Origin of the sequence: Pseudomonas sp. NBRC 111119 (assembly GCF_001320125.1) — a bacterium.
GTDB classification, from domain to species: Bacteria; Pseudomonadota; Gammaproteobacteria; order Pseudomonadales; family Pseudomonadaceae; genus Aquipseudomonas; species Aquipseudomonas parafulva.
The window spans coordinates 55,848-164,184 of record NZ_BCAV01000022.1 but is presented as its reverse complement, the minus strand read 5'-3'; the positions used below and the strand labels follow the sequence as shown (position 1 = coordinate 164,184).

At 62.1% G+C, this 108,337-nt stretch carries 99 protein-coding genes and 1 pseudogene (1 of these 100 running past the window's edge); 63 read left to right on the top strand and 37 right to left on the bottom strand.

Translation table 11 applies throughout. From position 1 onward, the window contains the following. The first annotated feature begins 70 nt into the window (after positions 1 to 70). Both APH25_RS10205 and purT read left to right on the top strand, forming a co-directional pair. A complete protein-coding gene (locus tag APH25_RS10205) occupies positions 71 to 538 on the top strand; it encodes a VUT family protein (protein ID WP_028634839.1) in 468 nt (155 codons plus the stop codon). Between the two features lie 76 nt (positions 539 to 614). Further along, positions 615 to 1,796: a formate-dependent phosphoribosylglycinamide formyltransferase gene (purT, locus tag APH25_RS10200; protein ID WP_028634840.1), complete on the top strand. Its 1,182-nt coding sequence runs from the start codon at positions 615 to 617 to the stop codon at positions 1,794 to 1,796. 42 nt (positions 1,797 to 1,838) lie between these two features. On the opposite strand, the gene APH25_RS10195 is transcribed toward purT, so the two are convergent. The 3 genes from APH25_RS10195 to APH25_RS10185 all read right to left on the bottom strand — a co-directional run bounded on the left by APH25_RS10195 (position 1,839) and on the right by APH25_RS10185 (position 5,428). Beyond that, complete coding sequence (locus APH25_RS10195) at positions 1,839 to 3,140, bottom strand: MFS transporter (protein ID WP_060481817.1); 1,302 nt, start codon at positions 3,138 to 3,140, stop codon at positions 1,839 to 1,841. 266 nt (positions 3,141 to 3,406) lie between these two features. Continuing rightward, positions 3,407 to 4,609 (bottom strand): transporter associated domain-containing protein, encoded by a 1,203-nt coding sequence (locus APH25_RS10190; protein ID WP_060481816.1) that lies wholly within the window; start codon positions 4,607 to 4,609, stop codon positions 3,407 to 3,409. 9 nt (positions 4,610 to 4,618) lie between these two features. After that, a complete protein-coding gene (locus APH25_RS10185) occupies positions 4,619 to 5,428 on the bottom strand; it encodes an inner membrane protein YpjD (protein ID WP_028634843.1) in 810 nt (269 codons plus the stop codon). Between the two features lie 281 nt (positions 5,429 to 5,709). On the opposite strand from APH25_RS10185, the gene ffh reads away from it, so the two are divergent. The 11 genes from ffh (at position 5,710) to APH25_RS10130 (ending at position 15,112) form a co-directional block, all read left to right on the top strand. Next, on the top strand, positions 5,710 to 7,086 hold the full coding sequence (gene ffh, locus APH25_RS10180) for a signal recognition particle protein (RefSeq protein WP_028634844.1): 1,377 nt from the start codon (positions 5,710 to 5,712) through the stop codon (positions 7,084 to 7,086). Between the two features lie 249 nt (positions 7,087 to 7,335). Beyond that, positions 7,336 to 7,587 carry a 30S ribosomal protein S16 gene (gene rpsP / locus APH25_RS10175; RefSeq protein ID WP_008094480.1) on the top strand — a complete coding sequence of 84 codons (252 nt, stop codon included), beginning with the start codon at positions 7,336 to 7,338 and terminating at the stop codon, positions 7,585 to 7,587. 5 nt (positions 7,588 to 7,592) lie between these two features. Continuing rightward, positions 7,593 to 8,129, top strand: coding sequence for a ribosome maturation factor RimM (gene rimM / locus APH25_RS10170; RefSeq protein WP_028634845.1), 537 nt, complete (start codon positions 7,593 to 7,595; stop codon positions 8,127 to 8,129). Between the two features lie 3 nt (positions 8,130 to 8,132). After that, positions 8,133 to 8,885, top strand: coding sequence for a tRNA (guanosine(37)-N1)-methyltransferase TrmD (trmD, locus tag APH25_RS10165; protein ID WP_028634846.1), 753 nt, complete (start codon positions 8,133 to 8,135; stop codon positions 8,883 to 8,885). Between the two features lie 42 nt (positions 8,886 to 8,927). Next, positions 8,928 to 9,278, top strand: a complete 351-nt coding sequence (gene rplS / locus APH25_RS10160; protein ID WP_003252148.1) for a 50S ribosomal protein L19 — start codon at positions 8,928 to 8,930, stop codon at positions 9,276 to 9,278. Positions 9,279 to 9,442: 164 nt separating this feature from the next. Continuing rightward, entirely contained in the window at positions 9,443 to 10,339 is an 897-nt protein-coding gene (gene xerD / locus APH25_RS10155) for a site-specific tyrosine recombinase XerD (protein ID WP_028634847.1), read from the top strand. A gap of 153 nt (positions 10,340 to 10,492) precedes the next feature. Then, entirely contained in the window at positions 10,493 to 11,236 is a 744-nt protein-coding gene (locus tag APH25_RS10150) for a thioredoxin fold domain-containing protein (RefSeq protein WP_060481815.1), read from the top strand. A gap of 83 nt (positions 11,237 to 11,319) precedes the next feature. Then, positions 11,320 to 12,624 carry a homoserine dehydrogenase gene (locus tag APH25_RS10145; protein ID WP_028634849.1) on the top strand — a complete coding sequence of 435 codons (1,305 nt, stop codon included), beginning with the start codon at positions 11,320 to 11,322 and terminating at the stop codon, positions 12,622 to 12,624. 167 nt (positions 12,625 to 12,791) lie between these two features. Next, the gene (gene thrC / locus APH25_RS10140) at positions 12,792 to 14,201 is read left to right on the top strand and encodes a threonine synthase (RefSeq protein ID WP_060481814.1); all 1,410 of its coding nucleotides are present in this window, start codon (positions 12,792 to 12,794) and stop codon (positions 14,199 to 14,201) included. 130 nt (positions 14,202 to 14,331) lie between these two features. After that, complete coding sequence (locus APH25_RS10135; protein ID WP_060481813.1) at positions 14,332 to 14,751, top strand: response regulator; 420 nt, start codon at positions 14,332 to 14,334, stop codon at positions 14,749 to 14,751. 79 nt (positions 14,752 to 14,830) lie between these two features. Further along, on the top strand, positions 14,831 to 15,112 hold the full coding sequence (locus APH25_RS10130) for a DUF3509 domain-containing protein (RefSeq protein ID WP_028634852.1): 282 nt from the start codon (positions 14,831 to 14,833) through the stop codon (positions 15,110 to 15,112). Positions 15,113 to 15,250: 138 nt separating this feature from the next. Here APH25_RS10130 and APH25_RS10125 read toward each other — a convergent pair whose 3' ends face one another. Together APH25_RS10125 and APH25_RS10120 are read right to left on the bottom strand one after the other, a co-directional pair. Next, positions 15,251 to 16,129: a TIGR02285 family protein gene (locus APH25_RS10125; RefSeq protein ID WP_060481812.1), complete on the bottom strand. Its 879-nt coding sequence runs from the start codon at positions 16,127 to 16,129 to the stop codon at positions 15,251 to 15,253. Between the two features lie 29 nt (positions 16,130 to 16,158). After that, positions 16,159 to 17,358 (bottom strand): CaiB/BaiF CoA-transferase family protein, encoded by a 1,200-nt coding sequence (locus APH25_RS10120; RefSeq protein WP_060481811.1) that lies wholly within the window; start codon positions 17,356 to 17,358, stop codon positions 16,159 to 16,161. A gap of 133 nt (positions 17,359 to 17,491) precedes the next feature. Between APH25_RS10120 and APH25_RS10115 the strand changes: the two genes are divergently transcribed. The 3 genes from APH25_RS10115 to APH25_RS10105 all read left to right on the top strand — a co-directional run bounded on the left by APH25_RS10115 (position 17,492) and on the right by APH25_RS10105 (position 21,064). After that, on the top strand, positions 17,492 to 18,034 hold the full coding sequence (locus APH25_RS10115) for a YaeQ family protein (RefSeq protein ID WP_060481810.1): 543 nt from the start codon (positions 17,492 to 17,494) through the stop codon (positions 18,032 to 18,034). Between the two features lie 8 nt (positions 18,035 to 18,042). Further along, complete coding sequence (gene recJ, locus APH25_RS10110) at positions 18,043 to 19,752, top strand: single-stranded-DNA-specific exonuclease RecJ (protein WP_060481809.1); 1,710 nt, start codon at positions 18,043 to 18,045, stop codon at positions 19,750 to 19,752. Positions 19,753 to 19,957: 205 nt separating this feature from the next. Beyond that, positions 19,958 to 21,064 carry an NADH:flavin oxidoreductase/NADH oxidase gene (locus APH25_RS10105; RefSeq protein WP_060481808.1) on the top strand — a complete coding sequence of 369 codons (1,107 nt, stop codon included), beginning with the start codon at positions 19,958 to 19,960 and terminating at the stop codon, positions 21,062 to 21,064. A 33-nt stretch (positions 21,065 to 21,097) separates the two neighbouring features. On the opposite strand, the gene APH25_RS10100 is transcribed toward APH25_RS10105, so the two are convergent. The 7 genes from APH25_RS10100 to ydcS form a co-directional block, all read right to left on the bottom strand. After that, a complete protein-coding gene (locus APH25_RS10100) occupies positions 21,098 to 21,430 on the bottom strand; it encodes a type II toxin-antitoxin system HicB family antitoxin (RefSeq protein WP_060481807.1) in 333 nt (110 codons plus the stop codon). After that, positions 21,427 to 21,681: a type II toxin-antitoxin system HicA family toxin gene (locus APH25_RS24915; protein WP_082428255.1), complete on the bottom strand. Its 255-nt coding sequence runs from the start codon at positions 21,679 to 21,681 to the stop codon at positions 21,427 to 21,429. Before APH25_RS24915 ends, APH25_RS10100 begins: the two co-directional genes overlap by 4 nt. A 125-nt stretch (positions 21,682 to 21,806) precedes the next feature. Further along, positions 21,807 to 23,231: a gamma-aminobutyraldehyde dehydrogenase gene (locus tag APH25_RS10095; RefSeq protein WP_060481806.1), complete on the bottom strand. Its 1,425-nt coding sequence runs from the start codon at positions 23,229 to 23,231 to the stop codon at positions 21,807 to 21,809. A 16-nt stretch (positions 23,232 to 23,247) separates the two neighbouring features. Next, the gene (locus APH25_RS10090; protein ID WP_060481805.1) at positions 23,248 to 24,054 is read right to left on the bottom strand and encodes an ABC transporter permease; all 807 of its coding nucleotides are present in this window, start codon (positions 24,052 to 24,054) and stop codon (positions 23,248 to 23,250) included. Next, positions 24,044 to 24,955, bottom strand: a complete 912-nt coding sequence (locus APH25_RS10085) for an ABC transporter permease (protein ID WP_060481804.1) — start codon at positions 24,953 to 24,955, stop codon at positions 24,044 to 24,046. The genes APH25_RS10090 and APH25_RS10085 overlap by 11 nt, the downstream gene beginning before the upstream one ends. A gap of 1 nt (position 24,956) precedes the next feature. Then, complete coding sequence (locus APH25_RS10080; RefSeq protein ID WP_060481803.1) at positions 24,957 to 25,988, bottom strand: ABC transporter ATP-binding protein; 1,032 nt, start codon at positions 25,986 to 25,988, stop codon at positions 24,957 to 24,959. A gap of 86 nt (positions 25,989 to 26,074) precedes the next feature. Further along, positions 26,075 to 27,226: a putative ABC transporter substrate-binding protein YdcS gene (gene ydcS, locus APH25_RS10075; RefSeq protein WP_028634863.1), complete on the bottom strand. Its 1,152-nt coding sequence runs from the start codon at positions 27,224 to 27,226 to the stop codon at positions 26,075 to 26,077. Positions 27,227 to 27,387: 161 nt separating this feature from the next. Between ydcS and APH25_RS10070 the strand changes: the two genes are divergently transcribed. From APH25_RS10070 to APH25_RS10000, 15 genes are all read left to right on the top strand, one after another. Beyond that, a complete protein-coding gene (locus tag APH25_RS10070; RefSeq protein WP_028634864.1) occupies positions 27,388 to 28,074 on the top strand; it encodes a tellurite resistance TerB family protein in 687 nt (228 codons plus the stop codon). Positions 28,075 to 28,202: 128 nt separating this feature from the next. Next, positions 28,203 to 29,825: a methyl-accepting chemotaxis protein gene (locus APH25_RS10065; RefSeq protein WP_060481802.1), complete on the top strand. Its 1,623-nt coding sequence runs from the start codon at positions 28,203 to 28,205 to the stop codon at positions 29,823 to 29,825. A 5-nt stretch (positions 29,826 to 29,830) separates the two neighbouring features. Then, the gene (locus APH25_RS10060; protein WP_060481801.1) at positions 29,831 to 30,337 is read left to right on the top strand and encodes a chemotaxis protein CheW; all 507 of its coding nucleotides are present in this window, start codon (positions 29,831 to 29,833) and stop codon (positions 30,335 to 30,337) included. Beyond that, positions 30,334 to 31,632, top strand: coding sequence for a CheR family methyltransferase (locus APH25_RS10055; protein WP_060481800.1), 1,299 nt, complete (start codon positions 30,334 to 30,336; stop codon positions 31,630 to 31,632). Before APH25_RS10060 ends, APH25_RS10055 begins: the two co-directional genes overlap by 4 nt. Continuing rightward, positions 31,629 to 32,294: a chemotaxis protein CheW gene (locus APH25_RS10050; RefSeq protein ID WP_060481799.1), complete on the top strand. Its 666-nt coding sequence runs from the start codon at positions 31,629 to 31,631 to the stop codon at positions 32,292 to 32,294. The genes APH25_RS10055 and APH25_RS10050 overlap by 4 nt, the downstream gene beginning before the upstream one ends. Further along, positions 32,291 to 34,567, top strand: coding sequence for a hybrid sensor histidine kinase/response regulator (locus tag APH25_RS10045; RefSeq protein ID WP_060481798.1), 2,277 nt, complete (start codon positions 32,291 to 32,293; stop codon positions 34,565 to 34,567). The genes APH25_RS10050 and APH25_RS10045 overlap by 4 nt, the downstream gene beginning before the upstream one ends. Continuing rightward, complete coding sequence (locus tag APH25_RS10040) at positions 34,564 to 35,577, top strand: chemotaxis response regulator protein-glutamate methylesterase (protein ID WP_060481797.1); 1,014 nt, start codon at positions 34,564 to 34,566, stop codon at positions 35,575 to 35,577. Before APH25_RS10045 ends, APH25_RS10040 begins: the two co-directional genes overlap by 4 nt. Before the next feature lie 51 nt (positions 35,578 to 35,628). Then, positions 35,629 to 36,633: a Wsp signal transduction system regulator diguanylate cyclase WspR gene (gene wspR, locus APH25_RS10035; protein WP_028634871.1), complete on the top strand. Its 1,005-nt coding sequence runs from the start codon at positions 35,629 to 35,631 to the stop codon at positions 36,631 to 36,633. A 150-nt stretch (positions 36,634 to 36,783) separates the two neighbouring features. Further along, positions 36,784 to 37,879 (top strand): peptide chain release factor 2 gene (prfB, locus tag APH25_RS25465; RefSeq protein WP_154660095.1). Its coding sequence is split into 2 segments (ribosomal slippage): positions 36,784 to 36,855 and positions 36,857 to 37,879, totalling 1,095 coding nucleotides; the frame shifts between segments, so codons are not numbered across the junction. Between the two features lie 93 nt (positions 37,880 to 37,972). After that, entirely contained in the window at positions 37,973 to 39,475 is a 1,503-nt protein-coding gene (gene lysS, locus APH25_RS10025) for a lysine--tRNA ligase (RefSeq protein ID WP_028634873.1), read from the top strand. 141 nt (positions 39,476 to 39,616) lie between these two features. After that, positions 39,617 to 40,321 (top strand): TetR/AcrR family transcriptional regulator, encoded by a 705-nt coding sequence (locus tag APH25_RS10020; RefSeq protein ID WP_028634874.1) that lies wholly within the window; start codon positions 39,617 to 39,619, stop codon positions 40,319 to 40,321. Between the two features lie 28 nt (positions 40,322 to 40,349). Continuing rightward, positions 40,350 to 40,898: a hypothetical protein gene (locus APH25_RS10015; protein ID WP_060481796.1), complete on the top strand. Its 549-nt coding sequence runs from the start codon at positions 40,350 to 40,352 to the stop codon at positions 40,896 to 40,898. Positions 40,899 to 40,975: 77 nt separating this feature from the next. Further along, positions 40,976 to 42,253: a flavohemoglobin expression-modulating QEGLA motif protein gene (locus APH25_RS10010; protein ID WP_028634876.1), complete on the top strand. Its 1,278-nt coding sequence runs from the start codon at positions 40,976 to 40,978 to the stop codon at positions 42,251 to 42,253. Beyond that, positions 42,225 to 43,148, top strand: a complete 924-nt coding sequence (locus tag APH25_RS10005; protein WP_060481795.1) for an alpha/beta hydrolase — start codon at positions 42,225 to 42,227, stop codon at positions 43,146 to 43,148. Before APH25_RS10010 ends, APH25_RS10005 begins: the two co-directional genes overlap by 29 nt. Further along, a complete protein-coding gene (locus APH25_RS10000; protein ID WP_060481794.1) occupies positions 43,145 to 43,471 on the top strand; it encodes a hypothetical protein in 327 nt (108 codons plus the stop codon). Before APH25_RS10005 ends, APH25_RS10000 begins: the two co-directional genes overlap by 4 nt. Before the next feature lie 140 nt (positions 43,472 to 43,611). On the opposite strand, the gene APH25_RS09995 is transcribed toward APH25_RS10000, so the two are convergent. The 3 genes from APH25_RS09995 to APH25_RS09985 form a co-directional block, all read right to left on the bottom strand. Then, positions 43,612 to 44,394 carry an OmpA family protein gene (locus tag APH25_RS09995; protein WP_028634879.1) on the bottom strand — a complete coding sequence of 261 codons (783 nt, stop codon included), beginning with the start codon at positions 44,392 to 44,394 and terminating at the stop codon, positions 43,612 to 43,614. A gap of 50 nt (positions 44,395 to 44,444) precedes the next feature. Further along, positions 44,445 to 44,858: a DUF4398 domain-containing protein gene (locus APH25_RS09990; protein ID WP_028634880.1), complete on the bottom strand. Its 414-nt coding sequence runs from the start codon at positions 44,856 to 44,858 to the stop codon at positions 44,445 to 44,447. Between the two features lie 269 nt (positions 44,859 to 45,127). Then, positions 45,128 to 45,469, bottom strand: a complete 342-nt coding sequence (locus tag APH25_RS09985) for a hypothetical protein (protein WP_060481793.1) — start codon at positions 45,467 to 45,469, stop codon at positions 45,128 to 45,130. Positions 45,470 to 45,667: 198 nt separating this feature from the next. Between APH25_RS09985 and ppc the strand changes: the two genes are divergently transcribed. From ppc to APH25_RS09950, 7 genes are all read left to right on the top strand, one after another. Next, a complete protein-coding gene (gene ppc, locus APH25_RS09980; RefSeq protein WP_060481792.1) occupies positions 45,668 to 48,295 on the top strand; it encodes a phosphoenolpyruvate carboxylase in 2,628 nt (875 codons plus the stop codon). Between the two features lie 257 nt (positions 48,296 to 48,552). After that, positions 48,553 to 49,203 (top strand): adenylate kinase, encoded by a 651-nt coding sequence (gene adk, locus APH25_RS09975; RefSeq protein ID WP_028634883.1) that lies wholly within the window; start codon positions 48,553 to 48,555, stop codon positions 49,201 to 49,203. Between the two features lie 108 nt (positions 49,204 to 49,311). Beyond that, positions 49,312 to 49,986, top strand: coding sequence for a tRNA (adenosine(37)-N6)-threonylcarbamoyltransferase complex dimerization subunit type 1 TsaB (gene tsaB, locus APH25_RS09970; RefSeq protein WP_060481791.1), 675 nt, complete (start codon positions 49,312 to 49,314; stop codon positions 49,984 to 49,986). 129 nt (positions 49,987 to 50,115) lie between these two features. Then, a complete protein-coding gene (locus APH25_RS09965; protein WP_028634885.1) occupies positions 50,116 to 50,397 on the top strand; it encodes a hypothetical protein in 282 nt (93 codons plus the stop codon). A gap of 3 nt (positions 50,398 to 50,400) precedes the next feature. Next, entirely contained in the window at positions 50,401 to 51,270 is an 870-nt protein-coding gene (locus APH25_RS09960; RefSeq protein WP_060481790.1) for a DUF72 domain-containing protein, read from the top strand. A gap of 26 nt (positions 51,271 to 51,296) precedes the next feature. Continuing rightward, positions 51,297 to 52,127: an oxaloacetate decarboxylase gene (locus tag APH25_RS09955; protein WP_060481789.1), complete on the top strand. Its 831-nt coding sequence runs from the start codon at positions 51,297 to 51,299 to the stop codon at positions 52,125 to 52,127. Continuing rightward, complete coding sequence (locus tag APH25_RS09950) at positions 52,127 to 52,816, top strand: extensin family protein (RefSeq protein ID WP_060481788.1); 690 nt, start codon at positions 52,127 to 52,129, stop codon at positions 52,814 to 52,816. Before APH25_RS09955 ends, APH25_RS09950 begins: the two co-directional genes overlap by 1 nt. 2 nt (positions 52,817 to 52,818) lie before the next feature. Here APH25_RS09950 and APH25_RS09945 read toward each other — a convergent pair whose 3' ends face one another. Continuing rightward, complete coding sequence (locus tag APH25_RS09945) at positions 52,819 to 53,439, bottom strand: hypothetical protein (protein ID WP_060481787.1); 621 nt, start codon at positions 53,437 to 53,439, stop codon at positions 52,819 to 52,821. A gap of 104 nt (positions 53,440 to 53,543) precedes the next feature. Between APH25_RS09945 and APH25_RS09940 the strand changes: the two genes are divergently transcribed. Next, the gene (locus APH25_RS09940; protein ID WP_060481786.1) at positions 53,544 to 54,320 is read left to right on the top strand and encodes a class I SAM-dependent methyltransferase; all 777 of its coding nucleotides are present in this window, start codon (positions 53,544 to 53,546) and stop codon (positions 54,318 to 54,320) included. Here APH25_RS09940 and APH25_RS24910 read toward each other — a convergent pair. From APH25_RS24910 to APH25_RS09920, 4 genes are all read right to left on the bottom strand, one after another. Beyond that, the gene (locus tag APH25_RS24910; protein ID WP_156333149.1) at positions 54,317 to 55,249 is read right to left on the bottom strand and encodes an RHS repeat-associated core domain-containing protein; all 933 of its coding nucleotides are present in this window, start codon (positions 55,247 to 55,249) and stop codon (positions 54,317 to 54,319) included. The two genes, APH25_RS09940 and APH25_RS24910, sit on opposite strands and share 4 nt — an antisense overlap. A gap of 141 nt (positions 55,250 to 55,390) precedes the next feature. Then, entirely contained in the window at positions 55,391 to 56,032 is a 642-nt protein-coding gene (locus tag APH25_RS09930) for a TetR/AcrR family transcriptional regulator C-terminal domain-containing protein (protein WP_060481784.1), read from the bottom strand. Positions 56,033 to 56,857: 825 nt separating this feature from the next. Then, complete coding sequence (locus tag APH25_RS09925) at positions 56,858 to 57,532, bottom strand: heavy metal response regulator transcription factor (RefSeq protein ID WP_060481783.1); 675 nt, start codon at positions 57,530 to 57,532, stop codon at positions 56,858 to 56,860. Positions 57,533 to 58,020: 488 nt separating this feature from the next. Continuing rightward, positions 58,021 to 59,364 carry an OprD family porin gene (locus tag APH25_RS09920; RefSeq protein WP_060481782.1) on the bottom strand — a complete coding sequence of 448 codons (1,344 nt, stop codon included), beginning with the start codon at positions 59,362 to 59,364 and terminating at the stop codon, positions 58,021 to 58,023. 395 nt (positions 59,365 to 59,759) lie between these two features. On the opposite strand from APH25_RS09920, the gene APH25_RS09915 reads away from it, so the two are divergent. The 4 genes from APH25_RS09915 to APH25_RS09900 all read left to right on the top strand — a co-directional run bounded on the left by APH25_RS09915 (position 59,760) and on the right by APH25_RS09900 (position 65,968). Further along, on the top strand, positions 59,760 to 61,031 hold the full coding sequence (locus APH25_RS09915) for a TolC family protein (protein WP_082428253.1): 1,272 nt from the start codon (positions 59,760 to 59,762) through the stop codon (positions 61,029 to 61,031). A gap of 68 nt (positions 61,032 to 61,099) precedes the next feature. Beyond that, the gene (locus APH25_RS09910; RefSeq protein WP_060481780.1) at positions 61,100 to 62,296 is read left to right on the top strand and encodes an efflux RND transporter periplasmic adaptor subunit; all 1,197 of its coding nucleotides are present in this window, start codon (positions 61,100 to 61,102) and stop codon (positions 62,294 to 62,296) included. Positions 62,297 to 62,320: 24 nt separating this feature from the next. Next, positions 62,321 to 65,482, top strand: a complete 3,162-nt coding sequence (locus APH25_RS09905; RefSeq protein WP_060481779.1) for a CusA/CzcA family heavy metal efflux RND transporter — start codon at positions 62,321 to 62,323, stop codon at positions 65,480 to 65,482. A 162-nt stretch (positions 65,483 to 65,644) separates the two neighbouring features. Continuing rightward, entirely contained in the window at positions 65,645 to 65,968 is a 324-nt protein-coding gene (locus APH25_RS09900; RefSeq protein ID WP_060481778.1) for a DUF2790 domain-containing protein, read from the top strand. Positions 65,969 to 66,482: 514 nt separating this feature from the next. On the opposite strand, the gene APH25_RS09895 is transcribed toward APH25_RS09900, so the two are convergent. Further along, positions 66,483 to 66,704 (bottom strand): hypothetical protein, encoded by a 222-nt coding sequence (locus APH25_RS09895; RefSeq protein WP_028634898.1) that lies wholly within the window; start codon positions 66,702 to 66,704, stop codon positions 66,483 to 66,485. 375 nt (positions 66,705 to 67,079) lie between these two features. Here APH25_RS09895 and APH25_RS09890 point away from each other — a divergent pair, with 375 nt between their 5' ends. Next, positions 67,080 to 67,304, top strand: coding sequence for a hypothetical protein (locus APH25_RS09890; RefSeq protein WP_060481777.1), 225 nt, complete (start codon positions 67,080 to 67,082; stop codon positions 67,302 to 67,304). A 57-nt stretch (positions 67,305 to 67,361) separates the two neighbouring features. On the opposite strand, the gene APH25_RS09885 is transcribed toward APH25_RS09890, so the two are convergent. Next, positions 67,362 to 68,780, bottom strand: a complete 1,419-nt coding sequence (locus APH25_RS09885) for a heavy metal sensor histidine kinase (RefSeq protein WP_060481776.1) — start codon at positions 68,778 to 68,780, stop codon at positions 67,362 to 67,364. Further along, the gene (locus APH25_RS09880; RefSeq protein ID WP_028634901.1) at positions 68,777 to 69,451 is read right to left on the bottom strand and encodes a heavy metal response regulator transcription factor; all 675 of its coding nucleotides are present in this window, start codon (positions 69,449 to 69,451) and stop codon (positions 68,777 to 68,779) included. The genes APH25_RS09885 and APH25_RS09880 overlap by 4 nt, the downstream gene beginning before the upstream one ends. A gap of 704 nt (positions 69,452 to 70,155) precedes the next feature. Between APH25_RS09880 and APH25_RS09875 the strand changes: the two are divergent. The 3 genes and pseudogenes from APH25_RS09875 to APH25_RS09865 form a co-directional block, all read left to right on the top strand. Further along, positions 70,156 to 70,892 (top strand): annotated as a pseudogene (locus tag APH25_RS09875) (IS3 family transposase); the annotation flags it as partial. A 146-nt stretch (positions 70,893 to 71,038) separates the two neighbouring features. Further along, complete coding sequence (locus APH25_RS09870; protein WP_060481775.1) at positions 71,039 to 72,124, top strand: efflux RND transporter periplasmic adaptor subunit; 1,086 nt, start codon at positions 71,039 to 71,041, stop codon at positions 72,122 to 72,124. Between the two features lie 6 nt (positions 72,125 to 72,130). Continuing rightward, on the top strand, positions 72,131 to 75,199 hold the full coding sequence (locus tag APH25_RS09865; RefSeq protein WP_060481774.1) for an efflux RND transporter permease subunit: 3,069 nt from the start codon (positions 72,131 to 72,133) through the stop codon (positions 75,197 to 75,199). 73 nt (positions 75,200 to 75,272) lie between these two features. Here APH25_RS09865 and APH25_RS09860 read toward each other — a convergent pair whose 3' ends face one another. Together APH25_RS09860 and plsB are read right to left on the bottom strand one after the other, a co-directional pair. Then, positions 75,273 to 75,959: a DUF4197 domain-containing protein gene (locus APH25_RS09860; protein ID WP_028634904.1), complete on the bottom strand. Its 687-nt coding sequence runs from the start codon at positions 75,957 to 75,959 to the stop codon at positions 75,273 to 75,275. A 31-nt stretch (positions 75,960 to 75,990) separates the two neighbouring features. Then, positions 75,991 to 78,477, bottom strand: coding sequence for a glycerol-3-phosphate 1-O-acyltransferase PlsB (gene plsB, locus APH25_RS09855; protein ID WP_028634905.1), 2,487 nt, complete (start codon positions 78,475 to 78,477; stop codon positions 75,991 to 75,993). 231 nt (positions 78,478 to 78,708) lie between these two features. Between plsB and APH25_RS09850 the strand changes: the two genes are divergently transcribed. After that, the gene (locus tag APH25_RS09850; protein ID WP_028634906.1) at positions 78,709 to 78,918 is read left to right on the top strand and encodes a cold-shock protein; all 210 of its coding nucleotides are present in this window, start codon (positions 78,709 to 78,711) and stop codon (positions 78,916 to 78,918) included. Positions 78,919 to 78,999: 81 nt separating this feature from the next. Here APH25_RS09850 and APH25_RS09845 read toward each other — a convergent pair whose 3' ends face one another. From APH25_RS09845 to APH25_RS09830, 4 genes are all read right to left on the bottom strand, one after another. After that, positions 79,000 to 79,374 (bottom strand): hypothetical protein, encoded by a 375-nt coding sequence (locus APH25_RS09845; protein WP_028634907.1) that lies wholly within the window; start codon positions 79,372 to 79,374, stop codon positions 79,000 to 79,002. Between the two features lie 17 nt (positions 79,375 to 79,391). After that, positions 79,392 to 80,204: a putative RNA methyltransferase gene (locus APH25_RS09840; protein WP_060481773.1), complete on the bottom strand. Its 813-nt coding sequence runs from the start codon at positions 80,202 to 80,204 to the stop codon at positions 79,392 to 79,394. Then, positions 80,204 to 81,355 carry a succinyl-diaminopimelate desuccinylase gene (gene dapE / locus APH25_RS09835; protein ID WP_060481772.1) on the bottom strand — a complete coding sequence of 384 codons (1,152 nt, stop codon included), beginning with the start codon at positions 81,353 to 81,355 and terminating at the stop codon, positions 80,204 to 80,206. The genes APH25_RS09840 and dapE overlap by 1 nt, the downstream gene beginning before the upstream one ends. Positions 81,356 to 81,495: 140 nt before the next feature. Then, positions 81,496 to 84,087, bottom strand: coding sequence for a glycosyltransferase (locus tag APH25_RS09830; protein ID WP_060481771.1), 2,592 nt, complete (start codon positions 84,085 to 84,087; stop codon positions 81,496 to 81,498). Positions 84,088 to 84,206: 119 nt separating this feature from the next. Between APH25_RS09830 and tcdA the strand changes: the two genes are divergently transcribed. Further along, positions 84,207 to 85,013 (top strand): tRNA cyclic N6-threonylcarbamoyladenosine(37) synthase TcdA, encoded by an 807-nt coding sequence (tcdA, locus tag APH25_RS09825; protein WP_060481770.1) that lies wholly within the window; start codon positions 84,207 to 84,209, stop codon positions 85,011 to 85,013. A gap of 7 nt (positions 85,014 to 85,020) precedes the next feature. Here the strand turns inward: tcdA and APH25_RS09820 are convergent, their stop codons facing one another. The 4 genes from APH25_RS09820 to APH25_RS09805 all read right to left on the bottom strand — a co-directional run bounded on the left by APH25_RS09820 (position 85,021) and on the right by APH25_RS09805 (position 88,126). After that, positions 85,021 to 85,431 (bottom strand): SufE family protein, encoded by a 411-nt coding sequence (locus APH25_RS09820; protein WP_060481769.1) that lies wholly within the window; start codon positions 85,429 to 85,431, stop codon positions 85,021 to 85,023. After that, positions 85,428 to 86,633, bottom strand: coding sequence for a cysteine desulfurase (locus tag APH25_RS09815; RefSeq protein WP_060481768.1), 1,206 nt, complete (start codon positions 86,631 to 86,633; stop codon positions 85,428 to 85,430). Before APH25_RS09815 ends, APH25_RS09820 begins: the two co-directional genes overlap by 4 nt. An 81-nt stretch (positions 86,634 to 86,714) precedes the next feature. Further along, complete coding sequence (gene dapD / locus APH25_RS09810) at positions 86,715 to 87,749, bottom strand: 2,3,4,5-tetrahydropyridine-2,6-dicarboxylate N-succinyltransferase (protein WP_060481767.1); 1,035 nt, start codon at positions 87,747 to 87,749, stop codon at positions 86,715 to 86,717. A 29-nt stretch (positions 87,750 to 87,778) separates the two neighbouring features. After that, positions 87,779 to 88,126: an ArsC family reductase gene (locus tag APH25_RS09805; protein ID WP_060481766.1), complete on the bottom strand. Its 348-nt coding sequence runs from the start codon at positions 88,124 to 88,126 to the stop codon at positions 87,779 to 87,781. 309 nt (positions 88,127 to 88,435) lie between these two features. Here APH25_RS09805 and APH25_RS09800 point away from each other — a divergent pair, with 309 nt between their 5' ends. Beyond that, a complete protein-coding gene (locus APH25_RS09800) occupies positions 88,436 to 90,082 on the top strand; it encodes a Na+/H+ antiporter (protein ID WP_060481765.1) in 1,647 nt (548 codons plus the stop codon). 9 nt (positions 90,083 to 90,091) lie between these two features. On the opposite strand, the gene APH25_RS09795 is transcribed toward APH25_RS09800, so the two are convergent. The 4 genes from APH25_RS09795 to map all read right to left on the bottom strand — a co-directional run bounded on the left by APH25_RS09795 (position 90,092) and on the right by map (position 95,671). Further along, positions 90,092 to 90,820 carry a hypothetical protein gene (locus tag APH25_RS09795; protein ID WP_028634975.1) on the bottom strand — a complete coding sequence of 243 codons (729 nt, stop codon included), beginning with the start codon at positions 90,818 to 90,820 and terminating at the stop codon, positions 90,092 to 90,094. Between the two features lie 110 nt (positions 90,821 to 90,930). Then, the gene (dapC, locus tag APH25_RS09790; protein ID WP_060481764.1) at positions 90,931 to 92,124 is read right to left on the bottom strand and encodes a succinyldiaminopimelate transaminase; all 1,194 of its coding nucleotides are present in this window, start codon (positions 92,122 to 92,124) and stop codon (positions 90,931 to 90,933) included. A gap of 30 nt (positions 92,125 to 92,154) precedes the next feature. Further along, positions 92,155 to 94,854, bottom strand: coding sequence for a [protein-PII] uridylyltransferase (locus APH25_RS09785; RefSeq protein ID WP_060481763.1), 2,700 nt, complete (start codon positions 94,852 to 94,854; stop codon positions 92,155 to 92,157). Positions 94,855 to 94,888: 34 nt separating this feature from the next. Beyond that, positions 94,889 to 95,671 (bottom strand): type I methionyl aminopeptidase, encoded by a 783-nt coding sequence (map, locus tag APH25_RS09780; RefSeq protein ID WP_060481762.1) that lies wholly within the window; start codon positions 95,669 to 95,671, stop codon positions 94,889 to 94,891. Positions 95,672 to 95,970: 299 nt separating this feature from the next. On the opposite strand from map, the gene rpsB reads away from it, so the two are divergent. From rpsB to lpxA, 13 genes are all read left to right on the top strand, one after another. Continuing rightward, positions 95,971 to 96,708 (top strand): 30S ribosomal protein S2, encoded by a 738-nt coding sequence (rpsB, locus tag APH25_RS09775; protein ID WP_028634979.1) that lies wholly within the window; start codon positions 95,971 to 95,973, stop codon positions 96,706 to 96,708. A gap of 183 nt (positions 96,709 to 96,891) precedes the next feature. Further along, positions 96,892 to 97,755, top strand: a complete 864-nt coding sequence (gene tsf / locus APH25_RS09770; RefSeq protein WP_028634980.1) for a translation elongation factor Ts — start codon at positions 96,892 to 96,894, stop codon at positions 97,753 to 97,755. Between the two features lie 180 nt (positions 97,756 to 97,935). After that, positions 97,936 to 98,679: a UMP kinase gene (pyrH, locus tag APH25_RS09765; RefSeq protein WP_028634981.1), complete on the top strand. Its 744-nt coding sequence runs from the start codon at positions 97,936 to 97,938 to the stop codon at positions 98,677 to 98,679. Beyond that, complete coding sequence (gene frr, locus APH25_RS09760) at positions 98,676 to 99,233, top strand: ribosome recycling factor (RefSeq protein WP_028634982.1); 558 nt, start codon at positions 98,676 to 98,678, stop codon at positions 99,231 to 99,233. Before pyrH ends, frr begins: the two co-directional genes overlap by 4 nt. Positions 99,234 to 99,249: 16 nt before the next feature. Continuing rightward, a complete protein-coding gene (gene uppS / locus APH25_RS09755) occupies positions 99,250 to 100,005 on the top strand; it encodes a polyprenyl diphosphate synthase (protein WP_028634983.1) in 756 nt (251 codons plus the stop codon). Continuing rightward, the gene (locus APH25_RS09750) at positions 100,005 to 100,820 is read left to right on the top strand and encodes a phosphatidate cytidylyltransferase (protein ID WP_060481761.1); all 816 of its coding nucleotides are present in this window, start codon (positions 100,005 to 100,007) and stop codon (positions 100,818 to 100,820) included. Before uppS ends, APH25_RS09750 begins: the two co-directional genes overlap by 1 nt. After that, positions 100,817 to 102,007, top strand: coding sequence for a 1-deoxy-D-xylulose-5-phosphate reductoisomerase (gene ispC / locus APH25_RS09745; RefSeq protein WP_060481760.1), 1,191 nt, complete (start codon positions 100,817 to 100,819; stop codon positions 102,005 to 102,007). Before APH25_RS09750 ends, ispC begins: the two co-directional genes overlap by 4 nt. Positions 102,008 to 102,074: 67 nt before the next feature. Continuing rightward, positions 102,075 to 103,427 carry an RIP metalloprotease RseP gene (rseP, locus tag APH25_RS09740; RefSeq protein WP_028634986.1) on the top strand — a complete coding sequence of 451 codons (1,353 nt, stop codon included), beginning with the start codon at positions 102,075 to 102,077 and terminating at the stop codon, positions 103,425 to 103,427. Positions 103,428 to 103,501: 74 nt separating this feature from the next. Further along, positions 103,502 to 105,853: an outer membrane protein assembly factor BamA gene (gene bamA, locus APH25_RS09735; RefSeq protein WP_028634987.1), complete on the top strand. Its 2,352-nt coding sequence runs from the start codon at positions 103,502 to 103,504 to the stop codon at positions 105,851 to 105,853. 44 nt (positions 105,854 to 105,897) lie between these two features. Further along, positions 105,898 to 106,401 (top strand): OmpH family outer membrane protein, encoded by a 504-nt coding sequence (locus tag APH25_RS09730; RefSeq protein ID WP_028634988.1) that lies wholly within the window; start codon positions 105,898 to 105,900, stop codon positions 106,399 to 106,401. A gap of 1 nt (position 106,402) precedes the next feature. Further along, a complete protein-coding gene (lpxD, locus tag APH25_RS09725) occupies positions 106,403 to 107,458 on the top strand; it encodes a UDP-3-O-(3-hydroxymyristoyl)glucosamine N-acyltransferase (protein ID WP_060481759.1) in 1,056 nt (351 codons plus the stop codon). A gap of 114 nt (positions 107,459 to 107,572) precedes the next feature. Next, positions 107,573 to 108,013 carry a 3-hydroxyacyl-ACP dehydratase FabZ gene (gene fabZ, locus APH25_RS09720; RefSeq protein WP_028634990.1) on the top strand — a complete coding sequence of 147 codons (441 nt, stop codon included), beginning with the start codon at positions 107,573 to 107,575 and terminating at the stop codon, positions 108,011 to 108,013. Further along, a protein-coding gene (gene lpxA, locus APH25_RS09715; protein ID WP_028634991.1) for an acyl-ACP--UDP-N-acetylglucosamine O-acyltransferase crosses the window boundary here: on the top strand, positions 108,010 to 108,337 show its beginning. It continues 449 nt past the right edge of the window; 328 of the gene's 777 nt are visible here — the first part of the coding sequence; it begins with the start codon at positions 108,010 to 108,012; its stop codon lies beyond the right edge, outside the window. Before fabZ ends, lpxA begins: the two co-directional genes overlap by 4 nt.

The window sequence follows — 108,337 nt, the reverse complement described above, 5'->3', positions numbered from 1 at the left end:
TCTGTGGGAGCGGGTTTACCCGCGAAGAAGCCAGCGGTACTCTGTGCGGCTTGCCCACCGATGACTCGCCATGCTTTATCTGATCGCCTACATCAGCAGCGTCGTGCTGATCAACTATGCCTTTTCCAGCGCCCCGAACCTGGACGTCATCTGGTCTGCCTGGGGTGGGCTGGTGTTCATCCTGCGCGACATGGTGCAGACCCGCTTCGGCCATGGTGCGCTACTGGCCATGCTGGCCGCATTGGTACTGTCGTACGCTACGTCCGAGCCGGCCATCGCGCTGGCCAGCGCGACGGCGTTCTTCGTTTCCGAGCTGATCGACTGGCTGGTGTTCAGTGTCACCCGCCGGCCCCTGCGCGATCGCCTGTGGCTAAGCTCCGCGCTGAGCATCCCGGTGGACACGTTCATCTTCTTCGGCATGATCGGGGCGCTCACCCCGGCTGTGGTCGGTACGGCCATGGCATCCAAGTTCGCCGGGGTCACGGCGGTGTGGTTGGCCATGGCATTTCGCGCCCGGCGGGCCGCTGTGGCGGGCTGATGGTGTAGAATATCGGTCCTTTTTCAGCGGGTGGCGCCTGGCATGGCGTGGCCCCGGATGCCTGCGAGGACCTGAAATGACCCGTATCGGAACCCCCTTGTCGCCTACCGCGACCCGTGTACTGCTGTGCGGCTGTGGCGAACTGGGCAAGGAAGTGGTGATCGAGCTTCAGCGCCTGGGCGTGGAAGTGATCGCCGTCGATCGTTACGCCAATGCCCCGGCCATGCAGGTGGCCCACCGCAGCCACGTGGTCAACATGCTCGATGGCGTGGCCCTGCGTGCGGTGATCGAGGCCGAGAAGCCGCACTACATCGTTCCGGAAATCGAGGCCATCGCCACCGCTACCCTGGTCGAGCTGGAGAATGAAGGCTTCAACGTGGTGCCCACCGCCCGTGCCACCCAGCTGACCATGAACCGTGAAGGCATCCGCCGCCTGGCGGCAGAAGACCTGGACCTGCCGACCTCGCCCTACCACTTCGCCGACACCTTCGAAGCCTACGCCGAGGCCGTGGCCGACGTGGGCTACCCCTGCGTGGTCAAGCCGGTGATGAGCTCGTCGGGCAAAGGCCAGAGCCTGCTGCGCAGCGACGCCGACCTGCAGGCTTCATGGGCCTATGCCCAGGAGGGCGGCCGTGCTGGCAAGGGGCGCGTGATCGTGGAAGGCTTCATCGACTTCGACTACGAAATCACCCTGCTGACCGTGCGGCACGTGGGCGGCACCACCTTCCTGGAACCGGTGGGCCATCGCCAGGAGAAGGGCGACTATCAGGAGTCCTGGCAGCCGCAGGCCATGAGCCCCAAGGCACTTGCAGAGTCGCAGCGGGTGGCCAAGGCGGTCACCGATGCCTTGGGCGGGCGCGGCCTGTTTGGCGTGGAGCTGTTCGTAAAAGGCGACCAGGTGTGGTTCAGTGAGGTGTCGCCGCGCCCTCACGACACCGGCCTGGTCACGCTGATTTCACAGGACTTGTCGCAGTTCGCCCTGCATGCCCGTGCCATTCTCGGCTTGCCGATCCCGGTGGTGCGCCAGTTCGGGCCGTCTGCCTCGGCGGTGATCCTGCCCGAGGGGCAGTCCCAGCAGACCAGCTTCGCCAACCTGGGCGCCGCGCTGAGCGAGCCGGACACCGCGATCCGCCTGTTCGGCAAGCCGGAAATCAACGGTACGCGCCGCATGGGCGTATGCCTGGCGCGCGACGAGTCGGTCGAAGCGGCCCGGGCCAAGGCAACCCGCGCCTCCCAGGCAGTCAAGGTCGAGTTCTGAGCAGGTAGCTGCAAGGGGCTTATGCCCCTTGCAGCCCTGCGCTTACAGCTCGCTGTCGCGGGTTTCTTTCAGGCACAGCACGGCGATCAGGCTGATGACTGCTGCGGCCGACACATACCCCCCTACCCAGCTCAAACCGCCCATGCTGACCAGCTTCTGGGCGAAGAACGGTGCTGCCGAGGCGCCGACGATACCGCCCAGGTTGTAGGCTGCCGAAGCACCGGTATAGCGCACGTGGGTGGGGAACAGTTCCGGCAGCAAAGCCCCCATGGGCGCGAAGGTGACCCCCATCAGGAACAGCTCGATGGCCAGGAACAGCGCCACCCCGGCGGTGGAGCCGGAGGTCAGCAGCGGTTCCATGGCAAAACCGGATGCCACGGCCAGCAAGCCACCGACAATCAGCACCGGTTTGCGCCCGTATCGGTCGCTGAGCCATGCCGACAGCGGTGTGGCCAGGGCCATGAACACCACGGCGAAGCACAACAGGCCCAGGAAGGTTTCGCGGCTGTAGCCCAGGGTGGTGACGCCGTAGCTCAGCGAGAACACGGTCGAGATGTAGAACAGCGCGTAGCACACCACCATGGCCGCAGCGCCCAGCAAGGTGGGCATCCAGTATTTGGAGAACAGGTCCACCACTGGCATTTTCACCCGTTCATGGCGCGCCACGGCCTTGGCAAACACTGGGCTCTCCTCAAGCTTCAGCCTCACGTACAGCCCCACCAACACCAGCGCGGCGCTGAGCAGGAACGGGATGCGCCAGCCCCACTCGCGGAACTGCTCGTCGCTGAGCAACAGGGCCAGGGTCAGGAACAGGCCATTGGCGGCCAGGAAACCGATCGATGGCCCCAGCTGCGGGAACATGCCGAACCAGGCGCGTTTGCCCGGCGGCGCGTTTTCCGTGGCCAGCAGCGCGGCACCACCCCATTCCCCACCCAGGCCCAGGCCCTGCCCGAAGCGCAGCAGGCAGAGAATGATCGGCGCCCACACGCCAATGCTGTCATAGCCCGGCAAGATGCCGATGGCGGTGGTGGACACACCCATCAGCAGCAGCGAGGCGACCAGGGTCGACTTGCGGCCGATACGGTCGCCAAAGTGGCCGAACAGCGCCGAGCCTAACGGCCGCGCCAGGAAAGCGATGCCGAAGGTAAGAAACGCCGCCAGCATCTGCGCCGTGCCGGAGCCGGGCGGGAAGAACACTGGGCCGATCACCAGGGCCGCAGCCGTGGCGTAGACGTAAAAATCGTAGAACTCGATGGCGGTGCCGATGAAGCTTGCGGTGGCCACCCGTGCGGGGGAGTTGACCGGCGCACTGGGCGCCTGGGCATAGGTGCTGCTGGTAGTCATGCGTGAGTCCCTGACAGTCTGGCCGGGCGCCATCAGCGTTGCGTGCGCCTGCGGGTTTGGCGAAGGCGCGGGCGATAAGCGCCGGAGCGTTTTGTTGTTGTCTGCGCCAGACTGACGATGGGCCAGGGGGTGGGGGCGGGGCGGGCACTGTTCGGGGTGTTGAAGCAGAACCGCTGGGCGTATTCAGTCAGGCGGGCTGGCCGTGAACCACCGGGTGCGGGTAGCAGGCGGGACGGCGGGGCTGGGTAAGCGTGACCGCAGTATAGCTACCGGGTCACGGTCCATACCAGTACCTTGCTGGCGCAGTTGTCTTCTGTTTCGAGGATTTCCAGGCGGTAGCGGCCGATTTTCAGGCACACCGCGCTGGCCGGTATGCTTTCCAGGGCTTCGGTGACCAGCCCGTTGAGGGTTTTCGGCCCGCCATCGCAGGGCAGGTGCCAACCCAGGGTGCGGTTGATCTCGCGCAGGGAGGCTACGCCGTCGATCACGCAGGTGCCGTCGGCCTGTTTGTGCACATGGGGGTTGTCCAGGCTCTGCTCGTCTTCGAACTCACCGACGATCTCTTCAAGGATGTCTTCCAGGGTGACGATGCCCAGCACCTCGCCGTACTCGTCCACCACCACGCCCAAGCGCCGTTGCTGCTTGTGGAAGTTGAGCAGTTGCAGGTTCAGGGGCGTGCTTTCGGGGACGAAGTACGGCTCGTAGCAGGCGTCACGCAGCGCTTGCAGGGTCAGGCTACCGTGAGGCAGCAGGTGGCTGATCAGCTTGGTATTGAGGACGGCCTCGACCTGGTTGATATCGTTGTGATAGACCGGCAGGCGGGTGTGACGGCTGACAATCAGTTGTTCGCTGATACGTTCGATCGGGTCATCAAGGTTGATGCCGTCTACCTCGTTGCGCGGTACCAGGATGTCGTTGACGGTGATCTTGTCCAGTGACTGCATGCCGTCCAGCAGGCCCCGGCGAGGTGCGTCGTGTTCGTCGTCTTCATCGAAGGGGGCCGCGTGCTGCGGGTGCAGCGCCACGGCGGCGGGTTGCAGGCGGAACGGGCGCAGCAACAGCTTTGCGCAGCCATCGAGTAGCCAGGCCAGTGGCTGTAGCACCGCCAGTGGCATCTGCAGCAGGCTGGCACCCAGGCTCACGAACGCCTGCGGGTTGCGGCGGGCAAGCCGGCGCGGCAGGTATTCGGCGAACACCAGCAGGGCAGCGGCGGCAGCCAGGCCTGCCAGCCAGAAGCCATCGTCACCGCCCTCGCGCAGGCCGATCAGGCAGGCAAGGGCGAGCACCAGCAGCTTGCCCAGGCTGGCGCACAACACCAGCGCCGGGCCGGGCAGGGCGGGCTGCCCGTCCCCCTCGGCCTGCTGTGTGGCCGGGTGTGTGCGGGCGGCCTCGACGGCAGTGAACAGGGCGGACCACAGCAGCGCCAGTGCCGAAGTGCCGAGTAGCGGTGCGTACGGCAGGATGTTCATGGGTGGCCGTCAGATGTGCAGGATGAATTCACGGACCAGCTTGCTGCCGAAATAGGCCAGCATCAGCAGGCAGAAACCTGCCAGCGTCCAGCGAATGGCCTTGTGGCCACGCCAGCCCAGGCGGGTTCTGCCCCACAGCAGCACACTGAAAACCACCCAGGCCACGCAGGCCAGCAGCGTCTTGTGCACCAAGTGCTGGGCGAACAGGTTGTCCAGGAACAGCCAGCCAGAAATCAGCGACAGCGACAGCAGGCACCAGCCTGCCCAGAGAAAGCCGAACAGCAGGCTTTCCATGGTCTGCAGGGGCGGGAAGTTGCGAATCAGCCCGGACGGGTGCTTGTTTTTCAGCTGGCGGTCCTGCACCAGCAGCAGCAGCGACTGGAACACCGCGATGGTGAACAGCCCATACGCCAGGATCGACAGCAGGATATGCGCAAGAATGCCGGGTTCTTCGTCGATCAGCGGCACCGTGCCGGGTGGCGCGAATTGCGCCAGCAGCGCGGTCACAGCCCCCAGGGGGAACAGCAGCACCAGGAGGTTTTCCACGGGGATGCTGATGCAGGCCAGCAAAGTCAGGGCGATGACCGCCACTGCGATCAGGCTGGCTGCGCTGAAGAAGTCCAGGCTCAGGCCCAGCGGCGTGATCAGCTGGAAGAACAGCGCGCCGCCCTGGGCGAGCACCGCAATTGTGCCCAACAGTGCAGGTAGGCGTTTGTCGGCCTTGCGGCCCTTGGCCAGGGCCGAGCCCTGGTAGATGGCCGCAACGGTGTACAGCACGGCAGCGATCAGGTTGGGGATGAGGCTGGGAGAGGAGAACATAAGTCCTGGTTGGCGAGCCCTAAAGAGACAGAGTTTGGCATAGCGCGCTGCAAGCTGCACCTTTGAGCTGCAAGCTTTGAGCTACAAGCTGCAAGAAAAAGCAGCCCTCACGCGCATTGGCTCTTGCTTGCAGCTTGCAGCTTAAAGCTTGCTGCTGCTGGCGAGGTGGGCGGCGGCGCTGCACTTCGCTATAATCCCCGCCTTGCTGCGCCTGGCGGGTCTGTATTTGCTCCCCCGGCGCCTGACAAACCTCGGCTTCTACTGGGCCTGAAAGGATCACCATGTTCGAAAACCTGACCGACCGCCTGTCACAGACGCTGCGCCATGTTACCGGCAAGGCCAAGCTGACCGAAGACAACATCAAGGACACGCTGCGCGAAGTGCGCATGGCCCTGCTCGAGGCCGACGTTGCCCTGCCGGTGGTGAAGGATTTCGTCAACAGCGTCAAGGAACGCGCGGTCGGCACCGAGGTGTCGCGTAGCCTTACCCCGGGGCAGGCCTTCGTCAAGATCGTTCAGGCCGAACTCGAAAGCCTGATGGGAGCGGCCAACGAAGACCTCGCGCTCAATGCGGCCCCGCCCGCCGTGGTGCTCATGGCTGGCCTGCAGGGCGCGGGCAAGACCACCACCGCCGGCAAGCTGGCGCGTTTCCTCAAGGAGCGCAAGAAGAAGAGCGTGATGGTGGTGTCTGCCGACGTTTACCGCCCGGCAGCGATCAAGCAGCTCGAAACCCTGGCCAATGACATCGGGGTTACCTTCTTCCCCTCCGATATCAGCCAGAAGCCGGTGGCCATCGCCGAAGCGGCCATCCGTGAAGCCAAGCTGAAGTTCATCGACGTGGTCATCGTCGATACCGCCGGCCGGCTGCACATCGACGCCGACATGATGGACGAGATCAAGGCCCTGCACGCTGCAGTGAAGCCGATCGAGACCCTGTTCGTGGTCGACGCCATGACCGGCCAGGACGCCGCCAACACCGCCAAGGCCTTCGGCGAAGCACTGCCGCTGACCGGTGTTGTACTGACCAAGGTGGACGGCGATGCCCGCGGTGGTGCGGCGCTGTCGGTGCGCGCCATCACCGGCAAGCCGATCAAGTTCATCGGTATGGGCGAGAAGAGCGAAGCGCTTGAACCGTTCCACCCAGACCGTGTGGCTTCGCGCATCCTCGGCATGGGCGACGTGCTCAGCCTGATCGAGCAGGCCGAACAGACCATCGACAAGGCCAAGGCCGACAAGCTGGCCAAGAAGTTGAAGAAGGGCAAGGGCTTCGACCTCGAAGACTTCCGCGACCAACTGCAACAGATGAAGAACATGGGCGGCCTGGGTGGCCTGATGGACAAGCTGCCGAGCATCGGTGGCGTCAACCTGTCGCAGATGGGCGGTGCTCAAGGGGCGGCCGAGAAGCAGTTCAAGCAGATGGAGGCGATCATCAACTCCATGACCCCTGCCGAGCGTCGTGACCCCGACCTGATCAGTGGTTCGCGCAAGCGCCGCATCGCGCTGGGTTCCGGCACCCAGGTGCAAGACATCGGCCGCCTGATCAAGCAGCACAAGCAAATGCAGAAGATGATGAAGAAATTTTCCGCCAAGGGCGGTATGGCCAAGATGATGCGCGGCCTGGGCGGCATGCTGCCGGGCGGCGGCATGCCGAAGCTGTAAACCCTGTTCAGAGCGCCTGCCCCTCATCGGGCAGGCGCCCAGAACCCCCGCCGTGGCGGGGGCAACGGCCGCGCAAGGCGCGGCTTATAACGGCAAATCCGGACGGCGTGGCAAAGCCAGGCCGAAAAAGGCATTTGCAAATGTCCGTGTATTCCCTGAGAATATGCGGCCTTTTGGGCACCCGTGTGCCTATTTGGCATTCAGATTTGCAGTACAAACTGCAGCACCGACTATAGGAACGATGTTCACATGGTAACCATTCGTCTGGCCCGTGGCGGCTCGAAAAAGCGCCCTTTCTACCACCTGACCGTGACCAACTCGCGTAACGCCCGTGACGGCCGTTTCGTTGAGCGCGTTGGCTTCTTCAACCCGATCGCATCGGGCGCCGAAGTCAAGCTGTCGGTCAACCAAGAGCGCGTCACCTACTGGCTGAGCCAGGGCGCACAGCCGTCTGAGCGCGTTGCTCAGCTGCTGAAGGACGCTGCCAAGGCTGCCGCCTGAGCAGTATGAACGCGACGCCAGAAAAGGCTGACGATCTCATCGTCGTTGGCAAGATTTTTTCGGTTCACGGCGTTCGCGGCGAGGTGAAGGTGTACTCCTTTACCGATCCGATTGAAAACCTGTTGGATTATCCCGGCTGGACGCTTCGGCACGAAGGCAAGGTAAAGCAGGTCGAGCTGGTCAGCGGTCGTGGCTCCCAAAAGGGCCTGGTCGTGAAGCTTAAAGGCCTCGATGATCGTGATGAAGCCCGGCTTCTCAGCGGTTACGAGATCTGCATTGCGCGGAGCCTTTTGCCCAACCTGGCTGCCGACGAGTACTACTGGTACCAGTTGGTAGGTCTGAAGGTCATCAACCAGGACGAACAGCTGTTCGGCACGGTCGATCACCTGTTGGAGACCGGTGCGAACGATGTAATGGTGGTCAAACCCTGCGCAGGCAGCCTGGATGATCGCGAGCGTCTGTTGCCCTATACGGCGCAATGCGTGCTCAACGTCGACCTGGAGGCAGGCGTGATGCGGGTTGAATGGGACGCGGACTTCTAGACGATGGGTAACCTTCGCGTAGACGTCATTACGTTGTTCCCCGAGATGTTCTCGGCCATCACGGAGTACGGCATTACCAGCCGCGCGGTGAAACAGGGGTTGCTTCAGGTGACTTGCTGGAACCCGCGGGACTACACCACAGATCGTCACCATACGGTAGATGATCGGCCGTTTGGCGGTGGTCCGGGCATGGTGATGAAAATCAAGCCTCTGGAAGATGCACTGGTCAACGCCAGGCAGGCAACCGGAGCAGCGGCGAAGGTGATCTACCTCTCGCCACAAGGCCGCAAGCTGACTCAGCAGGCGGTCAAAGGCCTGGCCGAACAGGAATCGTTGATCCTGATCGCCGGTCGTTATGAAGGCATTGACGAGCGCTTTATCGAGGCTCATGTCGATGAGGAGTGGTCGATTGGCGACTATGTGCTTTCCGGTGGCGAGCTGCCGGCCATGGTACTGATCGATGCGGTTACACGGCTGCTGCCCGGAGCTTTAGGGCATGTGGACTCGGCGGAGGAAGATTCTTTCACCGACGGTCTGCTGGATTGCCCGCACTACACCCGGCCTGAGGTGTATGCGGATCAGCGTGTTCCCGACGTGTTGCTAAGTGGCAACCATGCACACATCCGGCGTTGGAGAATGAAGCAGTCCCTTGGTAGGACCTTCGAACGACGCGCCGATCTTCTGGAAAGTCGCTCACTTTCTGGAGAAGAGAAGAAGCTGCTCGAGGAATACCTCCGCGAGCGGGACGATAGTTAAACGTATCGATGGTGGATCGCGTATCCATCTTAGGAGCACAGCATGACCAACAAGATCATCCAGCAGCTCGAAGCAGAGCAGATGAGCAAGGAAATCCCGACCTTCGCACCAGGCGACACCGTTGTCGTCCAGGTTAAAGTGAAGGAAGGTGAGCGTTCCCGTCTGCAGGCGTTCGAAGGCGTTGTTATCGCCAAGCGCAACCGCGGCCTGAACAGCGCCTTCACCGTGCGCAAGATCTCCAGCGGTGTGGGTGTTGAGCGTACTTTCCAGACCTACAGCCCGCAAATCGACAGCCTGGCCGTGAAACGTCGTGGTGACGTGCGTAAAGCCAAGCTGTACTACCTGCGCGACCTGTCCGGCAAAGCCGCTCGCATCAAGGAAAAACTGTCCTGAGTACAGTTTGCCCGGTGGCAAACGCCGCCTAGCGAGAAAAAAGCAGCCTTCGGGCTGCTTTTTTGCTTTTGGTAACCCTGTTGGCGCCCTGTCTCGACGGGTGAAGACAAGCCGCCAGCCGCTGTGAAACACTAGCCCCTTCTTTGTAACCCAGCAGCCCCCGAATGCCCGCCCTGGACCACCCCCTGATCGACGCGTTTCTCGATGCCCTGTGGCTGGAAAAAGGCCTGTCTGATAACACCCGGGTTTCCTACCGAAGCGATCTGGCCCTGTTCAACGGCTGGCTGCAGGAGCGTGGCATAAGCCTGCCCGACGCTGGGCGCGAACTGATTCTCGACCACCTGGCCTGGCGCCTGGACCAAGGCTACAAACCGCGCTCCACTGCACGCTTTCTGTCTGGCCTGCGTGGCTTTTACCGGTATTTGCTGCGGGAGAAGCAAGTGGCCGTGGACCCGACGCTGCAGGTGGACATGCCGCAGCTGGGCAGGCCGTTGCCCAAGTCTCTGTCCGAGGCAGATGTCGAGGCCCTGCTGCAGGCCCCCGACCTGGGGGAGGCCATCGGCCAGCGCGACCGGGCCATGCTTGAGGTGCTGTATGCCTGTGGCCTGCGTGTGACCGAACTGATCAGCTTGGCCCTGGACCAGATAAACCTGCGCCAGGGTGTGCTGCGGGTGATGGGCAAGGGCAACAAGGAGCGCCTGGTGCCCATGGGCGAGGAGGCGGTGGTGTGGCTGGAGCGCTACCTGCGCGATGGCCGCGGCGAGCTCCTCAATGGCCGGCCCAGCGATGTGCTTTTCCCGAGCCTGCGCGGTGAGCAGATGACTCGCCAGACCTTCTGGCACCGTATCAAGCACCATGCTCGGGTGGCCGGGATCGACAAGCCGCTGTCGCCCCATACCCTGCGCCACGCGTTTGCCACCCACCTGCTCAACCACGGTGCCGACCTGCGTGTGGTACAGATGCTGCTCGGCCACAGCGACCTGTCCACCACCCAGATCTACACCCACGTGGCCAAGGCACGCCTTCAGCAGCTACATGCCCAGCACCACCCCCGTGGATGAATGTTTTTCATGTTCCGCTGGCTGGCACCCTGCAGGGCCCTTAAACAGGGGCGTGATGTGGTAGGCTTGGCCGGTTTGCACCAAGGACCGCACGGTCACCGCGTTTTCCCGCAGGTGATGCCCTCCGGTCCCTGTCCGCCCTCAGGAGTTCCCATGCGCGTGACCCAGTTTTTAGCCGCCGCCGCGATGGCGCTGGCCAGCACCTTCGCCGCTGCTGCGGCCACCGACAGCAATGCCGGTGCCGAGCAGGCTATTCGCAAGTCGTTGCAAAACCTTGAATTGGAAGTGCCTGTAGAAAGCGTTGCCAGCAGCCCGCTCAGTGGCCTGTATGAAGTCAAGCTGCAGGGTGGCCGTGTGCTGTATGCCAGTGCCGATGGCCAGTTCGTGATGCAGGGCTATCTGTTCCAGATCCAGGACGGTAAGCCGGTCAACCTGACCGAGAAAACCGAGCGCATGGGCATTGCCAAGCTCATCAATGGCATCCCGGCCGCCGAGATGGTGGTTTACCCCGCCAAGGGCGAAACCAAATCGCACATCACCGTGTTCACCGACACCACCTGCCCGTATTGCCACAAGCTGCACGCCGAGGTACCCGAGCTGAACCGTCGTGGCATCGAGGTACGCTATGTGGCGTTCCCGCGTCAGGGGCTGAATTCGCCAGGCGACCAGCAACTGCAGGCCGTGTGGTGTTCCAGTGACCGTCGTGCGGCCATGGACAAGATGGTGGAAGGCAAGGAAATCAAGGCGGCCAAGTGCGCCAACCCGGTCAGCAAGCAGTTCCAGCTGGGCCAGTCGATCGGTGTCAATGGCACGCCAGCCATCGTGCTGGAGAGCGGGCAGGTCATTCCGGGCTACCAGCCGGCACCGCAAGTGGCCAAGCTGGCACTGGCCAAGTAATTCAGTTCAATGCGCCGTCGTCATGGGGTGACGGCATGTTTCACGGTCGGCAAGGGTGTCGACCGTTCTATGGGGAGTTCACAGTGAAACCGGTCAAAGTAGGCATCTGTGGGTTGGGGACCGTCGGTGGCGGAACCTTCAATGTACTTCAGCGCAACGCCGAGGAGATTGCCCGCCGTGCCGGGCGCGGTATTGAAGTGGCACAGATTGCCATGCGCTCGCAGAACCCGAACTGCCAGATTACCGGTACCCCCATTACCGCTGACGTGTTCGAAGTTGCCTGCAACCCGGAGATCGACATTGTCATCGAACTGATCGGCGGCTACACCGTGGCCCGTGACCTGGTGCTCAAGGCCATCGAGAACGGCAAGCACGTGGTCACCGCCAACAAGGCGCTGATCGCTGTCCATGGTAACGAAATCTTCGCCAAGGCTCGCGAGAACGGTGTGATCGTGGCCTTCGAGGCCGCCGTGGCGGGTGGCATCCCGGTGATCAAGGCCATCCGCGAAGGCCTGTCGGCCAACCGCATCAACTGGCTGGCCGGCATCATCAACGGCACCGGCAACTTCATCCTCACAGAAATGCGTGAGAAAGGCCGTGCCTTCCCCGACGTGCTGGCCGAGGCCCAGGCCCTGGGTTATGCCGAAGCCGACCCCACTTTCGATGTGGAAGGGATCGACGCCGCGCACAAGCTGACCATCCTGGCGTCCATCGCGTTCGGCATTCCGCTGCAATTCGACAAGGCCTACACCGAAGGCATCACCCAGTTGACCACTGCCGACGTGAACTATGCCGAAGCCTTGGGCTACCGCATCAAGCACCTGGGCATGGCGCGCCGCACTGCAGAAGGCATCGAGCTGCGGGTGCACCCCACGCTGATCCCGGCCGACCGCCTGATCGCCAACGTCAATGGTGTGATGAACGCCGTGATGGTGAACGGTGATGCTGCCGGGTCCACCCTCTACTACGGCGCCGGCGCCGGCATGGAGCCGACCGCTTCGTCGGTGGTCGGCGACCTGGTGGACGTGGTGCGTGCCATGACGTCCGACCCGGAAAACCGCGTGCCGCACCTGGCCTTCCAGCCAGATTCGCTGTCGGCCCACCCGATCCTGCCGATCGAAGCCTGCAAGAGCGCCTACTACCTGCGCATTCAGGCCAAGGACCACCCGGGCGTACTGGCCCAGGTGGCCAGCATTCTCTCGGAGCGTGGTATCAACATCGAGTCGATCATGCAGAAGGAAGCCGAGGAGCAGGACGGCCTGGTGCCGATGATCCTCCTGACCCACGGTGTGGTCGAGCAGCGCATCAACGACGCCATTGTCGCCCTGGAGGCGCTTCAGGACGTCGTCGGTAACGTGGTACGTATCCGCGTCGAGCAGCTCAACTAAGCGGCAAGCCTCAAGCTGCAAGCTGCAAGTAAAAGCAGGGCGGTGTTGAGGCTTCAATAGAGTACATTTGCGGTAAAGGTGAGAAGCAGAGCTAGGGAGCAACGCCGGTCGGCTTGTTCTTGCAGCTTGCAGCTCACAACTTGCCGCTCAAACCAAAGGTTTGCCCCATGCGCTATATCAGTACCCGTGGCCAGGCACCGGCCCTCAACTTCGAAGACGTGCTGCTCGCAGGCCTCGCCACCGATGGCGGCTTGTATGTGCCTGAGAACCTGCCACGTTTCACCCAGGAAGAAATCGCTTCCTGGGCCGGCCTGCCGTACCACGAACTGGCCTTCCGCGTCATGCGCCCGTTCGTCCAGGGCAGCATCGCCGACGCCGATTTCAAGAAGATCCTCGAGGAAACCTACGGTGAGTTCGCTCACGCTGCCGTGGCGCCACTGCGCCAGCTGAACAGCAACGAGTGGGTGCTGGAGCTGTTCCACGGCCCCACCCTGGCGTTCAAGGACTTTGCCCTGCAACTGCTTGGCCGCCTGCTCGATCATGTACTGGCCAAGCGCAACGAGCGTGTGGTGATCATCGGCGCCACCAGTGGCGATACCGGCTCTGCGGCCATCGAAGGCTGCCGCCGTTGCGACAACGTCGACATCTTCATCCTGCACCCGCACCAGCGTGTGTCCGAAGTGCAACGTCGGCAGATGACCACCATTTTTGGCGAGAACATTCACAACATCGCCATCGAAGGCAACTTCGACGACTGCCAGGAAATGGTCAAGGCAAGCTTCGCCGACCAGTCGTTCCTCAAGGGCACCCGCCTGGTGGCTGTGAACTCGATCAACTGGGCGCGGATCATGGCCCAGATCGTCTACTACTTCCATGCAGCCCTGCAGCTTGGCGGCCCGGCGCGTTCGGTCGCGTTCTCTGTGCCCACCGGCAACTTCGGCGACATCTTCGCGGGTTACCTGGCACGCAACATGGGCCTGCCGATCAGCCAACTGGTGGTGGCTACCAACCGCAACGACATCCTGCACCGCTTCATGAGTGGCAACCAGTACGTCAAGGAAACCCTGCACGCCACGCTGTCGCCGTCGATGGACATCATGGTTTCGTCCAACTTCGAGCGCCTGCTGTTCGACCTGCACGGTCGCAACGGGGCAGCGATTGCCGAACTGATGGCCAACTTCAGGCAGGGTGGCGGTTTCAGCGTGGAGCAGGACCGCTGGACCGAAGCGCGCAAGCTGTTCGATTCGCTGGCCGTGACTGACGAGCAGACCTGCCAGACCATCGCCGATGTGTTCGCCAGCACCGGCGAAGTACTTGACCCACATACGGCCATTGGTGTGAAAGCGGGCCGCGAGTGCCGTCGCAGCCTGGACACGCCGATGGTGGTGCTGGGCACGGCGCACCCGGTCAAATTCCCCGAGGCTGTCGAGCAGGCAGGCGTCGCCAAGGCGCTGGAGCTGCCGGTGCACCTCAGCGACCTGTTCAGCCGCGAGGAGCGCTGCACGGTGCTGGCCAATGACCTGAAGGCTGTCCAGGCCTTCGTCAGCCAGCACGGCAACCGCGGCAAGCCGTTGTAACCCTCGGCGCATCGGGGCTGCCAGTCAGCCCCGAACCCTCAGGTATTTCCTGGGGTGGTTTCAGACGCGTCCTATTCTGGCTGGCGTTCGTCCAGCCTAGATTAGCCGGTCCTCTCAACAGGAGCGGCTCATGTACCAGCCCCATGTGTTGATTCACCAGGCACGCCCATCGCATCAGATTCTTCTGCACCAGGCGCTCAATGCCCAGGGCATCTTCCAGGTTCGCATCAGCGAGAACACTGCCGAACTTAACGCTTGTCTGTCGGCCGTGCGGTGCCCTGACCTAGTGATCGTCGATCACGCCATGCCCACCCGCATCGGCTTGGCCCTGCTCAAGAAACTGCCCGCTGCCTGCCCGGTGGTGTTTGTGGGCAGCGCTGGGCCAAGGCGGCGTGACCTGGCCCAGGAAGCCCGAGGCGTGGGTTTGCGGGTGCTGGCTGAGCTGCCATGGCCGGTATCGACGCCAGCCTTGCAAAACGCGCTGCAAACCCTGCTGCAGCGCCCATGGCGGGGTATTCAAACTGTCACGAACACACCGCATGCTCACTGAAACGGCCAGGGCGTGACGAACTTTCCGCTGCGCGCGCTGGTCTGCTTTCAGTACCCCCACCACCCAGCGAGTGTTCCGGATGGAAAGAATCTGCAGACTGCTCAACCAAGCACTGGCCCCTTACCAGGCTCAACTCAGCCTCGCCGATGAACGCGGCAACCGCCAGCTGACTGTTCACGATCACCTGGCCGGCATTACCTTGCAGCGCACGGTCAGCGAGTTCCAGTTGCAGGAACAGCGCCTGCTGGTGGACCTGGTGGATGGCCTGCACCGTGACCTGCAGATCGCCGAAGGGCGTTTGCAGCCCTGTGTGATTGCAGCCCTGCAGCAACGTCAGCAGCCCCAGGGAACCTTTGCCTGAGGTGTTCATCGAATGTTTCAGTGCAGCCAGCCAATGCTTCGCTCCCGTGTTGGCTGATACTGCCCCGTAAAGCCCCAGGGCTTTCGCTTGACCCCGGACGTACCTCCCCCGCGTCCGGGGTTTCTTTTTGCCTGCGGTTTACCGGGCTTCAAGGGGTGGCTGATGCTCATTGAAGAACTGCCTGCTCTGTTCGAGATAGTCTTCCTGTTCCGCCGGCGCCAGCCATCGAGCGTACGCACGGGGCAGCACCTCGCGGCGCATTGCTGGCAGCAACTGGTCGATACGCGCCACCGCAGCGCGTCCCAACGGGGTATCCGAACAGCCTACATGCAGGAACTGATAGGGGTTCATCCCCTGGATGGGATGGAACTGGTAATCCGCCAGCGACCCGCCTTGCTGCTGGATCAGGTAGCGCACTTCAGGCCAGTAACCCAATACCAGGCGCAACCGCCCCAGGTGTTGCATCTGCAACAGGTTGGCGGTGGCTTCGGTGCCGTAGTGTCGGCTAAGGGCCGCATCGGGCAACTGGCGTAGCGTGTGGTCGATCAGCGTGCCGTAGCTGCGCTCGGCAACCACGCCCAGCTTGAGTGAGGTGCGGCTCATCAGCCCCAGCAGGTCCACGGCATCGCCGTCGAGGTAGGGCGCAATCAGCGGTTGGCTTTCCTTCAGTGACACCAGGCCACTGGTACGCACGCCCAGCATCGGGATGGAAAAATGCACGTAACGGGCACGTTCGGCCGTCCACAGCAGCATCGGGTCGCAGGTGAAGGTGGCTGGGTCCTGCAGCATCTGGATGCCACGGGCACGGTTGACCCGCAGAACGTCGTGGTCGTATTCAGGCATATGTTCGATCAATTGCGGGAGCAGTTGGTCGATGACGCCGTGGCCTGTCTCCGGGCCCTCGAATACGGTAAAGGGCGGCATGTCGCGCACCAGCCACAGCAGGCGCTCACGCGCTGCGGCCGGCTGGCAGAGCAGCGTGGGCAGCAAGCCGCACAGCAGGGCGAGCCTGGCCAGGCTGCCCCTGCAGCAGGGGCGGGCCAGGATCAGACCGCGCCTGCCTGGCGCAGGCCGGCGATGGCTACCGCGTCGTAGCCCAGCCGCGCAAGCACTGCATCAGTATGTTCACCCAGGGCAGGCCCCACCCATTCGGCAGCGCCTGGGGTGTCCGACAGTTTCGGCACGATGCCCGGCATACGGAACGCCTTGCCGTCGGGCAGTTTGGCCTGCAGAAACATCTCGCGTGCCAGGTATTGCGGGTCGTTGAACATGTCTTCGGCCGAATAGATGCGGCTTGCCGGCACCTGGGCGGCAGTCAGCACCTGCATCAGCGTATCCAGGGGCAAGCCGTTGGCCCACCGGTCGATCACCCCATACAACTCATCGCGGCGCAGGTCGCGGCCATCGTTGGTCGCCAATGCAGGGTCTTCGGCCAAGTCATTGCGGCCAATGGCCTGCATGAAGCGCTTGAAGATCGCATCGCCATTGGCGCCGATCTGCACGTGCTTGCCGTCTGCGCTGGTGTGGATGGAGGAGGGGGTGATGCCCGGCATGATGTTGCCGGTCCGCTCGCGGATAAAACCGAATACGTCGAATTCGGGCACCATGCTTTCCATCATGGCGAAAATGGCTTCGTACAGCGCAACATCCACGACCTGGCCTTCGCCGCCGTTCACTTCGCGGTGGCGCAGGGCCATGAGCGCGCCGATCACGCCCCACAGTGCGGCGATCGAATCGCCAATCGAAATACCCGTGCGCACCGGCGGGCGGTCGTCGAAACCAGTGATGTAGCGCAAGCCACCCATGGATTCACCCACCGCGCCAAAGCCGGGCTGGTCCTTCATCGGCCCGGTCTGGCCAAAGCCGGACAGGCGCACCATGACCAGCCGAGGGTTCAGCGCATGCAGCACATCCCAGCCCAGGCCGAGCTTTTCCAGTACGCCCGGGCGGAAGTTCTCGATGAGGATGTCTGCGTCGGCCAGCAGTTGCTTGAGAATCTCGATGCCCTGAGGGTGTTTCAGGTTAAGGGTGAGCGACTGCTTGTTGCGTGCCTGCACGAACCACCACAGCGACGTACCCTCATACAGCTTGCGCCACTTGCGCAGCGGGTCACCGCCATCGGGCGATTCCACCTTGATCACTTCGGCGCCGAATTCGGCGCAGATACGCGAGGCGAACGGCCCGGCGATCAGGGTGCCGAGCTCGACCACCTTGAGGCCGGCGAGGGGTTTGCTGGGCGTCGACATGGGGCATCCGTGGCAGCTGAAAACAGCCGTGGTTTTATCACAGCTCCTGAGCGGCAGATACTGCCGCGGCACAACAAGGTGCCGGATCGGTTAGACTGGGCAACTTTTATTTCGAGCAAGAAGCCCTGCGACCATGGCCCAGCCGTCCACCACCTACAAATTCGAACTGAACCTGACCGACCTCGACCGCAACGTCTACGAGAGCGTCAAGCAGACCATTGCACGGCACCCTTCGGAAACCGAAGAGCGCATGGCGGTTCGTTTGTTGGCGTACGCGCTGTGGTACAACGAGAACCTGGCGTTTGGCCGTGGCCTCTCGGATGTAGACGAACCGGCGCTGTGGGAAAAAAGCCTGGACGACCGCGTGCTGCACTGGATCGAGGTGGGCCAGCCCGACGCCGAGCGCCTGACCTGGTGCTCGCGCCGTACCGAGCGCACCAGCCTGCTGGCCTACGGCAGCCTGCGCGTGTGGGAAGGCAAGGTGGTGAGCGCGGTCAAGAACCTGAAAAACCTCAGCATCGCCGCGGTGCCCCAGGAAGTGCTGGAAACCCTGGCCACCGACATGCCGCGCAGCATCAAATGGGATGTGATGATCAGTGAAGGCACCGTGTTTGTCACCGACGACCGTGGTCAACACGAAGTGCAGTTGCAGTGGCTGCTCGGGGAGCGTGGCTGAACCACCCCATGCGTATCGAACCTCGCCCGCTGCCGTCCGCCCTGCCTTTTCTCGGTAACCTGCCGCCGTTGCTCACCCGCCTGTACGCTGCCCGTGGCGTGCAGAGCGAGGCCGAGCTGGACAAGAGCCTGGCGCGCCTGTTGCCTTATCAGCAGCTCAAAGGCATCGAAGCCGGTGTCGATTTGCTGGTGCACGCCATCGACCAGCGCCAGCGTATTCTCATCGTCGGTGACTTCGATGCCGATGGCGCCACGGCCAGTACCGTCGGCGTGCTGGGCCTGCGTTTGCTGGGGGCCGCACACGTCGATTACCTGGTGCCCAACCGCTTCGAGTACGGCTACGGGCTGACCCCGGAAATCGTCGAAGTGGCACTGCAACGCCAGCCTGAATTGCTGATCACCGTAGACAACGGCATTTCCAGTGTCGAGGGCGTCGCTGCCGCCAAGGCCGCTGGGCTGAAGGTATTGGTCACTGACCATCACCTGCCCGGTGAGCAGTTGCCAGACGCCGATGCCATCATCAACCCCAACCAGCCCGGCTGCACGTTCCCCAGCAAGGCGCTGGCCGGTGTGGGGGTGATCTTCTATGTACTCATGGCCCTGCGTGCACGGTTGCGCAGCCTCGGGCGTTACGCAACGCAGCCGCAGCCCAACATCGGTGAACTGCTCGACCTGGTCGCGCTGGGCAGCGTGGCTGATGTGGTACCGCTGGATGCCAACAACCGCATCCTGGTTTACCAGGGCCTCGAGCGTATCCGCGCTGGCCGTGCCCGGCCGGGGTTGAAGGCCATTCTCGAAGTGGCCCGCCGCGACAACCGGCGCATCACCTCCACCGACCTGGGCTTCATACTCGGCCCACGGCTGAACGCTGCCGGGCGCCTGGATGACATGAGCCTGGGGATCGAATGCCTGCTGTGCGAAGACGCGGCCCTGGCCCAGGACATGGCCCAACAGCTGGACGGCCTGAACCAGGACCGCAAGTCTATCGAACAGGGCATGCAGCGCGAGGCCCTGGCCCAACTGCGGGACCTGCCGGTGGAGTCTATGCCTTACGGGCTGTGCCTGTTCGATGCCGAGTGGCACCAGGGCGTGATCGGCATCCTGGCGTCTCGCCTGAAGGAGCGCTACCACCGGCCTACCATCGCCTTCGCTGATGCGGGGGAGGGTGTGCTGAAGGGGTCTGCCCGTTCGGTTCCAGGCTTTCACATCCGCGATGCGCTGGATGCCGTTGCTGCCCGCCATCCGCAGTTGATCAGCAAGTTCGGCGGCCACGCCATGGCCGCTGGGCTGTCTCTGCCAGAGGGGAATTTCCCGGCGTTTGCCGAAGCGTTCGATGAAGAAGTACGGCGCCAGTTGTGTGAAGACGACCTCACCGGCCGTTTGTTGTCCGATGGCAGCCTGGCAGTAGAAGAGTTCCACCTGGACCTTGCCAAGGCCCTGCGCAATGCCGGCCCTTGGGGGCAGCATTTCCCCGAGCCGTTGTTCCATGGGGTGTTCCAACTGGTGGAGCAGCGCGTGGTGGGTGAGCGCCACCTGAAAGTGGTGCTCAAGAGCGAGTGTGGCACCGTGCGCCTGGATGGCATCGCCTTTGGCATTGACCGTGAGGTCTGGCCGAACCCGACCGTTCGCTGGGTGGAACTGGCCTACAAGCTGGACGTGAACGAGTTTCGTGGCAATGAAAGTGTGCAGTTGATGATCGCCCACATGGAGCCGCGCTGAGGGTTGCTGGGGGCGTTGGTTTTTGAGGGGGCACGACCTGGAAAACGACATCCCCCTCAAGCCAGGCACCCATGACCACCCAAATCCCATGGAACCTACCCCCCACCCAATCTGGTCTAGTCTGAACATTGACCGGCATCGGGCCAAGGATCGATCTGCGAGTGCCCGAGCCGGATCACCCTAGGAGTCCTTGGGAGGTGCCCTCATGAGCCTGCTGCTCGAGCCTTACACCCTGCGTCAGTTGACCTTGCCAAACCGCATTGCGGTATCGCCGATGTGCCAGTATTCCTCTGTCGATGGCCTGGCCAACGACTGGCACCTTGTCCACCTGGGCAGCCGTGCCGTAGGCGGTGCGGGGCTGGTGTTCAGCGAAGCCGTGGCGGTCACGGCGGATGGCCGCATTACCGCCGAAGACCTCGGCCTGTGGAACGACGCCCAGATTCCCCCGCTGCAACGCATCACGCGTTTCATCACCGCCCAGGGCGCCGTGCCGGGTATTCAACTGGCCCATGCCGGGCGCAAGGCCAGCACTCACCGGCCGTGGTTGGGCAAGCACGGCAGCGTCAAACCTGAAGACGGTGGCTGGCAGCCCGTGGGGCCGTCCCCCATTGCCTTCGACCCCGAGCATACCGCCCCCCGCGAACTGAGCCGCGATGAAATCCAGGGTGTAGTGGACGCGTTCGTTGCCGCGACCCAGCGTGCCCTGGAAGCGGGTTTCAAGGTCGTTGAGGTTCACGCCGCCCACGGTTACCTGCTGCACCAGTTCCTGTCACCGCTGAGCAACCAGCGCCAGGACGACTACGGCAGCTGTTTCGAAAACCGTATTCGCCTGACCCTGCAGGTCGTAGAGGCGGTGCGCAAGGTGTGGCCTGCGGAGCTGCCGCTGTTCGTAAGGGTGTCGGCCACCGACTGGGTGGAGGATGGCTGGAACCCGGACGAGACGGTCGAGTTGGCCCGCCGCCTGCGCGTGCTGGGCGTGGACCTGATCGACGTGTCGTCTGGCGGTACCTCGAGCCATGCCGAAATCCCGACCGGCCCGGGTTACCAAACCCGCTTTGCCGAGCGCGTGCGCAAGGAATCGGAGATGGCAACCGGCACCGTCGGCATGATTACCGAACCCGCCCAGGCCGAACACACTCTGCGTACGGGCCAGGCCGATATCATCTTCCTCGCCCGTGAACTGCTGCGTGACCCCTACTGGCCACTGCACGCCGATGACGACCTGGGCGGCAACAAGGCCACCTGGCCCGCCCAGTACCAGCGGGCCACCAGCCGTGCGAATCCGATTCATGAGTCGGACTTGCGTGATTGAGGTGCGGGGGCGGCACTGAGCCCGCCATGGTGGTCAGGCGCAGGCCGCCCCGCTGAGGACGTCGGTGACCCATTGATTGATGCTCTTCTGTGCCAGTTCGGCCTTGGCAGCCACGCTGGCATGAAGGGCGGGCTCAAGCCGCAGGCTCAGTTTGCCGGAGTAGGTTTTCTGCGGCGCCCGGCCAAGGCGCTCACAGGTTTCCAAATAATCATCTACTGCCTCATGGAAGGCTTGGCGTAGCTCGCTGATGGATTCACCGTGAAAGCCGATCACATCCCGGATACCCGCGACGTGGCCGATCAGCAGTTGGTCTTCATCGCTGTATTCGATGCGTGCGGCATAGCCGCGGTAAGTCATCACGTTCATGGCGTTACTCCTGCCTGCTCAAGAAACTGGCGGGCATCCCGTATCTGATAGGTTTTCGCGTGCCTGTCTGGGTGAGGGCGATGAAACGTCGCAACTACACCGTTAAGTTCGAAGCGCACACGCGAGCCACGCCCTTCAATGACTTGCGCACCTGCCGATACCAGCAGGGTTTCAATTCGCGCCCATTCCAGCGCCTTGGGCGTTGGTGTCTTCCACAGGTTTTCAAGCGTGGCTTTCTGTTGATTGTTCATGGTATCAGATTATGATACCAATAAAAGCCGCTCAATGGATCACCTGTAGGAGGTGATCCATCGTTGCTGAAGGATATTTCTGAGCGTGGGGCCACGACACTACGTGGTCCTCAATGAACGAGCCCTCAGTGCTTGATCATCACATGCCGCACGCAGGTGTAATCCTCCAGCCCGTACATCGACATGTCCTTCCCATACCCTGAATGCTTCTGCCCGCCGTGGGGCATTTCGCTGACTAGCATGAAGTGGGTATTCACCCAGGTGCAGCCATATTGCAGCCGCGCCGCCAGGCGGTGGGCACGGCCGGTGTCGCGGGTCCACACGGATGAGGCAAGCCCGTAGTTGGAGTCGTTGGCCCATTCCAACGCCTGCGCCTCGTCAGTGAAGCGGGTGACCGACACCACTGGGCCGAACACCTCGTGGCGCACGATCTCGTCATCCTGCTGGGCATCGGCCAGCACCGTTGGCTCGAAGAAGAAGCCATCCCCGGCAACGACCTTGCCGCCCGTGACCAGGCGGATGTGCGGCTGCGCGATGGCGCGCTGTACCAGGCCGGCCACCTTGTCGCGGTGCTGGGCGCTGATCAGCGGGCCCAGCTCTGTACCCTCCGCGTCCTGCAGACCCTGCTTGAGGCTGGCCACCGCCGTACCCAGGCGTTCGACGAAACGCTCGTAGATACCGTCCTGCACATACAGGCGACAGGCTGCGGTGCAGTCCTGGCCGGCATTGTAGAAGCCGAACGTGCGGATGCCGTCGATGGCGGCGTCGATGTCGGCATCGTCGAACACCAGCACCGGGGCTTTGCCGCCCAGCTCCATATGGGTGCGTTTTACGCTGTCGGCGGTGGCACCGATGATGTGAGCCCCGGTGGCGATCGAGCCCGTTAGCGAAACCATGCGCACCAGCGGGTGAGTGACCAGCGGATTGCCCACCGTCTGGCCGCGGCCAAACACAATGTTCAGCACCCCCGGTGGCAGCAGCGTCTTGGCCAGCTCACCCAGGCGCAAGGCCGTAAGCGGGGTCAGCTCCGATGGCTTGATCACCACGGTGTTACCTGCAGCGAGTGCCGGGGCGACCTTCCAGGCCAGCATCATCAACGGGTAGTTCCACGGCGCGATCGAGGCCACCACCCCCAGTGGGTCACGGCGGATCATCGACGTGTGGCCTGGCAGGTACTCGCCGGCAGCTAGGCCACCCAGGCAGCGCGCAGCGCCGGCAAAATAGCGGAATACGTCGGCAATCGCGGGGATCTCGTCGTTGCGGGCAGCGCCCAGCGGTTTGCCGCAGTTTTGCGATTCCAGCCCGGCCAACTCGTCACCGTTGGCCTCGATGGTATCTGCCAGTGCCAGCAGGGCCTGCGCGCGGTCCTTGGGGCAGGCCTGCGACCAACTGTCGAAAGCCTGATGCGCAGCACGCACCGCGCTATCCACCTGGGCTTCGCTGGCTTCCTGGATTTGCGCCAGGGCTGTGCCCTTGGCAGGGTCCAGCACGGTCCAGGCCGGGCCTTCGCCGGCAACCAGTTGGCCATTGATCAGCATCTGGGTTTGCATGGGGGTTCCTCCAGGTTCATTTGCCGCTGCCCGCTACGGCGTCGCCGCCCCGGGTCAGGTAGTAGGCGCCAAGAATGGGCAGCATGGTCACCAGCATCACCAGCATGGCAACCACGTTGGTCACGGGTACGTCACGTGGGCGGCTGAGCTGGTTCAATAGCCAGATGGGCAGGGTCCGCTCATGGCCCGCAGTGAAGGTAGTCACGATGATTTCGTCGAACGAAAGGGCAAAGGCCAGCATGCCGCCTGCCAGCAGCGCGGAGCCCAGGTTGGGCAGGATGATGTAGCGGAACGTCTGCCAACCGTCCGCGCCCAGGTCCATCGAGGCTTCTATCAGGCTTTGCGAGGTGCGCCGCAGGCGCGCGATCACGTTGTTGTAGACGATCACCACGCAGAAGGTGGCGTGGCCGACCACGATGGTGAACACACCCGGTTCGATACCCAGGCTGCGGAACGCCGAAAGCAAGGCGATGCCGGTGATGATGCCGGGCAGGGCGATAGGCAGTATCAGCACCAGCGAAAGGCTTTCCTTGCCGAAAAAGCTGCGCCGGTACAGCGCCGCCGAAGCCAGCGTGCCCAGCACCAGCGCAATCAGCGTGGCCAGGCAGGCCACCTGCAGGGAGAGGCTGATTGCATCCAGCACGTCGGGCCTGGCCAGCGCCACGGTGAACCACTTCAGGGTCAGGCCCCGGGGCGGAAAGCTGAACGCTGCATCTTCGGTATTGAAGGCGTACAGCAGAATGATCAGGATGGGAAAGTGCAGGAACAGCAGCCCGCCCCAAGCGGCCAGGCGCAGGCCCCAGGGCGCCCTGTCAGAGTGCATCGAAGGCCCCCATGCGCTTGACCACAGCGAGGTAGAGGGCGATCAGCACAATGGGCACCAGGGTGAATGCCGCAGCCATGGGCATGTTGCCGATGGCACCCTGCTGGGCATAGACCATGCTGCCGATGAAGTAGCCGGGCGGGCCCACCAGCTGTGGCACGATGAAGTCGCCGAGGGTGAGCGAGAAGGTGAAGATCGAGCCGGCGGCGATGCCGGGTACCGACAGCGGCAGGGTCACCTGCATGAACGTTTGCAGCGGCCTTGCACCGAGGTCGGCGGAGGCTTGCAGCAGCGACGGCGGCAGGCGCTCCAGCGCAGCCTGGATCGGCAGGATCATGAACGGCAGCCAGATATAGACGAACACCAGAAAACGCCCCAGGTGGGACGTGGACAACGTGCTGCCACCTACTCCCGGAATGCCCAGGATGGCCTGCAGCAGACCGTCCAGAGCCAACTGCTGGGTGAACCACTGGGCCACACCGCCCTTGGCCAGCAGCAGGGTCCATGCGTAGGTCTTGACGATATAGCTGGCCCACATGGGCATCATCACTGCAATGTAGAAAAACGCCTTGGTCTTGCCGCGGGTGTAGCGGGCCATGTAATAGGCAATGGGGAAGGCCAGCACCGCACTTGCCAGTGATACGGCGACCGCCATGGTCACTGTGCGCACGATGATGTCGAAGTTGGACGGGTTGAACAGCGCTGCGAAATTGGCCAGGGTGAGCGTGGGCGTCACTGCCATGGTGAAGTCATCGAACGTGTAGAAACCCTGCCACAGCAGGTTCAGCAGCGAGCCCAGGTAAATGGCACCGAACCACCCCAGGGGCGCAACCAGCAGCAGCGCCAGGTACAGGTTGGGTCGCTGGTACAGCACGTTGCACAAGGTGCGCAGTGGGGGCATGTCAGTACGCCTCGGTGTCCTGCAGCTGGGTCATGGCCTCTTGCGGCCAGTGCGCTTGCACGCGTTGCCCCGGCTGCCAGGCCTGGGGCATGGCCTGCCAGCTGTCATTGGCCTGGCTGACCGCCAGCAGCTGGCCGCTGTCCAGCTGTACTTCGAAGCGCGTGGCACTGCCCTGGTACTGGATATCGCGCAACAAGCCTTCGACTTGAACATGGCGGCTGTCGGGCCCGGCGGCGCCCAGGCGGATATGTTCGGGGCGGATGGAGAAGGGTGCAGGGCTGCCGCTGAGGGCTTCGGCCAGCGGGCCGCGCACTACATTGGAGGTACCGACGAAGGACGCCACGAAGGTTGTGGCCGGGTTTAGGTAGAGGTTGCGCGGCGTGTCCACCTGTTCGATACGACCACGGTTGAACACCGCCACCCGGTCGGACATCGACAGCGCCTCGGTCTGGTCATGGGTCACGAACACGAAGGTGATGCCCAGTTGCCGTTGCAGGTTCTTCAGCTCCACCTGCATCTGTTCACGCAGCTTGAGGTCCAGCGCCCCCAGCGGCTCATCCAGCAGCAGCACCCGTGGGCGGTTGACCAGCGCCCTGGCCAGCGCCACCCGCTGGCGTTGGCCGCCCGACAGCTGGGCAGGCTTGCGTGCGCCGTAGCCGGCCAGGGCGACCATGGCCAGGGCGTTTTCGGCACTGCTATGGCGCTCGGCCTTGGGCGTGCCCTTTACCTTCAGGCCGTAGGCCACGTTGTCCAGCACGTTCATGTGCGGGAACAGGGCGTAGTCCTGGAAAACCGTATTGACGTCTCGCTGGTACGGCGGCACGCCAGTGGCTTCTACCCCATGGATGCGGATGGAGCCGCTGCTGGGCTGTTCGAAGCCCGCAATCAACCGCAGGCACGTGGTCTTGCCAGAGCCCGAGGGCCCGAGCAGGGAGAAAAATTCCCCTTCGGCGATGTCGATGCTGACCTGGTCGACTGCCTTGACCTCGCCAAAGGTGCGGGAAACCTGAGTGAACTGGACGGCTAGGGGCATGCGTGGGCTCCCGGCATCAATGTTTCCTGCGCTGTCCCCTTCGCGGTTTTACCCGCGAAAAGGCCGGCACAGGCATTCAGAAAACCTCAGCGTCCGCCCATGATCGCGATGTAGTCCTGGGTCCAGCGGCTGTAGGGCACGAACTTGCCGCCCTGTGCCTGTGGGGTTTTCCAGAAGGCAATCTTGTCGAAGTTATCGAAACCATTGGTCTTGCAGCCTTCAGCGCCCAGCAGCTGGCTGCCGGTGCAGGCGGCCGGTACGGCGGGTAACGAGCCGAACCAGGCGGCCACGTCGCCCTGCACCTTGGGTTGCAGTGACCAGTCCATCCACTGGTAGGCGCAGTTGGGGTGCTTGGCTTCGGCGTGCAGCATGGTGGTGTCCGCCCAGCCGGTCGCACCCTCCTTGGGAATCGTCGAGGCGACTGGCTGGTTGTCGGCTTTCAGGCCGTTGACCATGTAGCCCCATGAGCTTGAGGCGACCACGCCTTCGTTTTTCACGTCGCTCATCTGCACCGTGGCGTCATGCCAGTAACGATGCACCAGCGGATGCTGCTGGCGCAGCAGCTCCAGCACCGCCTGGTACTGCGGTTCGGTGAGTTCGTAGGGGTCGGCGATGCCCAGTTCGGGCCTGGCTGATTTCAGGTACAGCGCGGCATCGGCGATGTAGATAGGCCCGTCGTAAGCTTGCACGCGGCCTTTGTTGGGTTTGCCGTCAGGCAGGTCCTGCGGGACGAACACCACCCCCCAGGTAGTGGGCGGCTGGGGGAAAACACGGGTGTCGTAGAGCAGCACGTTGGGGCCCCACTGATAGGGTGTGCCATAGACCTGCTTGTCGACCACGTACCAGCCACCGTTCTGCAAGCGCGGGTCGATGAGCTTCCAGTTGGCAATCAGTGAGGTATTGATCGGCTGCACCCGCTTGCCGGCAATCAGGCGCAGCGAGGCATCACCCGAAGCGGTCACCAGGTCATAACCGCCCTTGGTCATCAGGCTGACCATTTCGTCCGAGGTGGCGGCGGTCTTGACGCTGACCTTGCACCCGGTCTGCTGCTCGAAGCCGGTTACCCAGTCGTAGGCCTTGTCGCTTTCACCGCGCTCGATGTAGCCAGGCCAGGCGACGATGTCCAGGCGCCCTTCGCCCGGGCCCAGCGCCTTGAGCGGTTCGCCGGCCTGCAGGCCGGCGCTGGCGAGCAGGGCTATAGACAAGGCGCCGAGCCATGCGGTCTTGTGCACTGACATGGTATTCCCTCTTGTGGAGTTCTTGTTCGGGAGGTGCTGGCGATATCGAGTCTAGTTGGCTTTTTGCCGGTCAATGCAACATCCGGATGCAAATCCGCTGTGGCGAGTTGTAGGGCAAGTCTTACTCTGGCTGTTCATTTCCTTTATGTGGAGACGCATCGATGAATACTCGGGGCCTGCTGGATCAACTGCTCAAATCGGGTCAGCAACTGCTCGAAAAACAGGCGGGCGGTGGTAAGCCTGGGGCTGGCGCCGGTGGCCTGGGCGGGCTGCTGTCGGGCGCCGGTGGCGGGTTGCTGGGCGGGGGTGCGCTGGGGGTACTGCTGGGCAGCAAGAAGGCCCGCAAGTTCGGTGGCAAGGCCCTGACCTACGGTGGCCTGGCGGCACTCGGAGTGCTGGCGTACAAAGCCTACGGCAACTGGCAGGCCAGCCAGCAGGGTGCTGCGGTGCAGCCGCAGACCGTAGACCGTGTACCACCCGCTGAAGTGGAGCAGCACAGCCAGGCGGTGTTGCGGGCGCTGGTGGCAGCCGCCAAGTCCGACGGCCACGTGGACGACCGGGAGCGGGCGCTGATCGAAGGCGAGTTCACCCGCCTGGACAATGACGGCCAGTTGCAGCAATGGCTGCATGCGGAACTGAACAAGCCGCTGGACCCGGCAGAAGTGGCCAGCGCCGCACAAACGCCGGAAATAGCCGCAGAAATGTACCTGGCCAGCCTGATGATGGTCGACCAGGAGAACTTCATGGAGCGCGCCTACCTGGACGAGCTGGCTCGCCGTCTGGGCCTGCAGCCGGGGCTGCGCGAAGAGCTTGAAAAGCAGGCCCGGCAGGCTGCCGCTCAGGCCTAGGCAACACGGCCGCCTCAGTGAGGTGGCATTTTGCGGCCACTGCCCGCATTTGAGCCGCAAAACTGTAGGGCGCCTGGGCTATACTTCGACGATTTTTCCCGCTCGTAGTGAATTCCTGAGGGCTGAATGTGAAGAACTGGACGTTGCGCCAACGGATCCTGGCAAGCTTTGCCGTGATCATCACCATCATGCTGTTGATGATCGTGGCAGCCTACTCGCGGTTGGTGACCATCGAGACTGCCGAGGAAGCGGTGGGCACCAACAACATTCCAGGCGTCTACTACAGCTCGATGATCCGCAGTGCGTGGGTGGACAGTTATGTCACCAGCCAGCAGCTGGTGGGGCTTTCCGACCGCCGCGAGCTGTCTTCGGCCGACCTCGAGCTGTTCAAAAGCTTTGAAGACCGGCTCAAGCAGCACATGGCCAGCTACCAGAGCACCATCCGTAGCGGTGAGGACCAGGCGCGCTTCGAGGCCTTCGTCCAGCTGGAGCAGACCTACGTCGGTGAAATAGGCCAGGTGCTCGATGCTTACCGCCAGCGCAACTACCCCGAGGCCCAACGCCTGATCACCGACGTCCTGACCCCGACGTGGGTAGAGGGTCGCAAGCACCTGAACGAAGTGATCGAACAGAACCGCTTGTCTGCCGATGCGGCGACACGCGAGATCGTCAGCGCCGTTGCCACCGCCAAAGGTAGCATGCTGGTGTCGCTGTTGATGGCCATTGCGGCCGCCGGCATTTGTGGCTGGCTGCTGCTGCGTGCGATCACCGCCCCCATGAAACAGATCGTCACCGCCCTGGACAAGCTGCGCTCGGGTGACCTGAGCATGCGCCTGAACCTGGCGCGCAAGGACGAATTCGGCGCCATCGAAGGCGGCTTCAACGAGATGGCGGAATCGCTGGCCAACCTTGTCGCCCAGGCTCAGCGCTCGTCGGTGCAGGTCACCACGTCGGTCACCGAAATCGCTGCCACCTCCAAGCAGCAGCAGGCCACAGCCACCGAGACGGCCGCCACTACCACCGAAATTGGTGCCACGTCCCGTGAAATTGCCGCCACCTCGCGTGACCTGGTGCGCACCATGACCGAGGTGACCTCCGCCGCCGACCAGGCATCGAGCCTGGCCGGCTCCGGCCAGCAGGGGCTGGCGCGCATGGAAGACACCATGCACCAGGTCATGGGGGCGGCCGATTTGGTCAACGCCAAGCTGGGCATTCTCAACGAGAAGGCCAGCAACATCACGCAGATGGTGGTGACCATCGTCAAGGTGGCCGACCAGACCAACCTGCTGTCGCTCAACGCCGCCATTGAGGCGGAAAAAGCCGGTGAATACGGCCGTGGTTTTGCGGTGGTAGCGACCGAAGTCCGGCGCTTGGCCGACCAGACGGCCGTTGCCACCTATGACATCGAACAGATGGTGCGCGAGATCCAGTCGGCAGTGTCGGCTGGGGTCATGGGCATGGACAAGTTCTCCGAAGAAGTGCGCCGCGGCATGTTCGAAGTGCAGCAGGTGGGTGAGCAGCTCAGCCAGATCATTCACCAGGTGCAGGCCTTGGCACCCCGTGTGCTGATGGTCAACGAGGGCATGCAGGCCCAGGCCACGGGCGCCGAGCAGATCAACCAGGCACTGGCCCAGTTGAGCGATGCCAGCACCCAGACGGTGGAATCGCTGCGCCAGGCCAGCTTTGCCATCGATGAGCTGAGCCAGGTGGCTGCCGGCCTGCGCGGCGGCGTATCGCGCTTCAAAGTCTGACCGCGATGATCGACATGCAACCGCGCGCGGCGCAGGCGGACCACGACAAGGGTACGTTGTATTTGCTGTTTCACATCGATGACCAGCGTTTTGCCCTGAACGTGCATGAAGTGGTCGAGGTACTGCCGCGCCTGCCGCTCAAACCGGTGCTGCACGCGCCAGCCTGGGTCGCCGGCATTCTTGCCCACCGGGGGCGGCTGGTGCCGGTGGTCGACCTGACCGCCCTGTGCATCGGCCGGCCTGCCGTTCAGCGCACCAGCACCCGCCTGGTACTGGTGCACTACCGTGCCGGCCTGCAGCTTGGCCTGGTGCTCGAGCACGCTACCGAAACCTTGCGTTGCCACCCTGGCGAGTTCAAACCCTATGGCGTACACAATGCGCCAGCGCCCTACCTGGGCCCGGTCCGCCAGGATGACCAGGGCATGCTGCAGCGCATCGAGGTCGGTGACCTGCTGCCTGAGGCCGTGCACCAGTTGCTGTACGTGGATGAGCCAAGCGGGGCGTCGACATGAACGAGCAACACTTCTTCAACTTCCTGCGCGAACGTATTGGCCTGGACGTGGACTCGGTGGGGGCGCCGATGGTGGAGCGAGCCCTGCGCCAACGGTGCACTGCACTGCAGGCCAACGGGCTGGATGACTACTGGCTGCGCTTGCAGCAGTCGCACGACGAGCAACAGGCGCTGATCGAAGCGGTGATCGTGCCGGAAACCTGGTTTTTCCGTTATCCGGACTCTTTCACCGCCATGGCCAGCCTGGCTCATAAACGCCTGGCCGAGCTTGCCGGCGCACGGCCCCTGCGGTTGCTGAGCCTGCCCTGTTCCACGGGTGAAGAACCCTACTCGCTGGCAATGGCGCTGATCGATGCCGGTATGGCGCCGCCGTCATTTTTGATCGACGGCATGGACATCAGCCCTATTTCGGTGGCCAAAGCCAACCAGGCGACCTATGGGCGCAATGCCTTCCGGGGCAACAACCTGGGCTTTCGCGAGCGACACTTCGAAGCCCTTGAGGATGGCCACCGCCTGAACGAGCGCGTACGCCAGCGGGTAAGCCTGCAGGTAGGCAATGTGCTGGACCCCGCGTTGGCCAGCCGCGACGGGCTATACGACTTTGTTTTCTGCCGCAACCTGCTGATCTACTTCGACGTGCCGACCCAGCAGCGGGTATTCGAAACCCTCAAGCGCCTGCTGCACCCCCAGGGCGTGCTGTTCATCGGCCCCGCTGAAGGCAGCCTGCTGGCGCGCATGGGCATGCGCCCCTTGGGCATACCCCAGTCCTTTGCGTACGTGCGCCAGGAAGAAACCCTCCCGGCGCTGCCGTCCATCGCTGATGGAAAAAGCGCGCGGAGCCTTCCCGTGCCCCCTCGCAGCCCCTCGGCGCTGTACATGCTCGGTAAGTCGCCGCCCTCGACGCCCCTGCCTCGCCCGCTGCGTGCAGCCGTCGCTGGCGCGCCGGCACGCTCCCCTCAGGGCGAAGCCAGCAAAGATACCGAACGCGAGTTGCTGGCCAGTATCGCCCGCTGCGCCAACGCCGGCGACAGCCAGCAGGCCCGCAGCGAATGCCAGCGTTACCTGCGTCAGTTCGCCCCAAGCGCACAGGTGTATTACTGGCTGGGGCTGCTGAGTGACACCGAAGGCGATGCGCCGCAAGCCCTGACGCATTATCGCAAGGCCCTGTACCTGCAACCCCAGCACCCAGAGGCCTTGGTGCACCTGGCCGCGCTGCTGGCCGCCCAGGGTGACCTGGCCGGCGCCAGGCGCCTGCAGGACCGCGCCGTGCGTGCGGGTCGGGAGCCTGGCCAATGAACAACGAGTCCTCGCTCAACCTGCTCGCTGAAACCGATGTCACCATTGATGATTGCTGGAACCGCATTGGTGTGCACGGCAACAAGCAGTGCCCGCTGCTGCAGCGGCACATTCACTGCCGCAACTGCGAAGTGCACGCTGCTGCGGCCACACGCTTGCTGGACCGCTATGCACTGCTGCAAGACCGTGAGGCTGCCCAGCCTGCCCCTGCTGAAGACCGCGCCGGCCGGTCCATGCTGCTGTTTCGCCTGGGCGATGAATGGCTGGCATTGCCGACCGCCTGCCTGGCTGAAATTGCGCCCCTGCAAGCCATTCACTCGCTGCCCCATCAGCGTTCACGGGTGCTGTTGGGGGTGGCCAACGTGCGGGGTGCCCTGGTGCCTTGCCTGTCGCTGGCCGAGTTGCTGGGGGCATCGGCGGGTGCGGGTGAGCAGCGCGGTAGCCGGGCTACTCCGCGCATGCTGACGCTGGCGGCAGACGGCGGGCCGGTGGTGATGGCCGTCGAAGAGATCGACGGCATTCACCGGCTCGACCCTGGCCTGCTGGGCAGCGTCCAGGACGCAGTACGCTTCACGGCTGCGGTACTGCAGTGGCGGGGGCGCAGTGTGCGTGTGCTGGACGAACAACAATTACTGTCTGCCGTGCAGCGGAGCCTTTCATGACCCCAGAGCAAATGCGCGATGCATCGTTGCTCGAACTCTTCAGCCTGGAGGCCGATGCCCAGACACAGGTGCTGAGCGCTGGCCTGATGGCCCTGGAACGCAACCCCACCCAGGCTGACCAGCTCGAAGCCTGCATGCGCGCTGCCCACTCCCTGAAGGGCGCGGCGCGTATCGTCGGGGTGGATGCCGGCGTCAGCGTTGCCCACGTGATGGAGGATTGCCTGGTCGCTGCCCAGGAAGGCCGCTTGCGCCTTACCGCCGAGCATATCGACGCCTTGCTGCAGGGCACTGACCTGCTGATGCGCATCGCCACGCCTGGCGATGCCGGGGCGCAGGGCAGCGTACCGGGCTTCCTGGCGCAGATGGCCGCGTTGCTGGACCCGGGGGCTGCGCTGCCGGTGGCAGCGGTTGCACCGGTTACGCCGCCCCCTGAACCATCGCCTGCGCCACTGGCTGTAGCCATGGAACCGCCGGTGCCCGAAGTCGCCCCGCGGCGCAAAGCCGGGCGGCGTGAAGGTGAGGGCGCAGAGCGGGTGCTGCGGGTAACCGCCGACCGGCTCAACAGCCTGCTTGATCTGTCCAGCAAGTCGCTGGTGGAAACCCAGCGGCTCAAGCCTTACCTGGCCACCCTGCAACGCCTCAAGCGCCTGCATGGCCAGGGCATGCAGGCCCTCGACGGCCTGCGCCTGCAACTGGAAGCCAGCGGCCTGGGCAGCGAGGTACTCGACGCCCTGGCGCAGACCCAGCGCGTGCTGGGCGAAACTCAGCAGACCCTGCGCGAGCAGGCAGCGGACCTGGATGAGTTCGGCTGGCAGGCCAGCCAGCGCGCGCAACTGCTGTACGACAACGCCCTGGCCTGCCGCATGCGCCCATTTGCCGATGTGCTGGCCGGCCAGAGCCGCATGGTCCGCGACCTGGGCCGCTCGCTCGGCAAGCCGGTGCGCCTGGTGGTGGAGGGCGAGAAAACCCAGGTAGACCGTGATGTGCTGGAAAAGCTCGAGGCACCGCTGACCCACTTGCTGCGCAATGCCGTGGACCACGGCATTGAATCGCCCGAACGCCGCCTGCTGCTGGGCAAGCCCGAGGAAGGTTTGATTCGCCTGCGCGCCTCACACCATGCCGGCATGCTCAGCCTGGAACTGCTGGACGACGGTGCCGGCATCGACCTGGACCGCCTGCGTGCCAGTATCGTCGAGCGGGCCTTGTCACCGGTTGAAACTGTGCTGCGCATGAGCGACGACGAACTGCTCACGTTCCTGTTCCTGCCCGGCTTCAGCCTGCGTGACAAAGTTACGGAGGTGTCGGGCCGCGGCGTCGGGCTGGACGCCGTGCAGCATATGGTCCGTGAGCTGCGTGGCGCCATCGAGTTGACCCAGACTGCGGGGCAGGGCTGTCGTTTCCACCTGCAGGTGCCCCAGACCTTGTCGGTCGTACGCAGCCTGGTGGTAGAGGTAGGCGGCGAAGCGTACGCCTTCCCGCTGGCCCACATCGAACATGCGCTGGAAGTGACCGCCGAGGAGATCGTGCAGATCGAGGGCCGGCAGCATTTCTGGCACGAAGGCCGACACGTTGGCCTGGTCGCGGCCAGCCAATTGCTCAACCGCCCGCCGGCCCAGGCCGACCAGGGCAGCTTGCGCGTGGTGGTGATCCGCGAACGTGAACAGCTCTACGGGGTGGCGGTGGAGCGCCTGATTGGCGAGCGGGTGCTGGTGGTGATGCCGCTGGACCCGCGCCTGGGCAAGGTGCAGGACATTTCTTCGGGCGCTCTGCTGGACGATGGTTCAGTGGTGCTAATCGTGGACGTGGAAGACTTGTTACGCTCCGTGGACAAGCTGCTGAGCACCGGCAGCCTCGAACGGGTCGAACGCGGTAGCGGCGGGGCGGCAGGGGTAGCTCGCAAGCGTATTCTGGTGGTGGACGATTCGCTGACCGTGCGCGAGCTGCAGCGCAAGCTGCTGGGCAATCGCGGCTATGATGTCGACGTGGCGGTGGACGGCATGGACGGCTGGAACGCGCTGCGCGGCGACGACTTCGACCTGCTGATCACCGATATCGACATGCCGCGCATGGACGGTATCGAGCTGGTCACCCTGGTGCGGCGTGACCAGCGCCTGCAGTCGTTGCCGGTGATGGTGGTGTCGTACAAGGACCGCGAGGAGGACCGACGGCGTGGTCTGGATGCCGGGGCCGACTACTATTTGGCTAAGGCCAGTTTCCACGACGATGCGTTGCTGGATGCTGTGGTCGAGCTGATTGGAGGTGCTCAGGGATGAAGATCGCCATCGTCAATGACATGCCCCTGGCCGTTGAGGCCTTGCGCCGGGCGATCGCCCTGGAGCCTGCCCACGAAGTGATCTGGGTGGCCAGCAACGGTGCCGAAGCTGTCCAGCACTGTGCCGAGCGCCTCCCCGACCTGATCTTGATGGACCTGATCATGCCGGTGATGGATGGCGTGGAGGCAACCCGGCGGATCATGGCCGACACCCCTTGTGCCATCGTCATCGTCACGGTCGACCGTAAACAGAATGTGCACCGGGTGTTCGAGGCCATGGGCCACGGCGCGCTGGATGTGGTGGACACGCCAGCGCTGGGCGCTGGGGACGCGCGAGAGGCGGCAGCACCGCTGTTGCGCAAGATCCTCAACATCAGTTGGCTGATCGGCCAGCAGCGCCCGCCTGCACCGCGGCACGTGGCCGCACCGCTACGGGAAGTGTCCCAGCGCCGCGGCCTGGTGGCCATTGGCTCTTCAGCTGGTGGGCCGGCTGCCCTCGAGGTGCTGCTCAAAGGCTTGCCGCCGGCGTTTCCGGCCGCCATCGTGCTGGTTCAGCACGTGGACCAGGTGTTTGCTGCAGGCATGGCCGAATGGCTCAGCAGCGCGGCCGGGCTGCACGTGCGGCTGGCACGCGAAGGCGAGCCCCCGCAGCCCGGTGAAGTGCTGTTGGCCGGCACGAACCACCATCTGCGCCTGCTCCAGAACGGCCAACTGGCCTACACTGCCGAGCCGGTGAATGAAATCTATCGCCCTTCCATCGACGTGTTCTTCGAGAGCGTGGCGCGTTACTGGTCTGGGGATGCGGTGGGGGTACTGCTCACAGGTATGGGGCGCGACGGTGCGCAAGGTTTGAAAATGATGCGCCAGCAAGGGTTTCTGACCATCGCCCAGGACCAGGCAAGCAGTGCGGTCTATGGCATGCCCAAGGCTGCTGCGGCAATTGATGCCGCAGTGGAAATCCGCCCGCTCGAACGCATCGCCGGGCGCTTGATGGAAGTTTTCGCAAAATGACGAAGTGTATTGAATCACGCCGCCAGGCCGGCAGTGATCGGGTGAACAGGCATGAATGATTTACCGATCGAAGGTTTCGCGAGCACCGACGAGAATTCGGCGATGGTGCTGTTGGTGGACGATCAGGCAATGATCGGCGAGGCCGTGCGGCGGGGGTTGGCCAACGAGGACAATATCGACTTCCATTTCTGTGCCGACCCGCACCAGGCGGTGTTGCAGGCGATGCGGATCAAGCCCACGGTCATTCTGCAGGACCTGATCATGCCTGGCCTGGACGGGTTGACGCTGGTGCGCGAGTACCGCAGCAACCCGGCCACCCAGGACATTCCGATCATCGTCCTGTCGACCAAGGAAGACCCGTTGGTCAAGAGTGCTGCATTTGCTGCAGGCGCAAACGATTACCTGGTCAAGCTGCCAGACACCATCGAGCTGGTGGCGCGTATTCGCTACCACTCGCGCTCCTACCTCACACTGCTTCAGCGTGACGAAGCCTACCGTGCCTTGCGTGTCAGCCAGCAGCAGCTGCTGGATTCGAACCTGATGCTGCAGCGGCTGATGAACTCTGACGGTTTGACCGGGCTGTCCAATCGCCGGCACTTCGATGAGTACCTTGAGCTGGAATGGCGCCGGGCCATGCGCGAGCAGCAACAGCTGTCGCTGCTGATGATCGACGTGGACTATTTCAAGGCCTTCAACGACAGCTTCGGCCACCTGGCAGGTGACGAGGCCTTGCGCCGGGTGGCCGAGGCCATTCGCAGTTCGTCGTCGCGCCCCAGCGACCTGCCGGCCCGCTATGGCGGCGAGGAATTTGCGCTGGTGCTGCCCAACACCTCACCGGGCGGTGCACGGCTGGTTGCCGAGAAGCTGCGCCAGACGGTGCTGGCCCTGGGCATCCCCCACACCGCACCCGAGGCCGGCTCGCACCTGACCGTAAGCGTGGGCCTGGCCACCCAGGTACCGGCCATCGGCAGCCATTGCCGGCAGCTGATATCCGCCGCCGACAAAGGCCTTTACCAGGCCAAGAACGGCGGCCGCAACCAGGTAGGTATCGCCTGAACCCGCGCGCCTGCTCCCCGGTAGGCGCAGGCAGACGCGCGATGCGCCGCAACCGCGGCGCCTGGCCCACCACCGCTACCCCGTTACGGCAAACCGCATACTCGGTTATACTCGCAGGCTTTTCACCGAATTCGCACGAGTAGCCCGCCCATGGAAATCCAACCGATCCTGAACACCATCAAGGACCTCACCGAGCGTTCCCAGTCCATTCGGGGGTATCTTTGACTACGATCACAAGCATGACCGCCTGATCGAAGTCAACCGCGAGCTGGAAGACCCCAACGTCTGGAACAAACCCGAGTACGCGCAGGCCCTGGGCCGCGAGCGTGCCATGCTGGCCCAGGTGGTGGAAACCCTGGACAAGATGGCCAACGGGCTGTCCGACTGCAAGGACCTGCTCGACATGGCCGTCGAGGAGGGTGACGAAGGCGCCGTGAGCGATGTCGAGACCGAGCTGCAGGCCCTGGAGGAATCCCTGGCGCAACTTGAGTTCCGTCGCATGTTCAGCGGCGAGATGGACATGAACAACGCCTACCTCGACATCCAGGCCGGTTCTGGCGGTACCGAGGCGCAGGACTGGGCCAACATCCTGCTGCGCATGTACCTGCGCTGGGCCGACAAGCGCGGGTTCGACGCCACCATCATCGAGCTGTCCGAAGGTGAAGTGGCGGGCATCAAGGGCGCCACCGTGCATATCAAGGGCGAATACGCGTTTGGCTGGTTGCGTACCGAAATCGGCGTGCACCGCCTGGTGCGCAAAAGCCCGTTCGACTCAGGCGCCCGTCGCCATACATCGTTCTCGGCCGTGTTCGTGTCCCCGGAAATCGACGACAAGGTTGAAATCGAAATCAACCCGGCCGACCTGCGTGTCGACACCTATCGCTCGTCCGGCGCCGGCGGGCAGCACGTGAACACCACCGACTCGGCGGTGCGTATCACCCACGTGCCAACCAATACCGTGGTGGCCTGCCAGAACGAACGCTCCCAGCACGCCAACAAGGACACCGCCATGAAAATGCTGCGGGCCAAGTTGTACGAGCTGGAGATGCAGAAGCGCAACGCCGCCTCGCAAGCACTCGAGGACAGCAAGTCGGACATCGGCTGGGGGCACCAGATCCGCTCCTACGTGCTGGACGACTCGCGCATCAAGGACTTGCGCACCGGTGTCGAGCGCAGCGACTGCCAGAAGGTGCTCGATGGCGACCTCGACCAGTACCTCGAAGCCAGCCTCAAGCAGGGGCTGTAAGCCGAACACCACCGCCGCGATACCCGGCCACTGGCCGGGGTCGCGTGCCCTGCCCGACAAGGGCAACGAATACCTGATGGAAAGACTGACGACATGAGCGACCTGAAGACCGAATCGCAAGACCTGCAACAGGAAGAAAACGCCCTGATCGCCCTGCGCAAGGAAAAACTTGCCGCAGAGCGCGCCAAAGGCAACGCCTTCCCCAACGACTTCCGTCGCGACAGCTACTGCAACGACCTGCAGAAGCAGTACGTGGACAAGACCAAGGAAGAGCTGGAAGCAGCCGCGATCCCGGTCAAGGTAGCTGGCCGTATCATGCTCAACCGCGGCTCGTTCATGGTTATCCAGGACATGACCGGCCGTATCCAGGTCTACGTCAACCGCAAGACCCTGCCTGAGGAAACCCTGGCGGCGGTCAAGACCTGGGACCTGGGCGACATCATCAGCGCCGAGGGTACCCTGGCCCGTTCGGGCAAAGGTGACCTGTACGTCGAAATGACCAACGTGCGCCTGCTGACCAAGTCGCTGCGCCCGCTGCCAGACAAGCACCACGGCCTCACCGACACCGAGCAGCGCTACCGCCAGCGCTATGTCGACCTGATGGTCAACGAGGAAACCCGCCACACCTTCCGTGTGCGTTCCCAGGTGATCTCGCACATTCGCAAGTTCCTCATCGAGCGTGACTTCCTCGAGGTGGAAACGCCGATGCTGCAGACCATCCCCGGCGGTGCCGCAGCCAAGCCGTTCGAAACCCACCACAATGCCCTGGACATGGCCATGTTCCTGCGCATCGCGCCTGAGCTGTACCTCAAGCGCCTGGTGGTGGGTGGCTTCGAGAAGGTCTTCGAGATCAACCGCAACTTCCGCAACGAAGGCGTCTCGACCCGGCACAACCCCGAGTTCACCATGCTCGAGTTCTACCAGGCCTATGCCGACTACCGCGACAACATGGACCTCACTGAAGAGCTGTTCCGCGAGCTTGCGCAGCTGGTTCTGGGCAGTACCGATGTGCCGTACGGTGACAAGGTGTTCCACTTCGGTGAGCCGTTCGTTCGCTTGTCGGTGTTCGACTCGATCCTCAAGTACAACCCTGAGCTGACTGCAGCGGACTTGCAGGACGTGGACCGCGCCCGTGACATCGCCAAGAAGGCCGGCGCCAAAGTGCTGGGCCACGAGGGCCTGGGCAAATTGCAGGTCATGATTTTCGAAGAGTTGGTCGAGCACAAGCTGGAGCAGCCGCACTTCATCACCGAATACCCGTTCGAGGTGTCGCCGCTGGCACGCCGTAACGACCAGAACCCCGCCGTTACCGACCGCTTCGAGTTGTTCATTGGTGGCCGCGAGATTGCCAACGCCTACTCCGAGCTGAACGACGCCGAAGACCAGGCCGAGCGCTTCCTGGCCCAGGTGGCGGAAAAGGACGCCGGTGACGACGAAGCCATGCACTACGATGCCGACTTCGTGCGCGCGCTGGAGTATGGCATGCCGCCGACTGCAGGTGAGGGCATCGGTATCGACCGCCTGGTGATGCTGCTGACCAACTCGCCGTCGATTCGTGACGTGATCCTGTTCCCGCACATGCGCCCGCAGGGCTGAGTCTGCTGCATACAGGTATGTCATTTGGGGCCGCTTTGCGGCCCCATTTGCGTTCTATGACGAGCCAACGGCATGTTCCCACCGAACATTTGGTATTGTCTGCGACACCCCAGTTCCCGAGGTTATCCCGTGACACCTGCCATGCCTGACCAGGGCGCCGCCGGCATCGCCACCGCCGTCGCCGAGAGCGTGCAATACCAAGGACGCAAAACTGCCCGCCTGGGCAGCGAACAGCGCCGTCAGCGCATCCTCGACGCTGCCATGCGCATCGTGGTGCGCGATGGCGTGCGCGGCGTGCGTCATCGCGCCGTCGCCGCAGAAGCCGGTGTGCCCCTGTCGGCCACGACTTACTATTTCAAGGACATCGAAGACCTGCTGGCCGATTCTTTCGCCCAGTATGTCGAGCGCAGCGCCGCCTACATGGCCAAGCTGTGGGCCAACACCGAAGTGGTGCTGCGCCAGTTGCTCGCCCAGGGTGATGGCAGCCCGCAGGCACGCGCGCGGTTGGCCAACGAAGTGGCAGCCATGACCGCTGACTACGTGCAGCGCCAGTTGCTCAACCGGCGTGACTTTCTCATGGCCGAGCAGGGGTTTCGCCAAGAGGCGCTGCTGTGCCCCCGGCTGGCCGCGCTGGTGCGCGCCCACGAGCAGATCCTGCTGCACGGAACGCGGCAACTGCTGCAGGTTGTTGGCTCGCGCCAGCCCGAACAGGATGCGCAGATGTTGACGGCGATTATCGAGCAGATGGAATATCAGGGCCTGCTCAAGGGCGCTGATGCGCAAGCCGATGGGCAGATGCTCGCTATGCTTACCCGATACCTGCAACTGGTGTTGGCATCGGCCTGAGCATGGGTCGTCACTCAAGGAGAACCTGATGAAAGCCTGGCGTGTGGTGCTGTTGACGCTGTCATTCCTGATGCTGGGCGGTTGTCTGGTGACATTCCCACAGCCTTTGCCTGGTAACCAGGCGGCGCCCAAAGGGCTGCTGGGCAAGTGGCACAGCAAGGATGCCTGGGGTGAGCCATTGCAACTGGTGATCAGCCGCAGCGGTGCGGATGCCTACAAGGCGGTGGCCACAGCCAAGGGCAAGGCCCCCGAGGAGTACATCTTTACTGTGTCGCGCCACGGCAACCGCTGGTACCTGTCGGCCCGTGTGCCGCACACGCTGGGCGGCAACTTCGTCATCGGCGGCTTCGATATCGTCGATGGCAAACAATTGGTGGTCTATGACCTGGACCTCCAGCAGGTTCAGCAGGCCGTGGACAGCAAGGAGCTGAGCGGCCACAGCACCGAGGTGCCGCAGGATAATGGCGAGGGTGTGTTGGTCGACAGCCCGCCGGCCCGCGTGCTTGCCTACCTGGAGGACCCCGCCAATTCCGACCTGTTCGTAGAAGCCGCGCGGTTCCAGCGATCCGGCAAGTGACGCGTTGCCCTCTTCGCGGCTAAGGCCTCGCGCACCTGCCAGCAGTGTCACCCCCGGCCCCGCAGAAGGAGTACCCGTTGGACGAATACCAACAAACCATACGTACCCTGTCCGATCGCATCGTCGCGGCACAAACCCCCATCCGGGTGCTGGATGCGGTGAAGTGGGACGACGGCATCCGCCAGGGGTTCTTCGAAGCCAAGGGCAAGGAGCCCCCAGCCGTTGACCGTGCCTACTACCACGCGCGGCCGCTGGGCTTTGACTCTAGCGCGGTCAAGGCAGAGTTCCAGGCCATCGAGCGTGACATCATCCGCCAGCTCGGCCAGTTCAGCCCGGTAGGGCAGATCATGAAGCGCATGTGCCGCGAGTACCGCATGGTGGTGCGAATGCTCGAGGCCCGTGGCACCGAGGACTTCGGGCTGATTTCCCAGGAGTTGTACGGCGCGGCGTCCGACGTGTTCCACGCCGGCGACCCGACCTTGGCCGACCTCGGCCTGATGCTCTCGGATTACCTGAACAACATTGATGGCCGTGGCGACCTCAAGGACGAACCCAAGAACCTGACCGCCAAGGAAGCCGTGGCCATTTTGCAGCGGCGCTTGAACACCGTGTTTGGTGAGGCCGAGAGCACCATCCGGGTATTCGAGTCCGATGGCATCGTCGCCGACGCCGCAGCGGGCGCCGACTATATCAAGGTGCGCGCCGACGCCATGTTCAATGCCCGTGACGTGCGGGCGCTGGAAGTGCATGAGGGGCTGGTGCATGTGGGCACAACGCTCAACGGCCTGAACCAGCCCATCTGTACCTTCCTGGCCAAGGGCCCGCCTTCTTCGACGGTGACCCAGGAGGGCCTGGCCATTTTGATGGAGGTGATCGCCTTCGCATCCTACCCCAGCCGCCTGCGCAAGCTCACCAACCGCACCCGGGCCATCCATATGGTTGAGGAGGGCGCCGACTTCATGCAGGTGTACCGCTTCTTCCATGAGCAGGGCTTCGACATGGCGCAGAGCTATAGCAACGCCAGCCGGGTGTTCCGTGGCTCGGTGCCGGATGGGCTGCCATTCACCAAGGACTTGTCCTACCTCAAGGGCTTCATCATGGTTTACAACTACATTCAGTTGGCCGTGAAGAAGGGCAAGCTGGAACAGATCCCCTTGCTGTTCTGCGGCAAGACTACCCTCGAAGACATGCGCACCTTGCGCCAGCTGGTTGAGGAAGGCCTGGTGGAGCCGCCCAAGTACCTGCCGGAGCAATTCCGCGACCTTAACGCATTGTCGGCCTGGATGTGCTTTTCCAACTTCCTCAACCACCTGAGCCTGGACCGTATTGAAACCGACTACGCCAACATTCTGTAGCGTGCGCCGCCTGCTTGCCGTGGTCATCGCCATGCTGGCCCTGAACGGCTGCAGCAGCCTGCTGTTCTATCCCGAGCGCGGCCAGGCATTCACCCCTGAGCGTGCCGGCCTTGTGTACCAGGACGTCACGCTGGTTGCGGCCGACGGTGTGCGGTTGCACGGTTGGTGGCTGCCTGCCAAAGCGGGTGTGCCGGTCAAAGGCACGGTGCTGCACCTGCACGGCAATGGCGGCAACCTGCCCGGGCACCTGGGGGGCAGTTACTGGCTGCCGGAGCAGGGCTACCAGGTGTTGCTGATCGACTACCGCGGCTATGGCTTGTCGGAAGGCAAGCCCCGGTTGCCGGAGGTGTACCAGGACATCGCTGCTGCCATGGCCTGGCTCGACCAGGCGCCGGAGGTCAAGGGCAAGCCGTTGGTGCTGCTCGGCCAAAGCCTTGGCGGCGCCATGGCCATTCACTACCTGGCCGCGCACCCCGAGCAGCGCCAACGCTTCAGTGCACTGGTGTTCGACGGCGTGCCGGCCAGCTACCGCGCGGTGGGCCGTTACGCGTTGAGCACGTCCTGGATGACCTGGCCGCTGCAGGTGCCGTTGTCGTGGCTGGTGCCGGACAGCGACAGCGCAATCAACGCCATCGAGCAGCTGACCAGCCCGCCCAAGCTGTTCTTCCACAGCATCGACGATGACCTGGTGCCGATGGACAACGTGATCCGCTTGTACCAGCACGCGCCGCCGCCCCGGGTGTTGCAGCTGACCCGGGGCGGGCACGTGCAAACGTTCGCCGACCCCACCTGGCGCGAAGTGATGCTGCGTTTTCTGGATGACCCCAGCCACTTCAGCAGCCTGAGGCGGCTGGCCGAGCTACCGAATTCCCCTGACGAGAAGGCCCCGCAATGAGTGAAGAACGCAACGCCATACCGCTGATCCTTACCGGTGTTGGCACGATCATCGTGACGGTTGGGGCCTTGTGGTACTACGGTTACCTGCACTTTGCCAAACCGCAGGATGCCTTGTTGCTGCAGGATTTCACCATGCTCAAGACCGTACCCGGCGAAGACTACAAGGTCTCCCTGGAGCCGGCGCTGCAGGTAGCGCAGTGCGTAGATGGCGTGCTGGTGCTGTTCGATACCCAGCAGAAAGGCCTGACGGGTGTACTGGTGGATAACCGCAAACGCGCGGTAAGGTGCATGGGCGAAGAGACGCCTCAGCAGATGCAATAAGCCTGAGTTGAAATTTACCTAGGCTGCGCTGCAGCCATTCGCAGGAAAGCCCGCTCTCACAGGATTGTGTAATCACTGTAGGAGCGGGCTTGCTCGCGAAGAGCCGCAAAGCGGCTCAATGTATTGCAGCCGAACGCGTGTTAACGCATCGACGAGCGCGGTGCTACCGGCTGGTTGTCGTTGGAGATGGTGACTTCCACGCGACGGTTCTGGGCACGGCCGGAGTTGCTGGAGTTATCCGCTACCGGGTACTCCTTGCCATAGCCCTGCGACACGATGCGAGCCGGGTCTACGCCTGCGCGAACCAGTGCCATGCGCACGCTGCCAGCGCGGCGCTCGGACAGCGACTGGTTGTAGTTGGCCGAACCGACGCTGTCGGTGTAGCCCTCTACGATCACCTTGCGCTCAGGGTTTTCCTGAAGGAACTGGGCCAGCTTGGTGATGTTCGGGTAAGCGTTGCTTTTCAGCTCGGCCTTGTTGAAGTCGAACAGCACGTCGCCGAAGGTCACCAGGGTGCCACGGTCGGTTTGCTTGGCGTTCAGGCTCTGCTGCAGCTTGGCGATCTGGGCGTCACGGGCGTCCAGTTTGGCCTGGGCGCGCTGGGCAGCGGCGTTTTTCAGGTCACCTTCTGCGGTGCGCAGGGCGATGGTCTGCTTGGCCACTTCGACGCGCTGGTTGGTCAGGTAGGCCAGCTGGTCGACCTTCTTGTCGTCTTCACGGTCCATGTAGGCCTTGTCGGCCTTGTTCAGCCAGTCCTGGGCATCCTTGGTTTCAAGGGCTGCCACTTTGCTGGCTTGCGGATCGCTCTGCAGCGACGAGAAGTTGGTGCGTGCCGCTTCCAGGTTGGCGTTCGGGTCGTGGGAGCAGGCTGCCAGACCAACGCTGAGGGCCAGAAGAGCGGGAATCATGACGTGTTTGCGCATAGTGTTCATCCTTTGATCGAATACGAAGGCTAGGGTTGGCGGAGCAGGGCTCACTGAGCGCTGCGCAGGCCTTCCTCACGTACGTCCTGAACGCCCTGGCGGGCATCCTGCACGGCCTTCTGGGCCTTGGCCGCCTGGGCCTTGCGTTCGGCGAGGCGAGCGTCCCATTCGGCCTGCTCGGCCAGACGCTTGGCTTCGTCGTACTTCTTGTCATGCATGGCGATTTCGGCCTGCTTGAACTTGTCCTGTGCTGCTTTCATTTCGACAGCAGCGTACTCGGTGCCCCCTGCGCTCACGGCAGCGTTCACGGCGGACTGGGTTACCGCGTACTGCTCGGTTGGCGGGTTGCCTGCACAGCCGGCCAGGACCAGGCTACTGCCCAGGGCCAGCGCGGCCAGCTTGAACCCGCGCACGTGAGAGGATGACGGTTTGAAAGTGCGGGTTTTCATGGTGGTCAGCTCCATTGGATCACTCCTGATAATGACGATGTCCGTAGCAGTCCATCGCTCATCCCCCCCAACCGTTTCCGTACGCTTCAGCTGAATGACGCACAAGTACCGGTGTGCAGGGTTTTAGCGTGATGGCTATTGGCTCCGACTGGAACATTTTTCGAATAGTTCAGAAAAATCTCCCTCGGTTGGCCAACAATTTCTGACTGGTTGGTCAGCGCCCAGGCCCGGGCAAGTCCCGCCTAGGCGGGTGCGCTCGCCAATTTCCGGTACAAGGGGCTGTGTCATTGCTCGCCGTCGCCAGGTTTGGCGCGGGTGTGCAGATGATGGCGTGATAGCGCCAGAAACCTGGGGGTAGGGCCCACATCCTCGTACAGCGGGTCGCCTTCCTCATCGGTGGCAATCACCTGCTGGCCCTGCACGTAGGGGAAGCTGGCTTCCAGTTCCTCAAGGGCCGCAGCCACCAGTTCGCCGAGCAGTTCCTCGGCGGTGCGTTTGGGGTACATGTCGATCAATGCGGCCAGACGCGCTTCGGACTCCAGGTCCAGGTGCAACACATGTTCTGTGCGGCTGAGGGCGCCGGCGGCATTTTGTTCCCAGTGCTGGGCGAGTTCACGTATTTTCATGGTGGCCTCTGGTAACGCCTGTCAAAAGGCATGCAGTGCATGGGAGTGTCGTGGCTTCACTTTAGTTTGCTTTGGCCAAGGTGGCTTGCCTTTGCGCCCTGGCTGTAGGCACTCTTGATGCAACCACGGCCGTCACCGGCAGTGCGCGAAGCCTTACCAGGGATGCAAGGCGCCTGAGCTGCGCCACAGAGAGGGCCAATGACCGATATCGATGTGCGTTTGCGTGAAGATGTCCATGTGCTGGGCGAGCTGCTGGGTGAGACCATTCGCCAGCAGCATGGCGAAGCGTTTTTGCAGAAGATCGAAGCCATTCGTCACAGCGCCAAGGCCGATCGCCGCAGCGCGGGCGAACAGCTCAGTTCCACCCTCGGCGACCTGGCAGAGGATGACCTGCTGCCGGTTGCCAGGGCCTTCAACCAGTTTCTGAACCTGGCCAACATGGCCGAGCAGTACCAGCTGATCCGCCGTCGCGATGGCGACCAGCCCGAACCCTTCGAAGCGAGGGTGCTGCCAGAGTTGCTGGCCCGTCTGAAACACGCTGGCCATGGCAACCAGGCCTTGGCCGACGAGGTCGCTGCGCTGGATATCCAGCTGGTGCTGACCGCGCACCCTACCGAGGTGGCGCGCCGCACCCTCATCCAGAAATACGACGCCATTGCCGGGCAACTGGCTGCTCAAGACCACGGTGACCTGACCCCTCAGGAGGCCGAACAGGTGCGTGAACGGCTGCGCCGGCTGATTGCCGAGGCCTGGCACACCGAAGAAATCCGCCGTACACGCCCCACACCGGTCGATGAAGCGAAGTGGGGCTTTGCCGTCATCGAGCATTCGCTCTGGCAGGCAATTCCCAGTCACCTGCGCAAGGTCGACAAGGCCTTGCACGATGCCACTGGCCTGCGCTTGCCGCTCGACGCCGCGCCAATCCGCTTTGCGTCGTGGATGGGCGGTGACCGGGATGGCAACCCCAATGTCACTGCCGCGGTTACCCGCGAAGTGCTGCTGCTGGCCAGGTGGATGGCCGCCGACCTGTTCCTGCGCGACATCGACGCGCTGGCAGCGCAGTTGTCCATGCAGCAGGCCAGCAATGCCTTGCGCGAGCGTGTTGGAGACAGCGCTGAACCTTACCGTGCACTGCTCAAGCAACTGCGCGACCGCCTACGGGCCACGCGCGCCTGGGCACATGCCGCCCTGACGGGTAGCCAACCGCCCGGCGCCGAGGTGTTGGTTGATAACCGTGACCTCATTGCGCCCTTGCAACTGTGCTACGACTCCCTGAACGAATGCGGCATGGGGGTGATTGCCGATGGCCCGCTGCTGGATTGCCTGCGCCGGGCCGTTACCTTCGGCCTGTTCCTGGTGCGCCTGGACGTGCGTCAGGACGCTGCCCGCCACCGCGATGCCTTGAGTGAAATCACTGAGTACCTCGGCCTTGGGCGTTATGCGGACTGGGACGAAGAGCAGCGCATCAGCTTCCTGCAAGATGAACTGAAAAATCGCCGGCCGTTGCTGCCTGGGCATTTCACGCCAGAGGACGACACCGCCGAAGTGCTTGCCACTTGCCGGGAGATCGCGGCCGCGCCAGGCGCTTCGCTGGGGTCTTACGTGATCTCGATGGCTGGCGCAGCCTCTGATGTGCTGGCCGTGCAACTGCTGCTCAAGGAAGCCGGCCTGACCCGCCCGATGCGTGTGGTGCCGCTGTTCGAAACCCTGGCGGACCTGGACAACGCCGGCCCGGTGATGCAGCGCCTGCTGGGGCTGCCCAGTTACCGTGACAGCCTGCACGGCCCCCAGGAAGTGATGATCGGTTATTCCGATTCAGCCAAGGATGCTGGCACCACGGCCGCCGCCTGGGCGCAGTACCGCGCCCAGGAGAGCCTGGTGCGCATCTGCGCCGAGCATGAGGTTGAGCTGCTGCTGTTCCATGGCCGAGGCGGCACGGTAGGGCGCGGTGGTGGCCCTGCACACGCCGCCATCCTGTCGCAGCCGCCTGGCTCGGTCGCCGGCCGGTTCCGTACTACCGAGCAAGGGGAGATGATCCGTTTCAAGTTCGGCCTGCCGGGCATCGCCGAGCAGAACCTCAACCTGTACCTGGCCGCGGTGCTGGAGGCGACCCTGCTGCCCCCTCCGCCACCGCAACCCGCCTGGCGTGAGGTGATGGACCAACTCGCCGCTGATGGCGTCAAGGCCTACCGCGCAGTGGTACGCGAGACGCCGGACTTCGTCGAGTATTTCCGTCAGTCCACCCCAGAGCAGGAGCTTGGCCGCCTGCCGCTGGGCAGCCGCCCGGCCAAACGCCGCGCCGGGGGTATCGAAAGCCTGCGGGCCATTCCGTGGATTTTCGGGTGGACCCAGACACGCCTGATGCTGCCGGCATGGCTGGGCTGGGAAACCGCCTTGAACAATGCGCTGGCCAGCGGACAAGGAGCGATGCTGGCGCAGATGCGTGAGCAATGGCCGTTTTTCCGCACTCGCATCGACATGCTCGAGATGGTGCTGGCCAAGGCCGATGCGCAGATCGCCGAGGCCTACGACGAACGTCTGGTGCAACCTGAACTGCTTCCTTTAGGTGCGCATTTGCGCGACCTATTGTCGCAGTCGTGCCAGGTGGTACTGGCCCTGACCGGGCAACCGGTGCTACTGGCACACAGCCCGGAAACCCTCGAATTCATCAGCCTGCGCAACACCTACCTGGACCCGCTGCACCGGCTGCAGGCCGAGCTGCTGGCGCGCTCGCGCGCCCGCGAAGCCGCTCTGGACAGCCCGTTGGAGCAGGCCTTGCTGGTGACCGTGGCGGGGATTGCAGCGGGGCTGCGCAACACCGGTTGAGGCTGTAGGGGGAGTGCCCACGCGCACATTGCTGCACCTTGTGCGCGGGTGCTGGCAGCCGGGTTGCGACGGGCGCAACCGCCTGCAGGGTTGGCCTCAAGTGGCGCATTCCTGCAACTTTGGGACGCTTGTCTGGCTGCCGGGCGCTGTGTATCTTGAGCAGCCCTCTGGCCGCTTTATGGCCATACCGATATTTCCGGACTTGGCCCTGGTCGCCGAATCCATTGAATTCCATAAAAAAATTTGAGGAGCACAAGATGCGCGTAATTCTGCTGGGAGCTCCCGGGGCCGGTAAAGGTACTCAGGCAAAGTTCATCACCGAAAAGTTCGGTATTCCGCAGATTTCCACCGGTGACATGCTGCGTGCCGCCGTCAAGGCGGGCACCCCGCTGGGCCTGGAACTGAAAAAAGTCATGGATGCGGGCCAACTGGTGTCCGATGAGCTGATCATCAACCTGGTCAAGGAGCGCATCGCCCAGCCTGACTGCGCCAACGGCTGCCTGTTCGACGGCTTCCCACGCACCATCCCGCAGGCCGAGGCCATGGTCAAAGCCGGCGTGGCCATCGACGCCGTGGTCGAAATCGCCGTGGATGACGAAGAGATCGTTGGCCGCATGGCTGGCCGCCGTGTGCACCTGGCTTCGGGCCGCACCTATCACATCCAGTACAACCCGCCGAAAGTGGAAGGCAAGGACGATGTGACAGGCGAGGACCTGATCCAGCGCGACGACGACAAGGAAGAGACGGTGCGCCATCGTCTGTCGGTCTACCACAGCCAGACCAAGCCGCTGGTGGAGTTCTACCAGAAGCTGTCCCAGGCAAACGCCGGCAAGCCGAAGTACAGCCACATCGAGGGTGTGGGTTCGGTCGAGGCCATTACTGCCAAGGTGCTGACCGCGCTGAGCTGAGCCGATCAGGTTGGGCGCTCCGTGCGCCCAGCCTCACCCTAACGTTCCCCCGCCCGCTGTCGCTGCTTTATACTGCTGCGTTCTCCCAAGCACCTGGAAACCCGTTCGATGACCACCCTGTTGGCCCTGGATACCGCTACCGAAGCCTGTTCCGTTGCGCTGCTGCATGACGGCAAGGTAACCAGCCACTACGAAGTCATCCCCCGTATGCACGCGCAAAAGCTGCTGCCGATGATCAAGCAGCTGCTGGCCGAGTCCGGGGTAGCGCTTGGCGCACTGGATGCCATCGCCTTTGGCCGTGGCCCGGGTGCCTTTACCGGTGTGCGCATTGCCATCGGCGTGGTGCAGGGCCTGGCGTTCGCACTCGAGCGCCCGGTGCTGCCGGTGTCCAACCTCGCCGCCCTTGCCCAGGGGGCCCTGCGCGAGCAGGGCGCACAACAGGTGGCGGCCGCCATCGATGCGCGCATGGATGAAGTGTACTGGGGCTGCTACCAGGCCTGCGCAGGTGAAATGCGCCTGGTGGGCGCCGAAGCGGTGTTGCCGCCCGAGCAGGTGGCATTGCCTGAGGGCAGCACCGGCCAATGGTTCGGCGCCGGTACCGGGTGGGGTTATGCCGACCGCCTGGCTGTGCCCGTGCAGGCCAGCAACGCCACTGCCTTGCCCAGTGCGCAAGACGTGCTCAGCCTGGCCAGCTTCGCCTGGGCACGCGGGGAGGCCATTGCAGCTGACCAGGCGCAACCGGTGTACCTGCGTGACAATGTGGCGACGCCCAAGAAGGCCTGATGCTACTCGTCGGTTATTACCGATAGCGCTATAACTCTTTGCTCGAAATGTGGTCAAGTTATCAATCGGGCATTAGTAACAAGTGCCCGATGCTGCTAGATTGCCATCACTGGCCCTGAGTGCTCTCCCATGCGTATCGACGGTTTCTCCTCGCAGTCTTACCCAATCAAGCGCCCGCCGCGCAAGGCTGGGGTGCGCGAAGCATCTGTGGATGATGCGGAAGTGGTTGAGGAGCAACTTGCCCAGGAGCCTACCCCCCGCCGTCGTTCTGCATTGCCTGCCCGCCAGCAGGACATGGTATTCCCCCGCGCCCGTGACAGGCGCACCGCCACGGCGCTGGCCAGCTACCTGAGTACTGCCGGTTTCACCGATTGGGACATGGAAGTGCTGGGGCTGGACCTGTACATTTGACGGATGATTCCGTCGCCATTGCCTTACTACCTGGGTTGCCCGTCGTGGAGCGAAAGCGCCTGGCGTGAGTACCTGTACCCTGCCGATGCCAGCAGCAACGAGATGCTCGGCCTGTACAGCCAGGTATTCAACGCCGTTGAGGGCAACACCACGTTCTACGCCAGGCCTGCGCCCGCGACTGTCGCCCGCTGGGCCCAGGTGATGCCAGAGCATTTCCGTTTCACTGCCAAGTTCCCACGGGATATCAGCCACGAGGGTGACCTGCGTGACCAGCTGGAGCCTGCGTTCGACTTCACCCGCCTGATGGCCCCGCTGGGGCGTCGCGTTGCGCCGTACTGGTTGCAGTTGCAGGCCTCCTTCGGCCCAGCGCGGCTGGCGGAACTGGACCCGTTTCTGCAGCAGATCGGTGTGCCCGTGGCGGTGGAGGTGCGCCACCCCGCGTTTTTCGCAAAAGGCGAGGAAGAGCGCGCGCTCAACCGGTTGCTGCATGCCAGCGGCGTGGAGCGCGTATGTCTGGACCCGCGAGCCTTGTTCAGTTGCACTTCCCGCGACCCCGCGGTGCTGCATGCCCAGGCCAAGAAGCCCAAGGTACCGCCGCGCCCGGCAGCCTTCAGCCAGCATCCCCAGGTGCGCTTCATCGGCCACCCGCAACTGGAGGCCAACGAGCCCTACCTGACGCCGTGGGTGGAAAAGGTCGGCGCCTGGATCGAAGAAGGGCGCAGCCCGTACATCTTCCTGCACACCTCGGACAACCGCCTGGCTGCGGCGCTGGCGCAGCGTTTTCATCAACGGCTGATGCAGCGCCTGCCGGGGCTGGCGGCACTGCCGGAATTGCCACGCGCCCCTGAGGTCGAACAACTGGGTCTACTCTGACCCTTTCTGACTGCCGGAGTGTAACCATGGATGTGCAAACCCTGCGAGCCGAAGCCTTCAAGGCCCTGCATGAGCGCGATGGCGCCTTCGTCATCCCCAACCCCTGGGACGCAGGTTCGGCCAGGTTGTTGGCCAGCCTGGGTTTCGAGGCGCTGGCCACCACCAGTGCAGGCCTGGCCTTCAGCCTTGGGCGGCCCGACGCAGAGGGGGCGCTTGGCCTGGATGAGGTGCTGGATAACGCCGGCGAGATCGTTGATGCCACCCCGTTGCCGGTGGCTGCCGACCTGGAGAACGGCTTCGGTGACCTGCCCGAAGCCTGTGGCCTGGCCATCCAGCGTGCCGCCGAGGCCGGCTTGGTGGGGGGTTCCATCGAGGATGCCAGTGGCCAGCAGGCGTCGCCCATCTACGACATGGGTCTGGCGGTCGAGCGGGTGCGCGCCGCTGTTCAGGTGGCTCGCGGGTTGCCGTTTTCGTTCACCCTGTGTGCCCGTGCTGAAAACCTGCTGCACGGGCGCCAAGACCTGGATGACACCATCCAGCGGCTGCAAGCCTATGCCGAGGCTGGGGCCGATGTGCTCTATGCCCCGGGCCTGCGTACCGCCGAGGAAGTACGAGCGGTGGTGCAGGCTTTGGCGCCACGGCCTGTCAACGTGCTGATGGGCATGAGCGGCGTGTCGCTGAGCGTCAACCAGTTGCAGGACCTGGGGGTACGCCGCATCAGCGTAGGCTCGTCCATGGCCCGGGCGGCCTTCGGGGCCTTGCACCGCGCAGCGGTGGAGATTCGTGAGCAGGGCACGTTCGGCTACGGCGAACACGCGTTGCCGTTCGATCAGCTCAACGACCTGTTCCGCCGCTGATGCGCCTGTTGCTGGGGTTGCTGGCCGGTGGGCTATTGCTGGCAGCCCTGGCCTGGCAACTGGGCTGGCGCCTGCCGGCCCAGTGGAACCCTTTGGCACCGCTGGATGTGCGCCAGCCGCCCAATTTGCTGACCGCCTACAAACTGTCGCGCCTGCGCGATGACCCGGTACTGTGCCGCCAGGCGCTGGAAACCAGCCAGTTGCGCTACCGTGCGCAGGCCGACAGCCCCGCGTCGGCCAACTGCCCCTTGCGCAACGTTTGGCGTATCGAGGGTGGGGAAGCACGGCTGAGCAGCAGCTTTCTGGCCACATGCCCTTTGGCAGTGGCTTATGCGCTGTTCGAGCGCCATGGCTTGCAGCCGGTCGCGCAGCGGGTACTGGGCCAACCCGTGGCGCAGGTCGACCATTTGGGCAGTTTTGCCTGCCGCAACGTTTACCACCGCAAGGAAGGCAGGCTGAGCCAGCATGCCACGGCCAACGCCTTCGATATCAGCGGCTTTCGCCTACAGGATGGCCAGCGCATCGTGCTGGCCCGTGACTGGCAGGCGGGCGGGCAGAAGGCAGCGTTCTTGCGCGAGGTGCAACAGGCTGCCTGTGAGCAGTTCAGTACGGTGCTGGGCCCGGAGTACAACGCGGCGCACCGTAATCATTTCCATGTAGACATGGGCCGCTGGCAGATCTGCCGCTAGCCTCAGGCGTGGGCGCGAACGTTGTTGAGCACCACAGGGCGCGCCCAGTGGATATCGAACGCCAGGTCGCTCTGCTGAATCGCCAGGGTGGATTCGTCGTAGGGCTCGGGCGGCGGGTCCAGTAGATGCGATTCGAATTCGGCGATGGGCAGGAACAGCGGGCGCGGTGCAGGCCCCGGGCCGGGCTCGGCAACAGGGTGGCCCTGGCTCATGACCACCGGGCGCAACCAGCTGTTGTCCATGTCCAGCTGGCGCTGCTGCTCGATCAGGTCGATGGCGCTGTAGGGCTCGGGTGCCGGTGGCAACAGCTTGGCTTCCAGTTCGGCCTTGGGCAGGAACAACGGCTCTGGCGGTGCCACTACAGTGTCTTGCACCGGGCAGGCACGCTGGGCATCGATCAGGGCCAGGGCACGGGCACCACCTACAGGTTCTCCACTGTCCTTGTCGTGCTGCACCAACGCCTGGCTGAAGCCATCAACCGGCAGCGCTTGCTGTTCGGCCATGGCCCGGGCAAAGAAATCCTGCCACAGGTGGCTGACGCCCCCGAGTGCCTGGGTGTTGTGCTGACTGTAGTTGCCGACGGGCGACAAATAGGTCAAGCCGATGGGAAGAGTTTCTGACATGGCAGCCGCGCGCGTTGTGCTCTGGCAGAATAGCGGGATATTGCCTGTATCGGCCGTGGTGGCCGGTTCATTAAGGGTAGCGTTGGTTTTTTCAGGTGTGGACGATGCAAGAGCAAGGTGTGGTGATCAGGGTCGAGGCAATGGCTGGCGAGTACGCCGAGCAGGCCCAGGTGTGGGCCGAGCGCTTGGGCCTGCCGCTGCAGCAGGACGAGGCCGAATTTGCGGTGCAAGTCGGGGCCGATGGTTTGCAGATTCAGCAGCTGGGCCCCCAGGCGCCCGGCCCGGTACGGGTGGACTTTGTCGAGGGCCAGGCCGCGCACCGGCGCCAGTTCGGCGGCGGCAACGGGCAGATGATCGCCAAGGCCGTAGGCATTGCCCAAGGCGTACGGCCGCAGGTACTGGATGCCACTGCCGGCCTAGGCAAGGATGCGTTCGTGCTGGCCAGCCTCGGCTGCCGGATGACCCTGATCGAGCGCCAGCCACTGATTGCCGCGTTGCTTGAAGATGGCCTGGCGCGGGCGCAGCGGGATGAAGAGGTGGGGCCGATTGTAGAGCGCATGCGCTTGCTGACGGGCAACGCCATCGAGCGCATGCGCGGCTGGGAAGGCGAGCCACCCCAGGTGATCTACCTCGACCCCATGTTCCCGCACCGCGACAAGAGCGCGCTGGTGAAGAAAGAAATGCGCGTGTTCCGCCCATTGGTTGGTGACGACCTGGACGCCCCGGCCCTGCTTGAAGCCGCCTTGGCGCTGGCCAGCCACCGGGTGGTGGTGAAGAGGCCGCGAAAGGCGCCGATTATTGATGGGCCGAAGCCAAGCCATAGTCTGGAGGGAAAGTCCAGTCGGTATGACATTTATCCAAAGAAGACGTTGAAGGCCTAGCCACCACGCAGACGCTTCAGGCGTTCCTGCAAATCTTTCATCTCCCGGGCCTCCTGTATCAGATCAGCATCAGCTTGTATCGGATCAGCATCGGCTTGGAATGATGAAGGCGTTTGAATCATATCAGCAGTTTGGCTAATAGGGCTATCCAAGGCCAGGATATTGCCGAGCAACTCTCTGGTGATGTTTGGGTTGTATCGCTTATTATCGTCCGGCGCTAGATTTTTTAGCGTGGCGATCTGCGCATTGAGAATGTCTTGTCTGGTGATCGCGTCGAGTGCGCTGCTATTTGAGCCCATTGAAATAGCTCTGTTGAGGTCCCTGTTAGCTTTTTTAAGACGTTTTTTGGTTGATTTTAGCACCGAGTTATATTCGTTTTTAGAAAATCCAGGGTTTCTTTGTTTCAGTCTTGGCGCAAGCTCTCGATAGGAGTAGCCGTCGTGGTACCATTTATTAATTGATCTGAAAAATTTGCCACTCGGGTCTGCTCTGTTCACAGGGTCGTTGGCGCAGTAGGCGTAAGCATTTATACCGCCTCTTCCAAAGGGAGATAAGCTGTCAGCACTGTGAAATCGCATCAATTCTGGATTGAACAGACGGTAACCATTACCTAACGCATAACCTATGGCATAGGGTAGCCAGCTCTGCCCGGTGAATCGAGACAACAGGGGATCGTCAGGCTGACAATTGTCATTGCCATAAGCGTTGTAAGTAACAATCGTCTGGCTTTCTGAGGCAGCGTTGACCGTTGAGCCCTGTACGTCGGTAGCCAAGATGAGCGCTTGCGAAGTTGAACTGGTCATTTCGCACAGGTTTCGGTGGTTGGCACTTAGCACTGTGTGGTGGGTATGGCTCGAGTATAAACTCGAGAGCTTATTGCCCTTGTAAAAAAGCCTGATTTTTTGCGATGGCATGGTGACGGTGCTCATATCGTGGCCTCGATATGATATTGACAAGAAACCACCTTGTCGGGTACTGGCAGAAATGATGGGTAGGCGAACGTCTGAGTGGCCTGACCCTTATCGGGAAGAGGGGCTCAGAGGTGCACATAGAAGATGGCAAATGCTCTCTTAGGGCTGAAATGCCCGCAAGAACACGCCGACGACCTCGCGCACATGCGCTTCGGCCGCGTCGCTCTGCAGTGGCCCTGCGCACCCTAGCAGCAACCGATAATTTGGTGCCCCCTTGACCAGGCAGAAGAAATGCTCCGCCGCCCGCAGCGGGTTGTCGATGCGCAGCAGCCCGCGCTCATGGACCCCTCGCAACAGCGCTTCCATCCCGGCCAGCACGCGCTTGGGCCCTGCTTCGTAGAAGTATTGACCAAAGCTTGGGTCCAGGCTGCCTTGGGCCACAATCAGGCGGCTGAGTTTGACCGCTTCGTCGCTGCTGATCAGCGCCTGGAAGCCGCGGCCGATCGTCAATAGCACATCCTCAACCGACGCGCCCTCGGGGTAATCGAACAACTGGTCGGGCAGCTGTACCTGGCAGGTGGCCATGACGGCAGACGTGAACAAGGTCTGCTTGTCGGTGAAATGGCTATAGACGGTAAGCTTCGAAACGCCTGCTGCCGCAGCCACCGCATCCATGCTGGTGCTGGCGTAACCGAGGCTGAGGAACAGCGCCTTGGCCGCCTCGAGGATCGCCTCGCGCTTGGCCAGGTCCTTGGGGCGACCTGGGCCGGTGGGTGCGTCATTGGACATGGTGGTCTGCATCTGCTGAAAAGTTGCCTATCTTAATACGTCTGAAGGGCCGACAGCCTACACATCCCATTCGTTCACGTGCGTTTTCATGCACCATTAGAATTACGTGCACGTAAAACAGACGCTTGCGAATGTTATGGTGACAGAGCGTTGGAAGGCGTGTGCATCTGAAGCCAGATTTTTTTGATCGGCCGACAACGGCTTGCGTTTGCCACGGCGTGGTGTCAGTGCAACACCTCGAAGCGCTTGGACGCCAGGCGCTTGAGCTAAATAGAGGATCTTCATGCGGTTGCGCGGATCGTTGAGGCACACGAAAAGCACGGGGTCGAATACCGCCACCTTTATATCCAGCTCGACCCAAGCGGTGAGGCCACCGATGGATGTTCCGAAGTCGATAGGTTTAGGGGAAGTGCACCCCATGGTCGCCTCTTCGCCGTTGTACGGGATTGCGTCGGTCCTGGATCAGATTCTCGGGCACCCACATCGCAGTAGGCAAATCGGGCGCGTAGTCTGCTCAACGCTCGGCAGAGTGCAGCAGCTCTCCAATGCGCCCACGTGTAAGCGCACGCACTAGCAGTTATCGGCAGTCAGCGAATGGCTGAGCAATGGCTCGGACCGTCGCTGTTGAAGATAATGGCGGCTGAGCGCGAATCAGCTCTGCGTATGATTGGCCCTCTGAAACCTGCCGATAATCTATGCTGTACCTCATGCCGAGGTGACCTCATGATAGTTGGTGAGGGGATTGTGCGAGGGGTTGAAGTTGCTAATAATCAACGAATAAGGTTTGTCCGTGCCGAGTAAGTTGAACTTATGTCTTAGCGCTTGGCGGTTCGGCGCTTAACGCTTCTCAAGCACATAACCTACGCCTCGAAGCGTGTGTATCAGTTTGGTTTCAAAAGGGTCATCTATCTTCGCTCTCAGTCTTCGAATCGATACTTCTACAACGTTGGTGTCACAGTCAAAATTCATATCCCAGACCTGAGAGATGATCTGCGTGCGGCTGAGCACCACACCGGTGTTGCGCATCAGGTAGTGCAACAATGCGAATTCTTTGGTCGTCAGATCAATTCGCTGGCCATCCCTGAAGGCCCTGTGCCGGCTCTGATCAAGTTCCAAGTCAGCAACGCGAATCGTCTCTACGGATGCGGCGTGATCAGGCCTACGCATCAAGGCGCGAACCCGAGCCAGTAGCTCAGGAAACTCAAATGGTTTGATCAGGTAGTCATCTGCACCGTTTTCCAGACCACGGACCTTGTCCGCTAGCCGGCTTCTCGCCGTGAGCATCATGATTCGCGAAGCGCACTGCTTACGTCGCAACAGTTCCAGTACCTGCCACCCATCCATCTCAGGTAGGTTTATGTCGAGGATAATCAACTCGTATTCGTGCTGCTTGGCCAAGAATAATCCATCTGACCCGGTGTGGACGCAATCTACTACGTATCCGCATTCTGTAAGGCCTTGACGCACATACTCCGCAGTTTTCAATTCATCCTCAATTACCAGAATTCGCATGGAATGTTGTCTCGATATCACTGAGCAATTAACCGCGCACGTGCGCCGGCATTATAGAAATGGATGGTAAATCAAAATCACTTTGCGGGGGTTCAAATGACGGATTTGTAATCTCTAGGTAATACAGTTGATAGTCTGGCGGTATATCTTGTCGCGATTCGGGTTTGACAGGCGCGGGCCCTCTCTCCAGCAGGCGATTTGACCTTATGAAGTATCAGGTTATTGTCTTCCTTGTACTGGCTTCGTTTCGCTCCGATGACGGCGAGGTGGCTCACATTAAGGAGACGGGCCACGGGTGTCATCATGAATTTCATCGGCATGTGATGCTTAAAATCGAACGCTTACTTGAAGGTTAGGCAAAAAAAAGGCGCCCAATGGGCGCCAAATATCCACCTTTACCAAAGGAGCACTTAAGCCACTCAAGGTGAATGTGTAATGCTCGTTTTACTAATGAGACCCGACGTCGAAGCACTGTTCCGTTCAATGAATCACAGAATCGAAAGCGGATACTCAATAATTATGCGCGTTTCATCCAAGTCCGATTCAAATGCAGTAGCTCGTGTGGTTGCCTGGCGCAACCGGAAGGACAGGTCTTTTGCCGGACCGGTTTGCACAACGTATTTCACTTCGACGTCACGCTCCCAGCGTTTCTGATTGTCGAGCGGGTTGCCGTTCTCGTCAGTGCGCATGTAGAACTGGTTAGCATTCGAGTAATCTGCGCCCGAACCTCTGGCGTAGCGAGTCATGAACGTCAGGCCTGGAATACCGTAGCTGGTAAAGTTCAGGTCATAGCGCAGCATCCAGGAACGCTCTTTCGGCGAGTTGAAGTCGCTGTACTGGATGGAGTTGTCGACGAAGATCGAGTCCGACTGACGCAGGTAGTCGAAGTCGTCGTCTCCGTTGTTGCGCTGGTGCGACAGGGCCAGGGTGTGAGCTCCATAGCGTACGCCAACCTTCGCACTCCAGATATTGTTGTCGAATTCACCCAGCCGTCGCTTACCTTCGTCGACCGCTTTGTAATAGTTGAAGCCACCGATCAGCGCCACGTCATCGCTCAAGGCGTAGGCGAAGTTGGTACCGGTGTAGTACTGGTTCCAGACGTCCTTCAACTGGCTCGCGTATACGCTAACGGTCCAATTATCGTTGACCGTGTAGTCACCACCACCGTAGCCGATCCATGGCGAATTGACCGGGCCGCCGTAAAACGTAACAAAGTTGTCGTTCAGGTTGCTAGAGACTGGTTGGCTCATGGCGTGCAACCGACCACCTTGTAGAGTAAGGCCCTGGATGCTTGTGTTCTCTACCGTCACGCCGCGGAAGCTCTCAGGCAGCAGGCGCGAGTCACCGGATGCAACGACCGGGGTTGATGGGAATACATCACCCACTTTCACGACGGTGTCGAAAAAACGGACTTTGGCTGCGCCACCGATCTTGGTGTATTCGTCGCGAGCTTCGCCCTTGTTGTTAACGGGCAGTACGTCAAATGAGCTACGGCCGCCGTTACGCCCATCACCCGTGTCGAGCTTAAGGCCGATCATGGCAAAGGCATCAACGCCAAAGCCGACGGTACCCTGGGTGAACCCAGAGTTGAAGTTGCTGATGATCGCGTGCGCCCAAGCCTCGGAGTAGCCGTTGGTATTGCCCTTGCCACTGTTGTAAGTGGGGGCGGTGCTGTCGCGATTATCACGGTTGAAGTAGACGTTACGGTTCAGCACTGTAAGGCTGCTGCCTTCAATGAAGCCTTCAGGCTTATCTTCAGCGTGTGCCGAAATAGCATAGCTTCCAGACAGCGCAGAAACTGCCGCCACATACAGTGGTACTTTGCTTTTCATCCGATGCTCCTTTGATTCACGGCAGTTTTTATTGTGTGTACCGATGCGGGTGTCGTTAATTGTTCTGACCCGGCGGCGCGCCTAGCGTAGCGCGAGCTCATATTTGCAGGCCGAAGATAACGGGAGGGTGATAGGACAATTACAATTTCGTCATCTACACGTTATGGCTACGCGTCGCCGTACGTATTTACGCTCTCCGTGGTTACTAACGAGACTCTGGTGCTGCGCTGGACCTCCCACTATCTAAGGGCGTTCCTTACGAAATTGTAATTTTCCAGCCACCCCACTGATAGCTACCGCTCATTAGAGTGCCATCACCTAATCCAGTGGGGCTTGGCAGCTGTTTCGGCGTTCTCGCCAAGCGTTATCGAAGTTTGTGCACGAGGACCATCAAAGTGCCCCGGTATAACCGCAGTTTCTTATCCAAGACCTCCGTCTCGCCCTGGAAGATTGCTGCACGCTGTGCAGTCATCTCCGGTGTGATTGCACCTGCAGCTTTTGCCCAAAGCATCAGCTTGCCCCAGGCGCTTTCGACGGCCATGGATGCAAACCCTGACCTGGCTGCCGCCAGGCAAGAGATTGGCATCGCTGATGGTGCTCGCAAGCAGGCCGGGCTTATCCCAAACCCCACAATTTCGTACGACATGGAAGACACCCGTCGTAACACCAGCACGACGACCGTTTCGCTCAGTCAGACCCTGGAGCTGGGTGGCAAGCGGGGGGCTCGTGTTGATGTTGCCGCTCACGGACAGACCGCCGCACAGCTGGAGTTGGACCGGCGCGTGAACGGTCTGCGAGCAGACGTTGTGCAGGCCTTTTACGCCGCGTTGCGTGCCCAGGCCGGCCTTGATCTGGCCGAGCAGTCTCTGGAGCTGACTGACCGCGGTCTTCGCATTGTCGATAGCCGTGTTCGCGCGGGTAAATCTTCCCCGGTGGAGGCCACTCGCGCCCAGGTGCAACTGGCCGAGGCCAAGCTGCAACTTCGACGCGCCGAAGCGGAGAAAGTAACCGCTTACCAACAGCTCGCACAAATAACGGGCAGCTCAGTCACCGTGTTTGATCGACTCGAATCGCCAACCCTGTCTCCGGGCTTGCCGCCTCGTACTGATGATCTACTGGCAAAGCTCGACCAGACAGCAGAAATGCGCCAGGCCGTGGTGCAGATCGACAAAAGTGATGCCTTGCTCGGTTCAGAGAAAGCTCAGCGTATTCCAAACCTCACTGTCAGCGTGGGTAGCCAATACGACCGCTCTGTACGTGAGCGAGTGAACACCGTGGGCCTGTCCATGCCTTTACCGCTATTCGATCGCAACCAAGGCAACATCCTTTCCGCTTCTCGACGCGCTGATCAAGCCCGAGACCTGCGCAACGCTGTGGAGCTGCGCCTGCGCACCGAAACCCAAACCGCGTTGAATCAATGGTCCACCGCCATGCAGGAGGTCGAGTCCTACGACAAGACCATTCTGCCTTCAGCCCAGCAAGCCGTGGAGACCGCAACTCGCGGCTTCGAGATGGGCAAATTCGGCTTCATCGAAGTGCTGGATGCACAGCGCACCTTGATCGTCGCTCGTGGCCAATACCTCGAATCATTGGCAGCGGCGACCAATGCGCGTGCGCAAGTGGAAAGGGTTTATGGCGAAGTCGGCTCGACCGCCGACGTTCGCTGAACGGGCCAATCATTTTTTTCGGCACACCGCCCTGAACAAGCCGGTGCCTACGATCAGCAGGAGTAGCAATGGACAACAAACGCAACATGGCCCTCGCGGTAGCCGCGGTGGTAGCCCTCGGATTTGGCAGCCTTGCCTGGAACAACAGTTCTGAACAGCAGCCTGCCAGTACCGCAGAGCACGGCGCTAATGACGGCCATGGGGAAGAAGGCCACGACGAAGAGGGCGGCGAAGAAGAGGGCAAGCTGACGCTCAGCGCCGAACAAATCAAGGCAGCCGGAGTTACCCTGGAAGCTGCGGCGCCTCGTGACTTGGGTACAGTCGTGAGCTTCCCAGGCGAAATTCGCTTCGACGAAGACCGCACTGCCCATGTCGTTCCTCGCGTACCTGGCGTTGTTGAGACTGTCCAGGCCAATCTGGGCGAGACAGTCAAGAAGGGCCAGGTCCTCGCGGTGATCGCCAGCCAACAGATTTCTGACCTGCGCAGTGAGCAACAGGCTGCACAGCGTCGACTAGAACTGGCACGCGTGACTTTTGATCGTGAGAAACAACTGTGGCAGGACAAGATCTCCGCAGAGCAAGACTACCTCCAGGCCCGTCAAGCGCTTCAAGAAGCTGAAATCTCCCTGGCCAACGCCAAACAGAAGGTGGGCGCCATCGGCGCTTCGGTCAACTCCGTCGGCGGTAATCGATACGAGCTTCGGGCTCCCTTCGACGCCGTGGTAGTGGAGAAGCACCTGACCGTCGGTGAAGTCGTCAGCGAGGCAACCAACGCCTTCATCCTTTCCGACCTGAACCAAGTCTGGGCCACCTTCGCCGTGCCACCTACGGACTTGGGCAAGGTCATGACAGGTCGTGCGGTCAGAGTCTCTTCGCCTGACATGAACGTCGAGGTCGAAGGAAAGGTGGGGTATGTCGGTAGCCTGCTGGGTGAGCAGAACCGTGCAGCCACCGTCCGCGTCACCTTGACCAACCCCAACGGTGCCTGGCGTCCAGGCCTGTTCGTGAATATCGCGGTCACTTCCCAGACTGATCGAGTGGCCGTAGCCGTTCCGGAAGTTGCGATACAGACTGTTGAAGACAAACCATCGGTATTCGTGCGCACCTCTGAAGGCTTCGACACCCGGCCGGTAATACTGGGCCGCCGCGACAACGGCTACGTGGAAATCACCGACGGTATCAATGCCGGCGCTCAGGTAGCGACCAGTGGCAGCTTCACACTCAAGTCCGAGCTCGGCAAAGCTTCTGCCGAACACGGTCACTGATGCGAACTGACAGGATGATTTCTCATGTTTGAACGTATCATCAGATTCGCCATCGAGCAGCGCATCGTAGTAATGATCGCTGTTCTGATCATGGCGGGTATCGGTATCTACAGCTATCAAAAGCTGCCCATCGATGCGGTACCCGATATCACCAACGTCCAGGTGCAGATCAACACTGCAGCGCCTGGTTATTCGCCCTTGGAAACAGAACAACGGATCACGTTTCCAGTTGAAACGGCCATGGCCGGTCTCCCGAGCCTTCAGCAGACCCGTTCCCTGTCTCGCTCTGGCCTGTCTCAGGTCACCGTGATCTTCAAGGATGGCACTGACATCTTCTTTGCCCGTCAGTTGATCAACGAGCGGCTGCAGGTTGCGAAGGAACAGCTGCCAGAAGGCGTAGAGGCCGTCATGGGTCCGGTATCTACCGGCCTTGGCGAGATCTTCCTATGGACCGTTGAAGCCGAAGATGGCGCGGTCAAAGAGGACGGTACGCCGTACACCCCGACCGACCTGCGCGTGATCCAGGACTGGATCATCAAGCCTCAGCTGCGCAACGTGCCGGGTGTTGCCGAGATCAATACCATCGGCGGCTATGCCAAGCAGTTTCTGGTAGCGCCGGATCCAAAGCGCCTGGCTACCTACAAGCTGACCCTCAATGACCTGGTCGCAGCGTTGGAAAGTAACAACGCCAACGTCGGCGCCGGCTATATCGAGCGTAATGGGGAGCAGTTGCTCATCCGTGCGCCGGGTCAGGTAGGCAACATCGAAGACATCGCCAATATCGTGATCACCAGTGTGGAGGGTGCACCGATTCGCATCAGCAGCGTTGCTGACATCAGCATCGGCAAAGAGCTCCGTACAGGTGCGGCTACTGAGAACGGCCGCGAAGTCGTGCTCGGTACCGTGTTCATGTTGATTGGGGAAAACAGCCGTACGGTGTCTCAAGCTGTCGCCGCCAAACTGGCGGACATCAACCGTACCCTGCCAAAGGGCGTGGTGGCTGTGACCGTTTACGACCGTACCAACCTGGTTGAAAAAGCCATCGCGACGGTGAAGAAGAACCTGGTGGAAGGCGCGATCCTGGTAATCGCCATTCTGTTCCTGTTCCTCGGCAACATCCGTGCGGCACTGATCACCGCGATGGTGATTCCGCTGTCCATGCTGTTCACCTTCACAGGCATGTTCAACAACAAGGTCAGTGCCAACTTAATGAGTTTGGGGGCACTCGACTTCGGCATCATCGTCGACGGTGCTGTGGTTATTGTGGAAAACGCGATCCGTCGACTGGCTCATGCGCAGCATAAGCATGGCCGCATGCTCACCAAGACCGAACGCTTCCACGAGGTCTTCGCGGCGGCGCGAGAAGCCCGGCGGCCGCTGATCTTCGGCCAGCTGATCATCATGGTGGTATACCTGCCGATCTTCGCCCTCACCGGCGTCGAAGGCAAAATGTTCCACCCGATGGCTTTCACCGTTGTGATGGCGCTGCTGGGGGCAATGATCCTGTCCGTTACCTTTGTTCCTGCAGCTATTGCCATGTTCGTCACTGGCAAGGTGAAGGAAGAGGAAGGCGTGGTCATGCGCACTGCTCGACTGCGCTATGAGCCGGTTCTCCAATGGGTGCTGGGACATCGGAGCATCGCTTTCTCGGCCGCAGTAGCCTTGGTCGTACTCAGCGGTGTGCTAGCAAGTCGTATGGGTAGCGAGTTCATCCCAAGTCTCAGTGAAGGTGACTTTGCGATGCAGGCGATGCGTGTGCCTGGAACGAGCCTCACTCAGTCCGTCGAGATGCAACAGCGTCTGGAGAAAGCGGTGATAGCGCAGGTGCCTGAAGTCGAGCGTATGTTCGCACGCTCGGGTACCGCGGAAATCGCATCTGACCCGATGCCACCGAACGCCTCCGACGCCTACATCATGCTCAAGCCTCAGGATCAGTGGCCTAACCCCAAAAAGCCTCGCGATGAGCTGATTGCTGAGGTCCAGAAGGCTGCAGCGGGTGTTCCAGGAAGCAACTATGAGTTGTCGCAGCCAATCCAACTGCGTTTCAACGAGCTGATTTCGGGCGTGCGTAGTGACGTCGCTGTGAAGGTCTTCGGCGATGACATGGACGTGCTCAACAACACCGCCAACAAGATCGCGGCAGCGCTCAATGCGGTACCGGGCTCCTCAGAAGTGAAAGTTGAACAGACATCCGGCCTGCCGGTGCTGACTATCAACATCGACCGCGAAAAAGCAGCACGCTACGGCCTGAATATCGCGGATGTTCAGAACTCGATCGCTATCGCCGTGGGTGGCCGTCAGACTGGCACGCTGTATGAGGGCGACCGTCGGTTCGACCTGGTAGTACGCCTACCGGAGACCGTTCGCACCGACGTAGTGGGCATGTCCAGTTTGCTGATCCCGGTACCTGCCGATGCGGCTCAGGGTGCCAATCAGATCGGTTTTATCCCGCTGTCCCAGGTCGCTAACCTGGACCTGCAACTGGGCCCGAACCAAATCAGCCGCGAGAACGGCAAACGTCTGGTAATCGTCAGCGCCAACGTTCGGGGCCGCGACCTGGGGTCCTTCGTTGAGGAAGCGACCGCATCGCTGGACAAAAAGGTGCAAATCCCTGCGGGCTACTGGACGACTTGGGGTGGCCAGTTCGAGCAGCTGCAGTCGGCTGCCAAACGCCTGCAGATCGTTGTTCCAGTCGCCTTGCTGTTGGTCATGACCCTGTTGTTCCTGATGTTCAACAACCTGAAGGACGGCATGCTGGTCTTCACCGGTATTCCATTCGCACTCACCGGTGGTGTTGTGGCGTTGTGGCTGCGGGACATCCCACTGTCGATCTCGGCAGGTGTCGGCTTCATTGCACTGTCCGGCGTTGCGGTACTGAACGGCCTGGTGATGATTGCTTTCATCCGCGGGCTAAGGGAGGAGGGACGTACGCTCAGGCAGGCAGTCGATGAAGGCGCATTGACCCGTCTGCGACCTGTTTTGATGACAGCCTTGGTGGCGTCACTGGGCTTCATCCCGATGGCTTTGGCCACCGGTACCGGTGCAGAAGTTCAGCGGCCATTGGCGACGGTGGTGATCGGCGGGATCCTGTCCTCCACTGCACTGACCTTGCTGGTACTGCCTGCCCTTTATCACTGGGCACACCGCATGGATGAGGACGGCGACGAGGCCGAAGTGGTTAGCTAATAGCCACCGCTAAAGAGAAGTCCACAATACGTATTGTGGGCTTTTTTGTTTAAAGTAAAGTAGATGCACTTACCTTTCAAGATTGTAAGTTTCTCGTCATGCCGGTGATGCCTATGCATTGCTAAGATGACGCCCGAGAAAATTCGAGATTGAGAGGGGTTTATGAAAAAGCTAATGATCGCTGCTGCACTTGTTGTTTTCTCGGTGGCTTCGCAGGCCAACACGTTCTCCGAGAGCCAGCAGCTGCAATACACCAAGGAACACGAGGCCGCAGTGGCCAAGTACGCGGAGAAGAATGGCCAGCCAATGCCAGAGATACAGGATTACAAATATGGCATGAAGATAGACGTTGCTAATTTCGTACGTCAGTCGCAGGACCCGCGTACCTGCCAAGTCTACCCACGGTTGATGACATTCGAGGACTCCCAGGGCACGCTCAGGACTGTTCGTTACTCGATGTATTCACAGTGCATCAATAACAAGTAGTGACCGCAGTGAATAAAATAATTAGAGAATGCGCAAGTGCCAGGCAGTGCCTGGCATTTTTATGGGTGCTTCTTTCAGAAGCATTGTTCGCTGAAGGTCAGCGAGGTCAAGTACAAACGAGCGTCGAGCAAGGTGCGGAACAACATCGATCAGAACAAGCCTCAGTCAGTTCCAATCGTATCCGGTGGGCCAGATGGCAAAGCATACTAAACGCTGCCCGTGGTTTGTAATCGAGAGCACCACCTTCTCTTCGAAACGGAGGGGGTGCCGACAGTGAGTTACATGACGACAGCGTTGGCCGAGCAGGCCATTGGCGTCTCATGCAGCGGTACAACTGGATAAGGCCGCATGAGCACAACGGCTTCGTACCGCCGGCGGTTGCGGAAGAAAAACTCAATTCTGTGTCCGGGAGTTGTTGACCACTACAGTCAATTTACAGGCACAAAAAAGCCAGGTTTTACCCTGGCTTTTTTGTCGATTGTTTTCGTCATTTGAAGTCCTGTTTAATCGCCAATTAATTATCGGCGTGTTCCTTACCCTCCTTGCTTGCTTTCTTTTGCTCGTGAGCGACGTGTTGTTTGTTCCGATCCGAAGCGTCATCGTTCCATAGGCGAGCTTGCTCAGCTCTGAAGTGCTCGTTGAACTGTTTCGCTCGCTCGAAGCCGCCTTCAGCGTAAGCGGTACCCATGAGACCCAGAAGCAGGCTAACAACAGCGATTGAGTTGACGAATTTCACTGTGAACTCCGGTTCATACTAGGCCTGCCTGATTAGGAGCCTTTGTGGGTTTGTAGTTTAGGAGCGCGAAGCTAACGACAAGGTGAGTCAATAATTACAATTCCGTAATCTTTACGGCAGGCAGAGTGCGTTAAATCGTCAAATCTGGAGGGTCATGTCTATCTCGGCACTGTCGAGGGCGACTAAGAATTTTCTCGTCAATTACAATTTTGATATCTATTGCGATAATTCAGCGCGGCGTTGTTGGCCGCCCTAGAAGATAGCCTTGAATGACATTGAGCCTGGGCAGTTGCCATTGGCGCTATCCGACGATGCACAGAAAAGCTCACCGCCCAGCTTGACGATCTCACCACCCAGACACGGGCAGGTAGCGCGGTGCTGGAAAAATCGAACGAGCTGGTGGAGCAGGTAGAAGCGGTTGGTCGACAGGTCCAAGAAGAGGTGCACAAGGCCGACATAGCTTGGTCAAATGCAGAAAAGCTAGCCGTTCGGCCTTTAATTGCTGAACTGACCACAACAACCATAATGGCAAACGAGCAGAAGATCATAGAGTCGGTGATTTTGCGGTCGCCCATGGACCCGGTGGTCCTCCGGCACTGATGCATAAGGCAAACAAAAAGGCCCGTCGATTGACGGGCCTATTCATGACTGCGCGTTTTAAGCGGCGGCCATTGCCGGCTGCATGAGCTGGGCTGCGGGAAAGTGAAGGTGGAACCAGGTGAAGTTTTCTTCGGTCACCTCCACGCTCGCCGAGCCCTGATGCAGGCTCATGATTGACTGCACGATGGCCAAACCCAGACCGGTACCGCCTTCACTCCGGGCTCGGCTTTTGTCGACACGGTAGAACCGCTCAAACAAGTGCGTGTGGTGTTGTTTGGCAATACCACGGCCGGGGTTGCCTACACTCAAGGTCGTACCGCTCGCACAATGTTGCACCTTCACGTAGACCGTGCGGCCGCGAGGGCAGTAGCGAATAGCGTTCGACACAAGGTTCGACACGGCCCGTTGAACCATCAGGCGGTTCCCACGCACCACATCATCACTGCCAAAGATCTGCAACTGGATCTCGCCTTCCTCTGCCGAAATGCTGAAGAGGTCGCACACACGCTGAACCTCGTCGACCAAGGACACGGGTTCAAACTCCACCATGGACGCCGGGTGACTGACCTGCGCCAAGAACAGCATGTCGGAAACCATGCGACTCATGCGGTCCAGCTCTTCTGTGCACGACTCCAAAACCTCCCGGTACTCGGAAAGCGATCGTTCTCTTGTCAAGGCAACCTGGGCCTTGCCCATCAGGTTTGAGAGCGGTGCCCGAAGCTCGTGAGCAAGGTCGTCGGAAAACTGCGAGAGCTGCTGAACCCCATCATCCAGGCGAGCCAGCATGATGTTAATGCCGTCGGCGAGCATTTTGAGTTCTGCCGGCATCCCATCAGTTGGGAGGCGATGGTCGAGGCTTTCGGTTGAGATTTTCGACGCGATCTTGAGGAACTTGGTCAGTGGCAGCAGGCCTCTGCGCACAGTCCACCAGCCAATGGCCAGGATCAGCGCGAGGATTACGGGAGACATCATCATGGCCCAAGTCAGCAATGCATCGAGCAGCGCCTCACTGGATGACTGGTCCATGGTCATGTAGACGCTGACCTCTGTTCCATCGCCCAAGCGCATGATCCGGGAAGCACTCAGCAGAGGACGGCCCTGCGTATCCCGCCATTCGTGCTCTTTGGGCTGGGCCTCCGGCTGAAACTTGTGTACCTCCAGATTGACCTGTCTCGAGCCAATCGAGAGCAGTGGAGTCTGACTGGGCGAGGTATCGAATATGCTCACATACAGGTTGTTGTGGCCCATGACCAAGTCGACAAGCTGATGCGCATCCGCGTTGACACCGGAGATATCCGTGAGGGTGGACAGGTTGTGAGCCATCCCCGCCATCTTTACTTCAAGATCCGCTCTGGCGTTTCTCTCCAGAGCCTCGCCTACCATCAGATAGCCGAAGGTGGCGAACAGTAGCAGCAACGCTGCACTCATCAACCCAACTTTTAATCCCAGCTTTGCAGCCAGGCTGAATGGCCTCATGCGCGTTCCTCAAAAACGTACCCAACGCCACGGAGCGTGTGAATGAGCTTGGTTTCAAACGGGTCATCGATCTTCGAGCGCAAGCGCCTGATGGCGACGTCGATGACATTGGTGTCGCAATCAAAATTCATGTCCCAGACCAACGAGATGATCTGAGAGCGAGTCAGCGCTTCGCCCGTTCGGCTCATGAGCAGGTGCAGGAGCGTAAACTCCTTGGTGGTCAGATCGATACGGGTGCCACTTCGGAAGACGCGATGGCGGACGGCATCGAGTTCCAGGTCGGCAATTTTCAGCGAGCTTTTCTCGACCAACTCATCCCCACGGCGCTGCAGCGAACGGATACGAGCAAGGAGCTCAGGAAATTCGAATGGCTTCACAAGGTAATCATCCGCGCCACCGTCCAACCCTTTGAGCTTGTCATTGATGCGACCTCGGGCGGTCAGCATGATGATGCGGACCCGGCTGGTTTTTCGGATGGTTTCCAGAAGGTCCCAACCGTCGATACCCGGAAGGTTCACGTCCAGCAGGACCAACGAATAGACATGAGTGTTGAACAAGTGCAGGGCACCCACACCGTTGTGCACGATATCTACGACGTACCCGCTTTCGGATAGGCCCTGCTGAAGATATTCGGCAGTTTTTACTTCGTCTTCCACAACTAGAACGCGCATAACTTATCTCAAGGTGTGAGGAAGGAGATGGCCTAATCCGCCAAGATTATGGTTGCAGGCTGTTCGAAAATTTGGCTGGGGGTATGGCATGGGGTAGTCGCTACCTCTGCCCATACGCCGGGTCACCTGAGGACGCTTGAATCTTAACGCGAAGACGCTGGCCGCGGCGAAATCCTACAAATTTGTAATGTAGCCGCAAGATTTCTGACAGTCATGCAGGCTCCACCTCTGAGCTTGGCGGATTCTGCGGACTGCGACGGTGTACGACAGCTTCGCCTGGCATGTTGAATCAGCCAGGGCAGGCAGTATTTCGGTCGTTAGGTTGTAGAGAAGGGTACCGACTCTGAATCGAGTGTGCCACTCAGGCAGTCCCCATGCATGACAGAAACGGCTACGCCTTTCTGCGAATGAGTACGCGTGCCGGCTCAGTAGTCTCTCGAATAATTACCTTACCCTCTATTACATGTCCAAATTGTCATTGCGCGATCATCTTGATGTCAGCCTCCTTTGTTAGTTTAAGGCCAGCGGAAGAGGCCTCGCTGCTTTGGAAAGTGTCTCATTTCAAAGCGGCTTGGCAAGAGCGACGGGCAGTTGTTCGCGTCAGTGCATTCACCTGTAAACCCTACGCGCCTGTGGTAGGTGAATTTTAGCGCCTCTCTACGGGCGCTTTTTTATTAAGGGACTTTTTATGAATTCCTGACGTTGAGCGTCTGAAGCTGCGCAGTCGAGTGAATGAGCTTTTCACACGAGGTCGAGGTGCACCCGGCAGCCGCAGCATCAAGTCCATGCTGCAAGATGAAGGTGAGAAAATCGGACGATTCTAGGTGCGCAGCCTGATGCGGGAGCTGTCGCTGGTCAGCAAGCAGCAGGGTCGCACGCTTACAAGAAAGCGACGGTGGAGCGGCCGGGTATTCATGTGTTGAACCAAGCGTTTGATGTCGACGCGCCAAATCAGGTCTGGTGTGGCGACATCACCTGCATTTGGGCGCAGGGTAAAGGGCACTATCTGGCGGTGTCCTCGATCTTTATGCGCGGCGCGTGATGGGCTGGGCTTTGTCAGAAAGACCGGATGCAGATTGGGTCATCACTGGACGTGGCGTACGAACAACGTGGAAAGCCCCAAGGAGTGCTGTTTCACTCCGATCAGGGATCGCAATAGGGTAGCCGTCAGTTCCGCCAGCGGTTATGGCGCTACCGCATGCGCCAGAACATGAGTCGCCGAGGCAACTGCTGGGATAATGCGCCGATGAAGCGGGTGTTTCGCAGCTTGAAAACAGAGTGGATACCGGTCACGGGCTACCTGACCGGACAGCACGCTCAGCGAGATATTAGCCTGTACCTGATGGATCATTACAACTGGGTAAGACCCCATCAGTTCAACGATGGGCTGGCTCCGGCCACCGCTGAGGAAAAACTCAAAACTGTGTTCGGGATTAGTTGACCACTACAAGAACCAGACACGGCATGGGCCACAGGTGAAAAGCCACGGTTCAAAAACCCTCACTGCCTCTTTCCGGCGTGCACCGGCTGACTTAATATACTCACCAGTACAAATATCCGATACTGCACGCCGCGAAAGGATTCCAGATGCCGCGCCATGCCATGCCCGTTGCCTTGCTGCTGCTTGCCGCGTGCAGTCAGGAACCCGCACCGCCACCCGCAGTACGCCCGGCGCTGGTTACCCAGCCGCAGCCGGCTGAAGCGGCAGCCGACAGTTACCCTGGCGAAGTCAGGGCCCGGCTGGAGCCTGCGCTGGCTTTTCGCATCGGCGGCAAGGTCAACCGCCGGCTGGTGGAGGAGGGGCAGCGGGTCAAGGCCGACCAGCCGCTGGCCGAGCTGGACCCTCAAGACGTGCGCCTGCAACTGGAAGCCAACCGTGCCCAATTAGCCGGGGCCGAAGCCAACCTGGCGCTGGTGCGCACCGAGCGTGACCGTTACCAGAAATTGCTGGACCGGCAGATGATCAGCCATTCCCAATACGACAATGCTGAAAACCTCTACCGCGCCGGCCTTGCCCGCCTCAAGCAGACCAAGGCCGAGGTGGATGTAGCCGGCAACCAGGCGGACTACGCCGTGCTGCGCGCCCCCCAGGCGGGGGTTGTGGCCAGGCGTCAGTTGGAAGTTGGCCAGGTGGTCGCCGCAGGCCAGACCGTCTTCACCCTGGCCGCTGACGGTGAGCGTGAAGTGGCGATTGCCCTGCCTGAACAGCAGTTCGCCCGGCTGAAGGTGGGCCAGCCGGTCAGCGTGGAGCTGTGGTCGAACCCCGGCCAGCGCTTTGCTGGGCGCATCCGAGAGCTGTCGCCTTCGGCCGATGCCCGCTCGCGCACCTTCGCCGCGCGCATCGCTTTCACCTCCGCTGCTGTGCCCGCCGAACTGGGCCAGAGCGCCAGGGTGTTCATCGCACATCCAGGGCAGGTGCCATTGTCGGTGCCGCTGTCAGCCGTTACCGCGGAAAACGGCCAGGCCTACGTCTGGCGGGTGAACAGCGAAAGCCGGCTGGAGCGCGCCGTGGTGCAGCTGGGGCCCTACGGGTCAGAAAGCGTGCCGGTGCTGGCAGGCCTTGCGGCGCGTGACTGGGTGGTGGCAGCGGGTGGTCATGTATTGCGCGAGGGCCAGCAGGTCCGCCCGGTGGACCGTAATAACCGGGTTGTGAACCTGACGGTCAAGGAGTAAGTCCCGATGGGGTTCAACCTGTCTGCCTGGGCGTTGCGCAACCGCCAGATCGTGCTGTTCCTGATGATTCTACTGGCCGCGATCGGCGCGCTGTCCTACACCAAACTGGGGCAAAGTGAAGATCCGCCCTTTACCTTCAAGGCCATGGTCATCCGTACCCTGTGGCCGGGCGCGACCGCCGAAGAAGTTTCGCGGCAAGTCACCGAGCGCATCGAGAAGAAGTTGATGGAAACCGGCGAGTACGAGCGGATCGTCTCGTTCTCGCGCCCCGGTGAGTCACAGGTCACCTTCATGGCGCGGGACTCACTGCATTCCAAGGACATCCCTGAGCTGTGGTACCAGATCCGCAAGAAGGTCGCGGATATTCGCCACACCCTGCCACCTGAAATCCAAGGGCCGTTTTTCAATGACGAGTTCGGTACCACCTTCGGCAATATCTACGCACTGACCGGTGAAGGGTTCGATTATGCGGTGCTCAAGGACTATGCCGACCGCATCCAGATTCAGCTGCAGCGGGTGAAGGATGTGGGCAAGGTCGAGCTGCTCGGCCTGCAGGACGAAAAGGTCTGGATCGAACTGTCCAACCTCAAGCTGGCCACGTTGGGTATACCCCTGCAGGCCGTGCAACAGGCCCTGCAGGAGCAAAACGCAGTCAGCACCGCAGGCTTCTTCGAAACGCCCAGCGAACGCTTGCAGTTGCGCGTGAGCGGGCGGTTTGACAGCGTCGAGCAAATCCGCCAGTTCCCCCTGCGTGTGGGTGACCGCACCCTGCGCATTGGCGATGTGGCCGAGGTGCACCGGGGCTTTAACGACCCCCCCGCGCCGCGTATGCGCTTCATGGGTGAGGATGCCATTGGCCTGGCCGTGTCGATGAAGGACGGCGGTGACATCCTGGTGCTCGGCAAGGCCCTGGAAAGCGAGTTCGAGCGGCTGGCGCGCAGCCTGCCGGCGGGCATGCAGCTGCGCAAGGTTTCCGATCAGCCTGCGGCGGTGAAAGCCGGTGTCGGCGAATTCGTCCAGGTGCTGATCGAGGCATTGGTCATCGTGCTGCTGGTCAGCTTCTTCTCCCTGGGGCTGCGTACCGGGCTGGTGGTGGCCCTGGCCATCCCGCTGGTGCTGGCCATGACGTTCGCTGCCATGTACTACTTCGGCATCGGCCTCCACAAGATATCCCTGGGGGCGCTGGTGCTGGCGTTGGGGCTGCTGGTGGACGATGCGATCATTGCCGTGGAAATGATGGCGATCAAGATGGAGCAGGGCTACGACCGCCTCAAGGCCGCCAGCTATGCCTGGACCAGCACCGCGTTCCCGATGCTCACCGGCACACTGATCACGGCAGCGGGTTTTCTGCCCATTGCGACGGCCGCCTCCAGTACCGGCGAGTACACCCGTTCGATCTTCCAGGTGGTCACCATCGCCCTGCTGGCTTCGTGGGTAGCCGCCGTGGTGTTCGTACCGTATCTGGGGGAGCGCCTGCTGCCGGACCTGGCCAGGCAGCGTGAAGCGCGCCATGGCGAGGATGGTTTTGCGCCCGACCCCTACGCCACACCCTTCTATCGGCGTGTCAGGCGGGTGGTGGAGTGGTGCGTGCGCCGGCGCAAGACAGTGATCCTGCTGACCCTCGCCGCCTTTGCCGGAAGCATCCTGCTGTTCCGTTTCGTGCCGCAGCAGTTCTTCCCCGCATCGGGCCGCCCAGAACTGATGGTCGACCTGAAGCTGGCCGAAGGGGCGTCCCTGGCCAACACCGCCGAGAAGGTGAGGCAGCTCGAAGCGCTGCTGCGCCAGCAGCAGGGCATCGACAATTACGTGGCTTACGTGGGCACCGGCTCGCCGCGCTTCTACCTGCCGCTGGATCAGCAACTGCCGGCGCCGAGCTTTGCCCAGTTCGTGGTGCTGGCCGAATCGATGGAGGCCCGCGAGCGCCTGCGCAACTGGCTGATCGACACCGTGGACCAGCAGTTCCCGGACGTGCGCGCCCGGGTCACGCGCCTGGAAAACGGCCCGCCTGTGGGCTACCCGGTGCAGTTTCGGGTCACCGGCGAGCATATCGAGACCGCACGCGAACTGGCACGGCAGGTGGCCGAGAAGGTGCGCGAAAACCCCCATGTGGTCAATGTGCACCTTGATTGGGAAGAGCCCAGCAAGGCAGTGTTCCTGGAGATCGATCAGGACCGCGCGCGGGCACTGGGTGTGAGTACTGCTCAGCTGTCGAGCTTCCTGCGAAGCTCGCTGACCGGTACCACGGTCAGCCAGTACCGCGAGGACAACGAACTGATCGAGATTCTGTTGCGCGGCACCGCGCAGGAGCGTGGCGAGCTGGGCAACCTGGCCAGCCTGGCCTTGCCCACTGAAAATGGCCACAGCGTGGCGCTGTCACAGGTGGCGACCCTGGCCTATGGCTTCGAGGAAGGCATCATCTGGCACCGCAACCGCTTGCCGACGGTCACCGTGCGTGCCGATATCTACGACAAGCAGCAACCCGCGACCCTGGTGAAGCAGATCGAGCCGACGCTGCAGGGCATCCGGGCCAGCTTGCCGGAGGGTTACCTGCTGGAGGTGGGCGGCACGGTCGAGGATGCCGAGCGCGGGCAGAAGTCGGTAAACGCAGGTATGCCGTTGTTCATCGTGGTGGTGCTGAGCCTGTTGATGATCCAGCTGCGCAGTTTCTCGCGCACGGTCATGGTGTTTCTCACCGCGCCGCTTGGGTTGATCGGGGTAACCCTGTTCCTGCTGGTGTTCCGCCAGCCGTTCGGCTTCGTCGCCATGCTCGGCACGATTGCCCTGGCGGGGATGATCATGCGCAATTCGGTGATTCTGGTGGACCAGATAGAGCAGGACATCGCCGCCGGCCTTGGCCGTTGGCAAGCAATCATCGAGGCCACGGTGCGACGCTTCCGCCCCATTGTGCTGACTGCGCTGGCGGCCGTGTTGGCGATGATCCCGTTGTCGCGCAGTGTGTTCTACGGGCCGATGGCGGTGGCGATCATGGGGGGGCTGATCGTGGCTACCGCCTTGACCTTGCTGTTTCTGCCAGCGCTGTATGCGGCCTGGTTCAGGGTCAGGAAAAGCGACTAGGCTACATCGCTGCAGTTCGTGGTGACGAAGCGCTGCGGCGAAGGGGCTGCAAGGCAGCCCCGACACTTCAGAATCACAGTGCGCCAAACACCTTCTTGGCCAGGCTGGTGGCCGCCTGTGCAGGGTTCTGGCGGATGCTCTGCTCTTGTTTGCCGATCATCTCGAACAGGCCGTCCAGTGCTTTTTCCGTCACGTAGCTTTCAATATTGGGGTCGTTTTTTACCAGGCCCAGGCCTTTGGCCTGCGCAGCGAAGGCGTTGTATTGCTGGACCACACCCACCTGGTCGGTGGCTTGCTTGACGATGGGCAGGAACTTGGCACGGATCTGCTCGCGGCTGCTCTTGTTCAGGTACTGGGTGGCAGCGTCTTCACCGCCGCTGAGGATGCCCTTGGCGTCGGTCACGGTCATGTTCTTCACCGCGTTGACCAGAATTGCCTGCGCCTGTGGCACGGCGGCCTCGGCGGCCTTGTTCATGCTGGTTTCCAGGGCCTCGACCTGCTCGCCCTTGCCGAACATCTTCATGGCCTTGGCCGCCTTGCCCAGGTTGCCGGGCAGTTCGATGCGCACATCAGGGTTGTTGTTGAAACCGCCGGGTGCGCTGAGCTGCTTGACGGCCAACTGTGCCCCTTGGGTGAGCGCATCCTTGAGGCCGCCGGTGGCGTCTTTCTGGCTCAGGTCGGACAAAGACAGCGCCAGGGCGCTGGCCGACAGCAGCAGGCCGGCGCACAGGGTGGTTAGACGCAGTGGGGTACGCAACATAGGGGGCTTTCCTTACACAGAGAATGAATGTTCACAGCGCCGAGGTGCTCAAGCCGTCATCGCGGTGCAGTGCCACCTGGCGGATCGAAAGGCGCAGTTCGGCCGACAGCACGCGTTTGGCCACCGCTTCGGCCACGTCGCCCAGCTTGTCGTGATAGCCCAGTTTGCCTTGCCCATCGGCGCGCAGCACGCCTTGGGTGACGAGGGTCTGGATGAAATGGCGGAACAGCGTCTTGTCGAAAAACTCCGGCGCGTTCAGGCCATGCAGAATCGACAGCCGCTGGGCCATCATCACGCACAGGTCTTCCAGGGCTTCGGCGCTCAAACTGTGCTGGCCGCTGTTGAGCAGCAGCGAAGTGGCCATGTAGAAGCGCTGCAGGGTCTGGGTGATGCTGCGCGCCAGCAGGGTCAGCAAGACGAACTGTCGCGAGCTGGGCGACGGGCGTATGTACACGTCATTGTCCTGGCGCAGCAGGCCTTGCTCCACCAGCGCCGCAAGCCACTGGTCAATTGCCTCGTCCAACTGCTCAGGCGACCAGCGCAAGAACAGCTCGGCCTGCAGGTAGGGGTACAGCGCGTGCACATATTGGCCCAGCAGCTCGCGGCTCATCCGTGAGTTGCTGAGGAAGAAGCTTGCCAGCAGGGCCGGCAGGGCAAAAATATGCAGCACATTGTTGCGGTAATACGTCATCAGTACCGCGTTGCCCTCGTCCAGGTAAAGGATGCGGCCCAGTGCGTCCTTCTGCTCGGCCACCAGGTCCATGCCGCGCACGTGTTCGATCAGGGCCTGGCCATCGCCCTCGGGCAGCGTGGTATGGGGCGAGTAGGGCACTTTGCGCAGCAGTGCCAGGTACAGGTCGAGCACGCGAACCAGCGCCCGCTCGTCCAGCGCCAGGCGGCTGGTAGACAGCAGCGCCAGCGCCACCAGGTTGACCGGGTTGATGGCCGCCGCGCCGTTCAGGTGCCTGGCCACGGTTTCGCCCAGGCGGGTGGTGGTTTCGTTGAGCCAGGCCGGGCGGAACTGCGGCGCATGGTCCTGTTCACGCCAGCCGGGCTGCTGCTCATCCAGAAAACCTGCAAGCTTGATAGGTTCGCCGAAGTTGACCGATACCTGGCCGAAGCGCTGACGGAGTGCGCCGAACACCTTGAAGATGTCGAATATCGACTCTTTTTTCTTGCTGGCGCCGCGCAGTTCGCCCAGGTACGTGCGGCCCTCGAGCACGCGTTCATAGCCGATGTACACCGGGACGAACACGATCGGCGTACGGGATGACCGCAAAAAGCTGCGCAAGGTAATGGCCAGCATGCCGGTGCGGGGCTGCAGCATGCGCCCGGTGCGTGAGCGCCCGCCTTCGACGAAGTATTCCACCGGGAAGCCCTTGGTGTAGAGCGTATGCAGGTATTCGTTGAACACGGCGGTGTACAGCGGGTTGCCCTTGAACGTGCGGCGCATGAAGAACGCGCCCCCCCGGCGCAGCAGGTTGCCGACCACGGGCATGTTCAGGTTGATGCCCGCGGCGACGTGGGGCGGCGTCAGGCCGTTGCGGAACAGCAGATACGACAGCAGCAGGTAGTCGATGTGGCTGCGGTGGCAGGGCACGTAGATCACCTCATGACCCGGCGCGATGCCTTGCACCTGCTCGATATGGTTGACCTTGATGCCGTCGTAGATCTTGTGCCAGAACCAGCTGAGCACCACCTCAAGGAAGCGTATGGCGGTGTAGGTGTAGTCCGAGGCGATTTCATTGCCGTAACGCAGTGCCTGGGCTTCCGCCTTAGCCTGCGGGATGTTCTCGCGCTGGGCTTGCTCGGCGATCGCCTGGCGCACCAGGGGCGCATGGACCAGGCCTTTGACCAGGTTGCGCCGGTGCGAGATGTCCGGCCCGATGACGGCAGTGCGCAGGTTGCGAAAATGCACGCGCATCAGGCGCTGGGCCAGGCGTACGGTTCGCTCGTGGCCTTTGTTCTGCTCTACCAGTTCGCGCAGGTGGATGGGGGCGGAGAACTGCACCCGCGTCTTGCGCCCCAGAATCAGCACTGTCAGCAGCCGGCGCAGGCGCCCGGTCACGGCCCAGCTGTCGGCGAACAGCAGCTTCCACGGGCTCGACTCGCTGGCAGGTGTCTGACCCCAGAACACGCTGACGGGAATGATCTGCGCGTCCTCTTCAGGGTGCTGGCTGACTGCCGCGACCAGTCGCTCCAGCGTGGGGGGGGCGCCGCTTTTGTCATGGCGCCCGAGCCAGTCGGGTTCGGGGGTGAGGTAGAAGAACGCGGCGGGTTCATGCAGCCCGCCGACGGCCACCGGCAGTACGGGGCGTGGCAGCCCGGCCTTGGTGCATTCATGGTCCAGCACCACCAGGTCGGTCAATGCCGGAGAGGGCAGGGCATAGAACACCGGGCGGCTGCGGTCGAGCTTGAGGCTCAGGGACGACTGGTTGATGGTTTCGGAGCGCACCCACAGGTACAACAGGCGACGCAGGCCGCCGAAAATCAGGCGGCGCAGGGGGGAACGGGTCATGGGGTGTGTGCCCTGGGTGAAGGGTTCGAGGGGTATTCAGCCATTTAGTCTGCCGTATACGCGCAAGTTCAGCAAAAACCGCCGAACGGCGCCATGGTCATCAAAATTTTTTGTTCTGGGTCATAAAATCGGCCTGCCACTTGCAGGATATTCGCCCAAGCGGCGTCGACCCAGGCATGCGTTCATGGGTCGGCAAGGTGAAGTTCACAATAAAAATCCGGAGTAGTTCAGATGTCGTCTCGTGAGACTGGGAATGTAAAGTGGTTCAACGATGCCAAGGGTTACGGCTTCATTCAGCGCGAGGGGGGCGCGGATGTGTTTGTCCACTATCGGGCGATCCGCGGTGAGGGGCATCGTACCCTGGTCGAAGGGCAACGCGTGGAATACGCCTGCATCGAGGGCCAGAAAGGCTTGCAAGCCGAGGACGTGGTAGGCCTCTGAGCCACGCAATGCAGGGTTTGTGGCGCAAGCGGGCTTGCCGGTGTGACCGGCAGGCCAGGCTTCACGACAGGCATGATGCAGTCAGGTACGCCAGGTGATTTCTTCTTCACCGTCGGCACTGATGCGCACCCAGCGGTCGGCGTCTTCCTCGCCGTCTTCCTCTACCCAGCCGCCCGGTGCGCAGCGCACTTCCACGCCCAGCGCAGCGAAAGCAGCGCGGGCGCAGGCCACATCATCGGCCCACGGCGTCTGGTCGCTTTCCAGGTAAAGGCTGTTCCATTTCCCCACAGCTTTGGGTAACCAGGTGACCGGAATGTTACCGGCCTGGCATTTGAAGGTCTGGCCTTTCTGCTGCCAGTCACTGCAAGGGGCTATTGCCTGGGTCAGCCACTGGGCAAGCTGCTTGTGGTCGACGTCCGCGTCCCTCAGGTAGATCTCGATATCAGGTTGGCGCATGAAGGCTCCGGGTGTGCTCAGTCTTGGCGCACGAAATAGTCGTACCGCATGGACACTGTAACGTCGAATGGCGCGGGGTGCTCGATCACCTGCGCGCGTTTGTCGGCACTGGCGCGCCAGCCGTGTGGGGTCATGGCCAACAGGTCGGCGCGGGCCTGGGGGGCAACCAGGCTCAGGCGGAACTCCAGGGTTTCGCCATGGGCATGGGCCATACCAGGGGGCACCAGGCCAAGGTGCTTGTCGTCGGCATAGGGCCGCACTTCATCGTAAAGCGCCTGGCGCAGTTCCATCAGGTGGCCGCTGGTAGGGCCCACACGCATCAGGCCACCACCGGGGCTGAGTACGCGCCTTGCTTCGGCCCAGTCCAGCGGGCTGAACACGCTGGCCACGAACTGGCAGCTTTGGTCTGCCAGCGGCACCCGGGCCATGCTGGCGACCATCCAGGTGACGGCTGGGGCACGCCGGCACGCCCGCTTTACCGCTTCACGGGAGATATCCAGGGCGTAGCCCTGGGCATCCGGCAGCGCCTGGGCAAGCTGGGCCGTGTAGTAGCCCTCGCCACAGCCGATATCCAGCCAGGCGCCGGGTTGCCGCTCGCTGGCCAGCTCCGCCAAGCGTTTGGCGACCGGCGCATAGTGGCCGGCGTCGAGGAAGTTGCGACGGGCTTCGACCATGGCCTGGTTGTCACCCGGGTCACGGCTGTTCTTGTGCTGCACCGGCAGCAGGTTCAGGTAGCCTTGGCGGGCGCGGTCGAAGCGATGCCCGGCAGGGCATACCACGCCATTGTCCAGCTGGCTGAGCGGCGCCTGGCAGAGTGGGCAGGTGAGCATCAGGCCAGCAACCTTACCAGGGTGTGGTAATAGATCTCGGTCAGCAGGTCGAGGTCGCTGGCCAGGATTCGCTCGTCGACCTGGTGGATGGTCGCGTTGACCGGGCCGAGCTCCACCACCTGGGTGCCCATGGTGGCAATGAAACGGCCATCCGAGGTGCCGCCGCTGGTGGAGGGCACGGTGTCACGGCCGGTGACGCCCTTGATGCTGGCCGCCACGGCGTCGAGCAGCTCGCCTGGCTCAGTGAGGAACGGCAGCCCCGACAGTGCCCACTCCACCGACCAGTCCAACTGGTGCTTGTCGAGAATCGCCGCTACCCGCGCTTGCAGGCCTTCTACCGTGGATTCGGTGGAAAAACGGAAGTTGAACAGGGCGTGGAGTTCGCCCGGCACCACGTTGGTGGCACCAGTGCCGGAATTGAGGTTGGAGATCTGGAAGCTGGTGGGCGGGAAGAAGGCATTGCCCTCGTCCCAGTGCTCGGCGGCCAGCTCCGCCAGTGCCGGTGCGGCCAGGTGAATGGGGTTACGCGCCAGGTGTGGGTAGGCCACATGGCCTTGCTTGCCGCGCACGGTCAGCTTGGCACCAAGCGAGCCGCGCCGGCCGTTTTTCACCACGTCGCCCAGCAGGCGGGTGCTGGACGGCTCGCCGACGATGCACCAGTCCAGGCGCTCGTGGCGCGCCTGCAGGCGCTCGACCACCGCTTTGGTGCCGTGGTGGGCCGGGCCTTCTTCGTCGCTGGTGATCAGGAAGGCCACCTTGCCGCGGTGGTTCGGGTAGTCCTGCACGAAGCGTTCGCTGGCGATCACCATGCAGGCCAGGCTGCCCTTCATGTCGGCAGCACCCCGGCCGCAAAGCATGCCGTCAGCATCGATCAGTGCATCGAACGGTTCATGCTGCCACTGCTGCACCGGCCCGGTCGGCACCACGTCGGTATGGCCAGCGAAGCACAGCACCGGGCCTTCCTGGTTGCCGTGGGTGGCCCAGAAATTGTCGACGTCTTCGATGCGCATGGGCTCAAGGTGGAAACCCACGGCGCCCAGGCGGTGCATCATCTGCGCCTGGCAATCGGCGTCAACGGGGGTGACCGAGGGGCGCCGGATCAGGTCGCAGGCCAGTTGAAGGGTAGGCGAGAGGTCGGCGTGGGCCGTCATGGGTAACTCCGGGCAAGGCAAGGCGGGGGAAATCTGAGGGGCGTTATCTTATATCAAATGGTGTCAGCCTTCACTGCCCGATCGCCTCGGCCCGTCGTGACGACGAACTGCGGCGACCGGGCTGCAAAACAGCCCCAATCTCAACCTTCCTGCGCCTGCACGGCCTTCTCCTCAGGCTTGGGCAGCGACGAGAGAAACGCCATCACCAGCGCCGCCAGATACGGCAGCGACTGCACCAGCAACATCGCCACCCAGAAACGCATGTCCGAGCTTGGCAGCCCCTGCACCAGGTAAATGCCCAAGGCTGCGCCCCACAACAGCACCATGATGAACAGTTCCTCCCGTGCCTCGGAAATCGCCACCAGCAACCCATGGCTGTCGGCGTTCTTTGGCGTGCGGAAGAACGGCATGCTGCTGGTGAAGAAGCCATACAGCACCGCCTTGGCGATGGTGTGCGACAGCGCCAGCCCGGCCAGGGCAGCGGCAAAGGCGTCCTTGAGCTCAACCCCGACTGCGCGGCGATACAGGAAGATGATCTTGCCCACCTTGAAGAAGAACAGCGCCAGCGGCGGGATGGCGAAGATCATCAGCGGCGGGTCCACCCGGTGCGGCACGATGATCATGGCCGCCGACCACAGCAGCGCGCCGACGGTGAAGAAGATGTTCATGCCATCGGCGATCCAGGGCAGCCAGCCGGCCAAAAAGTGGTAGCGCTGGCCGCGTGTCAGTTCGCTGCCCTTGCCGCGCAGCAGGGCGCCCGCGTGGTGCTTGATGATCTGGATGGCCCCATAGGCCCAGCGGAAGCGCTGCTTCTTGAAGTCGATGAAGGTGTCGGGCATCAGGCCCTTGCCGTAGCTGTTATGGGCGTAGGCTGCCGAAAGGCCTTTTTCGAAGACCCGCAGGCCCAGTTCGGCGTCCTCGCAGATGCACCATTCGGCCCAGCCCAGTTCGTCCAGCACACTGCGCCGGGTCATGGTCATGGTGCCATGCTGGATGATGGCGTCCCGGTCGTTGCGGGTGACCATGCCAATGTGGAAAAAGCCTTTGTACTCGCTGTAGCACAGCTTCTTGAACGCGCTTTCGTGCTGGTCGCGGTAGTCCTGGGGTGATTGCACCACGGCAATCTTCGGGTCGGCGAAGTGCGGCACCATGTGCTTGAGCCAGTTGCTGTCCACGCAGTAGTCCGAGTCGATCACGGCAATCACTTCGGCGTCCTTGGCCGTGTGCGGAATCAGGTAGTTCAGGGCGCCGCCCTTGAAACCGGCAAGCGGTGCCACGTGGAAGAACCTGAAACGTTCGCCGAGCTTTTCACAGTGGGCTTTTAGCGGCTCCCACACAGCCGGGTCCTTGGTGTTGTTGTCGATCACCAGCACTTCGTAATCGGGGTAGTCCAGTGCGGCAAGGGCATCGAGGGTCTGTTTGACCATCTCTGGCGGTTCGTTGTAACACGGCACATGCACCGAGACCTTGGGCCGGTAGGGGCTGTCGCCCTGCACAGGGAGGAATTCGCGGCGGCGTTTGTGGATCCACACCGCCTCGGCCAGTTCGTGGGCTTCGGTAAGCAGCACGATGAACACGCCCAGCGCCCCGAGGGCCAGCAGCACGCCTACCGTCAAACTGAACCAGGTGCTGTATTGCTGGCTGTAGTCGTAGGCGATCCACACCAGCACCGACCCGCACAGGAAGGTGATGAAGGTGAGGAAGGTGCGCCCCCGCTGGCGCAAGGCAGAACCGTCGATGAACAGCACCATCAAGGCGATCAGTGCCAGCACCACCGAGGCCACCGCCAAGGCGCGCCACTGCGGGATCGCCACCACCGGGCCCTCGAAGTTGAATTTCTGCTGGCGCTCGGCGTTGAACACGCCCCAGTAGGCGCCTACCGACCCTTCGTCACTGGCTTTCCACGGCTGGTCGTAGGCCTCGATGACGAAGTAGTTGAAGCCTCGACGGTTGAGGGTGTTGACCAGGGTGCGCAGGTAGATCGCCTGGTCGGCCTGGGTGGCGTCAGCGCCACCGCGCATGCGGCCATTGCTGGGCCAGCCGACCTCTGACAGCAGCAGGGGTTTGCGTGGGAACTGGTGCTTGAGCTCACGGGCCCTGTCCAGCACGAATGCCACCGAGTCCTTCATGGGCACGAATTCCCAGTACGGCAGGATGTGCGCGGCAATCAGGTCGACATGCTTGGCCAGCTGCGGGTTCTGCTTCCAGATGTGCCACTGTTCACTGGTGGTCACCGGCACTTTAACGGCAGCGCGCACCCGGTCCAGGTACTTGATCAGGTTTTCCGGGGTGACCTCTTCGCGGAACAACGCCTCGTTGCCGACCACCACACGCACGACGCTGCGCGAGGTATTGGCCAGCTCAATGGCGGTGGCGATTTCCCGCTCGTTGCGCTCCAGGTCAGGGCTGATCCAGATGCCCAGGGTGACCCGCAGGCCGAACTCCTCGGCCAGCTTCGGGATATCGGCCTGGGTGCCTTCCACCGTGTAGATACGAATGCTGTCGGTCAGCTTGCTCAACTGCTCCAGGTCCTGGCGCATTTCGTTGTCGTCGGGGTACTGGCCTTTCTGCGGGCTCTCCCCCAGGCGGAACGGCGAGTAGGAGAAGCCGGAGATCTGCTCAGGCCACGCAGGCGCCGAAACGGGGCGGTTGATCAGCGCCCAGAAGCCGGTGAACAACGCGGCGATGGCCAGGACCACAACCAGGTTCAGGCCGAATTTACGTGAAGACATTGTCGTCCATATGTGTCGAGGTGATAGGACATTAAAGCAGGGTTGATAGGATCTTTCCTAACGGTGCAGGCTGAGGGCAGGCTCGCTTATACTGCACGCCGGTTTTTTGGGGGTTGAGCATGAGTACAGAGGATCCACGCTTCGCCGGTGTCGCCCGATTGTATGGCGACCAGGGGTTGCAACGCCTGCAGCAGGCCCACGTGGCGGTGGTGGGGGTTGGCGGCGTAGGCTCGTGGGTGGCCGAGGCGCTGGCACGCAGTGGCGTGGGCGAGCTTACCCTGTTCGACTTGGACGATGTCTGCGTCAGCAACACCAACCGCCAGGCCCATGCCCTGGAGGGGCAGGTAGGGCGGGCCAAGGTGGACGTCATGGCCGAGCGCCTGCGCGCGATCAACCCGGCGTGCAAGGTGCATGCGGTGGCCGATTTCGTCACCCGTGACACCATGGTGGAATACATCACCGAGCACCTGGATTGCGTGATCGACTGCATCGACAGCGTGATGGCCAAGGCGGCACTGATCGCCTGGTGCCGCCGCCGCAAGATCGCCGTGGTCACCACCGGTGGCGCGGGCGGGCAGATCGACCCAACCCAGGTGCAGATTGCCGACCTCAACAAGACCTTCAACGACCCGCTGGCCTCGCGGGTGCGCTCAACCCTGCGCCGCGATTACAACTTCTCGCGCAACGTCAGCCGCAATTACGGTGTGCCTTGTGTGTTTTCCAGCGAGCAGCTGCGTTATCCCAAAGGGGATGGCAGTGTGTGCCTGCAGAAAAGCTTCGTGGGTGAGGGCGTGCGGCTGGACTGCGCCGGTGGCTTTGGTGCGGTGATGATGGTGACAGCCACCTTCGGCATGGTGGCGGCGAGCAAGGCGGTGGAAAAGCTGGTAGCTGGCGCCCGCCGCCCCTCCGAGCGCCCAGCCCCGTAGGTGGCGATCAGCGGCCAGAGGCCAGTTCCGCCATCCGCTGCAGCACCGCATGCAGCCCGTTGCTGCGCGAGGGCGACAGCTGGCGCTCCAGCCCCAGCTGGCTGAACCAGTCGCGCAGGTCGAGCCCCGCCAGGTCTGCAACCGCCAGGCCTTGCACCCGCACCAGAAGCAAGGCCAGCAGGCCTCGCAACAGGCGGGCATCACTGCTGGCCTTGAACCGCCAACGCCCATCCACCTGCTCTGCCACCAGCCACACCAGGCTTTCGCACCCATGCACCCGGTTGGCTTCGGTCTTGTCGGCGGCTGTCAAAGGCTCCAGCCGGTCGCCCCATTGCATCAGCAAGCGGGCCCGCTGCTCCCAGCCCTTGCCCTGGGCAAACGTATCCAGCGCCTGCTGCGCCTGCTCCGGCAAGCTCATCGAAGCAGCTCCAGTGCCTGATCCAGCGCGCTGAAGAACCGCTGCAGATCGTCACCGTCGTTGTACATCCCCAAGGAAACACGGATGGCACCGTCCAGCCCAAGCCCGTTGAGCAGGGGCATCGCACAGTGGTGGCCGGCCCGTACGGCGATACCCTGCTCGGTCAGCAGGTGGGCGATGTCAGCGTGGTGGACGCCTTCCACCACGAAGCTGGCCAGTGCCGTGTCGGGCGCACCCACCAACCGTATGCCATCGCGCTCGGCCAGGCCGCGCAGCAGATGCTGGTGCAAGGTGGCCTCGTGGGCGCTGATCGCCGAAGCGTCCAGGCTACCCAGGTAGCCGAGGGTTGCACCAAGGCCGATCACCCCGGCGATAGGCGGCGTACCGGCCTCCAGCCCCAGCGGTGCAGGGCGGAAGCTGGCGCTTTGATAGTCGGCCACTTGCACCATTTCACCGCCAAACTGCCAATGCCTCAGCAGGGGTAGCGCTTGGCTGCGCCCGTACAGCACCCCGACGCCATCGGGGCCGTAGAGCTTGTGGCTGGAGAACACGTAGAAGTCGCACCCCAACTGCTGCACATCCTGCTGGCCATGCACCACGCCCTGGGCACCGTCCACCACCGTTATCGCGCCCTGCGCACGGGCATGGGCCAACAGCGCTTGCAGCGGCTGCCAGGTGCCCAGCACGTTGGACAACTGGCTGACAGCCAGCACGCGGGTGCGCGGGCCGATCAGTTGCAGCGCCTGCTCCAGGTCGATATGACCACTCGCATCCACCGGCAGTACCACCAGGCGCAGGTTGCGGCGTTGGGCCAACTGCTGCCAGGGCAGCAGGTTGGCATGATGTTCAAGGGCACTGATGGCGATTTCTTCGCCCGCCTCAAGGCGATGCGCCAGGCCATATGCCAGCAGGTTGAGCGCTGATGTCGCACCGTGCGTGAACACAATCTGGCTGGCCTGCTCGGCATTGAGCCAGGCCGCCACCTTGTTGCGGCTGGTCTCGAACGCCTGGGTTGCCAAGGCACCGGGCAGGTGCTGGGCCCGGTGCACATTGGCCGCACCGTTGCCGTAATAGTGGGCCAGGGCATCTAGTAGCGCCTGGGGCTTTTGGGCGGTTGCGGCGCTGTCCAGGTAAGTCTGGTGCTGGCGTTGCAGAGCGGCGATGGCGGGGAAATCGGCACGCCAGGGGGAGGGCTGGAGCATGTTCGCGGGGCCTGGAATGAAAATCGGGTCTGGCGCATGTGCACCAGACCCGATCTTAACACTTCAAACCTTGTCAGGTTTTCAGTTGTGCGCGTGCAGCGCCTCGTTCAGCTCGATGGCCGACTTGTGGGTCTTGCATTCCACTGCACCGTTGAGCGAGTTGCGACGGAACAGGAGGTCGGTCTGCCCGGCCAGGTCGCGGGCCTTGACCACTTTGACCAGCTCGTTGTTCTCGTCCAGCAGGTTCACCTTGGTACCTGCGGTGATGTAGAGGCCGGCTTCGACGGTGTTGCGGTCGCCGAGCGGAATGCCGATACCCGCGTTGGCGCCGATCAGGCAGCCTTCGCCTACCTTGATGACGATGTTGCCGCCACCCGACAGCGTGCCCATGGTCGAGCAACCGCCGCCCAGGTCTGAGCCCTTGCCAACGAACACCCCCGCCGAGACGCGGCCTTCGATCATGCCCGGGCCTTCGGTACCCGCGTTAAAGTTGACGAAGCCTTCGTGCATGATGGTGGTACTTTCACCGATGTAGGCGCCCAGGCGCACTCGGGCGGTGTCGGCGATGCGCACGCCGGCAGGTACCACGTAGTCGGTCATTTTCGGGAACTTGTCTACCGAAAACACTTCCAGCAGCTCACCCTTCAGGCGCGCTTCCAGTTGCAGCTCGGCCAGCTCGGCCAAGTCGACTGCGCCCAGGTTGGTCCAAGCCACGTTCGGCAGCAGTGGGAAGATACCCGCCAGGCTCACGCCGTGGGGTTTGACCAGGCGGTGCGACAGCAGGTGCAGCTTGAGGTATGCCTCAGGCGTGGAGGCCAGGGCGGCGTCTTCGGCCAGCAGCGTGGCGACCAGCGGCTTGTGGCTCTCGGCCAGGCGGGTCAGCAGTGCCGCTTGGGCTGCGTCCACGCCCCGTACGGCTTCGGCCAGTTGTGCGGCCTGGGCATTGCTGAAGGCGATTGCCTGGTTGCCGCCTTCATAGCCCAGTACCGGGGCGATAGCTGCGACCAGTTCAGCGCTCGGGTTGAGCAGGGGTTGTGCGTAGAACACTTCCAGCCAGGCGCCCTGGCGGTTCTGGGAGCCGACACCGAAGGCCAGGCTGAACAGAGTATTGGACATGGAATTACCTCGTGCGAAATAGGGGGTGGTCAGGCCAGGGCCGCTGCGTAAAGGTCGGGCTTGAAGCCCACCAGCGTACGCGCGCCAAGGTCCAGCACCGGGCGTTTGATCATCGACGGCTGGGCCAGCATCAACTCGACGGCCTTGGCCTGGTCGAGGTCTGCCTTGCTGGCGTCATCCAGCTTGCGGAAGGTGGTGCCGGCACGGTTGAGGATGACTTCCCAGCCGTGTTCGCCACACCAGCGGTTCAGGCTGTCACGGTCGATACCTTGGGTCTTGTAGTCATGGAATTCGTAGACGATGCCCTGGTCGTCGAGCCAGGTTCGTGCTTTTTTCATGGTGTCGCAGGCTTTGATGCCGTAGAGCGTGTAGGTCATTGTGCACATTGGGGTCACAGGCTACCCCAACCTCTCCGTTTATCATGTTAACCACGGGATTATGCGGGAACGGTTCTACAAGTGCCACGGGTGGGAACGTGATGGGCTGGGCAGCGCTGGCTGCACCCGCTGTAATCCTGGGGAACGAATCGACCCTGCTGTCACCGAAGCATCATCATGTTACATATTCAATAGTCTTTTACGACCATGGTGCAGCGGTTTTGCCATTCAGGGCACCGCTAACATATTGTTTCAAAGGCGATGTTTCGCCTTTTGTCGTCGTTACTGTTCAAAAGGAAACCCGAACGGATGCAGTCCGCTTATACCGTCCTCATTCTGCTGACACTGGTCAGTGTGTCGAAGCTGGTCGGCCGCATGGTTCCACTCCCCCTGCCACTGGTGCAGATCGCGGCCGGTGCCTTGCTGGCCTGGCCCACCCTTGGGCTACACGTGGCGCTGGACCCAGAACTGTTCCTGTTCCTGTTCTTGCCGCCGCTGCTGTTCGCCGATGGCTGGCGCATCCCCAAGCGTGAACTGTGGCGCATGCGCGGGCCGGTGGTAGCGCTGGCCGTCGGGCTGGTGTTGTTCACCGTGGTCGGGGCGGGTTACTTCATCCACTGGCTGCTGCCGAGTATCCCGCTGGCAGTAGCGTTCGCCCTGGCGGCGGTGCTTTCGCCGACCGACGCCGTGGCTGTTTCGGCCATCACCCAGGACCGTTTGCCCACGCCGTTGATGCACATGTTGCAGGGCGAGGCGCTGATGAACGATGCCTCAGGGCTGGTGACCTTCAAGTTCGCCCTGGCAGCGGCGATTACCGGTGTGTTCTCGCTGGCAGACGCCAGCTTCAGCTTCGTACTGGTGGCCTTGGGCGGGCTGGCAGTGGGGGTGGCCCTCAGCTGGCTGGTAGGCCGCTTGCGCGCCTGGATGATCGCCCGTGGCTGGGACGACCCTGCCACCCATGTGGTGTTCATGCTGCTGTTGCCTTTCGCGGCCTACGTTCTGGCAGAGCGCCTGGGGGTATCGGGTATCCTGTCGGCTGTGGCGGCAGGCATGATGCAGAGCTGGCTGGACCTGCTGCCTCGCCAAACCAGCACCCGCCTGCTCAACCGCAGCGTCTGGTCGCTGCTGGAATTCGCCTTCAACGGCCTGATTTTCCTGCTGCTGGGCCTGCAATTACCGGACATCATAAAGGCGGTGGTCAGCCACGAAGCCACGTTGTGGCCGACCCTGGCCTGGCGCTGCCTGGACGTGGTGGCGATCTTTGCCGCGCTGATCCTGCTGCGGTTCATCTGGGTGCAGAGTATCTGGCGCGCGATCGGCGTTATCCGCCACTGGCGTGGCAAGCCGGCGCTGGTGCTGATGCCCACCGCGCGGTCCTGCTGGCTGCTGACGGTGGGCGGCGTGCGGGGTGCGGTGACGCTGGCCGGCGTCATGTCCATTCCGCTGCTGATTGGGGCGGGCAAGGCATTCCCTGAGCGGGACCTGCTGATCTTCATTGCCGCGGGTGTCATTTTGCTGTCACTGATCAGCGCCTGCATCGCCCTCCCTTTGTTGCTGCGCGGCGTGACCAAGAGCCCGGACGAGCGTTTGCATCAGGAGGTGCAGGAGGCCTGGCGGCGCACCGCCGAGGCCGCGATCCACGCCCTGGAAGCAGAAGAGGTCATTGACAGCAGTGCACCCCAGGACGCCGCCCAGGCCACCTTGGCGACGGAGCTCAAGGCCCGGCTGATGGCCGAGTACCGTGATGAGCTGGACAGCTACAACGACAGCGCCGAAGCCAAGGCGCTGGCCGAGCAGATGGATCAGCTGGAGCGGCGGTTGCGCTTGCGCGCACTGCGCGCCCAGCGGCTTGAACTGTATAGCCTGCATCGCCAGCACCTGGTAGGTGATGAGGTCGTGCGCCAGGTGCTGGGGGAACTCGACATGAGCGAGGCGAACCTGGGGCACGTTCGATAGGCGTAAGGGTTAGTGTGGGTAGGCTTCACGCATGAATGAAAGGTCCTTTTCAGTCAGTTCGGCGTTGATGCCCACCTGCCAGCCGTTGGTGGTCAGGAAGGGTTCTACCGGGTAGTGCATCACCGAGTGTGGATCGTAGCCAATGTTGACGAGGTCGGCGGACGGGCGTTTGTCGAACACCTGCTTGCGAACTTCTTCTTCGCTTGCCCCGCCCAGCTCTGTGGCGTAGTACTGCATGGCCCGGTCATTCCATGGGATGTCCGCTTCAGGGTGCTGATGTTCGTGGTCCAGGCCGAAGATATGGCCGAATTCGTGCAGCACCGTGAAATCAAACAGCTCGTCACCAGGTTGGAAGCACAGCATCAGGTTGGGCGAGCCACTTGCAAGGATGTTCGTGCCCAGGTGCGTACCGTTCAGGTAAGCCTCGGGGGCACAGCAAACCCTGATCTCGGCGCTCTGGTCGTTATCTTCGACCCGCTCCATGAGCAGGTTGGCGCCCGACAGGTCGATCCAGGAACGGCCCAGCTCGTAGATGCGGGCCTTTAGCGCTTCGCTGCCCTTGCTAACGAACGAGACCTTGAGCAGGCGCCCTGGCTTCCACAGTTTGCCGGTGGGGCCCATGGAGCGGGTACGCATACCGCTGGGTGGCCCATTGCGCGGGTTCTCCGTCAAGGCCAGCTGGCGCGCTTTATACGGGTTGACTGAGTCCAGGCGTAGGGGGAGTTTGGCTGTAATCATGGTGACTCCAGAGAGTAGTGGAGTCACCATGGTGCGGGTGGCCGAGCGGGTATCAGCGGTAACTATCTATCCCGACACGCGGGCAGGCCTTTTATCTGGCAAGGTGCTTGTCAGCTCCCAAGGAAAGCCCGAATCCGCTCTGCCGCCTCGATGCATTCTGCCAGCGGCGCTACCAGCGCCATGCGTACACGCCCTGCGCCCGGGTTTACGCCATGTACCTCGCGGGACAGGTACGAACCCGGTACCACCGTCACATGCTGGGACGCAAACAGGTCGCGGGTGAACGCGGCATCATCACCGGGCACCTTTGCCCACAGGTAGAAGCTGCCATCGGGGCGTTGCACGTCCATGACCGGCTGAAGAATCTCCAGCACAGCGTCGTACTTGGCCCGGTATTGGTCGCGGTTGGCCCGCACATGAGCTTCGTCCTGCCAGGCGGCGATGCTGGCCATCTGGGTTTGTACCGGCATGGCGCAGCCGTGATAAGTGCGATACAGCAGGAAGGGCTTGATGATATCGGCATCGCCCGCGACAAAGCCTGAACGCAGGCCCGGCAGGTTGGAGCGCTTGGACAGGCTGTGGAACACCACGCAGCGCTTGAAGTCGCTGCGCCCCAGTTCGGCACAGGCGGTCAGCAGCCCAGGGGGTGGCGCCTCTTCGTCGAAGTACAGCTCGCTGTAACACTCGTCGGCGGCAATTACGAAGTCGTGTTCGTCAGCCAGCGCGATCAGCTTTTTCAGGGTGTCGATGGGCACCAGGGCGCCGGTTGGGTTGCCTGGGGAGCACAGGAACAGCACCTGGCAGCGCTGCCAGACCTCTGCCGGCACGGCATCGAAATCGGGGTTGAAACCGTTGTCTTCCAGGCATGGCAGGTAATGCGGGGTCGCGCCGGCGAGCAGGGCGGCACCTTCGTAGATTTGATAGAACGGGTTGGGGCTGACCACCAAACCGTCATCGCTGCGGTTCACCACTGCCTGGGTGAAAGCGAACAACGCTTCGCGGGTGCCATTGACCGGCAGGATGTGGCGGTCGGCATCCAGCCAACCGGCTGGCACGCCAAAGCGCTGCTCGCACCATTGGCCGATCGCCTGGCGCAAGGCGGGCAGGCCCAGGGTGCTGGGGTACACCGCCAGCTTGTCGAAGTTGTCTGCCATCGCCTGGGCCACGAACGCCGGCGAGGTGTGCTTGGGTTCGCCGATCGACAGGGCGATTGCACGTTTGTCCGCCGCAGGTGAAACGCTGGCCAGCAGGGCGCGAAGCTTTTCGAAGGGGTAGGGCTGGAGCTGGGTCAAGGCATGGTTCATTGGCGCAAGGTCTCGTCAATCATCTGGTCGTCAAAAAGTCACGCGTGCAGGGGGTGTGCTGGCTTGGCCGGCTTGCAACTGCTGCACGATGGCCTCCTGCAGGCGGCTGCACAGCTGTGGGTCGGACAATGGCTGGTTGTCGGCATCGGTGATGAAGAACACGTCTTCCACCCGTTCGCCCAGCGTGGCGATCTTGGCGTTTTGCAGCGACAGGTCGAACTCGAGGAAAATGCGCCCCAGCCGGGCCAGCAGCCCCGGGCGGTCGGGGGCGGTGATCTCAAGGATGGTGACTGGCCGCTGGGCATCGTTGAGGATGGTCACAAGGGGCGGGAAATCGAAGTGCTTGAGCTGGCGCGGCACCCGGCGCTGGATGATGGTCGGGTAGTCTTCCGGGTTGCGCAGCGCCTCGGTGAGGCCATCGCGAATCTGCCGGACCCGCTGTGGGTTGTCGCCGATCGCGCCGCCGTCGTTGTCCAGCACGATATAGGTGTCGAGGGTGAACTGGCTGCTGGAGGTGATGATGCGCGCATCATGAATGTTCAGGTTCAACTGCGACATCGCCGCCACGGTCACCGCGAAGAAGTCGTGTTGGTCGGGGGCGTAGATGAAAATCTGCGTGCCACCCTCGAATTCGCGTTGGGTGGTTTCCTTGATCAGCACCAGTGGCCCGCCGTCAGCAGGCTGCTGCAGGATCGCATCGCTGTGCCAGGCAACGTCGGCTGCATTGTGCTTGAGGAAGTAGTCATCGCCCAACTGCGACCACAGCTGCTCGACGTCGTCCGGGTCGATACCCTGGCGCACCAGGATATCCAGGGCAGCGGACTGGGTCTGGCGGATTTGCTCTTCACGGTCCAGCGGGTTTTCCAGGCCGCGGCGCAAGGCACGCTTGGTTTCGGTGTACAACTGGCGCAGCAAGCTGGCCCGCCACGAGTTCCACAGGCTGGGGTTAGTGGCGTTGATATCGGCCACGGTCAGCACATACAGGTAGTCCAAGCGCGTTTCGTCGCCCACGTGCAGGGCGAAATCGTGGATCACCTGCGGGTCTGACAGGTCCTTGCGCTGGGCCGTGGTGGACATGACCAAGTGGTTCTGCACCAGCCAGACGATCAGCCGGCTGTCCCAGGCGGGCAATTGATGGCGCTCGCAGAACGCCTGGGCATCCACTGCGCCCAGCTCGGAATGGTCACCCTGGCGACCCTTGCCGATATCGTGATAAAGACCGGCCAGGTAAATGAGCTCAGGCTTGGGCAGGCGCCCCATGAGCTTGCTGGCCAGCGGGAATTTCTCGGACACCGGCGTGTACTGCAGTTTACGCAGGTGCTTGATGAGGTTGAGCGTGTGGGCGTCGACCGTATAGATGTGGAACAGGTCGTGCTGCATCTGCCCGACGATCAGGCCGAACTCCGGCAGGTAGCGCCCGAGGATGCCGTAGCGGTTCATGCGCCGTAGGTTGCGGTGGATACCGATTTCACACTTGAACAGCTCGATGAACAGGCTGGTGTTGCGGATATCGGTACGGAAACTCTGGTCGATCAGGTGCCGGTGCTCGCGCAGCAGCCGCACGGTGTCTGCCCGCACGCCTTTGATCTCGGGGTGCTGGGCCATTAACACGAACATTTCCAGCATGGCGAACGGGGTACGCCGGAACACATTGGGGCGCACGGCCTCGATGTAGCCGTCATGCAGGCGGAACCGCGCATTCAGCGGCTGGGTGGTACCACTGTCGTCATCGGCCAGGATCACTTCTTCGAAGTGCTGGATGATCAGGTCACACAGCTGGCTGATGCTCATCACCACCCGGTAGTACTGCTGCATGAACTGCTCGATGGCGCGCTTCGGGTTGTCATCGCTGTAGCCCAGCAGGGCGGCGATGCTGCGCTGATGGTCAAACAGCAGGCGGTCTTCGGCGCGGCCGGCCAGCATGTGCAGGGCGTAACGCACCCGCCACAGGAAGTCCTGGGACGAGGCCAGAAGCTCGTTTTCGCTTTCCAGCAGAAACCCTTCGCCGGCCAGGGCGTGCAGGTTGAGTGTGCCGTACTGGCGGCGTGCTACCCACAGCACCGTCTGGATGTCACGAAGGCCCCCGGGCGAACCCTTGACGTTGGGCTCCAGGTTGTACTCGGTGTCGTTGTACTTGTGGTGGCGCGCCTGGAGTTCGGCGCGCTTGGCCAGGAAGAACTCCCGGCTGGGCCACATGTGCGCGGTGCTGGTGACCTCGAGCATGCGCTGGCGCAAGGCCTCGGGGCCGGTGATGGTGCGGCTTTCCATCAGGTTGGTGATGACCGTAAGGTCGGCACGGGCCTGTTCGGCGCACTCATCGACAGTGCGCACGCTCTGGCCCACTTCCAGGCCGATGTCCCACAGCAGCGTGAGAAACCGCTCAATGGCATCGCGGTACTGTTCATGTTCTGCCGCGCCCAGCAATATCAGCAGGTCGATATCCGAATGCGGGTGCAGTTCGCCGCGGCCGTAACCGCCTACGGCGACCAGTGCGATGCCGCTGTGGTCACCCCAGTCGAACTGGTTCCAGGCCTGTTGCAGCACGTTGTCCACCAGCCAGGCGCGTGCTTCGATCAGCGGGCGAATGGCGCTGCCGGCGCGAAAACGCTTGTCCAGCACCTCGCCGGCCTGGCGAATGGCCTTCTTGAAGGCAGCCACAGGGCTGGCCTTCAGGGCAAGTTCTGCCTGGAACTGGCCGCGGTCGAACAGTTCGGGGTCCACCTGTGGCATCGGGTCACGCTCCTGTGGTGTGGGCTGTGCCTGTTCAGGCCGAGATGCGCGCGATGGTGTCGTCCTTGCGCAGGGTGAAGATTTCGTAGCCCGTGGCGGTGACCACCAGGGTGTGTTCCCACTGCGCCGAAAGCTTGCGGTCCTTGGTGATGGCGGTCCAGCCGTCGCCCAGTACCTTGGTGTCGGCCTTGCCCTGGTTGATCATCGGCTCGATGGTGAAGGTCATGCCTTCTTTAAGCTCCATGCCCGTGCCGGCACGGCCGTAGTGCAGAATCTGCGGCTCTTCGTGGAACACCTTGCCGATGCCGTGGCCGCAGAACTCGCGCACCACGGAAAAACCATTCTTTTCAGCGTGCTTCTGGATCACTTCGCCGATATCGCCCAGGCGGCAGCCTGGCTTCACCAGTTCGATGGCCTTGTACAGGCATTCCTGGGTGACGCGTGACAGCCGTTCGGCCCACTGCGGCACGTTACCCACATGGAACATGCGGCTGGTGTCGCCGTGGTAGCCGTCCTTGATCACGGTGATGTCGATGTTCAGCGTGTCACCGTCCTTGAGTGGTTTGTCGTTGGGGATACCATGACAGACCACGTGGTTGATGGAGGTGCAGATCGACTTGGGGTAGCCCTTGTAGTTGAGCGGCGCCGGGATGGCCTGCTGCACGTTGACGATGTAGTCGTGGCACAGGCGGTCGAGGGTTTCGGTGGTGACGCCGGGCTTGACGTGCTCTTCGATCATTTCCAGCACCTCGGCAGCCAGACGGCCGGCGATGCGCATCTTCTCGATGTCTTCTGCAGTCTTGATGGTGACGGTCATTACAGGCTCTCTTCACTGCGCCGCACGCGGCGCGCTAAAACAGGAAAGGCGTCATTCTAACAGAGCTGCGGGGTTCAGGCTGTTTCAGTCATGGCAGGGCGCCTGCAGCGCGGGGGCAGTTTTCAGGTTCCGTTTGCCCGCGCACTGTGGTATAACATGCGCCGCTTTCGGGCCCAGGCCCGTCTGCACACAAACCCACACACGTGTCGACACGATGGCCTGGGTGCCCCGAGTTGCAGAACTCGCGGGTTGGTCATTGGGATACGTGGAGGCCCAACCCGACTTATCAAGGAACTATCATGTCCCAAGTCAACATGCGCGATATGCTGAAGGCCGGTGTGCACTTCGGCCACCAGACCCGTTACTGGAACCCGAAAATGGGCAAGTACATTTTCGGCGCGCGCAACAAGATCCACATCGTCAACCTGGAAAAAACCCTGCCGATGTTCAACGACGCACTGTCGTTCGTTGAGCGCCTGGCCCAGGGCAAGAACAAGATCCTGTTCGTCGGCACCAAGCGTTCCGCCGGCAAGATCGTCGCCGAGCAAGCTGCTCGTTGCGGTTCGCCGTACGTTGACCACCGTTGGTTGGGCGGCATGCTGACCAACTACAAGACCATCCGCGCTTCGATCAAGCGTCTGCGCGACCTGGAAACCCAGGCCGATGACGGCACCTTCGCCAAGCTGACCAAGAAAGAAGCCCTGATGCGCTCCCGCGATCTGGAAAAACTGGACCGCAGCCTGGGTGGCATCAAGGACATGGGTGGTCTGCCTGACGCTCTGTTCGTCATCGACGTTGATCACGAGCGCATCGCGATCACCGAAGCCAACAAACTGGGTATTCCGGTTATCGGCGTTGTCGATACCAACAGCAGCCCGGAAGGTGTTGACTACATCATCCCAGGTAACGATGACGCCATTCGCGCTATCGAGCTGTACATGACTTCCATGGCTGACGCTGTGATCCGTGGCCGCAACAACGTTGCTGGCGGCACCGAAGTCTACGCTGAAGAAGCGGCTGCACCGGCTGCCGAGTAATAGACGCTAGCGTCGACTTGGCACGCAAAAAGGGGGCTCTGCCCCCTTTTTGCCACCTTGAAATCCTGCTGTCAGCGATGGCCCCGCATTATGGGCCGGCTGAACACAACAGCGGATTCGCAGAATTGAACGCCCGTGAGCAACGGGTGGAATGGTTGAAAAACTTTCCAAGAGGATTTTGAAATGGCAGCAATTACTGCAGCGCTGGTAAAAGAACTGCGCGAGCGTACCGGCGAAGGCATGATGGATTGCAAGAAGGCCCTGGAAAAGGCCGACGGCGACATCGAAAAAGCCATTGACGACATGCGTGCCTCCGGCGCCATCAAGGCCGCCAAGAAGGCTGGCAACGTGGCTGCTGAAGGCGCTATCGCTGTCAAGACCGACGGCAAAGCCGCCGTTCTGCTGGAAGTGAACTCGCAGACCGACTTCCTGGCCCTGCAAGACGACTTCAAGAACTTCGTGGCCGAAAGCCTGGAAGAAGCCTTCGCCCAGAAGCTGACCGATGCAGCCCCGCTGATCGCCTCGCGTGAAGCTGCCCGTGAAGCCCTGGTCGCCAAGTGCGGCGAAAACGTCAACATCCGCCGCCTGGTGCGTGTTGAAGGTGACGTGGTAGGTGCCTACCTGCACGGCAACAAGATTGGCGCCGTTGTTGTTCTGCAAGGCGGTGACGTCGAGCTGGCCAAGAACATCGCCATGCACGTTGCAGCCTCGAACCCTGAGTTCCTGGACTCGTCGGAAATCTCCGCCGAAGCCATCGAGCGCGAGAAGGGCGTGTTCCTGCAGCTGAACGCCGACAAGATCGCCGGCAAGCCGGAAAACATCGTTGAGAACATGATCAACGGCCGTATTTCCAAGTTCAAGGCTGAAGCCTCGCTGAAAGAGCAGGCCTTCGTCATGGATCCAGAAGTCAAAGTGGGCGCCCTGGCTAAAAAGGCCGGTGCAGAAATCGTTTCCTTCACCTACTTCAAGGTCGGCGAAGGTATCGAGAAGCCGGTTGACGACTTCGCTGCCGAAGTTGCTGCTCAAGTAGCTGCTGCCAAGCAGTAAGACAGCCCCGTCTGTCGCCCCGAAGAGGCTGCCCGCTCACGCGCGCAGCCTCTTTGTCAAAACGGCGAGGGGTTCATCGAACCCTGCCGCCGCTGGCACCTACCCGGTGCCACGCTACAGTTAGCAGGCTGCAAACAGCCCGCACGAATTTTCTACAGTACGCCGCAGGAGAGACTCGCAATGGCTCAGCAGGTGAGTGGTCGCCAACCTCGCTATAAACGCATTTTGCTCAAACTTAGCGGCGAGGCCCTGATGGGCTCGGAAGACTTCGGGATCGACCCGAAGGTGCTCGATCGCATGGCCCTTGAAGTAGGCCAGCTGGTTGGGATTGGTGTTCAGGTGGGCCTGGTCATCGGCGGTGGCAACCTGTTCCGCGGCGCCGCACTGAGCGCTGCCGGCATGGATCGCGTAACCGGCGACCACATGGGCATGCTGGCCACGGTGATGAACGCCCTGGCGATGCGCGATGCCCTGGAGCGTTCGAATATCCCGGCGCTGGTCATGTCGGCCATTTCCATGGTGGGTGTCACCGACCACTACGACCGCCGCAAAGCTATCCGTCACCTCAACTCCGGGGATGTGGTAATTTTCTCCGCCGGTACCGGCAACCCGTTCTTCACCACCGACTCCGCAGCCTGTCTGCGCGCCATCGAAATCGATGCCGACGTGGTGCTGAAGGCGACCAAGGTCGATGGTGTGTACACTGCTGACCCATTCAAGGACCCGCATGCCGAGAAGTTCGATCGCCTGACCTATGACGAGGTTCTGGATCGCAAGCTGGGTGTGATGGACCTGACCGCAATCTGCCTGTGCCGTGACCACAAGATGCCATTGCGGGTATTCAACATGAACAAGCCTGGCGCCCTGCTGAATATCGTGGTGGGCGGCGCTGAAGGCACTTTGATCGAGGAAGGCCAAGCATGATCAACGACATCAAGAAAGACGCTCAGGACCGCATGGGCAAGTCCCTGGAGGCCCTGGCTCGCAACCTGGCGGCCATCCGCACCGGTCGCGCCCACCCAAGCATCCTGGACAGCGTCAAGGTGCCTGCCTGGGGTAGCGAGATGCCGCTGAACCAGGTTGCTGCAATCAGCGTCGAAGACGCCCGCACCTTGAAGATCGTCGCTCATGACAAGAACCTGAGCGCGGCTATCGAGAAGGCTATCCTTACCTCGGACCTGGGCCTGAACCCGTCGAGCGCTGGCACCACCATCCGTGTGCCGATGCCTGCCCTGACCGAAGAAACCCGCAAAGGCTATACCAAGCAGGCCAGCGGCGTGGCCGAGGATGCCAAGGTAGCTGTGCGTAACGTGCGCCGCGATGCCCTGGCAGACCTGAAAAAGCTGACCAAGGACAAGGAAATCAGCGAGGACGAAGAGCGTCGCGCGGCCGATGAAATCCAGAAGCTGACCGACAAGTTCGTTGCTGAAGTTGATGCTGCGTTCAAGGCCAAGGAAAAGGACCTGATGGCCGTCTGAGGCCAGGTTTTTTTTGATGGAAAAGACCAAGCCAGCGGTACCGTCTTCGGTGCCGCGTCACGTCGCGATCATCATGGACGGCAACAACCGCTGGGCGAAACGCCGCCTGTTGCCGGGGGTTGCCGGCCACAAGGCCGGAGTGGACGCCGTTCGTGCGGTCATCGAAGTGTGCGCCGAGGCGGGTGTCGAGGTGCTCACGCTGTTCGCCTTCTCCAGCGAAAACTGGCAGCGGCCGGCCGAGGAGGTCGGTGCCCTCATGGAGCTGTTCTTCTCGGCGTTGCGCCGGGAGGCCCGGCGGCTGAACGAGAACAACATCAGCCTGCGCATCATTGGCGACCGCTCGCGGTTCCACCCTGAGCTGCAGGCCGCCATGCGCGAGGCCGAGGCACTGACTGCCGGTAACAACCGTTTTATCCTGCAGATCGCGGCCAACTATGGCGGGCAATGGGATATCGCCCAGGCGGCCCAGCGGCTTGCGCGGGAGGTGCAGGCCGGGCATCTGCGCCCTGACGACATCACCCCGGGCCTGCTGCAAACGTGCCTGTCCACGGGCGATCTGCCGTTGCCCGACTTGTGCATCCGCACGGGTGGCGAGCACCGCATCAGCAATTTCCTGCTTTGGCAGCTGGCCTACGCCGAGCTGTATTTCTCCGACCTTTTCTGGCCGGACTTCAAACACGAGGCCATGCGTAAGGCATTGGCCGATTTCGCTTCGCGCCAGCGCCGCTTTGGTAAGACCAGCGAGCAGGTCGAGGCTGGAGCTCGTGCTTAATGCTTAAACAACGCATCATTACCGCGCTGATCCTGTTGCCGATAGCGCTGGGTGGGTTCTTCCTGCTCGAAGGGGGCGACTTCGCCCTGTTCATCGGCCTGGTGGTAACGCTCGGTGCGTGGGAGTGGGCGCGCCTGGCCGGGCTGATGGCCCAGCCCCTGCGTATCGCCTATGCCCTGGTGGTTGCCGGGGCGCTGATGCTGCTCTACGTGTTGCCGGAGCTGGCCCCCTGGGTGCTCGGTGCGGCGGTGATCTGGTGGGGGCTGGCTACCTGGCTGGTACTGACCTACCCGCGCACCAGTGAGCTGTGGGCCAGTGCCGCCTGCCGGTTGCTGATCGGCCTGCTGGTGCTGCTGCCAGCCTGGCAGGGCCTGGTGCTGCTCAAGCACTGGCCGCTGGGCAACTGGCTGATCCTGTCGGTGATGGTGCTGGTGTGGGCGGCGGATATCGGTGCGTATTTCTCTGGCCGAGCATTTGGCAAGCGCAAGCTGGCCCCGCACGTTAGCCCGGGCAAAAGCTGGGAGGGCGTTTATGGTGGCCTGGCGGTGAGCCTGGTCATCACGCTGGCCGTTGGCATCAGCCGTGAGTGGGGCGTGGGCCAGGTGCTGCTGGGCCTGGTCGGTGCTGCGCTGGTGGTGATGGCATCGGTGGTGGGTGACCTGACCGAGAGCATGTTCAAGCGCCGCTCGGGCATCAAGGACAGCAGCAACCTGCTGCCGGGCCACGGTGGTGTGCTGGACCGTATCGACAGCCTGACTGCTGCCATTCCGCTGTTCGCCGTGCTGCTGTGGGCTGCTGAATGGGGTGTGATGTGAGTGCTGTGCAGCGGATCACCGTGCTCGGTGCTACCGGCTCTATCGGCCTGAGTACGCTGGATGTGATCGCGCGGCACCCGGACCGCTACCAGGTGTTCGCGCTCACCGGGTACTCACGCATCGACGAGCTGCTTGAGCTGTGCGTGCGCCATCGCCCGGTGTTTGCGGTGGTGCCGGAGGCTGAGGCCGCTGCTCGGTTGCGCACCGGCCTGGCGGCTGCCGGGTGTGCCACTGAAGTGCTCGAGGGCGAGGCAGGTCTATGCCAGGTGGCCTCGGCTTCGGAGGTTGACGCCGTGATGGCGGCTATCGTTGGCGCCGCTGGGCTGCGCCCCACCCTGGCGGCGGTAGAGGCGGGCAAGAAGGTGTTGCTGGCCAACAAAGAAGCGCTGGTGATGTCGGGCGCCCTGTTCATGGACGCAGTCCGGCGCTCCGGCGCGGTACTGCTGCCCATCGACAGCGAGCACAACGCGATCTTCCAGTGCATGCCGGCCGATTACGCACGGGGCCTCGGCGCTGTGGGTGTTCGCCGCATCCTGCTGACCGCATCGGGTGGGCCGTTCCGTGAGACGCCCGCCGAGGCGCTGCTCGAGGTAACCCCCGAGCAGGCCTGTGCACACCCGAACTGGTCCATGGGGCGCAAGATTTCCGTAGACTCGGCCAGCATGATGAACAAGGGCCTGGAGCTGATCGAGGCGTGCTGGTTGTTCGATGCCGCGCCGGCCGACGTCGAAGTGGTGGTGCACCCGCAGAGTGTCATCCACTCGCTGGTCGACTACGTCGACGGTTCGGTGCTGGCGCAGCTGGGTAACCCGGACATGCGTACGCCCATCGCCAATGCCCTGGCCTGGCCGGAGCGGATAGCGTCAGGGGTTGCCCCGCTGGATCTGTTCAGCATCGCCCGCCTGGACTTCCAGGCGCCGGACGAGCTGCGTTTCCCCTGCCTGCGCCTGGCGCGTCAGGCTGCAGAAGCGGGCCACAGCGCCCCGGCTGTGCTCAATGCGGCCAACGAAGTGGCGGTCGAGGCATTTCTGGCCCGCCGTATCCGCTTCCCGGATATCGCGAGTATGATCGAACAGGTCCTGGACCAGGAGCCGGTCGTGCCACTGCCGTCACTGGCTGCGGTGTTTGCCGCCGACCAGCGCGCCCGCGAGCTGGCCCGCGAATGGCTGAGGCGTCACGGGCGCTGATACCAGTTTGCCCAGGTAACGAGGGGCCGGTGTAGGCCGGCCCGCTGCACATCATTCGGAGATGGACATGACAGCGCTCTACATGATTATCGGCACCCTCGTTGCCCTGGGTGTACTGGTCACCTTCCACGAATTCGGCCACTTCTGGGTGGCGCGGCGCTGCGGTGTAAAAGTGCTGCGCTTTTCGGTCGGCTTCGGTATGCCGCTGGTGCGCTGGCATGACCGCCATGGCACCGAGTTCGTGGTGGCGGCCATCCCGCTGGGCGGCTACGTGAAAATGCTCGATGAGCGCGAGGGTGATGTGCCGCCCTCGCTGGCAGGGCAATCGTTCAACCGCAAACCGGTAGGGCAGCGCATTGCGATCGTGGCTGCCGGCCCGATTGCCAACTTCCTGTTGGCAATCCTGTTCTTCTGGATTCTGGCCATGCTGGGTAGCCAGCAGATACGCCCGGTGATCGGGGCCGTAGACGCGGGCAGCCTGGCGGCCTCTGCCGGGCTGGTTGCCGGGCAGGAAATCGTTTCTATCGACGGCAAACCGACCAACGGCTGGTCGGCGGTCAACCTGCAGCTGGTGCGCCGGCTGGGTGAAAGTGGCACGTTGCAAGTGGGTGTGCGGGACGAGGGCGCCAGCGCAGAACAGCAACGTCAGGTGAAACTGGACAGCTGGCTGAAAGGCGCTGATGAGCCCGACCCGATCCAGTCGTTGGGCCTACACCCCTGGCGGCCGGCCATCGTGCCGGTATTGGCCGAAATCGACAGCAAGGGCCCGGCAGGGGCTGCAGGCCTGAAAACTGGTGACACCTTGCTGAGCATCGATGGCAAGCCGGTGGCTGAATGGCAGCAAGTGGTCGACAGCGTGCGTGCCCGCCCCGACGCCAAGGTGGTGGTGCGCGTGCAGCGCGACGGCGCCGTGCTAGACCTGCCGGTCACCTTGGGCCGCAAGGGCGAGGGCAGTGCGGCTGCGGGGTACCTGGGGGCCGGGGTGAAGGGTGGCGAGTGGCCGGCATCGATGCTGCGTGAGGTGCGCTACGGCCCGCTGGAGGCGGTTGGCGAGGGCTTGTCGCGCACCTGGAACATGAGCGTGCTGACGCTGCAGTCCCTGAAGAAAATGCTGTTCGGTGAGCTCTCGGTAAAAAACTTGAGTGGACCGATAACCATTGCTAAAGTGGCGGGCGCTTCAGCCCAGTCCGGCGTAGGGGATTTCCTGAATTTCCTGGCCTACCTGAGCATAAGCCTGGGGGTTCTTAACCTGCTGCCCATCCCGGTACTGGATGGGGGGCATTTGCTGTTCTACCTGGTCGAATGGGCGCGCGGTCGCCCGCTGTCGGACCGGGTACAAGGTTGGGGGGTCCAGATCGGTATCAGTTTGGTCTTGGGGGTGATGCTGCTCGCCCTGATCAACGATCTGGGTCGACTATAAAAGCTTCGCTCAATTGCGAAACCTGTCGTTCATGACGGCAGGTTGTTTATTGCCAGTTGGAATAAAAGGACTTCATGAAACGTCTGCTGCTAACTGCGGTCCTCTCCGCACTGATGATCGCTGAAGTTCACGCCGAGTCCTTCACCATCTCCGATATTCGAGTCAACGGCCTGCAGCGGGTTTCCGCCGGCAGCGTCTTTGGCGCCTTGCCGCTCAACGTGGGCGACCAGGCCGATGACCGTCGTCTGGTGGAATCTACCCGCTCGCTGTTCAAGACCGGGTTCTTCCAGGACATCGAGCTGAACCGTGATGGCAATGTTCTGATCATCAACGTGGTCGAGCGCCCGTCGGTGTCGAGCATCGAGATCGAAGGCAACAAGGCGATCAGCACCGACGACCTGATGAAAGGCCTGAAACAGTCGGGCCTGGCCGAAGGTGAAATCTTCCAGCGCGCCACCCTTGAAGGTGTGCGTAACGAGCTGCAGCGCCAATACGTGGCCCAGGGCCGCTACTCGGCCGAGGTCGACGCCGAAGTGGTGCCGCAGCCGCGCAACCGTGTGGCGCTGAAGATCAAGATCAACGAAGGCACCGTCGCTGCCATTCAGCACATCAACGTCGTTGGCAACAACGTGTTCGATGACGAAACCCTGCAGCAGCTGTTCGAACTGAAAACCACCAACTGGCTGTCGTTCTTCAAGAACGACGACAAGTATGCCCGCGAAAAACTGTCCGGTGACCTGGAGCGTCTGCGTTCCTACTACCTGGACCGCGGCTACATCAACATGGACATCGCCTCTACCCAGGTGTCCATCACGCCAGACAAGAAGCACGTCTACATCACCGTCAACATCAACGAAGGTGAGAAGTACACCGTTCGTGACGTGAAGCTGTCCGGTGACCTGAAGGTGCCGGAAGACCAGGTCAAGTCGCTGCTGCTGGTGCAGCCGGGCCAGGTGTTCTCGCGCAAGGTCATGACCAGCACGTCCGAGCTGATCACCCGCCGCCTGGGTAACGAAGGCTACACCTTCGCCAACGTCAACGGCGTACCGCAGCCGAACGACCAGGACCACACGGTCGACATCATGTTCGTGGTAGACCCGGGCAAACGCGCCTACGTCAACCGCATCAACTACCGTGGCAACACCAAGACCGAAGACGAAGTGCTGCGCCGCGAGATGCGCCAGATGGAAGGCGGCTGGGCTTCGACCTACCTGATCGACCAGTCCAAGACCCGCCTTGAGCGCCTGGGCTTCTTCAAGGATGTGAACGTCGAGACCCCGCCTGTGCCGGGTACCGATGACCAAGTGGACGTGAACTACAGCGTCGAAGAGCAGGCGTCCGGTTCGATCACTGCCAGCGTCGGTTTCGCCCAGAGTGCGGGCCTGATCCTGGGTGGTTCGATCAGTCAGACCAACTTCCTGGGTACCGGTAACAAGGTCTCCGTTGGCCTGACCCGTTCCGAATACCAGACCCGCTACAACTTCGGCTTCGTGGACCCCTACTTCACTGCCGACGGCGTGAGCCTGGGTTACAACGCCTTCTACCGCAGCACCAACTACGATGACCTCGACGTCGACGTGGCGAGCTATGCGGTGGACAGCCTGGGTGCAGGCGTCAGCCTGGGTTACCCGATCAGCGAAACGTCGCGCCTGACCTATGGTTTGAGCGTGCAGCAGGACAAGCTGAAAACCGGTAAGTACACGGTTGATGAGATCTTTGATTTCATCAACAAAGAAGGCAAAAGCTTCACCAACTTCAAAGCGTCGATCGGCTGGTCTGAATCCACGCTCAACAAAGGTGTGCTGGCGACCCGTGGCCACTCCCAGAGCCTGACTCTGGAGTCGACCATTCCAGGCAGCGACCTGTCGTTCTACAAACTGGACTACCGTGGCCAGCTGTTCAAGCCCCTCAGCCAGAACTACACCCTGCGTCTGCACACTGAGCTGGGCTACGGTGACGGCTTCGGCGGTACCTCTGGCTTGCCGTTCTACGAGAACTACTACGCGGGTGGTTTCAACTCTGTCCGCGGCTTCAAGGACAGCAGCCTGGGGCCACGTAGTACCCCAAGCCAGGCCAATGAAAAGAACGGTACGCTGACGGATCCAGACCAAGACCCGCTACCCTTCGGCGGCAACGTCCTGGTGCAGGGCGGAGTAGAACTGCTGTTCCCGATGCCGTTCATCAAGGATCAGCGTTCCCTGCGGACCTCGGTGTTCTGGGATGTGGGTAACGTGTTCGACACCAATTGCGGCAAGAAGCCCGATTGCGCCAAGGTCGGCTTCTCCGACATGGCCAGTTCGGTCGGTGTGGGTGTGACGTGGATCACCGCCCTGGGCCCGCTGAGCTTCAGCCTGGCGATGCCGATCAAGAAGCCGGACGATGCCGACACCCAGGTGTTCCAATTCTCTCTGGGCCAGACCTTCTAAGGTCGGCCCTTGCTTAACGACAACGGTTTATCCAGGAGTTCATCGTGCGCAAGTTGACCCAAATGGCCGTAGTGGCCGCGGCGCTGGTCGCCACCCCGGCTTTCGCCGAAATGAAGGTTGCCGTTCTGAACTATCAGATGGCCCTGCTGGAATCGGACGCCGCCAAGAAGTACGCCGTGGATGCCGAGAAAAAATTCGGCCCGCAGCTGACCAAGCTCAAGAGCCTGGAAAGCAGCGCCAAGGGCATCCAGGATCGCCTGATCAAGGGCGGCGACAAGATGCAGCAGCCTGAGCGTGAGCGCCTGGAGCTTGAATTCAAGCAGAAAGCCCGTGACTTCCAGTTCCAGTCCAAGGAGCTCAACGAAGCCAAGGCCGTGGCCGACCGTGACATGCTCAAGCAACTCAAGCCCAAGCTGGACGGCGCGGTGGAAGAGGTCATCAAGAAAGGTGGCTTTGACCTGGTGCTCGAGCGCGGCGCGGTCATCGATGTCAAACCTCAGTACGACATCACCCGCCAGGTTATCGAGCGCATGAACCAAGCCCGTTGATATGACCCTGACCATGACGCTTGGCCAGTTGGCCGAGGCCCTCGGGGCCACCCTGAAGGGCCCCGGTGACCTGAACATCACCGGCCTGGCCACCTTGCAGGAAGCCGGCCCCGGCCAGCTGAGCTTTCTCGCCAACCCGCAGTACCGCAAGTACCTGGACAACTGCCAGGCGGCTGCCGTGCTGCTCAAGGCGGCGGATGCAGAAGGCTTTGCCGGCCACGCGCTGATCGTGGCGGACCCGTACCTGGCGTACGCACGCGTTTCCCACCTGTTCGACCCAAAACCCAAGGCTGTGGCGGGTGTTCATCCCAGCGCCGTGGTGGCCGGGGATGCTCAGGTGGATGCCAGTGCCTGTATCGGGCCTTTTGCAGTCGTTGAAAGCGGGGCGTGCATCGGCGCCAACGTCACCATTGGTGCCCATTGCGTGGTCGGTGCTCGTTGCGTCATCGGCGAGGGCGGTTGGCTGGCCCCGCGGGTCACGTTGTACCACGACGTCACCATCGGCAAGCGGGTGGTTATCCAGTCGGGTGCGGTGATCGGCGGTGAAGGCTTCGGCTTTGCCAACGAAAAAGGCGTATGGCGCAAGATCGCCCAGATTGGCGGCGTGACCATCGGCGATGACGTTGAAATCGGCGTTAATACGGCGGTCGACCGTGGCGCGCTGTCCGATACCGTGATTGCCGATGGGGTCAAGCTGGACAACCAGATCCAGATTGCCCACAACGTGCACGTTGGTGAGCACACGGCCATGGCTGCCTGTGTGGGTATTTCCGGCAGTACGCGCATCGGCAAGCACTGCACCATTGCCGGGGGCGTTGGCATGGTTGGCCATATCGATGTCTGTGATAACGTTTTTGTGTCTGGCATGACCATGGTCACCCGCTCCATCACCGAGCCGGGCGCCTATTCATCCGGCACTGCCATGCAGCCACTGGCTGACTGGCGCAAGAGCGCCGCGCGCATCCGCCACCTGGACGACATGGCCAAGCGCCTCCAGCAGCTGGAAAAACGCGTCGATACCGTGACCTCAGGTGGCCAGCCGACATCAGAAGGCTGATACCATTTTCTGAGCAAGAGTGAACAGTCGCTAGCTGGCTCCTCTTTGGATTGCAAAAGGAGCGTGTGGTCAGCACCTGCGCTCCCTATTCTTATTACAGGCTTCCCCCCCGAAATGATGGACATCAACGAGATTCGCGAATACCTGCCTCACCGTTACCCGTTCCTGCTGGTGGACCGCGTGACGGATCTGGACTACGAGGCCCAGAGCATTCGTGCCTACAAGAATGTCAGCATCAACGAGCCGTTCTTCAATGGCCATTTTCCGGCGCACCCCATCATGCCGGGCGTTCTGATCATCGAAGCCATGGCCCAGGCGGCCGGTATCCTGGGTTTCAAGATGCTGGATGCCAAGCCGGCCGACGGCACGCTGTATTACTTCGTCGGCTCCGACAAGCTGCGCTTCCGCCAGCCGGTGCTGCCGGGTGACCAGCTGGTGCTGGAGGCGAAGTTCCTCAGCCGCAAGAGCATGATCTGGAAGTTTGAATGCCGTGCCCTGGTGGACGGCAAGCCTGTATGCTCGGCAGAGATCACCTGCGCGGAACGCTCCCTATGAATTTGATTGATCCTCGGGCCATTATCGATCCATCGGCCAGGCTGGCCGATGGCGTCGAGGTCGGCCCCTGGTCGATCGTTGGCCCCGATGTCGAAATCGGGGAGGGCACGGTCATCGGCCCGCACGTTGTGCTCAAAGGCCCGACCCGCATCGGCAAGCACAACCGTATCTTTCAGTTTTCGTCGATTGGCGAAGACACCCCGGACCTGAAATACAAAGGCGAGCCGACCCGCCTGGTGATTGGCGATCACAACGTGATCCGCGAGGGTGTGACCATTCACCGCGGCACCGTGCAGGACCGCGCCGAAACCACCGTGGGCGACC

Excerpts from the sequence above, each read along its gene's own strand:
- APH25_RS10115 (WP_060481810.1), top strand. The coding sequence starts at position 17,492 with ATGGCCCAGCCGTCCACCACCTACAAATTCGAACTGAACCTGACCGAC.
- APH25_RS09820 (WP_060481769.1), bottom strand. The coding sequence starts at position 85,431 with ATGAGCTTGCCGGAGCAGGCGCAGCAGGCGCTGGATACGTTTGCCCAG.
- APH25_RS09900 (WP_060481778.1), top strand. The coding sequence starts at position 65,645 with ATGAAAAAGCTAATGATCGCTGCTGCACTTGTTGTTTTCTCGGTGGCT.
- APH25_RS10150 (WP_060481815.1), top strand. The coding sequence starts at position 10,493 with ATGCGCGTGACCCAGTTTTTAGCCGCCGCCGCGATGGCGCTGGCCAGC.
- APH25_RS09785 (WP_060481763.1), bottom strand. The coding sequence starts at position 94,854 with ATGCCACAGGTGGACCCCGAACTGTTCGACCGCGGCCAGTTCCAGGCA.
- APH25_RS09840 (WP_060481773.1), bottom strand. The coding sequence starts at position 80,204 with ATGCTCACCTGCCCACTCTGCCAGGCGCCGCTCAGCCAGCTGGACAAT.
- APH25_RS09795 (WP_028634975.1), bottom strand. The coding sequence starts at position 90,820 with ATGATTACAGCCAAACTCCCCCTACGCCTGGACTCAGTCAACCCGTAT.
- APH25_RS09880 (WP_028634901.1), bottom strand. The coding sequence starts at position 69,451 with ATGCGCGTTCTAGTTGTGGAAGACGAAGTAAAAACTGCCGAATATCTT.
- dapC (WP_060481764.1), bottom strand. The coding sequence starts at position 92,124 with ATGAACCATGCCTTGACCCAGCTCCAGCCCTACCCCTTCGAAAAGCTT.
- APH25_RS10045 (WP_060481798.1), top strand. The coding sequence starts at position 32,291 with ATGACCCCAGAGCAAATGCGCGATGCATCGTTGCTCGAACTCTTCAGC.
- APH25_RS09985 (WP_060481793.1), bottom strand. The coding sequence starts at position 45,469 with ATGAAAATACGTGAACTCGCCCAGCACTGGGAACAAAATGCCGCCGGC.
- APH25_RS09815 (WP_060481768.1), bottom strand. The coding sequence starts at position 86,633 with ATGCTCCAGCCCTCCCCCTGGCGTGCCGATTTCCCCGCCATCGCCGCT.
- APH25_RS09845 (WP_028634907.1), bottom strand. The coding sequence starts at position 79,374 with ATGCGCCAACCTGATATCGAGATCTACCTGAGGGACGCGGACGTCGAC.
- plsB (WP_028634905.1), bottom strand. The coding sequence starts at position 78,477 with ATGACCCGTTCCCCCCTGCGCCGCCTGATTTTCGGCGGCCTGCGTCGC.
- APH25_RS09950 (WP_060481788.1), top strand. The coding sequence starts at position 52,127 with ATGCGCCTGTTGCTGGGGTTGCTGGCCGGTGGGCTATTGCTGGCAGCC.
- rpsP (WP_008094480.1), top strand. The coding sequence starts at position 7,336 with ATGGTAACCATTCGTCTGGCCCGTGGCGGCTCGAAAAAGCGCCCTTTC.
- APH25_RS09995 (WP_028634879.1), bottom strand. The coding sequence starts at position 44,394 with ATGCGCAAACACGTCATGATTCCCGCTCTTCTGGCCCTCAGCGTTGGT.
- APH25_RS10080 (WP_060481803.1), bottom strand. The coding sequence starts at position 25,988 with ATGCCCCTAGCCGTCCAGTTCACTCAGGTTTCCCGCACCTTTGGCGAG.
- APH25_RS10105 (WP_060481808.1), top strand. The coding sequence starts at position 19,958 with ATGAGCCTGCTGCTCGAGCCTTACACCCTGCGTCAGTTGACCTTGCCA.
- APH25_RS10135 (WP_060481813.1), top strand. The coding sequence starts at position 14,332 with ATGTACCAGCCCCATGTGTTGATTCACCAGGCACGCCCATCGCATCAG.
- APH25_RS09965 (WP_028634885.1), top strand. The coding sequence starts at position 50,116 with ATGCGTATCGACGGTTTCTCCTCGCAGTCTTACCCAATCAAGCGCCCG.
- APH25_RS09870 (WP_060481775.1), top strand. The coding sequence starts at position 71,039 with ATGCCGCGCCATGCCATGCCCGTTGCCTTGCTGCTGCTTGCCGCGTGC.
- APH25_RS09905 (WP_060481779.1), top strand. The coding sequence starts at position 62,321 with ATGTTTGAACGTATCATCAGATTCGCCATCGAGCAGCGCATCGTAGTA.
- ppc (WP_060481792.1), top strand. The coding sequence starts at position 45,668 with ATGACCGATATCGATGTGCGTTTGCGTGAAGATGTCCATGTGCTGGGC.
- rseP (WP_028634986.1), top strand. The coding sequence starts at position 102,075 with ATGACAGCGCTCTACATGATTATCGGCACCCTCGTTGCCCTGGGTGTA.
- APH25_RS09750 (WP_060481761.1), top strand. The coding sequence starts at position 100,005 with ATGCTTAAACAACGCATCATTACCGCGCTGATCCTGTTGCCGATAGCG.
- APH25_RS10120 (WP_060481811.1), bottom strand. The coding sequence starts at position 17,358 with ATGTCGACGCCCAGCAAACCCCTCGCCGGCCTCAAGGTGGTCGAGCTC.
- APH25_RS10085 (WP_060481804.1), bottom strand. The coding sequence starts at position 24,955 with ATGCCCCCACTGCGCACCTTGTGCAACGTGCTGTACCAGCGACCCAAC.
- APH25_RS10070 (WP_028634864.1), top strand. The coding sequence starts at position 27,388 with ATGAATACTCGGGGCCTGCTGGATCAACTGCTCAAATCGGGTCAGCAA.
- APH25_RS10205 (WP_028634839.1), top strand. The coding sequence starts at position 71 with ATGCTTTATCTGATCGCCTACATCAGCAGCGTCGTGCTGATCAACTAT.
- APH25_RS09805 (WP_060481766.1), bottom strand. The coding sequence starts at position 88,126 with ATGACCTACACGCTCTACGGCATCAAAGCCTGCGACACCATGAAAAAA.
- APH25_RS09910 (WP_060481780.1), top strand. The coding sequence starts at position 61,100 with ATGGACAACAAACGCAACATGGCCCTCGCGGTAGCCGCGGTGGTAGCC.
- APH25_RS09940 (WP_060481786.1), top strand. The coding sequence starts at position 53,544 with ATGCAAGAGCAAGGTGTGGTGATCAGGGTCGAGGCAATGGCTGGCGAG.
- APH25_RS10095 (WP_060481806.1), bottom strand. The coding sequence starts at position 23,231 with ATGCAAACCCAGATGCTGATCAATGGCCAACTGGTTGCCGGCGAAGGC.
- dapD (WP_060481767.1), bottom strand. The coding sequence starts at position 87,749 with ATGTCCAATACTCTGTTCAGCCTGGCCTTCGGTGTCGGCTCCCAGAAC.
- pyrH (WP_028634981.1), top strand. The coding sequence starts at position 97,936 with ATGGCTCAGCAGGTGAGTGGTCGCCAACCTCGCTATAAACGCATTTTG.
- APH25_RS10195 (WP_060481817.1), bottom strand. The coding sequence starts at position 3,140 with ATGACTACCAGCAGCACCTATGCCCAGGCGCCCAGTGCGCCGGTCAAC.
- lpxD (WP_060481759.1), top strand. The coding sequence starts at position 106,403 with ATGACCCTGACCATGACGCTTGGCCAGTTGGCCGAGGCCCTCGGGGCC.
- APH25_RS10100 (WP_060481807.1), bottom strand. The coding sequence starts at position 21,430 with ATGAACGTGATGACTTACCGCGGCTATGCCGCACGCATCGAATACAGC.
- thrC (WP_060481814.1), top strand. The coding sequence starts at position 12,792 with ATGCGCTATATCAGTACCCGTGGCCAGGCACCGGCCCTCAACTTCGAA.
- purT (WP_028634840.1), top strand. The coding sequence starts at position 615 with ATGACCCGTATCGGAACCCCCTTGTCGCCTACCGCGACCCGTGTACTG.
- xerD (WP_028634847.1), top strand. The coding sequence starts at position 9,443 with ATGCCCGCCCTGGACCACCCCCTGATCGACGCGTTTCTCGATGCCCTG.
- fabZ (WP_028634990.1), top strand. The coding sequence starts at position 107,573 with ATGATGGACATCAACGAGATTCGCGAATACCTGCCTCACCGTTACCCG.
- APH25_RS09865 (WP_060481774.1), top strand. The coding sequence starts at position 72,131 with ATGGGGTTCAACCTGTCTGCCTGGGCGTTGCGCAACCGCCAGATCGTG.
- APH25_RS10060 (WP_060481801.1), top strand. The coding sequence starts at position 29,831 with ATGATCGACATGCAACCGCGCGCGGCGCAGGCGGACCACGACAAGGGT.
- APH25_RS09885 (WP_060481776.1), bottom strand. The coding sequence starts at position 68,780 with ATGAGGCCATTCAGCCTGGCTGCAAAGCTGGGATTAAAAGTTGGGTTG.
- APH25_RS10190 (WP_060481816.1), bottom strand. The coding sequence starts at position 4,609 with ATGAACATCCTGCCGTACGCACCGCTACTCGGCACTTCGGCACTGGCG.
- APH25_RS10020 (WP_028634874.1), top strand. The coding sequence starts at position 39,617 with ATGCCTGACCAGGGCGCCGCCGGCATCGCCACCGCCGTCGCCGAGAGC.
- APH25_RS09860 (WP_028634904.1), bottom strand. The coding sequence starts at position 75,959 with ATGTTGCGTACCCCACTGCGTCTAACCACCCTGTGCGCCGGCCTGCTG.
- adk (WP_028634883.1), top strand. The coding sequence starts at position 48,553 with ATGCGCGTAATTCTGCTGGGAGCTCCCGGGGCCGGTAAAGGTACTCAG.
- rpsB (WP_028634979.1), top strand. The coding sequence starts at position 95,971 with ATGTCCCAAGTCAACATGCGCGATATGCTGAAGGCCGGTGTGCACTTC.
- ydcS (WP_028634863.1), bottom strand. The coding sequence starts at position 27,226 with ATGTCAGTGCACAAGACCGCATGGCTCGGCGCCTTGTCTATAGCCCTG.
- bamA (WP_028634987.1), top strand. The coding sequence starts at position 103,502 with ATGAAACGTCTGCTGCTAACTGCGGTCCTCTCCGCACTGATGATCGCT.
- trmD (WP_028634846.1), top strand. The coding sequence starts at position 8,133 with ATGGGTAACCTTCGCGTAGACGTCATTACGTTGTTCCCCGAGATGTTC.
- rplS (WP_003252148.1), top strand. The coding sequence starts at position 8,928 with ATGACCAACAAGATCATCCAGCAGCTCGAAGCAGAGCAGATGAGCAAG.
- APH25_RS10130 (WP_028634852.1), top strand. The coding sequence starts at position 14,831 with ATGGAAAGAATCTGCAGACTGCTCAACCAAGCACTGGCCCCTTACCAG.
- APH25_RS10015 (WP_060481796.1), top strand. The coding sequence starts at position 40,350 with ATGAAAGCCTGGCGTGTGGTGCTGTTGACGCTGTCATTCCTGATGCTG.
- APH25_RS10090 (WP_060481805.1), bottom strand. The coding sequence starts at position 24,054 with ATGCACTCTGACAGGGCGCCCTGGGGCCTGCGCCTGGCCGCTTGGGGC.
- APH25_RS24915 (WP_082428255.1), bottom strand. The coding sequence starts at position 21,681 with ATGAACAATCAACAGAAAGCCACGCTTGAAAACCTGTGGAAGACACCA.
- APH25_RS09850 (WP_028634906.1), top strand. The coding sequence starts at position 78,709 with ATGTCGTCTCGTGAGACTGGGAATGTAAAGTGGTTCAACGATGCCAAG.
- APH25_RS09930 (WP_060481784.1), bottom strand. The coding sequence starts at position 56,032 with ATGCAGACCACCATGTCCAATGACGCACCCACCGGCCCAGGTCGCCCC.
- APH25_RS09945 (WP_060481787.1), bottom strand. The coding sequence starts at position 53,439 with ATGTCAGAAACTCTTCCCATCGGCTTGACCTATTTGTCGCCCGTCGGC.
- recJ (WP_060481809.1), top strand. The coding sequence starts at position 18,043 with ATGCGTATCGAACCTCGCCCGCTGCCGTCCGCCCTGCCTTTTCTCGGT.
- APH25_RS09960 (WP_060481790.1), top strand. The coding sequence starts at position 50,401 with ATGATTCCGTCGCCATTGCCTTACTACCTGGGTTGCCCGTCGTGGAGC.
- lysS (WP_028634873.1), top strand. The coding sequence starts at position 37,973 with ATGAGCGACCTGAAGACCGAATCGCAAGACCTGCAACAGGAAGAAAAC.
- APH25_RS09990 (WP_028634880.1), bottom strand. The coding sequence starts at position 44,858 with ATGGAGCTGACCACCATGAAAACCCGCACTTTCAAACCGTCATCCTCT.
- APH25_RS09800 (WP_060481765.1), top strand. The coding sequence starts at position 88,436 with ATGCAGTCCGCTTATACCGTCCTCATTCTGCTGACACTGGTCAGTGTG.
- tsaB (WP_060481791.1), top strand. The coding sequence starts at position 49,312 with ATGACCACCCTGTTGGCCCTGGATACCGCTACCGAAGCCTGTTCCGTT.
- wspR (WP_028634871.1), top strand. The coding sequence starts at position 35,629 with ATGAATGATTTACCGATCGAAGGTTTCGCGAGCACCGACGAGAATTCG.
- APH25_RS09830 (WP_060481771.1), bottom strand. The coding sequence starts at position 84,087 with ATGTCTTCACGTAAATTCGGCCTGAACCTGGTTGTGGTCCTGGCCATC.
- frr (WP_028634982.1), top strand. The coding sequence starts at position 98,676 with ATGATCAACGACATCAAGAAAGACGCTCAGGACCGCATGGGCAAGTCC.
- APH25_RS09955 (WP_060481789.1), top strand. The coding sequence starts at position 51,297 with ATGGATGTGCAAACCCTGCGAGCCGAAGCCTTCAAGGCCCTGCATGAG.
- APH25_RS10040 (WP_060481797.1), top strand. The coding sequence starts at position 34,564 with ATGAAGATCGCCATCGTCAATGACATGCCCCTGGCCGTTGAGGCCTTG.
- APH25_RS09925 (WP_060481783.1), bottom strand. The coding sequence starts at position 57,532 with ATGCGAATTCTGGTAATTGAGGATGAATTGAAAACTGCGGAGTATGTG.
- map (WP_060481762.1), bottom strand. The coding sequence starts at position 95,671 with ATGACCGTCACCATCAAGACTGCAGAAGACATCGAGAAGATGCGCATC.
- uppS (WP_028634983.1), top strand. The coding sequence starts at position 99,250 with ATGGAAAAGACCAAGCCAGCGGTACCGTCTTCGGTGCCGCGTCACGTC.
- dapE (WP_060481772.1), bottom strand. The coding sequence starts at position 81,355 with ATGACGGCCCACGCCGACCTCTCGCCTACCCTTCAACTGGCCTGCGAC.
- APH25_RS10000 (WP_060481794.1), top strand. The coding sequence starts at position 43,145 with ATGAGTGAAGAACGCAACGCCATACCGCTGATCCTTACCGGTGTTGGC.
- APH25_RS10050 (WP_060481799.1), top strand. The coding sequence starts at position 31,629 with ATGAACAACGAGTCCTCGCTCAACCTGCTCGCTGAAACCGATGTCACC.
- ffh (WP_028634844.1), top strand. The coding sequence starts at position 5,710 with ATGTTCGAAAACCTGACCGACCGCCTGTCACAGACGCTGCGCCATGTT.
- APH25_RS10055 (WP_060481800.1), top strand. The coding sequence starts at position 30,334 with ATGAACGAGCAACACTTCTTCAACTTCCTGCGCGAACGTATTGGCCTG.
- APH25_RS09920 (WP_060481782.1), bottom strand. The coding sequence starts at position 59,364 with ATGAAAAGCAAAGTACCACTGTATGTGGCGGCAGTTTCTGCGCTGTCT.
- tsf (WP_028634980.1), top strand. The coding sequence starts at position 96,892 with ATGGCAGCAATTACTGCAGCGCTGGTAAAAGAACTGCGCGAGCGTACC.
- rimM (WP_028634845.1), top strand. The coding sequence starts at position 7,593 with ATGAACGCGACGCCAGAAAAGGCTGACGATCTCATCGTCGTTGGCAAG.
- APH25_RS10185 (WP_028634843.1), bottom strand. The coding sequence starts at position 5,428 with ATGTTCTCCTCTCCCAGCCTCATCCCCAACCTGATCGCTGCCGTGCTG.
- APH25_RS24910 (WP_156333149.1), bottom strand. The coding sequence starts at position 55,249 with ATGAGCACCGTCACCATGCCATCGCAAAAAATCAGGCTTTTTTACAAG.
- tcdA (WP_060481770.1), top strand. The coding sequence starts at position 84,207 with ATGAGTACAGAGGATCCACGCTTCGCCGGTGTCGCCCGATTGTATGGC.